General features: G+C 59.1%; 94 protein-coding genes and 14 pseudogenes (2 of these 108 only partly in view). 41 read left to right on the top strand and 67 right to left on the bottom strand.

Annotation, left to right across the window (positions count from 1 at the left end):
- The 8 genes and pseudogenes from N2597_RS23310 to N2597_RS23275 form a co-directional block, all read right to left on the bottom strand.
- Nucleotides 1-602 carry the 5' portion of an ABC transporter substrate-binding protein gene (locus N2597_RS23310; RefSeq protein ID WP_183599411.1) on the bottom strand. Its footprint begins 649 nt before the window's first position, so 602 of the gene's 1,251 nt are visible here — the first part of the coding sequence; it begins with the start codon at nucleotides 600-602; its stop codon lies off the left edge, out of view.
- Nucleotides 603-680: 78 nt separating this feature from the next.
- On the bottom strand, nucleotides 681-1,997 hold the full coding sequence (gene hisD / locus N2597_RS23305) for a histidinol dehydrogenase (protein WP_183599413.1): 1,317 nt from the start codon (nucleotides 1,995-1,997) through the stop codon (nucleotides 681-683).
- A 101-nt stretch (nucleotides 1,998-2,098) separates the two neighbouring features.
- The gene (locus tag N2597_RS23300) at nucleotides 2,099-3,904 is read right to left on the bottom strand and encodes a thiamine pyrophosphate-binding protein (protein WP_183599415.1); all 1,806 of its coding nucleotides are present in this window, start codon (nucleotides 3,902-3,904) and stop codon (nucleotides 2,099-2,101) included.
- Between the two features lie 612 nt (nucleotides 3,905-4,516).
- Nucleotides 4,517-5,296, bottom strand: a complete 780-nt coding sequence (hisN, locus tag N2597_RS23295) for a histidinol-phosphatase (RefSeq protein WP_183599417.1) — start codon at nucleotides 5,294-5,296, stop codon at nucleotides 4,517-4,519.
- Between the two features lie 151 nt (nucleotides 5,297-5,447).
- On the bottom strand, nucleotides 5,448-6,038 hold the full coding sequence (locus tag N2597_RS23290) for a DUF1349 domain-containing protein (RefSeq protein ID WP_183599419.1): 591 nt from the start codon (nucleotides 6,036-6,038) through the stop codon (nucleotides 5,448-5,450).
- A gap of 408 nt (nucleotides 6,039-6,446) precedes the next feature.
- A complete protein-coding gene (locus N2597_RS23285) occupies nucleotides 6,447-6,995 on the bottom strand; it encodes a hypothetical protein (RefSeq protein ID WP_183599421.1) in 549 nt (182 codons plus the stop codon).
- Entirely contained in the window at nucleotides 6,877-7,239 is a 363-nt protein-coding gene (locus N2597_RS23280; RefSeq protein WP_183599455.1) for a hypothetical protein, read from the bottom strand. Before N2597_RS23280 ends, N2597_RS23285 begins: the two co-directional genes overlap by 119 nt.
- Nucleotides 7,124-7,798, bottom strand: a pseudogene (locus N2597_RS23275) (transcriptional regulator). Before N2597_RS23275 ends, N2597_RS23280 begins: the two are co-directional and overlap by 116 nt.
- Nucleotides 7,799-8,251: 453 nt before the next feature.
- Here N2597_RS23275 and N2597_RS23270 point away from each other — a divergent pair.
- Nucleotides 8,252-8,504, top strand: a pseudogene (locus N2597_RS23270) (SMP-30/gluconolactonase/LRE family protein); the annotation flags it as partial.
- A gap of 317 nt (nucleotides 8,505-8,821) precedes the next feature.
- On the opposite strand, the gene N2597_RS23265 reads toward N2597_RS23270, so the two are convergent.
- Both N2597_RS23265 and htpG read right to left on the bottom strand, forming a co-directional pair.
- Nucleotides 8,822-9,046 carry a hypothetical protein gene (locus tag N2597_RS23265; RefSeq protein WP_183599423.1) on the bottom strand — a complete coding sequence of 75 codons (225 nt, stop codon included), beginning with the start codon at nucleotides 9,044-9,046 and terminating at the stop codon, nucleotides 8,822-8,824.
- A gap of 91 nt (nucleotides 9,047-9,137) precedes the next feature.
- Nucleotides 9,138-11,030: a molecular chaperone HtpG gene (htpG, locus tag N2597_RS23260; protein WP_183599425.1), complete on the bottom strand. Its 1,893-nt coding sequence runs from the start codon at nucleotides 11,028-11,030 to the stop codon at nucleotides 9,138-9,140.
- Nucleotides 11,031-11,622: 592 nt separating this feature from the next.
- Between htpG and N2597_RS23255 the strand changes: the two genes are divergently transcribed.
- Nucleotides 11,623-11,865: a hypothetical protein gene (locus tag N2597_RS23255; RefSeq protein ID WP_040112714.1), complete on the top strand. Its 243-nt coding sequence runs from the start codon at nucleotides 11,623-11,625 to the stop codon at nucleotides 11,863-11,865.
- A gap of 83 nt (nucleotides 11,866-11,948) precedes the next feature.
- Here N2597_RS23255 and N2597_RS23250 read toward each other — a convergent pair whose 3' ends face one another.
- The gene (locus N2597_RS23250) at nucleotides 11,949-12,218 is read right to left on the bottom strand and encodes a DUF982 domain-containing protein (RefSeq protein WP_010059857.1); all 270 of its coding nucleotides are present in this window, start codon (nucleotides 12,216-12,218) and stop codon (nucleotides 11,949-11,951) included.
- Nucleotides 12,219-13,412: 1,194 nt separating this feature from the next.
- Nucleotides 13,413-14,123 carry an SOS response-associated peptidase gene (locus N2597_RS23240; RefSeq protein ID WP_183599427.1) on the bottom strand — a complete coding sequence of 237 codons (711 nt, stop codon included), beginning with the start codon at nucleotides 14,121-14,123 and terminating at the stop codon, nucleotides 13,413-13,415.
- Between the two features lie 101 nt (nucleotides 14,124-14,224).
- On the opposite strand from N2597_RS23240, the gene N2597_RS23235 reads away from it, so the two are divergent.
- The 10 genes and pseudogenes from N2597_RS23235 to N2597_RS23190 all read left to right on the top strand — a co-directional run bounded on the left by N2597_RS23235 (nucleotide 14,225) and on the right by N2597_RS23190 (nucleotide 22,268).
- Entirely contained in the window at nucleotides 14,225-14,359 is a 135-nt protein-coding gene (locus N2597_RS23235) for a hypothetical protein (RefSeq protein WP_280953894.1), read from the top strand.
- Nucleotides 14,360-14,650: 291 nt separating this feature from the next.
- A complete protein-coding gene (locus tag N2597_RS23230) occupies nucleotides 14,651-15,412 on the top strand; it encodes a Crp/Fnr family transcriptional regulator (protein ID WP_040112712.1) in 762 nt (253 codons plus the stop codon).
- A gap of 282 nt (nucleotides 15,413-15,694) precedes the next feature.
- Nucleotides 15,695-16,171: an Hsp20 family protein gene (locus N2597_RS23225; RefSeq protein ID WP_040112711.1), complete on the top strand. Its 477-nt coding sequence runs from the start codon at nucleotides 15,695-15,697 to the stop codon at nucleotides 16,169-16,171.
- Nucleotides 16,172-16,255: 84 nt separating this feature from the next.
- The gene (locus tag N2597_RS23220) at nucleotides 16,256-16,765 is read left to right on the top strand and encodes an Hsp20/alpha crystallin family protein (protein WP_009994705.1); all 510 of its coding nucleotides are present in this window, start codon (nucleotides 16,256-16,258) and stop codon (nucleotides 16,763-16,765) included.
- Between the two features lie 72 nt (nucleotides 16,766-16,837).
- Nucleotides 16,838-17,593, top strand: a complete 756-nt coding sequence (locus N2597_RS23215) for an NADH dehydrogenase ubiquinone Fe-S protein 4 (protein ID WP_040113143.1) — start codon at nucleotides 16,838-16,840, stop codon at nucleotides 17,591-17,593.
- 9 nt (nucleotides 17,594-17,602) lie between these two features.
- Complete coding sequence (locus N2597_RS23210; protein ID WP_040112710.1) at nucleotides 17,603-17,920, top strand: DNA-directed RNA polymerase subunit omega; 318 nt, start codon at nucleotides 17,603-17,605, stop codon at nucleotides 17,918-17,920.
- A gap of 43 nt (nucleotides 17,921-17,963) precedes the next feature.
- Nucleotides 17,964-18,312: pseudogene (locus N2597_RS23205) on the top strand (SPW repeat protein).
- 87 nt (nucleotides 18,313-18,399) lie between these two features.
- Nucleotides 18,400-19,785, top strand: a complete 1,386-nt coding sequence (locus tag N2597_RS23200; RefSeq protein ID WP_040112709.1) for a DegQ family serine endoprotease — start codon at nucleotides 18,400-18,402, stop codon at nucleotides 19,783-19,785.
- A 14-nt stretch (nucleotides 19,786-19,799) separates the two neighbouring features.
- Nucleotides 19,800-21,629 carry an ATP-dependent zinc metalloprotease FtsH gene (gene ftsH / locus N2597_RS23195; RefSeq protein WP_210201889.1) on the top strand — a complete coding sequence of 610 codons (1,830 nt, stop codon included), beginning with the start codon at nucleotides 19,800-19,802 and terminating at the stop codon, nucleotides 21,627-21,629.
- A 336-nt stretch (nucleotides 21,630-21,965) separates the two neighbouring features.
- A complete protein-coding gene (locus N2597_RS23190) occupies nucleotides 21,966-22,268 on the top strand; it encodes a DUF982 domain-containing protein (RefSeq protein WP_020919986.1) in 303 nt (100 codons plus the stop codon).
- Between the two features lie 380 nt (nucleotides 22,269-22,648).
- Here N2597_RS23190 and N2597_RS23185 read toward each other — a convergent pair whose 3' ends face one another.
- Both N2597_RS23185 and N2597_RS23180 read right to left on the bottom strand, forming a co-directional pair.
- Nucleotides 22,649-23,695, bottom strand: a complete 1,047-nt coding sequence (locus N2597_RS23185; RefSeq protein WP_040112708.1) for an S-adenosylmethionine:tRNA ribosyltransferase-isomerase — start codon at nucleotides 23,693-23,695, stop codon at nucleotides 22,649-22,651.
- On the bottom strand, nucleotides 23,692-24,414 hold the full coding sequence (locus N2597_RS23180; RefSeq protein WP_052272703.1) for an SDR family NAD(P)-dependent oxidoreductase: 723 nt from the start codon (nucleotides 24,412-24,414) through the stop codon (nucleotides 23,692-23,694). The genes N2597_RS23185 and N2597_RS23180 overlap by 4 nt, the downstream gene beginning before the upstream one ends.
- Before the next feature lie 85 nt (nucleotides 24,415-24,499).
- On the opposite strand from N2597_RS23180, the gene soxR reads away from it, so the two are divergent.
- Nucleotides 24,500-24,934 (top strand): redox-sensitive transcriptional activator SoxR, encoded by a 435-nt coding sequence (gene soxR, locus N2597_RS23175; RefSeq protein WP_010059864.1) that lies wholly within the window; start codon nucleotides 24,500-24,502, stop codon nucleotides 24,932-24,934.
- A gap of 242 nt (nucleotides 24,935-25,176) precedes the next feature.
- Here the strand turns inward: soxR and N2597_RS23170 are convergent, their stop codons facing one another.
- Entirely contained in the window at nucleotides 25,177-26,271 is a 1,095-nt protein-coding gene (locus N2597_RS23170; RefSeq protein ID WP_040112707.1) for a nucleotidyltransferase family protein, read from the bottom strand.
- Between the two features lie 70 nt (nucleotides 26,272-26,341).
- Between N2597_RS23170 and N2597_RS23165 the strand changes: the two are divergent.
- Nucleotides 26,342-26,869, top strand: a pseudogene (locus tag N2597_RS23165) (IS6 family transposase); the annotation flags it as partial.
- Nucleotides 26,870-26,935: 66 nt separating this feature from the next.
- On the opposite strand, the gene N2597_RS23160 reads toward N2597_RS23165, so the two are convergent.
- The 9 genes from N2597_RS23160 to N2597_RS23120 all read right to left on the bottom strand — a co-directional run bounded on the left by N2597_RS23160 (nucleotide 26,936) and on the right by N2597_RS23120 (nucleotide 35,249).
- Entirely contained in the window at nucleotides 26,936-27,331 is a 396-nt protein-coding gene (locus N2597_RS23160; RefSeq protein ID WP_040112706.1) for a DUF3307 domain-containing protein, read from the bottom strand.
- Entirely contained in the window at nucleotides 27,321-29,204 is a 1,884-nt protein-coding gene (locus tag N2597_RS23155) for an adenylate/guanylate cyclase domain-containing protein (RefSeq protein WP_052272702.1), read from the bottom strand. Before N2597_RS23155 ends, N2597_RS23160 begins: the two co-directional genes overlap by 11 nt.
- Nucleotides 29,194-30,510, bottom strand: a complete 1,317-nt coding sequence (locus tag N2597_RS23150; protein ID WP_183599429.1) for an NAD(P)/FAD-dependent oxidoreductase — start codon at nucleotides 30,508-30,510, stop codon at nucleotides 29,194-29,196. The genes N2597_RS23155 and N2597_RS23150 overlap by 11 nt, the downstream gene beginning before the upstream one ends.
- A 3-nt stretch (nucleotides 30,511-30,513) precedes the next feature.
- Nucleotides 30,514-30,987: a DoxX family protein gene (locus tag N2597_RS23145; protein ID WP_040113139.1), complete on the bottom strand. Its 474-nt coding sequence runs from the start codon at nucleotides 30,985-30,987 to the stop codon at nucleotides 30,514-30,516.
- 12 nt (nucleotides 30,988-30,999) lie between these two features.
- Nucleotides 31,000-31,782 (bottom strand): HvfC/BufC family peptide modification chaperone, encoded by a 783-nt coding sequence (locus N2597_RS23140; protein ID WP_040112704.1) that lies wholly within the window; start codon nucleotides 31,780-31,782, stop codon nucleotides 31,000-31,002.
- Nucleotides 31,772-32,797, bottom strand: a complete 1,026-nt coding sequence (gene bufB, locus N2597_RS23135; RefSeq protein WP_040112703.1) for an MNIO family bufferin maturase — start codon at nucleotides 32,795-32,797, stop codon at nucleotides 31,772-31,774. Before bufB ends, N2597_RS23140 begins: the two co-directional genes overlap by 11 nt.
- 42 nt (nucleotides 32,798-32,839) lie before the next feature.
- Nucleotides 32,840-33,109: a BufA1 family periplasmic bufferin-type metallophore gene (locus tag N2597_RS23130; RefSeq protein WP_040112702.1), complete on the bottom strand. Its 270-nt coding sequence runs from the start codon at nucleotides 33,107-33,109 to the stop codon at nucleotides 32,840-32,842.
- Nucleotides 33,110-33,327: 218 nt separating this feature from the next.
- Nucleotides 33,328-34,371 carry a patatin-like phospholipase family protein gene (locus N2597_RS23125; RefSeq protein ID WP_183599449.1) on the bottom strand — a complete coding sequence of 348 codons (1,044 nt, stop codon included), beginning with the start codon at nucleotides 34,369-34,371 and terminating at the stop codon, nucleotides 33,328-33,330.
- A gap of 47 nt (nucleotides 34,372-34,418) precedes the next feature.
- Nucleotides 34,419-35,249 carry a 3-hydroxybutyrate dehydrogenase gene (locus N2597_RS23120; protein ID WP_052272701.1) on the bottom strand — a complete coding sequence of 277 codons (831 nt, stop codon included), beginning with the start codon at nucleotides 35,247-35,249 and terminating at the stop codon, nucleotides 34,419-34,421.
- A 182-nt stretch (nucleotides 35,250-35,431) separates the two neighbouring features.
- Here N2597_RS23120 and N2597_RS23115 point away from each other — a divergent pair, with 182 nt between their 5' ends.
- From N2597_RS23115 to N2597_RS23100, 4 genes are all read left to right on the top strand, one after another.
- On the top strand, nucleotides 35,432-36,328 hold the full coding sequence (locus N2597_RS23115; protein ID WP_040112700.1) for a LysR family transcriptional regulator: 897 nt from the start codon (nucleotides 35,432-35,434) through the stop codon (nucleotides 36,326-36,328).
- A gap of 231 nt (nucleotides 36,329-36,559) precedes the next feature.
- Nucleotides 36,560-37,021: a cupin domain-containing protein gene (locus N2597_RS23110; RefSeq protein WP_225881476.1), complete on the top strand. Its 462-nt coding sequence runs from the start codon at nucleotides 36,560-36,562 to the stop codon at nucleotides 37,019-37,021.
- Between the two features lie 89 nt (nucleotides 37,022-37,110).
- Nucleotides 37,111-38,313, top strand: a complete 1,203-nt coding sequence (locus tag N2597_RS23105; RefSeq protein WP_040112698.1) for an MFS transporter — start codon at nucleotides 37,111-37,113, stop codon at nucleotides 38,311-38,313.
- Nucleotides 38,314-38,398: 85 nt separating this feature from the next.
- Nucleotides 38,399-38,881 (top strand): DUF302 domain-containing protein, encoded by a 483-nt coding sequence (locus tag N2597_RS23100; protein WP_183599431.1) that lies wholly within the window; start codon nucleotides 38,399-38,401, stop codon nucleotides 38,879-38,881.
- Between the two features lie 112 nt (nucleotides 38,882-38,993).
- Here the strand turns inward: N2597_RS23100 and N2597_RS23095 are convergent.
- Nucleotides 38,994-39,775: pseudogene (locus N2597_RS23095) on the bottom strand (amidohydrolase); the annotation flags it as partial.
- A gap of 351 nt (nucleotides 39,776-40,126) precedes the next feature.
- Here N2597_RS23095 and N2597_RS23090 point away from each other — a divergent pair.
- Nucleotides 40,127-42,181, top strand: a pseudogene (locus N2597_RS23090) (AI-2E family transporter).
- A 223-nt stretch (nucleotides 42,182-42,404) separates the two neighbouring features.
- Here N2597_RS23090 and N2597_RS23085 read toward each other — a convergent pair.
- A pseudogene (locus tag N2597_RS23085) lies at nucleotides 42,405-42,764 on the bottom strand (lipoprotein N-acyltransferase Lnb domain-containing protein); the annotation flags it as partial.
- Between the two features lie 258 nt (nucleotides 42,765-43,022).
- Between N2597_RS23085 and N2597_RS23080 the strand changes: the two are divergent.
- The 6 genes and pseudogenes from N2597_RS23080 (at nucleotide 43,023) to N2597_RS23055 (ending at nucleotide 52,746) form a co-directional block, all read left to right on the top strand.
- Nucleotides 43,023-44,054: a PAS domain S-box protein gene (locus tag N2597_RS23080; protein ID WP_183599433.1), complete on the top strand. Its 1,032-nt coding sequence runs from the start codon at nucleotides 43,023-43,025 to the stop codon at nucleotides 44,052-44,054.
- A gap of 379 nt (nucleotides 44,055-44,433) precedes the next feature.
- A complete protein-coding gene (locus tag N2597_RS23075) occupies nucleotides 44,434-44,688 on the top strand; it encodes a type II toxin-antitoxin system HicA family toxin (protein ID WP_040112695.1) in 255 nt (84 codons plus the stop codon).
- The gene (locus tag N2597_RS23070) at nucleotides 44,685-45,041 is read left to right on the top strand and encodes a type II toxin-antitoxin system HicB family antitoxin (protein WP_040112694.1); all 357 of its coding nucleotides are present in this window, start codon (nucleotides 44,685-44,687) and stop codon (nucleotides 45,039-45,041) included. The genes N2597_RS23075 and N2597_RS23070 overlap by 4 nt, the downstream gene beginning before the upstream one ends.
- A gap of 594 nt (nucleotides 45,042-45,635) precedes the next feature.
- Nucleotides 45,636-51,584, top strand: a complete 5,949-nt coding sequence (locus N2597_RS23065) for an AAA family ATPase (RefSeq protein ID WP_183736563.1) — start codon at nucleotides 45,636-45,638, stop codon at nucleotides 51,582-51,584.
- A 51-nt stretch (nucleotides 51,585-51,635) separates the two neighbouring features.
- Nucleotides 51,636-52,262: a response regulator transcription factor gene (locus N2597_RS23060; RefSeq protein WP_040112692.1), complete on the top strand. Its 627-nt coding sequence runs from the start codon at nucleotides 51,636-51,638 to the stop codon at nucleotides 52,260-52,262.
- 269 nt (nucleotides 52,263-52,531) lie between these two features.
- A pseudogene (locus N2597_RS23055) lies at nucleotides 52,532-52,746 on the top strand (hypothetical protein).
- A gap of 298 nt (nucleotides 52,747-53,044) precedes the next feature.
- On the opposite strand, the gene N2597_RS23050 reads toward N2597_RS23055, so the two are convergent.
- Genes N2597_RS23050 through N2597_RS23040 form a run of 3 tightly spaced genes read right to left on the bottom strand, consistent with a single transcriptional unit; the run spans nucleotide 53,045 to nucleotide 58,504 of the window.
- Nucleotides 53,045-56,308 (bottom strand): error-prone DNA polymerase, encoded by a 3,264-nt coding sequence (locus tag N2597_RS23050; RefSeq protein WP_183599437.1) that lies wholly within the window; start codon nucleotides 56,306-56,308, stop codon nucleotides 53,045-53,047.
- On the bottom strand, nucleotides 56,308-57,822 hold the full coding sequence (locus N2597_RS23045; RefSeq protein WP_080771815.1) for a Y-family DNA polymerase: 1,515 nt from the start codon (nucleotides 57,820-57,822) through the stop codon (nucleotides 56,308-56,310). Before N2597_RS23045 ends, N2597_RS23050 begins: the two co-directional genes overlap by 1 nt.
- The gene (locus tag N2597_RS23040; protein WP_009994938.1) at nucleotides 57,743-58,504 is read right to left on the bottom strand and encodes an ImuA family protein; all 762 of its coding nucleotides are present in this window, start codon (nucleotides 58,502-58,504) and stop codon (nucleotides 57,743-57,745) included. Before N2597_RS23040 ends, N2597_RS23045 begins: the two co-directional genes overlap by 80 nt.
- 173 nt (nucleotides 58,505-58,677) lie before the next feature.
- Between N2597_RS23040 and N2597_RS23035 the strand changes: the two genes are divergently transcribed.
- Together N2597_RS23035 and dinB are read left to right on the top strand one after the other, a co-directional pair.
- Nucleotides 58,678-58,944, top strand: coding sequence for a hypothetical protein (locus N2597_RS23035; RefSeq protein WP_225881472.1), 267 nt, complete (start codon nucleotides 58,678-58,680; stop codon nucleotides 58,942-58,944).
- Nucleotides 58,941-60,021, top strand: a pseudogene (gene dinB, locus N2597_RS23030) (DNA polymerase IV). The gene N2597_RS23035 and the pseudogene dinB overlap by 4 nt, the downstream one beginning before the upstream one ends.
- Here dinB and N2597_RS23025 read toward each other — a convergent pair.
- The 3 genes and pseudogenes from N2597_RS23025 to N2597_RS23015 form a co-directional block, all read right to left on the bottom strand.
- Nucleotides 60,018-60,290, bottom strand: a pseudogene (locus tag N2597_RS23025) (SOS response-associated peptidase family protein); the annotation flags it as partial. The pseudogenes dinB and N2597_RS23025 overlap by 4 nt on opposite strands.
- A 3-nt stretch (nucleotides 60,291-60,293) precedes the next feature.
- Nucleotides 60,294-61,242 (bottom strand): IS630 family transposase gene (locus N2597_RS23020; RefSeq protein ID WP_097622115.1). Its coding sequence is split into 2 segments (ribosomal slippage): nucleotides 60,294-60,905 and nucleotides 60,907-61,242, totalling 948 coding nucleotides; the frame shifts between segments, so codons are not numbered across the junction.
- Between the two features lie 91 nt (nucleotides 61,243-61,333).
- Nucleotides 61,334-61,513 (bottom strand): annotated as a pseudogene (locus N2597_RS23015) (SOS response-associated peptidase family protein); the annotation flags it as partial.
- Nucleotides 61,514-61,569: 56 nt separating this feature from the next.
- Between N2597_RS23015 and N2597_RS23010 the strand changes: the two are divergent.
- Nucleotides 61,570-62,160 (top strand): SOS response-associated peptidase family protein, encoded by a 591-nt coding sequence (locus N2597_RS23010; RefSeq protein WP_040112690.1) that lies wholly within the window; start codon nucleotides 61,570-61,572, stop codon nucleotides 62,158-62,160.
- A 118-nt stretch (nucleotides 62,161-62,278) separates the two neighbouring features.
- Here the strand turns inward: N2597_RS23010 and N2597_RS23005 are convergent.
- Both N2597_RS23005 and N2597_RS23000 read right to left on the bottom strand, forming a co-directional pair.
- Nucleotides 62,279-63,091: pseudogene (locus tag N2597_RS23005) on the bottom strand (IS110 family RNA-guided transposase); the annotation flags it as partial.
- A 291-nt stretch (nucleotides 63,092-63,382) separates the two neighbouring features.
- Nucleotides 63,383-64,555: a Fic family protein gene (locus tag N2597_RS23000; RefSeq protein WP_040112689.1), complete on the bottom strand. Its 1,173-nt coding sequence runs from the start codon at nucleotides 64,553-64,555 to the stop codon at nucleotides 63,383-63,385.
- 298 nt (nucleotides 64,556-64,853) lie between these two features.
- Here N2597_RS23000 and N2597_RS22995 point away from each other — a divergent pair.
- The 4 genes and pseudogenes from N2597_RS22995 (at nucleotide 64,854) to N2597_RS22980 (ending at nucleotide 67,442) form a co-directional block, all read left to right on the top strand.
- Nucleotides 64,854-65,057 (top strand): annotated as a pseudogene (locus N2597_RS22995) (hypothetical protein).
- A gap of 243 nt (nucleotides 65,058-65,300) precedes the next feature.
- On the top strand, nucleotides 65,301-65,894 hold the full coding sequence (locus N2597_RS22990; protein ID WP_183599959.1) for a DUF6088 family protein: 594 nt from the start codon (nucleotides 65,301-65,303) through the stop codon (nucleotides 65,892-65,894).
- A pseudogene (locus N2597_RS22985) lies at nucleotides 65,887-66,776 on the top strand (nucleotidyl transferase AbiEii/AbiGii toxin family protein); the annotation flags it as partial. The gene N2597_RS22990 and the pseudogene N2597_RS22985, both read left to right, overlap by 8 nt.
- 180 nt (nucleotides 66,777-66,956) lie before the next feature.
- Complete coding sequence (locus N2597_RS22980) at nucleotides 66,957-67,442, top strand: hypothetical protein (protein ID WP_183599957.1); 486 nt, start codon at nucleotides 66,957-66,959, stop codon at nucleotides 67,440-67,442.
- 89 nt (nucleotides 67,443-67,531) lie between these two features.
- Here N2597_RS22980 and tnpC read toward each other — a convergent pair whose 3' ends face one another.
- From tnpC to tnpA (N2597_RS22965), 3 genes are all read right to left on the bottom strand, one after another.
- Entirely contained in the window at nucleotides 67,532-69,055 is a 1,524-nt protein-coding gene (gene tnpC / locus N2597_RS22975) for an IS66 family transposase (RefSeq protein ID WP_183599955.1), read from the bottom strand.
- A gap of 71 nt (nucleotides 69,056-69,126) precedes the next feature.
- On the bottom strand, nucleotides 69,127-69,483 hold the full coding sequence (tnpB, locus tag N2597_RS22970; protein WP_040112685.1) for an IS66 family insertion sequence element accessory protein TnpB: 357 nt from the start codon (nucleotides 69,481-69,483) through the stop codon (nucleotides 69,127-69,129).
- On the bottom strand, nucleotides 69,480-69,923 hold the full coding sequence (gene tnpA / locus N2597_RS22965) for an IS66-like element accessory protein TnpA (protein ID WP_040112684.1): 444 nt from the start codon (nucleotides 69,921-69,923) through the stop codon (nucleotides 69,480-69,482). Before tnpA (N2597_RS22965) ends, tnpB (N2597_RS22970) begins: the two co-directional genes overlap by 4 nt.
- Nucleotides 69,924-69,938: 15 nt before the next feature.
- On the opposite strand from tnpA (N2597_RS22965), the gene N2597_RS22960 reads away from it, so the two are divergent.
- The gene (locus N2597_RS22960; protein WP_210282052.1) at nucleotides 69,939-70,661 is read left to right on the top strand and encodes a carboxymuconolactone decarboxylase family protein; all 723 of its coding nucleotides are present in this window, start codon (nucleotides 69,939-69,941) and stop codon (nucleotides 70,659-70,661) included.
- Between the two features lie 66 nt (nucleotides 70,662-70,727).
- A complete protein-coding gene (locus N2597_RS22955) occupies nucleotides 70,728-71,864 on the top strand; it encodes an aldo/keto reductase (RefSeq protein WP_183599951.1) in 1,137 nt (378 codons plus the stop codon).
- A gap of 228 nt (nucleotides 71,865-72,092) precedes the next feature.
- On the opposite strand, the gene N2597_RS22950 is transcribed toward N2597_RS22955, so the two are convergent.
- From N2597_RS22950 to N2597_RS22935, 4 genes are all read right to left on the bottom strand, one after another.
- On the bottom strand, nucleotides 72,093-72,515 hold the full coding sequence (locus tag N2597_RS22950; protein WP_040112682.1) for a DUF4279 domain-containing protein: 423 nt from the start codon (nucleotides 72,513-72,515) through the stop codon (nucleotides 72,093-72,095).
- Nucleotides 72,508-77,163 carry an RHS repeat-associated core domain-containing protein gene (locus N2597_RS22945; RefSeq protein WP_225881496.1) on the bottom strand — a complete coding sequence of 1,552 codons (4,656 nt, stop codon included), beginning with the start codon at nucleotides 77,161-77,163 and terminating at the stop codon, nucleotides 72,508-72,510. Before N2597_RS22945 ends, N2597_RS22950 begins: the two co-directional genes overlap by 8 nt.
- Nucleotides 77,164-77,232: 69 nt before the next feature.
- Nucleotides 77,233-78,171, bottom strand: a complete 939-nt coding sequence (locus N2597_RS22940; protein ID WP_183599947.1) for a hypothetical protein — start codon at nucleotides 78,169-78,171, stop codon at nucleotides 77,233-77,235.
- 74 nt (nucleotides 78,172-78,245) lie between these two features.
- Complete coding sequence (locus N2597_RS22935) at nucleotides 78,246-79,202, bottom strand: hypothetical protein (protein ID WP_040112678.1); 957 nt, start codon at nucleotides 79,200-79,202, stop codon at nucleotides 78,246-78,248.
- A gap of 231 nt (nucleotides 79,203-79,433) precedes the next feature.
- Between N2597_RS22935 and tnpA (N2597_RS22930) the strand changes: the two genes are divergently transcribed.
- The 5 genes from tnpA (N2597_RS22930) to N2597_RS22910 all read left to right on the top strand — a co-directional run bounded on the left by tnpA (N2597_RS22930) (nucleotide 79,434) and on the right by N2597_RS22910 (nucleotide 83,267).
- A complete protein-coding gene (gene tnpA, locus N2597_RS22930) occupies nucleotides 79,434-79,886 on the top strand; it encodes an IS66-like element accessory protein TnpA (protein ID WP_183599945.1) in 453 nt (150 codons plus the stop codon).
- The gene (tnpB, locus tag N2597_RS22925) at nucleotides 79,834-80,187 is read left to right on the top strand and encodes an IS66 family insertion sequence element accessory protein TnpB (RefSeq protein ID WP_040112676.1); all 354 of its coding nucleotides are present in this window, start codon (nucleotides 79,834-79,836) and stop codon (nucleotides 80,185-80,187) included. The genes tnpA (N2597_RS22930) and tnpB (N2597_RS22925) overlap by 53 nt, the downstream gene beginning before the upstream one ends.
- 116 nt (nucleotides 80,188-80,303) lie before the next feature.
- Nucleotides 80,304-80,639: a hypothetical protein gene (locus tag N2597_RS22920; RefSeq protein ID WP_183599961.1), complete on the top strand. Its 336-nt coding sequence runs from the start codon at nucleotides 80,304-80,306 to the stop codon at nucleotides 80,637-80,639.
- A 263-nt stretch (nucleotides 80,640-80,902) separates the two neighbouring features.
- Nucleotides 80,903-82,357, top strand: coding sequence for an ATP-binding protein (locus N2597_RS22915; RefSeq protein WP_183599943.1), 1,455 nt, complete (start codon nucleotides 80,903-80,905; stop codon nucleotides 82,355-82,357).
- Between the two features lie 277 nt (nucleotides 82,358-82,634).
- Nucleotides 82,635-83,267 (top strand): DUF433 domain-containing protein, encoded by a 633-nt coding sequence (locus N2597_RS22910; protein WP_183599941.1) that lies wholly within the window; start codon nucleotides 82,635-82,637, stop codon nucleotides 83,265-83,267.
- Nucleotides 83,268-83,658: 391 nt separating this feature from the next.
- Here the strand turns inward: N2597_RS22910 and N2597_RS22905 are convergent, their stop codons facing one another.
- The 6 genes from N2597_RS22905 to bhcA all read right to left on the bottom strand — a co-directional run bounded on the left by N2597_RS22905 (nucleotide 83,659) and on the right by bhcA (nucleotide 90,103).
- Nucleotides 83,659-84,567, bottom strand: a complete 909-nt coding sequence (locus N2597_RS22905; protein WP_183599939.1) for an AraC family transcriptional regulator — start codon at nucleotides 84,565-84,567, stop codon at nucleotides 83,659-83,661.
- Between the two features lie 566 nt (nucleotides 84,568-85,133).
- Nucleotides 85,134-85,664, bottom strand: coding sequence for a VOC family protein (locus N2597_RS22900; protein ID WP_183599937.1), 531 nt, complete (start codon nucleotides 85,662-85,664; stop codon nucleotides 85,134-85,136).
- Between the two features lie 146 nt (nucleotides 85,665-85,810).
- Nucleotides 85,811-86,776 (bottom strand): iminosuccinate reductase BhcD, encoded by a 966-nt coding sequence (gene bhcD / locus N2597_RS22895; RefSeq protein WP_183599935.1) that lies wholly within the window; start codon nucleotides 86,774-86,776, stop codon nucleotides 85,811-85,813.
- Between the two features lies 1 nt (nucleotide 86,777).
- Complete coding sequence (gene bhcC / locus N2597_RS22890) at nucleotides 86,778-87,941, bottom strand: 3-hydroxy-D-aspartate aldolase BhcC (RefSeq protein WP_183599933.1); 1,164 nt, start codon at nucleotides 87,939-87,941, stop codon at nucleotides 86,778-86,780.
- A gap of 11 nt (nucleotides 87,942-87,952) precedes the next feature.
- Nucleotides 87,953-88,900 (bottom strand): beta-hydroxyaspartate dehydratase BhcB, encoded by a 948-nt coding sequence (bhcB, locus tag N2597_RS22885; protein ID WP_183599931.1) that lies wholly within the window; start codon nucleotides 88,898-88,900, stop codon nucleotides 87,953-87,955.
- Nucleotides 88,901-88,912: 12 nt separating this feature from the next.
- Entirely contained in the window at nucleotides 88,913-90,103 is a 1,191-nt protein-coding gene (bhcA, locus tag N2597_RS22880; protein ID WP_183599929.1) for an L-aspartate--glyoxylate aminotransferase BhcA, read from the bottom strand.
- 187 nt (nucleotides 90,104-90,290) lie between these two features.
- On the opposite strand from bhcA, the gene bhcR reads away from it, so the two are divergent.
- On the top strand, nucleotides 90,291-91,100 hold the full coding sequence (gene bhcR, locus N2597_RS22875) for an HTH-type transcriptional regulator BhcR (RefSeq protein ID WP_183599927.1): 810 nt from the start codon (nucleotides 90,291-90,293) through the stop codon (nucleotides 91,098-91,100).
- A gap of 10 nt (nucleotides 91,101-91,110) precedes the next feature.
- Here the strand turns inward: bhcR and glcF are convergent, their stop codons facing one another.
- The 13 genes from glcF to N2597_RS22810 form a co-directional block, all read right to left on the bottom strand.
- On the bottom strand, nucleotides 91,111-92,433 hold the full coding sequence (glcF, locus tag N2597_RS22870) for a glycolate oxidase subunit GlcF (RefSeq protein WP_183599925.1): 1,323 nt from the start codon (nucleotides 92,431-92,433) through the stop codon (nucleotides 91,111-91,113).
- Nucleotides 92,434-93,573 carry an FAD-binding protein gene (locus tag N2597_RS22865; protein ID WP_183599923.1) on the bottom strand — a complete coding sequence of 380 codons (1,140 nt, stop codon included), beginning with the start codon at nucleotides 93,571-93,573 and terminating at the stop codon, nucleotides 92,434-92,436.
- 11 nt (nucleotides 93,574-93,584) lie between these two features.
- The gene (locus N2597_RS22860) at nucleotides 93,585-95,039 is read right to left on the bottom strand and encodes an FAD-linked oxidase C-terminal domain-containing protein (RefSeq protein WP_183599921.1); all 1,455 of its coding nucleotides are present in this window, start codon (nucleotides 95,037-95,039) and stop codon (nucleotides 93,585-93,587) included.
- A gap of 34 nt (nucleotides 95,040-95,073) precedes the next feature.
- Nucleotides 95,074-96,087, bottom strand: a complete 1,014-nt coding sequence (gene lipA, locus N2597_RS22855; protein WP_225881497.1) for a lipoyl synthase — start codon at nucleotides 96,085-96,087, stop codon at nucleotides 95,074-95,076.
- Between the two features lie 16 nt (nucleotides 96,088-96,103).
- Complete coding sequence (locus N2597_RS22850; protein ID WP_183599919.1) at nucleotides 96,104-97,816, bottom strand: acetyl/propionyl/methylcrotonyl-CoA carboxylase subunit alpha; 1,713 nt, start codon at nucleotides 97,814-97,816, stop codon at nucleotides 96,104-96,106.
- A complete protein-coding gene (locus N2597_RS22845; protein WP_183599917.1) occupies nucleotides 97,813-99,405 on the bottom strand; it encodes a 5-oxoprolinase subunit B/C family protein in 1,593 nt (530 codons plus the stop codon). Before N2597_RS22845 ends, N2597_RS22850 begins: the two co-directional genes overlap by 4 nt.
- Nucleotides 99,398-100,171 (bottom strand): LamB/YcsF family protein, encoded by a 774-nt coding sequence (locus N2597_RS22840; protein WP_183599915.1) that lies wholly within the window; start codon nucleotides 100,169-100,171, stop codon nucleotides 99,398-99,400. The genes N2597_RS22845 and N2597_RS22840 overlap by 8 nt, the downstream gene beginning before the upstream one ends.
- Nucleotides 100,172-100,282: 111 nt before the next feature.
- Nucleotides 100,283-101,329 carry an ABC transporter permease gene (locus N2597_RS22835; RefSeq protein ID WP_341356250.1) on the bottom strand — a complete coding sequence of 349 codons (1,047 nt, stop codon included), beginning with the start codon at nucleotides 101,327-101,329 and terminating at the stop codon, nucleotides 100,283-100,285.
- A complete protein-coding gene (locus N2597_RS22830; protein ID WP_183600212.1) occupies nucleotides 101,326-102,870 on the bottom strand; it encodes a sugar ABC transporter ATP-binding protein in 1,545 nt (514 codons plus the stop codon). The genes N2597_RS22835 and N2597_RS22830 overlap by 4 nt, the downstream gene beginning before the upstream one ends.
- A gap of 81 nt (nucleotides 102,871-102,951) precedes the next feature.
- Nucleotides 102,952-103,890: a substrate-binding domain-containing protein gene (locus N2597_RS22825; protein WP_183600218.1), complete on the bottom strand. Its 939-nt coding sequence runs from the start codon at nucleotides 103,888-103,890 to the stop codon at nucleotides 102,952-102,954.
- 89 nt (nucleotides 103,891-103,979) lie between these two features.
- Entirely contained in the window at nucleotides 103,980-104,966 is a 987-nt protein-coding gene (locus N2597_RS22820) for a LacI family DNA-binding transcriptional regulator (protein WP_039621806.1), read from the bottom strand.
- 69 nt (nucleotides 104,967-105,035) lie between these two features.
- On the bottom strand, nucleotides 105,036-105,893 hold the full coding sequence (locus N2597_RS22815; RefSeq protein ID WP_341356249.1) for a sugar phosphate isomerase/epimerase family protein: 858 nt from the start codon (nucleotides 105,891-105,893) through the stop codon (nucleotides 105,036-105,038).
- Nucleotides 105,894-105,904: 11 nt separating this feature from the next.
- Nucleotides 105,905-107,068 carry a Gfo/Idh/MocA family protein gene (locus N2597_RS22810; RefSeq protein WP_341356254.1) on the bottom strand — a complete coding sequence of 388 codons (1,164 nt, stop codon included), beginning with the start codon at nucleotides 107,066-107,068 and terminating at the stop codon, nucleotides 105,905-105,907.
- A 185-nt stretch (nucleotides 107,069-107,253) separates the two neighbouring features.
- On the opposite strand from N2597_RS22810, the gene N2597_RS22805 reads away from it, so the two are divergent.
- Complete coding sequence (locus tag N2597_RS22805) at nucleotides 107,254-107,484, top strand: hypothetical protein (RefSeq protein ID WP_183600208.1); 231 nt, start codon at nucleotides 107,254-107,256, stop codon at nucleotides 107,482-107,484.
- 138 nt (nucleotides 107,485-107,622) lie between these two features.
- Here the strand turns inward: N2597_RS22805 and N2597_RS22800 are convergent, their stop codons facing one another.
- The 7 genes from N2597_RS22800 to N2597_RS22770 form a co-directional block, all read right to left on the bottom strand.
- Entirely contained in the window at nucleotides 107,623-108,309 is a 687-nt protein-coding gene (locus N2597_RS22800; RefSeq protein ID WP_183600206.1) for a TetR/AcrR family transcriptional regulator, read from the bottom strand.
- Between the two features lie 179 nt (nucleotides 108,310-108,488).
- Nucleotides 108,489-109,238: an SDR family NAD(P)-dependent oxidoreductase gene (locus N2597_RS22795; RefSeq protein WP_406549691.1), complete on the bottom strand. Its 750-nt coding sequence runs from the start codon at nucleotides 109,236-109,238 to the stop codon at nucleotides 108,489-108,491.
- 130 nt (nucleotides 109,239-109,368) lie between these two features.
- Complete coding sequence (locus tag N2597_RS22790) at nucleotides 109,369-110,481, bottom strand: acetoin dehydrogenase dihydrolipoyllysine-residue acetyltransferase subunit (RefSeq protein WP_183736578.1); 1,113 nt, start codon at nucleotides 110,479-110,481, stop codon at nucleotides 109,369-109,371.
- Between the two features lie 5 nt (nucleotides 110,482-110,486).
- Nucleotides 110,487-111,494: an alpha-ketoacid dehydrogenase subunit beta gene (locus N2597_RS22785; RefSeq protein ID WP_341356251.1), complete on the bottom strand. Its 1,008-nt coding sequence runs from the start codon at nucleotides 111,492-111,494 to the stop codon at nucleotides 110,487-110,489.
- Between the two features lie 11 nt (nucleotides 111,495-111,505).
- Nucleotides 111,506-112,483: a thiamine pyrophosphate-dependent dehydrogenase E1 component subunit alpha gene (locus N2597_RS22780; RefSeq protein WP_341356253.1), complete on the bottom strand. Its 978-nt coding sequence runs from the start codon at nucleotides 112,481-112,483 to the stop codon at nucleotides 111,506-111,508.
- 151 nt (nucleotides 112,484-112,634) lie between these two features.
- Nucleotides 112,635-113,522 (bottom strand): alpha/beta fold hydrolase, encoded by an 888-nt coding sequence (locus N2597_RS22775; RefSeq protein ID WP_183600172.1) that lies wholly within the window; start codon nucleotides 113,520-113,522, stop codon nucleotides 112,635-112,637.
- A gap of 113 nt (nucleotides 113,523-113,635) precedes the next feature.
- On the bottom strand, nucleotides 113,636-115,343 hold the 3' portion of the coding sequence (locus N2597_RS22770; protein WP_183600174.1) for an ABC transporter permease subunit. 23 nt of this gene lie beyond the right edge of the window; only the last 1,708 of its 1,731 coding nucleotides appear in the window; its start codon lies off the right edge, out of view; the stop codon is at nucleotides 113,636-113,638.

The raw sequence follows: 115,343 nt of genomic DNA, 5'->3' as shown, positions 1-115,343 counted from the left end.
TTCATGTCGGCCGCGATTGCTTCGAAGACTTCGAGGATCTGCCAGGGCTCGTCGCCCATCGCCAGAGGGATGACACCCGCTGCTTTCAGCTTTTGGCCAACCGCGATCACTTCGTCCCAACTCTTTGGCTCGCTGATGCCATACTTGTCGAAGAGTGCCTTGTTGGCCCAGATCCAGTTCTGGCGATGCATGTTGATCGGCACGGAGATGTAGTCGTCGCCGTTCTTGACGAAGGCTTCCAACTGGGGAGAGATGGTCTTTTCCCACCCGTTCTTCTCATAGAGCTCGTTCAGCGAACGCAAGACACCTTCGTTCGCCCAGTCGAGCCCCTCGAAGCCGAGAAATTGCATCGTCGTCGGCGGATTGCCGGCGGCAAGTCGGGTACGCAGCGCCTGCAAGGCATTTGCGCCGGATAGTCCGCCGACCGCGCTGTCCTGCCAAGTATAGCCCTTGGTGGCGAGCTTGTCGGTAATGACCTTGAGCGCCTTGACCTCGCTCTCGGAAACCCAGTGGTGGATACCTTCGACCTTGGGTTTCTCCTGCGCCACAGCGGCTATCGGAAGAAGAGAGATCGAAGCGGTAACAAGCATTTTCAGTTTCATTGTAGTTCCCCTTTTTTGCCTCAGCGGTTGGTGGATTGCTGGCAGTCTCGACAAGAGGGTGTCGAAGCTGCCAGTGGGTTATGCGTCGCGCGGGCCGGCGGCCCCCGCGTAAGGAATGTTTCGGCCACCGAAGCGGCGGACACGAATGTTGGCTTGCTCGGCGTGACCCGCGAAGCCTTCCATCAGGCAGAGACGAGAGCTATAGGCACCGATAAGGGCTGATGCCTCATCGGTCTCGATGCGCTGATAGGTGCAGGTCTTGAGGAATTTCCCGACCCACAGACCGCCGGTGTAGCGCGCGGCCTTGTTCGTCGGCAGCGTGTGGTTCGTGCCGATGACCTTGTCGCCGAAGGCGACATTGGTGCGGGCGCCAAGGAACAGCGCGCCATAGTTTTTCATGTTCTCGAGAAAATAGTTCGGATCGCTCGTCATGACCTGAACGTGTTCCGAAGCGACACGGTCGGCTTCGGACACCATTTCCTCGATCGTGTCGCAGAGGATGATCTCTCCGCAGTCGTTCCAGGCTTTTCCGGCGACGGCGGCCGTCGGAAGGATCTGCAGGAGCCGGTCGATTTCGGCAAGTGTATCCCTGGCGAGCTTCTCGGAATTGGTGATGAGCACAGCCGGAGAATTGGCGCCATGTTCGGCCTGGCCGAGCAGGTCCGTTGCGACGATTTCACCGTCGACGCTTTCGTCGGCAATCACCAGCGTTTCGGTCGGGCCGGCAAACAGGTCGATACCGACCTTGCCGAACAAAAGACGCTTGGCCTCTGCCACATAGGCATTGCCCGGACCGGCAAGCATATCGACGGCTTCGATCGTTTCGGTGCCATAGCCCATCGCCGCGATCGCCTGGACACCGCCAATGCAGTAGATCTCGTCTGCACCGGCGAGAGCCTGTGCGGCGACGATCTTGTTGGATATCTGTCCGTTGAACGGCGGAGCACAGGTAATGACGCGGTCGCAGCCCGCCACGCGCGCTGTCAGCACAGTCATATGGGCCGATGCAAGCAGCGGATATTTTCCACCTGGCACGTAGCAGCCAACATTTTCGATCGGCACATTGCGATGGCCCAGGACCACGCCTGGGATCGTCTCGACTTCGAGATCCTGCAGCGCATCTCTTTGTGCCTTTGCGAAGCGGCGGACCTGATCTTGTGCAAAATCCAAGTCCTCGCGCTCCTGCTTGGTCAGCGAATTGATCGCGGCAGCGATCTCGTCTTTTGTCAGGCGATAGGACTCGCGGTCGAATTTGTCGAATTTAACGGAGAGTTCCCGAACCGCTTTGTCGCCGCCGGCTTCCACCTTAGAAAGGAGCTCCTCGACAGCTTTCGTTGTCGCGCCATCGGAAGCGCCCGCCGTCGAGGCTCGGGCAGTTTTGATGTGTCTGATCATGACAATAACTCTTCGTTTGCGGAAGCCGTGCCCCGCATTCTGGGTTTGGAGAGACTGTGGTTGGCGGGGCGCCAGGCGGCGCCCCAAGCCTGAAGTTGGCTCTACAGATGCTGCTCGAGTTCGCGCATCTTTGCGTAGGCAGCCTGTTCCTTCTCGTAATAGGCCGGCGACGGGAAGTCCCACCAGCCGGTGGCGAACGGGCCAGCGGCGTCACGCGATACGATCACCTCGACGAGAGCCGGCCCACCGCATTCCAAAGCAGCCTTGATGCTGCTTTCGAGGTCCTCGTCCTTCTCGACCTTCCATGCTTCGAGACCAAATGCGCGTGCAGAGGCGGCGATGTCGGCAGAATAGGGTTCACCATTGCCGACATGGTGGTTGAACTCGGAAGCGACGTGGCGACCCATGAACTTCCGCTGGCCACCGCGGATGGACATGTATCCGAAATTGTTCAGTACGAGGAACACGACGTTGATGCCGTTCATGACTGCCGTTCCCATCTCTGGAAGAGACATCATGAAATCGCCGTCGCCGACGATCGCGACGACCTGCTTGTCCGGGCAAGCCAGTTTCGCGCCGAGCGCTGCAGGCACCGCCCATCCCATCGGCGAGTAGGAGCCGGACGTGATGTGCGTGCGAGGCTTGTAGACCGGGAAGCTCTGCTTGACGGAGCCTTGCGTATTCCCCGAGCCGACGACGACGATGCCGTCACGGTCGAGCACCTTGCGAAGCGCCATCAAGGGGCGCTGCGACGTGAACGGCGTTTCCCGGCTCGTCTCACGCGGCTCGACCTGGGCGCGCCAATCTGCCTTCGCCTTCTGTACGTCAGCCAGGAAATTCTCGCGGCGCGACAGCATCTTTGTGGAGTCTGCGTCGGAAATCAGCGACAGGACGGCTTCAAGCGTAACCTTGGCGTCCGCGACGATGCCGACTTCGGTCTCGTAGTTCTTGCCGATTTCGCGTGGATCGAGATCGATGTGGATCAGCTTCGCAGAGGGAATCGAGAACGAGACGCCCTTGGCATAGGAGGATGCGGACCAATCCGTGAAGCGACAACCGACGGAGACGACGACGTCTGCCGAAGCCGTAATTTTATTGCCGCACGTGGTGCCGGTCTGGCCGACGGCCCCGATGAACAGCTGGTGATCTTCAGAGATCGCTCCCTTGCCGTTCCAGGTAATCGAGACGGCTGCACCCAATCTCTCAGCCAGCCGCGTCAATTCCTCGGACGCGTTCGCAGATATCGCACCGCCGCCTGCGACAATGACTGGTCGCTCCGCTGCGAGAAGGACCTTCACCGCAGCTTCGATTGCGCGCGGATCTGGGTAGGCTATGCCGATCGGAAGCCGCTTCTGAAGCGGATGGATCGTAACCTCCGAAGCCTCCACCTGAACGTCCATCGGCACTTCGACGTGCACCGGACCCGGACGGCCGGTCAGCATTTCGCTGAATGCACGATGCATGATGCTGGGAAGAACCTGAACGGAATTTGCCTGCCACGCACGCTTGGTAACCTGCTCGGTGACGCGCGGGAAGGCGTTATCCTGATGACGCTCGAGTTCCTGCATAGTGCCGTGGCCGTGCATGTAGGTCTGGGGAGAGCCCGACACATAAAAAAGCGAGGTTGAATCGGTCAGCGCTGTGGCAAGACCGATGATGGTATTTGCAGCCCCCGGCCCGACAGAGGTCGAGCAAGCCATCGGCTTTCCGCTGGCTCGGAAATATCCATCGGCCATATGGACGGCGCTCTGCTCGTGCATGACCTGGATGAACGGGAGTTGCGAGCCTTCTTCAAGGAATGCGTCGAAAAGCGACCAGATCCCGTGCCCCGGCACGCCAGCCACGTATTCGACGCCATACTCTTTCAGTGCCCTTGCGACAACCTGGCCACCTGTGAGTTTCATCATCTTCACCCTCTAAAGTTCGTTGTTCTTTAGTCGTGGGCTGGCAATGACCGCAGCCGTTCAACTGCGCCTACATTGCGGCCGCATCGGGCGGACTCGCAAGTTCGCAGACTTCGAAACGGTGACGCAGGATGAAGCGCACTTTGCTTTATGTTGCTCCGACCGGCGCAAACCCGACACCGATTGAATTGCGGCGGCAACAACCCTCCCGGGCAGGAGGCTCCGTGATGAGGCTACCGGGCGATGTGCAGGGTAATGAGGGACGGTTTCTGAGCTGGCGACCACGTTCGCCGGAATTAGCATTATGAAGTTAGAAGTGCTTCATAATGCTCAACGCGTCTGGAATGAACTGATCAAAGAGGCACACTTGGTGTTAGACGTCCATCGTCACAGATGAGTGAATTTCCGTGGCAGTTGAGGTAAGGTGGAAAGTTGGCCCAGATTATTTGGTGTCGGCGATCTAAACCTGTGCTGACAACCGCAAAGTCGCGCGGATCTAACGTCAGATTCAGCTCGGGCTATCCGGGAACAGATGACGGCAAACGCACTGTCGCGCCCACCGTCTCAGCTACTGGCCGCGCGTCGCGACAGCCATTGCCGCATCATGCTCCATCGTCAACGCATCAAAACGCTGATCGCTGCGGCGTGGAGTTCCTCGTTGGCAGAAGCGATAATGCGGCCTCCGTTTTCCGGACGCGATCCGTCAAAGGTCGTTACTTTGCCCCCCGCTGCCTCGATAAGCGGAATTAAGGGCACGATGTCGTAAGGCTGCAGACTGAATTCGACGCAGATATCGATGTGACCGGCCGCCAACATGGCGAAAGCGTAACACTCACCCCCATATCGGGTCATTTTGACCGTCGCGTCGAGCATATCAAATCGAACGTCGGGGTTCCTGCGCACGCCTTCGGGCGAGTTGGTATGCAAAACTGCATCCGCGAGCCGCGTGCACGCACTTGTCCTCAGACGTGTCGTGGCATTGTTCGTCCTGAGCCAGCTCACCCCGCTATGGGCCCAAAATCTCTCTCTCGTGATCGGTTGGCTCATCAAACCTGCGGTCGCTCGCCCTCGCTCGCAGAAGCCAATCAGAGTTCCCCATACCGGAATTCCAAGCAGGAAAGGACGGGTGCCATCAATCGGATCGAGGACCCACTGGCAGGCTCCAGTTCCCGTGACGCCGTATTCTTCACCGACAACGCTGTGATCGGGAAACTCCTCGGAGATCAGCGCTCGCATTGCCAATTCGGCCTCTCGATCCGCTTCCGTCACTGGATCGAAGCGGTAGCCCTCTTTTGGCTTTGTTGTCGTCTCAAGCTTTTGCCGAAATCGCGACACTGTCTCGCGATCGGCAGCGTCGGCTAATCTGTGCAGAAAATCCGCCGTAGGAAGGTTCATCGTTTATTCCTAGCTCGTTGGTCTATAAGCGTGGCAACACCGTCCGTCGGCTGACGCTGAGTTTCACGTCCGTCTTTGATCCTGACGAATGTCACGCAAATCTGCGCCTCTTATGCCGACGAAATAGCGTGCGCCCTTATGCTGATGCCAATTAGGCACCGCTTCGCAGGTCGGCGATCTTTTCAAAGGTTATTTTGATATGGTCGAAGTGAGCCTTTGAGCCCTCTCCTGTCGGCGACTGAACGCCAAACCCAACTTTAATTGGACGCTTACGAATGCCCGGGATAGCGAACCACCGCAGAAACTGCCAGAATTTGCCGTCCTCAGAAAAATGGAATGCAATCGTATCCCCGTCGCAATAGACGCGTAGCCAGACAGCTTCTCTGTGGAAGTTCGGGCCGTCGCAATCGTCCGATGTCGTCCGTGTAACAACGCTTACGATTGTCGGCTTCCTGGCAGCCGAGTATTCAAACGCGAGTTTTGCCCAGTTATCCTCGTCGGTCTGCACGAAAATGGCGCCCGCGTCGTAAGGCGACGAGAACTCAACTGAAACCCTGGCGGTAACTGCGAAGGTCTCTTCAGCGACTTCCGTGCCTAAGGAAAGCACGTCGTTTCGGCGAAAGCTGTCAGCTGGATGATGGAACCAGTCAGTGCTTCCATTGGCAGTTAGCGTCAAGCTGGTATCGCCGACCACCGCCGTTCCATGGTTTTCACCCCTAATCTGCAACCTCTGCAAATTCATCTACAACCTCCACTTCGATCTAATTTCGACTGCTGTGTTCTGGGGCTCGGTGGGAAATTTGCCCGACGAGAACACGCGCCCTGGTGAGAGAGCTAGCAACGCAACAAAAACGGCATTAAAATCACACAGAATTTCAGGGCTACAATTTCGCAATAGCCTCAAACCTGACGCGATGTGACGTTGTCGGTGGATCCGCGAATAAGCGCCGCTTCGAGGGAGTGGGACGCGAATTGCGATAGTTTAGAACTTTTGGAGGTCAGCCGGCCACCGTAGTCATAAATACGCGATTCTTATCTGGTCGCCTTGAATGGATATGAACCGGCGACGCTCCATTCAAATCTGAGATTGTTCTACCTGCAACACGCTTGCAATCGATACCGGCTCAAAGGGCAAGGCATCGCGACACGCTCACCGTTCAAACCGCTCTAGCATTTTTCTTAACTGCGCGTTTTGCGCCTTTAGCTTTCTTGCCAGTTGATTCCTGAGTACCCTGATCTCTTCGTCGAGGCTCATGTCCTCTGCAGTGTCGTTAGCTTGGGAAAAATTCGCAGCCGCTACCGCCTCCTGGCCGCGCCTCCTTTGCTTGCGCGGTGCCACCTCAACAGCTCGCTTGATGTTGTTCTGTGCAGCGGTGACGGCTATACCGGTACCGCCGGAGTAAGCGGGATCAGTGGCCTCCGCAATCTTGGCGGCTCCGCGCTCGACCTCATCGCGGCCACCATTTACGGCTTCTTCGGATTGCACAGGCTCGACAGAGATTGCACCGGCTTGACCGTGACGAGGTAGCTCCTCGCTTGCCGGTCGATAGTCGCTAGGCAGGCTCTCCTCGCCAGCCGTTTCAGTCGGACCGGAAATAGGCAACGCCTCCGGCATCACCTTCTCCGTCGAGCCGCTTTCTCGCTTTTGTTCGCGCCCCGGGGAGATCAGTCGGGCAAGAAGTTTCCAGGGAGACGCCATCTATCCGACCTCGCGTTTTATCCCGCAAGCAGGCAGTGAGTGCTGCTTCTGGCAACAGCATCCCCGCCGCCAAAATGCATATCTTGATAAGCATGGAAATGCGGCCGACGGTTGACCGGCTGCTTTTATCAATCGAGCTTGAGCCGTTTGCGCAGATCGGCATTTTCAGCGCGAAGTTTTTCGGCCAGAAGCTTGCGCAGCCGTTGATTTTCTTCTTCCTACTGCAGGAGATCCGCCATTTCATCGATCGCTGTCGTCGGCGCGGCCGAGGCTGTCTGCACGGCCTTCGGAGCACGGCGCACAGGTGCACGCTTGGCGCTCGCCGCACCTTCGATCACCTTTGTCTTGCGTCCTCTCCTCTTCACGCCACCGGCGCCGGCCAGAGCAGCCGCTGGCTCTGCCGTAGCGTCAGCTGACGCGGTCTCGAGTGCCGCCGCTTTCTTGGCGCGGGGTTTGCGCTGTTTCTTCGGCGCAACGGGCGTTTCGACAACGGTTGGTCCGTCGCCATTGGTTGCAGTATCAGTCTCGTCGGCCATGCTTATCTCCTGTGTATCTGATGCAGTTGTCGACGCCCCGAGAGGCGGTGTCAACAACGACTCGGCCTGTTCTGTTTTTGGCAGAGACATTTCACTATGGGATTTGCCATTCTGAGAGCTGCCTGACAGAAACGGCATTGCCTCTTCCTCCAGGTCGCGAGCGACGGACTTTAGATCCACGTTGCCCCAGATCGAGTTTGACCTGGTATCGAGTTTTCGCCTGCCGCCTTTGTACTCGACGGCAAAACTGCGTTGCACTTTTTTCAATATCAGAGCCTTGGAGAATCCGCAGGATTGTTTGGTGATATGCTGGTACATCACGCATAGCGCCTACCGGACTACCAGTCTATACCCACCGTCATTCCGATCCACCGCATCATTCCGGGAGCAGAATTTGTGGCCAATCTAATGGGGGCTGCGGACGGTCTATACGCCCAAAGTTCTTGAAAGGAAACGGCGACCAGTAGTTCGTCTCGAGACTTCTCCAGGTTCCCGACGATCCATTAGGCAACAAGCAGGTCGCTGCGCCGCGCCAGAACCGGCGACCGCGCTATCTCAGTATCAGTGGCGTAAGAGGTATTTATTGATCCAATATCATTGGTGGCGGTGATTGCGGCTTCCTGTCAACACCGGGTGTCCGCGACTCGAATCGTAATCTCCCGGATGTGCTGACGGAAAATCTGTCGGAACTCTCTGAAGTTATCGAACCCGAGAGCAGTTGGCAGCCGACTCGCAAACGGTCGCGTCTTCTGCCACATCGACAACGGCATTCCGGACGGCATCAGCACCGATGTGAACGGAAGTCTCTGGTCGAGCGCAGGCAATGGCATCCATTGCTTCGACTGGACGGGAAACTGATCGGCAAGGATCTGTGCCCCCCAGACCGTTGCAAACCTCACCTTCGGCGGGCCCAAACGCAACCGCCTCTTCATGGCCCTATTCGGTCTACATCGCAGCAACCGGCGCCCTATAGGTCGCGGCACGTTCCGACTTCTTGTGTGACGGGATTCTCATCGAGGGGTTCCGGCGGCCGTCTCCCTATCTTGCTATTGGCAAGGCACTGAAACATGCGAACGCCGGATCCAAGCGTTACAGTTTAATAAGACCCCACTAACTTACGCTTAAGTTTTAGTTAAAATGCGATTCACTGTGTTTGCAGATGATGGCCGACGTTTTCGACAGCTGGCGCGTTAAGACGCCATGCACCAGATTTACCGCCAATGGCAGCACTCCTCCCAGAACGCGACAAGCTACCGCGCCAAATTCATCTTGGCGACAGAGATCCTGAAATCAGATATGTCTTCTCGTGAAATCCGCCGAGCTGCCCGCCGCGTCGTTCGTGCGCTCGAGGCCGTCATCGACCTTCCCATTGCCGGCGCTGATGTACTGAGGACGGCGCGGGAGCACTTTGGAGCGTTGACGGAACTCCTCGCAGCCGTCGAACCCCAGCCAGCCGGTGATGATGGTCCCGAGCCGCGAGGGCCGCGACAACAAGCTAACGTAACCTTTGGCCATGGGGACCGGGAAGGCTCGGCTCCTGACATGGAGCCGAGCGGGTTTGAGCAGCGAGATCGCCACGTCGAGCGGTAAGCAATGCGTGAACTGGCTAACCCTCCGACCGAACTGACCTCTCAAAAACCCTCGCCAGCCGTTGCGCGAATTTTCGGGGATCTTGTGGCCGTTCGCCGTCGAGAATGCGCGCTTGATCGAGCAACAGGAACGTTGCGTCCTCTTGATAAGACGCATCGTCCTCGACGGCCGCGATGGCTTTAATCACGGGATGTACCAAGTTGATTTCGAGGATCGGTTTCGTGGCTCCCTGGAGACGACCTGCGTTTTGCAGGATCTTTTCCATCTGCCTGTCATAGCCGTCCTCCGGCGCAACCAAGCAGACCGCGCTCTCCGTCAAGCGGTCGGATGCCCGAACATCGGCGACCTGACCGGCCAGTTTTTCTCTTGCGAAGCCAATAAATGTCGCCAAACCGGCGCCGTCCTGTTCCGGTGGCGTTTGATTGTCGAGCCTTGGAAATTGCGCCAAATCCGCAGTTCCCTGCGTGATCGATTTGAACGCCTTTCCTTCGAATTCCGGCGCGTTCACCACCCAGAAGCTGTCGACTGAGTCGGTTAGCAGCAGCACTTCGATGCCTCGCGCCCGAAACCCTTCGAGCTGGGGCGACGCCCTCAACTGGTCCAGGCTGCCACCCGCAAGATAGTAGATGGCGTCCTGGCCTTCTTTGGCGTCTTTGACGTATTCGGCAAGTGAACGGTGTCCTTCCGGCGATGCCGACGTGTGAAATCGTGCAAGCGCCATCAATTGTGCACGCCGCTCGTAATCCTCGTAAATGCCCTCCTTCAAGACGGGTCCGAAATTCTCCCAGAACTTGAGATAGGTCTCCGGCTCGCCGTCAGCCAGTTTCTGGATCGCGGTGATAACCCTATTGGTGACACCCTTGCGGATTGCCGCCAGAATGGGGCTCTCCTGGATCAACTCGCGAGACACGTTGAGCGGCAGGTCAGCCGTGTCGACCAGCCCTCGAACGAAGCGCAGATATCTGGGCATCAGTTCCGCATCGTCGGTAATGAATACCCGCTTGACGTAAAGCTTCATCCGTCCTTTGCGCTCGGGATCAAACATGTCGAACGGCTGCGTTCCCGGTACAAACGCCAGGGCTGTGTATTCGTGCCGCCCCTCGGCACGAAAGTGCACAGTCAGGGCCGGTTCGTCGTATTGCCCAGATAGGCCGCGGTAGAAATCGGTATAGTCTTCCTTGCTGACTTCGCTCCTCGATTTGGTCCACAGCGCAGTCCCGTCCGTTATCTGGACCGGCTCGCCACCGGGTTTGTCTACAATGCGGATCGCGACCGGGACGTGACCGGATTGCTCTTTGACGATTCGTTCGACGGTCCACCTTGAGGTGTATGTCCTGGCATCTTCCATCAGATGGAGGACGATGCGCGTACCGCGGGGTGGCGCTTCGACGTGGTTTGCCGCCTCGACACTATAGCTTCCCTTCCCATCCGAGGACCATTTCCAGGCCTCCTCAGAGCCGGCGCGACGGGAAATCACATCGACATGCTCGGCGACCATAAAGCAGGAATAGAAGCCGACGCCGAACTGTCCGATCAATTGTGCGCCTTCAGCGGCCTTGTTCCCTGCAATCCGCTCCATGAACGCCCGCGTCCCCGACCTCGCGATCGTACCGAGCGCCTCAATCATCTCGTCACGCCGCATCCCGATGCCGTTGTCCTCCACGACAAGCTGCCGGCTCTCTTCGTCAAGCCGCAGCGTGATGCGGCTCTCGGCATCGGCCGCCAGCAGAGAAGGCGTCTCGATCGCCTCATAGCGCAGCTTCTCGCAGGCATCGGCGCCATTCGAGATCAATTCGCGCAGGAAAACGCCCTTGTCCGAGTAAACGGAGTGGACCATCATATGCAAAAGGCGGGCAACATCGGCCTCAAAGACGTGGCTTTCAGCGGTCTGTTCGACAGTTGTCGTCATGTGCTCGGATTCTCCAAAGAAATGCAATTTGCGCCGATCAATTGGCGAAACCAGGCTCAAAATTCAAGATGCGAAAACAGACGGCCGCGGCCCGCGCAGTTGCCATTTTCCATTGCAGCGGCTGAATGGCCAGAGCCTGCCCTGTGCGCCGATTGCATGGGATTATTCCAATATGCGGGTCAAAACCCCGCTAGGTCTTCATTAATCCGAAACAGGTTGTTGCTGTGCGAGAGTTCGCCAACACCCACATCCATGGCGCTGCGCCGCAAAAGGATGGCGCACCAAGTTATTATCCCGTCAGAGAGGCGATCAATGAGGTCGTTAAGAAGCCAACTGTCCAGCATGTCGAACCACAGGAACTTCTAAACTTGACCGATGTTGTAGTTCGTACGCAATACAGAGCAATAGCTGCGAGGCATGATCAAATACGTGCTGGCTATCTTCGTTGTCGCGATAATTATAGCGGTGACGTATTTGGCCTTCTTCACGCCCGGACAAGCATAAGCTCTGCCCGCAAGTCGACAGTGGGAACCGTAGTCGATTGTCTCGGCACCGGACCCAGTGGGTTTGCCGGCCGCATGGAGCAGGTGAGATGAGCGAGAACTTCAGCGCCAAGGAAACGTTCGCGATATACGGCGAGAGTGCAACCACGATCATCTACGTTCGAGATGGTTACGCCACCGAGGAAAAGACATTCCCGACGATGCGCGATGCAATCGACTATCTGAAGGCATTTGACCCTATTCCGTTTGGGATTGATCTCCACATCCGCGCTCACGGTCGCGACATACCGTTCAACCGTGACAATATAGCGAAGCTGATGCGCGAGCCCTGAATAGGACAGAACCGCAAACGTGCTATCTAAAATCCTACCAGCTCAGGTGGCGGGCTGTGATCGCATTTGTCGCGATTAATGAGCTAGTTGGTGAACGCGCGAGTCGGGTGAGTTTCCGCCAGCATATGATGCCTTTTGACGAAGCGACGAAAATTCTCCGCAACGGCACTCACCGGGAATCTTCCAGCGGCAGCTTCACGACACGCTCTGTATAACGTCTCGTACGCCAGTCCTCGGCGCTCTTGCGGCCAACTTTCCAGGTATTCTAACACCTCGTCGAGGGTTTTGACTTCGTCAACGAGATACCCGCGTTGAACGCAGATGGCGCGATTAAGTTGAGCAGTTGGTGTCATTCTCAGTGCTCCCTCCTACGCGGGACTTGGGAATACGATGCGGTGCATCTGATGGGATAATGACCCGAGAGGTTTTTATGGTTTCATGTGCGCGAAGTCCTGTTCTTCATGATGTTCAGGAGCTCGTTCTGGTTCTTGCCCGCAAGCGGCCATCGCCGCGCTTTCTGCAGGTTTGGCTGGCTAACGCAGGTCTCCAGCCTTCTAGCCAATAAACTGTCGGCCGCCCAACATAACAGGAGAACTAGATGCTTAGGGTGATAGCAACAAATAGTTGAGCAGCCTCATGTTCATTACCAAAAAATAGGAGTTACTGTCACGTTTATTATATCTTCCGGAAGATTCTGTCTTGAAACGTACAGTTCAAAATAGGCGTTTTAGTTTAAGTAACAACGAAGGATCGCCACCTTAGAATATAAAATGCCATGCGGTCTGCGGGGCTATTCATAGCGATGTGATCTCCTTGAGACTTGCGGCGGTTTCTTCCAACGCAGCCGCCTGCTGTTCGGTCCGCTTGGACAGGTCGTCGGACTAATTGCTGAGCTCGCCTGTGCCGGAATTGATCGCGGCGATCGCCGCGCGAACTTGCGTTGAGCTCTCCGAATGAGCCCTCGCATCTCAACGGTGAGATCTCCATGCGCCAATGCCGCGATGACGCACTGCGCCTTACTGACGCCGAAGCGCACCGAGGTCACGAGCTCGTTAACGCTTGCCTCGAACCGATCGAGATCAGGATTATCATAGGTTTTGAATCCGCCGGCTAAGGTCTCCGGCAACAGCAGCAGCTACGACGGTCGAAATGTTGGACGACAGACCGAGCTCTTTCCTTGAAGGGCACGTTCCTGTGCATTGAGGTGATGCATCCTAATTCGTCTTGCTTGAACACGTTCAGAGCGGCCACCATTTCACCGATTTTATCGTTCCAGCAGTCCCTTGACTGCAGCGACCAATGAGTGGAGCTGGTGAAAATCTCGGCTCACGTTCTCGCAGGGAGTATCTTCCAAGCAACTATTTCGCGCGGCAGCTCCCGGGACCGCTCTTGCGACGCCCAAGCCCCAAACAGCGAAATGCCCCGCCAGGACGGGGCATTTCTTACCAGTCTGATGCGACCCTATCAGGGATGCCGCACCGAGGGGAGCGGCAGGTAGAAGGATGACATAGTCCATAAAATCGTCAATTTACCTGAACTTACTAATCCTACTGTGGCGCTGGCCTTGTGCTGAGATCAACCCGACGTAGGGCCTCAGGCCCAATTCTTCTGGCGGTGCTTACGCGGCGCGCGATCGGCCACATCCTCATCGCTCTGGCATCAAACGGTTTCATAATTCCGCGTGGGTCTGGATCCGGAGACAGCCAACGCTCGTAATCCTCGGGACGAAGAACAACTGGCATACGGTTGTAGACTGCCGAGATCATCTCGTTTGATTGGCAGGTGACGACGGCGAAGCTCCGGATATCGATGCCGGCCGGGTGGCGCCATTCTTCCCAGATGCCCGCCAGCGCGAACATCGAACGGTCCTTCATAGCGACAGCGTAGGGCTGCTTCTTGTAAGTCCCGGCCTGCCATTCAAAAAAGCCGCTGACCGGCACCAGGCAGCGACGCGACCGGTAAGCGTCTCGGAATATCTCATTCGAGGCTATCTCTTCACGAGGCGCGAGGGCAGGCAGCTGGTGACGCGGTCGTTCCATCCATGACGGAATGAGGCCCCAGCGAGCGATGGCAAAGGCAGGCTTTGGCCGAACACAATCGAGTTCCAAGTTCTGAATGATGATGTGATAAACTTCGGCGGGAGGGCCGTTGTAACGAGGGAGGCGTTCCCCCAGGTCGTAAACCTTGCCCCGCTCAGCAAAGCTGAAAGCTTCTGCCAGTTCGTCAAACGATTTGTCAATGTAGATGCGGCGACACATGGGCGGGTCTCGTATCGGATCGGACGTTCGATAAGTGGCGCCGATGAATCATCAGTCAATATCGACTAAAATAAGGCTCGGCAGCGTCTCGGCACAGCCTGGTGACCCTCTTTGCTCAGGGCTCGGATATTCTCGGCCATGATCGCTTGCCGCACATGAACTCCGTTCAGGCACTCGAACTTGGGCGCTACCCCGGCGCGGCGGCAAGCCTGAAAATGAAGGTCAGTGCCTATTGACCACGCCAATGCATCACGATTTCGAAGGCTTATATCTCGACGTTCAACCTGCTCAGGCCATCGGCGTATCGCATTGGCCGAGAGTGCGCTTCTGATTGCAGCAGTCATTCCGCAGCCCTGTGTACCTTCAGACCAGCGAATCCAAAGTCTTCGGCTAGGAATCGTACCAGAGTGCACAGAACTTAAAGAAAATCGTAACGAATCCCTCCCTTGTACGTTTAACGAGAAGGTCAGCATGTATTTGCACGAAGGAATAATGAAGCAAGCCGTCAGCATCGAGGAGGCGAGGCTATGGCAGAAATCTTCCAAGAAAGGGCAACAAACAGGTTGATACGCTGCCTTCCTGATGAGGCATTCAGGCTCGTCGCCGCTTATTTGCGACACGTCGATCTGCCGACAGGCACCCCGTTGGTCGAAGCCAACAAACCGATCGAGCATGTTCATTTCATCGAGAGCGGCCTGGCTTCGATGGTTACTTCAAGCGCGGACGGCAACAGTCTCGAAGTTGGCAATATTGGGTATGAAGGTATCAGCGGCTATCCTGTGCTCCTCGGTATTGATCGAACGCCGAACCGCACCTTCATGCAGGTCGCCGGATCGGGGCTTAAGTTGTCCGTCAGCCGATTTCTCTCACTCCAGGACAACCCGGAAGCTCACCTCTTGTTTCTGCGCTACATCCACACTCGGGAGCTGCAGCTGGCTTACTCTGCATTAGCGGCGGCAAGATACCACGTGCACCAGCGCTTGGCCCGCTGGCTGCTGATGTGTCATGACCGTCTTATCGTGGACGACATGCCGCTTACGCACGACTTCCTCGCATTGATGCTGGGAGTTAGGCGTGCCGGCGTCACGGTTCAATTGCACATCCTTGAAGGTATGCGGGCCATCAAGTCGACGCGAGGCAACGTCCATATCGTGGATCGTCGAATCCTCCTTGAGGTTGCTGGCGCATCCTACGGTGTCCCCGAGGCAGAATACGAACGACTGATCGGATCGGAGCTGGCGAGCCGGGAGAGACCGCCAAAATTGAGCGGAGCGGGCTGGTCACGCTGATACGGCTGGAAATTTGTTGTTGCCGAATCGCGCGGTTCGGCTGCACGTCCAATCGGTGCACGGCCTTCGTCATCACTGACCCATCCAAACGTCCTGGCAAGTTCGGTGCGCGTGGCGCCGCCGGCGTTTTCTTCCCGCGAGTTCTGCGCTCTTGAACCCATAAGATGCTGAATTATATCAGTGTTGTCGATTGCCAAATAGGGATCGACACAAAGGTCCAGGAGACGCCAAGCGCTCTTGGCGTCTCCTTGTATCCATGTTGCTTGCAAGGAGGATATGGCTATGAGGACAAACCTCGATTTCGCTCCCCTGTTTCGGTCGAGCATCGGCTTCGAGCGGATGCTGAACGCGCTTGAGGCTGCACGCCACGCCGAGACAAACGACAATTGGCCGCCCTACGACATCATCAAAATCGGTGAGGATGATTACCGGATTGCTATGGCAGTGGCGGGCTTCTCGCAGGACGAACTGGCGATTACTCAAGAGCAGAACTTGCTCATCGTATCGGGGCAGAAGGCGAACGGCGAAGATGTGCAATATTTGCATCGCGGCATTGCCGGAAGCTCATTCCAGCGCCGGTTCGAACTGGCCGATCATGTCAAGGTTGTCGACGCCGGTCTGGTCAACGGTCTGCTGACCATCGATCTCAAACGCGAAATTCCTGAAGAGATGAAGCCGCGCCAGATCGAGATCGGAAGTGGTCACGCAATGCCGAAGGCCGAGACCAAGCAAATCGAAGCCAGGGAACAAGCGGCCTAACACTTCCGTGATGAATTCCGACGGCGCCGGGCCAAGCCCGGTGCCGGCGGAAGATCTTGCGCAACCACGAGAAAGGAGAAAACCATGAGTGTTCGTGATTTGATTCCCTGGGGCCGCAACAACGGCAATCAGGTGCCGAGTCTCCTTCGCGACGACGACCGCGATCCCTTCCTGTCGCTCCACCGCGAGGTCAACCGGCTTTTCGACGACGTTTTTCGCGGCTTCGGCTCCAGCCTGCCGTCTCTTCGCGGCGCCAGCGACTTTGGCGCCGGCTGGCCGAGTGTCGAGATCTCCGACACCGACAAGGAAATCAAGGTGACGGCCGAAGTACCCGGCCTTGAGGAAAAGGACATCGAGATCTTCCTCGATGACGGCGTGCTGACGCTGAAGGGTGAAAAGCGGTCGGAAACGGAGGACAAGGAGAAGCAGTTCTCGGAGCGCCACTATGGCCGTTTCGAGCGGCGCATTCCGCTCGGCACCGAGGTCAAGGAGGACCAGGTCGACGCCACCTTCAAGAACGGCGTTCTGACCGTCACTCTGCCTAAGACCGAGAAGGCGCAGTCACAGGTCAAGCGAATCGCCGTCAAGAGCTAGTGGGTCCACACCACCCGGCGGTCGGCCTTGTGGCGGCCGCCGGCATTCTCGCCAACAAGGAGGGATAAAATGATGGAGTTGATTAGGGAGATGCATCATTCAGGTACGGGACCGATGTCCGATATCCGGCCCTCGAATGATAACCGGCGGAAGTCTATGGCTATTGGACGCTCCGTATTTCCCGAGGATGCCATTGCCCGCATCTTCAAGCCATCGCGCTCCACAATGACATCGGGCAAAGCGCGAACGACAGGCTGGCGGCTTGTCTTTGAACACCGGAAAGCGCAGTTCATCGAGCCGCTGATGGGCTACACGGGCTGTACTGACACACTCCCCCAAGTGGAGTTGGAGTTTCCGACCCTTCAATCCGCGATCCGCTACGCCGAACGCCAGGGTCTGACATACATCGTTAAACGTCTGGCGAGCAAGGCGGCCGTTCCGCCGAAGCGGAGAACCTACGCGCAATCCGACCGGCCTTCTCACGCCTTCTCCGACGCGACGTTGGAGCAGCTTGGTCTGACGGAGCTTCAGGCGAGTTATGAACAGGCGTTAGACGAGGCGGCCAACCGCAACGATGCTCCTGGTACTGCGGCAGGGACGGCGCCCATCGACGTCGTTCGAGATCCAACGCTGTCGCTTGAGAAGAAGCGTTCGATCCTGATGAACTGGGCCTGGACCGAGTACCTGATCGATCAGGCGACCAACGAGGGCATGCCAGAGAACAATCGGCCTTCGCGCCTCGAAGAGGTTGAGCAGGCGATGCTGGCGCTCGAACGGGATGCCAAGCATCTGGATCCTCAGCCCGCGACTGAGCAAAACGCCGCGTAAGGTGCAGCCATGGATCCGTTGAATGTATTCGACTGCGAGAGAGTTCTGGCGAACAGGTTCGCACTGGCGGTGGCAGCGGCCGCGCGCAGCCGTTCACTCAATCGAGGAGCGGAGCCGAGGCTTGAGATGCCGGGCGCTACCGCGAGCGAAATTGCACTAACGGAGATCGCGCAGCGCAGCTTTCTGCCGGATGAACTCGCCCTGTTTCTGATCGAACCAGCAGAGGCAAAGCCGCCTCATTCGAGCGAACCCCCAATCCAGGTCCGCGGCGGCGGCAGGCATGCCGAGGCCGCACCCGTCTCCGAATCGTCCGAGGCGGTCCATTGATGCTGCCAACTAACGACAAGGAGGAATGAAAGATGCTGAATCCATGTCCGGCGAACATCGGACGGCTTTCGATATCATCAATATCGTTGCCGGCCTTGCGCTTTTCATATCGCCTTGGCTGCTCAGTTTCACCGTAGAAAACGATCCGCCTGGAATGCCTGAATCGCCGGCGCGACCATAGCCGTGATCGCCGCGGCAGCCCTCCATGCCTTTTATGAGGCGGAGTGGCTCAATCTTGGCTGGGCATATGGGCCTTTGTCGCTCCATGGGACCTCGGCTTCTCGGCCATAACAGCAGCCATGTGGGCCCATGTGATTGCCGGCATAGTCGTCGCGGAACTTGCGGCCGGCAGCATCTGGTTTACCCATCACCATTCGCTGTCGACCGCTTGAGTCAATTGCAAGCGGGCCGGGGAACCCTCGGCCCCCTCCGTTGTTAAACAGCCCATTGGTTGGTGAAGCCATTTCACGGAGCAGACCATGTCAGATCTCACCCCGAGGTTCCACGGGATTGTAGCCCCACTTGCTTTTGCCCTTGGCGCCATTTTGATAACCGTCACGCCGGCCACACCGGAGACGGCGGGATCATCGGCGGCTCCTTCCTCCAGCTTGCCGACGCTGGCCCCCATGCTTGAACAAGTCACCCCGGGTGTGGTCAACATCGCAGTCGTTTCAAAGGCGCCGGCAGAAGACAACCCTCTTTACAGCGATCCAGCTTTCAGGCGCTTCTTTGGTGTGCCAGAGCAGCAACAGAGAGCCAGAATGAGCGCCGGCTCCGGCGTGATCGTCGACGCCGCAAAAGGTTATGTGCTCACCAACCACCATGTCGTCGACGGGGGAACTGAGATCTCCGTCACACTCAAAGACGGCCGGCGGTTCTCTGCAAAACTGATCGGTAGCGACAAGGAGACCGATCTCGCCCTGCTCCAGATCGACGCTCACAATCTTACGGCTATCCAGATCGGAGATTCCGATGCCCTTAAGGTGGGGGACTACGTCGTCGCCATCGGGAACCCGTTCGGACTTGGGCAAACCGTGACCTCGGGTATCGTCAGCGCCTTGGGGCGAAGCGGTCTGAACATCGAAGGCTATGAAGACTTTATCCAGACCGATGCCTCAATCAACCCGGGCAATTCCGGCGGCGCGCTGGTCACACTCGAGGGCAAGCTGATCGGTATCAACACCGCGATTCTCAGCCCCGCCGGAGCCAATGTCGGTATAGGCTTTGCGGTACCGAGCAACATGGCGGCTTCAGTCATGGACCAGTTGGCCAACCATGGAAAGGTGGAGCGCGGCAAGCTCGGCATCGGCATCCAGGATCTTACGCCGGACTTGGCTGAAGCTCTCAGACTTGGCGACCTGCGCGGCGCGCTTATCGCGAATATCGAACCGGGTTCTGCGGCCGAACGCGCCGGGCTGAAGACCGGAGACGTGGTAACAGCAATCGACGGACGTCCCGTCCATGGCTCAACCGACCTTAGAAACCGCATCGGGCTCACGCCCGCAGGCAGCAAGGTCAGTCTGACTGTGAAACGCGGCGATGACGAGCAGATAATCGCCGTCACGATCGAAGCCGAGGAGAAGGCGCTGCCAGACGTCTCCGGCACGCCCCTCGAAGGGGCCAGGATGAGAGATGCATCCAGCGCCGGATCTCAGATTGGAGGCTCCGGCGTGGTGATCGAGAGCCTTGCGTCTGGGAGCGCGGCCGCTCGCGCCGGCCTTCGACCCGGCGATATCATCGTTGCGGTGAACAGGGTTCCAGTTGCTTCCGTCGCCGACCTACGACGGACAATCGCCGAGAGACCAGCCATCGTGGCGCTTGAATTGATCCGCGATGGCGGTCGCTTGCTGTTGGTCATCCGGTGACAGGGAGCGGCCGCATGGAGATGAACAAGAAAACGCAGTTTAACATCGGGTATTGGATCGCCGCCTTCTTCATTCTGATGGCGATCCAGTATTTCTTTGCAACGGCGACGCAGGTGGCGCGCATTCCCTACAGCCAGTTCGAAGCAGACCTCCGCGCCGGAAAAATCGCCGAAGTCGCCGTCTCCGACAGATTTATCCAGGGCCGCTACAAGCAGCCTCAGAACGACAATGCATATTTCGTCACGACCCGTGTGGAGCCGGATCTGGCTCAGCAGCTTCAAGAATACGGCGTGGTCGTAGCCGGCCAGATAGAAAGTACATTTCTGCGCGATCTCCTGTCCTGGCTCATCCCCGTAGCTCTCTTCGCCAGCGTCTGGATGTTCATGCTGAGGCGCATCGGCGGCGGGATCGGCGGCGGCCTGATGCAGATTGGCAAGAGCAAAGCGAGGATTTACGTCCAATCCGACACCGGCGTGACCTTCAACGACGTAGCCGGCGTGGACGAGGCAAAGGAAGAACTCAAGGAAGTCGTCGATTTCCTCAAAGACCCGGCAAGCTACGGGAGACTTGGCGGTCGCATGCCGAAGGGTGTTCTGCTGGTCGGCCCACCCGGGACCGGCAAGACCCTGCTGGCGAAAGCGGTCGCAGGTGAGGCCGGCGTACCGTACTTTTCGATCTCCGGCTCTGAATTCGTCGAAATGTTCGTAGGCGTCGGTGCCGCTCGCGTCCGCGATCTTTTCGAACAGGCGCGTGCCAAAGCGCCGGCCATCATCTTCATCGATGAACTTGATGCCCTCGGGCGCGCTCGCGGCATTGGCCCCATGGCGGGCGGACATGATGAGAAGGAGCAGACGCTGAACCAGCTTCTGGTGGAGCTCGATGGCTTCGATTCTTCTACCGGTCTCGTGCTGCTTGCAGCGACCAACCGTCCGGAAATCCTCGACCCCGCTCTCCTTCGGGCCGGGCGTTTCGACCGCCAGGTATTGGTCGACCGCCCCGACAAGGCGGGCCGTATTCAGATCCTCAAGGTGCATCTGAAAAAGGCGAAGCTGAAACGGGAAGTCGAGGTAGAGCAGATTGCTGCCCTGACACCGGGGTTCACGGGCGCCGATCTTGCCAATCTTGTCAACGAGGCGACGCTTTTGGCCACCCGGCGCAAGGCAGATGCAGTCGCCATGGAAGATTTCAACAACGCGGTTGAGCGCATCGTAGCCGGCCTCGAAAAGCGAAACCGGCTGCTCAATCCAAAGGAGCGCGAAATCGTCGCCCATCATGAGATGGGTCATGCTCTGACCGCATTGGCTTTGCCAGGCGTCGATCCCGTCCACAAGGTTTCCATCATTCCGCGCGGCATCGGCGCGCTCGGCTACACGATCCAACGCCCCACCGAGGATCGTTTTCTCATGACCCGCGAGGAGCTCGAGAATAAGATGGCGGTCCTGCTTGGCGGCCGCGCGGCGGAGTGGATCGTCTATGGTCATCTTTCAACCGGCGCCGCGGACGATCTGGTCAAGGTGACCGACATCGCTCGCGCGATGGTCACTCGCTATGGCATGACCGAAAAGCTTGGCCATGTGGCGTTGGAGAAGGACCGACGCTCCTTGCTCTCCAACGACCAGCCTTTCTACGGCCCACAGGAACATCAGTATTCCGACGAGACCGCAGCAACGATTGACGAACAAATCCGCAGAATTGTCGATGAGGCGTTCGATAGGACGGTGGGATTGCTTGAAGTGCGAAAAAAGACACTGGAGCGGGCGGCGCGCCTTCTTCTCGAAAAAGAGACTCTCAATGAGACCGAATTGAAGTCGCTTCTGGTCGAACCTGCTGATCAGCTCGCTTGAATGAAAAACGATCTGTAGAGGCAAGGTGCCGAACGCACGGTTCGTCCGTGACGAGGACACGTCACTGATGTTCCTTGCCTGCAGGATGTGTCGCAATGGCAGAGGGTCCGAATGGCCATGAATGGTTGAACACCAGCGTCTTTAGATTTTCGACGATGGATTCAAACAAGCTGATAAGGCCGATCACGTTCTTGCGAATGAAGTCGTCATCCGCCGCGCCTTTCAGGAAAATTTCGCATCGAAGGTGTTGAATTTAAAAACTAGGATATTAACTTTGCTCAGCGCTGGATACCGGCGCGATCCTTGTTGATCACCAACGTTTTCAGTGAGGTAGGAATGAGCTCAAAGGCTTTTAATCGCCCCGTCTATCTAAAGGAACGGCAAGGTCTGGTTCGGGAGATAAACTCTTTGGCGGACGCCATTGATTTTCTTGAAGACTGGCCTGAGCGCGATCGAGACCTCGTCCATGAGGTGACCCTCAAGACGTGCTACATGGCGCACGATGGACATAAGCCGCTTGAGGTAGCGCGTGATGCCGTTAGAGCATTCGGCAGCAAGAAGGGTATCCTGATGAAGCAGCCTGCGGTTCAGGCGTGGATGATCAAGACGTCAATCGGCGGCGGCCGCATTTCGCCCTAAGACGCCACCCGGGGACAGGAGGCCGTTTGAAGCGCCGGGCGACCCCTGCCCCCGGGAAAGAGGCGGCGGAAGACGAACTGGCCGCCCGCTCTTCCTCAAGCCCGTGCAACGCCCTTCGGTGGCGTACGCATAATCTTGTTAAGCCGGTCGGCGGCCAGAATTCACTGTCGCGCCCGGCAGGCACGACAGATCGGCCGAGAGACCGAACATCTACTGAGCGACGAGGTGTTCCACGTCGGCCTCCTGCTGAATCCTGCCATTGATCACGATGGCGCCGAGCACCACCTTGCGCGAGCGCGGCGATGTTCCAACCGGCCTTACGCGACGCTTCAGTGCCGGCGGGCCAGCCAAGGAACGGCGATGCAAACTGCTCTACCCATCTAAGGTTCGCGCCAATAAAGTGACGGTTGACGGTTGAGCAGCATGGAATCGCCGAATTCATGCGCACGGTAACCGCATGCAGTTAGAGCGGTGGAGGCGCTGTCGAGTAGGCCGTTGTCCGCGAAGGCGCGCAACAGCTCGAAATGGCTTCCGCCGGGCTGGTGGACGCCAGTGAGAACCGCATCGACGACGCGGAGCGGAGTGCCACATGCGATACGCCCTGTCGCAATACCATCTCCGGCACGCACGCTGCCGTCGGGATTGGCGGCTGCTTCAAGGGCGCGCACCACGCTCGTGCCGATCGCGATGATGCGGCTGCCCCTGAGCTGCGCCCGCGCTACCTGCGCCACGGTACATTCAGGGATGTGGTACGGCTCGTCGAAGGGAAGGCGCGAGTCGAGCGCGGGATCGCCGGTGGAAGAAATCCCCGCGGCATGCGTGAGTGTTGCAAAACCGATCTCGCGCCGACGCCAAGCTTGCAGTGTGCGCCAGTCGAGCGCGAAGGAAGCCGATGGCGCCTCGAACGCGACAGGCCGGGCGGCAATTCTCGTCCAAACATCCCACAGTGCCAGCGGCTCGGGAACATGCGCGTATTGGATCGGCCTGCCATGCTGCGCCAGTCCTGCAAACATGGCTGCTCGGGTGCCTTCGAAGCTGAGCTCGACAAGGCGAGGATGGTCGAGAACGCGCTCGACCCTGGCTCCAAGTGGGCCGAGCTGGAGGCGATCGCCTGATGACAGCGCAGGCGGCGGCAGCCGATCTTCCGTGCGGGTGCGGTGATCACCAGAGCCGAAGACGATCGCAAGGAAGCGGACTGGAGCGGAAGCTGACAGCCAGCCGGCCAAGCGGATCTCGATTGTCTTTCCACATTGGAGATGCGTGCCGTGCAGGCTGGCAGGCAAGGTTGCGGCATCGTTGGCGACAACCAGATCGCCAGGATCGAATAACGTCCCGAGGTTAGCCCGCGGCAGGTCGCGCATCGTGCCGACCGCCTCCACGACGAGCAGCCTGGCCGATTGCCGATCGAGGCGTTCAGCGGCGATCACGCGTGGGCTCCGGCTGTAAGCGCATCGTGACTCGGCAACGCGCCGAGCATCTTTTCGATGATCTCGGCAGCGGCCAGCTCCGGATCTTTCAAGGTCGACCGATCGGCGTCCGGTAGCGCCAGCGCGTGCAGCGGGGTGTCCATGTCGCCAGGATCGAGGGCAAGAAACCTTATTCCATCTCCTTTCGACTCCGCGTCCCAAATCGCCGTCAAATGGGCAAGCGCTGCCTTGCTCGCGCCATATGCGCCCCAGCCGGGATAGGCGTTGACCGCCGCATCGCTGGAGATGTTGATCACAAGCGCGCCGCGGCCCTCGCCCGCGGACGCGGCAAGCGCACCAAACAGGGCTTTCGTCAGCCGGAAGACGCCGAGAAGGTTGACAACGAGCGCCGCTTCCAGCTCCTCGCACTCCGTATCAGCAAGAAGCGCCAGAGGCACAGGACCGAGGCTTGATGCATTGTTGATCAGGACGTCGACCTCGCCAAGGTTGGCAGTGACCTGCATCGCGATCGGGTAGATATCTTCCTTCTTGCCGATATCGGCGACAATGCCGTGCGCGCCCGTCTCGGCTGCGACGCGTTCGACATTCGCTGCGGTGCGGGCGACGAAGGCAACGCTCGCACCCTTCTTGGCAAGCTGCCGCACAAGCGCCAGTCCGAGGCCGGAAGTGCCACCGGTGATCCCTACGCGAAGTCCTTGAAGATCGATATTCGCCTGCATTGCGGTGCTCCTTCAATGGGTACGCCTAACTGCTACAAGTTCAAGTGAACTTGAAGTCAAGAGAGCTTCGTGCTTTTATTTATGCATGGATCCGATGCTGACCATCACCGACGTGTCGCGGCGCAGCGGCGTTGCCTCATCAGCTCTGCGCTTCTATGAGGAGCGTGGGTTGATCGCATCCGAGCGCGCCGGCTCGGGACATCGACGCTACCACCGGTCTGCATTGCGGCGGATCGCTTTCATTGTCTTTGCACAACGGATCGGGTTGACGCTTGAGGAGATCGGCGCCGAGCTCGCCAAGCTGCCGGCCGATCGCGTACCGTCACGTCGGGATTGGTCGCGATTGTCGAGTGTGTGGGCAAAACGTATCGACCAACGCATAGCCGAGTTACAGCGCCTGCGGTCCGGGCTTGGCGAATGCATCGGTTGCGGCTGCCTGTCGATCGACCGATGCCGCTTGGCGAACCCTGCTGACGTGGCAGGGCGCAAAGGGCCGGGGGCGAGGTATTGGCTGGGGTGAATGAGCCGCCAACAAAGCGGTGCCTTTGGCCGGCAAGTTCCCCTAACTCATTTAGGATATTCTTGATGAACGCGGACCCCGGCTCGTCCCACGCAGCTTAGAGCCTACATCACGTGGTGAAAAAGAGCGGTTTGGCTTGATAGTCCTGGCTCTTGAGCGGACTCGAACTGTCGGCACCATTTTATCTTCATTTGTCTTCGCCCACTTCGAATCAAATCAACTGCTTAGCCTTGATAGACGGCCTATTCTCCAAACGGAAGTTCAATTTCTTCGCGGTTTCTTATTGCGCCCTCGGTCAGGACCGTGTTGAGCCGCTCGGCATCTTGTGCTGGCAGCATTCCCGCCCCGGTTCGAATACCTTCTCGCCATGTAGGCCCGCGCTTCCATGCTTCGTTGTAGACGAGCGCCAAGTCGGCAGATCGCCTTGTCTGTTGCAGCGCTTCGAAGAGCAGCGCAGCTTGTCGGATGTCCTTCTCACGCTTCGCCGGCCCCTGCCCGTCGGTGTTTCGGCGGCTGGCGACTATTAGCTTGTGGACGGCATACCGGGACGGATCAGGGACGACGACCGGAACACCGCTTCGGTGGAGCAGCATCGTCCTGACGGGTTCCCTTATGAGGAAGTCGAGAAAGCGCAGTGGATCCGCGCTGGCGCCATCAAGAGCGGGCATCTTTGCCGGCTGATCGATGTAGTCATCCGAACCACGGTTCGACGTCAGGAACTCAACCCTGTAGCCGTCGGCATTCTGAAACGCTGACGAGACCGCGGCTCCCGATCGATGTGGAACTGGACGAAAGCTGGCGTCGACGCCCTGCAGCAACTCAAGGATCGGAGGCAGACTATCTTCAACCTCCCGACTGATGGCATAGTCCTGGGCGATGTCAGCATCGCCGGTCAGGATCGCAGCCATGGGAAGACGGACGCCCAGCAGCCCTGAATAGCACTGAAAGGCCACCGTGCCTATCAGAATACCCCGGAGCCGAAAGAGACCGCCATCGGCAAGAGCCTCGACGATATCGCCCGACATGGCGTCAGGGGCGATCATCCCGCCTTCGCGGGTCAGGGTATTTACCAAGCGCCTGCGAGCGCGTAGATCGTCCTTGTCCCGCTTATGATCAGCTACGCGCTGTGCGATAACCGGATCATCAGCGGAACCGACGTAACGACGTTTCGTACCACCATGTCCATCCGGGATGTCGAAATACCAGTACTTGCGCCCCTTGATGTTTGCGGGGGTGAACCGACCCTCCGGAGGGAAATCGGCCGTCCAAGCGGCGTCGAGCGAGCGCTGACCGAGCTCGGCGAGCATCGTCTGATACATGAGGTCGATGGACTTCATAGCTCGACTCCAGTGTTATACTGTTTTTCAAAAACAGTATAACGGTCGTGAGGATACGCCGCAAGATTGGCTGCCCCAGTTTCGTCGGCCACACTGCGGCTCATTTCGGATTGACGAGATCTACGTGAAAATCCGCGGGAAGTGGTATTATCTGTACCGCGCCATCGACAAACACGGCAATCCCATCGATTTCCTGCTCACCGCGAGACGCGACCTCGATGCTGCTAATCGCTTCTTTCGTAAGATGCTCAAGGACGAACCATTGCTCTCACCGGAAAAGATCGGCACGGATGACGCCAATACCTTACCCTTAACGATCAAGACGTCCGTGGAGGATGGGCTTCTCAGGCCGGATCCAGTCCACTATATCACCAAGCATCTACAACAAGGCATCGAGAGCGACTACTTCCGCGTGAAGAAAAACATGCCGAAGATCGGCGGCTTCCAGTCCTTCAACACCGCGCGCTGGACGATTGCCGGGTTCGAAGCGATGCTGTAGTTGCGGAAGGGCTTTGGCTTTTCCGGCGAGTGGACGGTCAACGACCGGAACAATCTGCTCTCGCGCCTCTTCGGACTTCAAGAGGTTAACAAAGCGTGAAGAGTTGGGGATATCTCGGCTCAAAGCAATCTACCGCCAGCTTTGCGACACGCCCTTGGCCTCTTTTCAAACGTTGAAGTAACTTTGCCAAGCCACCACAGTCAAAATCGTCGAATAGGTCAGATGATGAGCGAGTTGATCGCCACCGTGCAGCATCCAGAATGAACGCGCATTCATCGGACAAGGATGACGGCGACCATAAACGGCTTTGAGATGATCGATCAGAAAATGAATGAGAAACTCGCCGGTAACAACAGCGACTGTCCATGTCAGGTATGGCATTGATAACCACAGGATTGGCATGGTGGCGGCCGCGTGAATGGCTGCGTGGACATACCCCCCAGGTTTCCTGAGATCCCCTTTGCCATCGATGATCCAGGCGGGCTGTAGCACGTAATCAGCCACAAAATGTTTGGTCTGCAGCCAAACCAGCGTGATCAGAAGGAGCCAGTCAATCGCCATGTCGCGCTACCTGCTCCCGATCAATGCCTGGATCGATCGTATGCACGCAAACCGACGCAGCCTTTCCTCGGATGTTTACTGCTCCCAACAATCTTGCATGGAGATGGCCTCGCGCCCTCCGGAACGTTTCGTCGCTCAACGCGATCTCCACGCCCTTCTCCTTCGCGGCGCCGACGAGCCGGCTCGCGAGATTGACGACGTCGCCGATCGCCGTGTAGCTCAGCCTTTCTGCTGAGCCAATATTGCCGACAAGCGCCACGCCACTATTGATGCCGATACGCACGCGAATGGCATCGTGCTTCGGCGCGATAGGAGGCATGGCGTGCATGGCGTCACGGATTGCCGCCGCAGCGCGACACGCACGCAATGCGTGATCGGGTTCGTCATTTGGCGCATTCCAGATTGCCATCACCGCATCGCCGATGAATTTGTCGACCGTACCGCCCTCGGCATGAATGGCGGCGATCGACGAGGTTAGAAAGCGCGTCAGGCTCGGCTCGACGCCGCTGCCGAGTTCTTCGGTCAGTTCCGTGAAGCCAGGTAAATCGGCAAACAGGACTGTTATTTCCCTCAGTTCACCGCCTGGACGAGGCTCGATGCCGCCATCGACAAGCGGACGAACGACCTCGATCGGCATAAAGCGTGCGAAGGCGGAAAGGCCACTCGACATCCGTTTCAGCGCGAACGAGAAATCGTCGAGTTCGGCCAGCAGCGCCGGACGGTGCTCAACGGCCTCGAGTTCGAACCTCTCGATCAGGTGCAACTGTCCGGCAAGGCGGGACAGTGGTCGAGTGAAGAGCGTTCGGGCAAACAGGATCGCAGTCACTGCTGCGAGCAGTGCGATAGCGCCAATGATGAAGATCACGCGCTCGGTATTGGCATCGATGTCGCCGGCAAAGGTTGCCCGTGGTATCGCGGTGACCAGTCGCCAATCTTCGAACGGCAACTTGCCCGACGACACGAAGACCGGACCGAGGCTTTTGCTGTCGACCAGCGTCCTAGAGCCGTCGACCCCGTCGCGGGTGGCTGCGGTGGCGACCGCCGCGGCCAAAGCATCGGATGGAGGGAAATCCTTTAGATGAGCCGCCACGACACCGTCGGATGATTCTGATGTCGCCAATACCATATCGTCTCTGGTGAGGACGAAGGCCTTGCTGCCCTTCGGAACCTTGAGTGCGGAAAGCGTGGCCGACAGCCGATTCAGGCTGACCGCCACCATCACCACGCCTTCGAAATGTTTGAAGACTTCAACCCTTTTGGAAACAACAATCGCCGGCTCGAAGCCATTGGGCAAAATGCTGACGACAGTCCAGGCCGCTTCCGTGCTCATGCTGCCGCGCCGATACCACGGCGAACCCTCCGAGACGTAGACGCTTTCGGACTTCAGGCGGTTCTCGAAGAAAATATCACCGGGTATTGGCTTATAGAGATCACGGCGCAACGGGCGCGGCTTTCCCGGCGCCGCTGCGCCAATCTCGACCATTTCTATCTCGCCGTCCGGCATTGCGTGTGAGCCGAAAAAACGGCCATCCGGGAAGCCGAACCCGATCCAGGCGATCGCCGGCTGCTCACGCAGCAGCGACAGGAACAGGAACTCCCGCTTGACTTCGTCGTCTGGCCGGACGGCGCCCTGAGAAAAAACTGACCTGATGATCTCCGCGCTGCTGGAAACCAGCGCCAGATTTGAGGTCAGCGCATTGCGGACGGCGGCGGTACTTTGGGCGTCGAGGCTGGCGACAACCGTTTCGACATTCTGGGTCGCCGCGCGATACCAGACCAGGTGGACAAGCGCCGCCGTGGACAACACTGCAAGCAACAGCAACGCCGTGACTGCGCGTCCCATTTTAATCCGTGGGAAAGCCCTAGCGTTCATGGCGATCGGTAATCAGCCGGGCGCTGCGATCATAGCGAATGTAGGCCAGAGCCCAATCCATGAACACCGCGGCGCGATTGCGGAAACCGACAAGAAACCAAAGATGCGCAATATTCCACACCAACCAAGCACCAAGGCCCGACAGCCGGATTCGGCCGAAGTCGGCAACCGCCGCCTTGCGCCCGATTGTCGCCAGACGGCCAAATTCACGATAGCGGAACGGCCTGGTGGGCCGACCCTCAAGTTCGGCGAGGATGGCGCGTGCTGCGTGCTCGCCCATCTGCTTGGCGGCTGGCGCGACGCCGGGAACTGCCCCGCCATTTTCATCCGTCACCGCCGCGGTGTCGCCAATCACGAAGATGTCATTGTTGCCCGGCGGGTTGAGATTTCGGTCGGCATGGACGCGGCCGGCGCGATCGGCGGGCACGCCTAGCCATTTCGCTGCTTTGGAAGCCATGACGCCGGCCGCCCATAGCACACAGGATGATTGAATTTCCCGCCCGTCGGCAAGAGTAACCCCTTGAACATCGCAGCGCGTCACCGCCGCCTTAAGAAGTACCTCGACGCCAAGCATCTCCAGGTGCCGCCGGGCTTTCTCAGACAGTATCGGCGGCATGGCGGGCAGGCCGACACCACCGGCTTCGACCAGGACAACACGCGCGGAGGACGAGTCGATGCGTCGAAAATCGCGAACAATCACTTTTTTCGCCAGTTCGGCAATGGCGCCTGCCAGCTCAACGCCGGTCGGGCCGCCGCCGCCGACGACGAATGTCAGAAAGCGCTCGCGGTCGGCCTCATCTTCGGCAGCCTCGGCGCGTTCGAAGGCCGACAGGATACGGGCGCGGATTTCGGTCGCATCGGCGATCGTCTTCAATCCGGGCGCCGTCTCCGCCCATTCATCTTTGCCGAAATAGGCGTGCCTGGCGCCTGTCGCGATGATCAGATAGTCGTAAGCAATGCGGCGGTTGGCCGTCTTGACGATCCGGGCCTCCTTGTCGATCCCCTCGACGCGCTCCATCAGAACGGAGACATTGGCTTGTCGCGAGAGGATGCGGCGGATCGGCATGGCAATTTGCGCCGGAGAAAGCCCGGCTGTCGCCACCTGGTAGAGCAAAGGCTGGAACAGATGGTAGTTGCGCCGGTCAATGACCGTCACATCGACATCCGCAGGCCGCAGCCCCATGGCCGCGGCAAGACCGCCAAATCCGGCCCCGAGGATGACCACCTTCTGACGGCGAGTAGCCCTTAAAGCATTCCGATTGATCGCAGACGAACCGCTATCGGCCTCCTCTACCGTGATTCGCATGGCTCAGCGCTCCCTCAGAAACAGGCGGCTGGCGACATAGTCGAGCGAGACAACACCGGCTCCGCGCGTCAGGATCAACAACAGCGGCGCGGTCCAGAGCAAATGATCGGGCCAGTTCTGGGGATAGACCAGGAACTGGATCGCCGAAATCACGCCAAGCAACATCAGGGTGGCAAGTCTCGAGAACAGGCCGAGAAAAATCAATATGGAGCCGCTCAGCTCAGCCGTCGTCGCGAGCCCAGCGGCCACGCCGGGATCGATGACGGGCAGCCTGTATTCAAGCGTGAACAACTGCACCGTCGCCGGCCAGGAGGCAAGCTTGCTCTGCGACGACTGCCAGAAGACATGAGCGACGGCCAGGCGGGAGACGAGTTGGACGAGCGAGAGCGGCAGCATGTTCAATCGCTCCAACGCGGAGACGTAGAGTCCGGCGATCCCGGATTTGCGGCGCGCTGCGACAGGGTTCATCATGGTCATGATTTCCATCCTTCAATTGGTTGCTAGCTGGATGTGGCGAATGCGGGCTACGAGGCCTTCGGCGAACAAGCCGCTCAAGGCAGTCGCGAGATCGAAATCAGGCGTTCGGAAAAGGACACGGTCGACCGTCGCCTCCAGACTTGCACGCTTCTTCAGTGCATGCAGGAAGCCGAAATCCCGAGCCTCGAGGCGCAGAAAACGCACGCTTTCGTTTGTTCGCCATAAAGCGATGCGCTCAGGTCGGCGGCACAATCCCTTGAGCGTCCCGATCTGTCCGCCCGGCTGATGCGCCGACCAGATCTCCAGTGCCGGCCAGCGACAGACGAGCAGACGCAGCGACGGCTGAAGAAAGAGTTGTGGAACTGTGTCGGCTTCGCCGTCTGCAAGCTGCTCCAAGATGCAGCCCGGCAATGCCGGCGCGTCAAGCGCCTCCGCGATCATCCATTCCAGCCGGGCAGTTTCGGCGATGAAGGGCATCGAACGAATGTCTTCGAACCCGGCTAGAAAGCGGGGGAAATTGCCGCCATAGCGGACGAGCCGCGCCTCCTGCGGCGGATTGCTGCGTATGAAGATGCCGGCAACGTAACGAAAGTAGTTCTCGCCCAACAGCTGCGTCGTGACCGGGAAAACCGCGATCAAGGTCGCCGTCAGCGAGGCGAAGGTGTTGTTACGGTAGATGTTGAACCGGCGCAGCGGATCGAAGGCGGCCTTGGCCAACACCGGAGCAACGTCGCTACGATCGCCGTGCAGAACGGCCTGGGCAATCCGCGACTGCAGGGCGCAATTAGAAAGCATGGCCGCTCCTCCTCGCCCTTGGATGATTGGCAAATACGGACGGCTTGATCGTCGCCAGCGCGGCAAGTGCAGGCATTGGTCCTCTCGTGCTGGCGGGCTGCAACGGCAGGACCATGGCTTCGAGCCGGCTCGTCTGAGACGCTGGTCTTGCGGCCAGCATTCGATCTTCGAAGGCGATCGATTGGGCGAGCAGATCGGCCCACATGGCTTCGCCGAGCAGCACGTCCAGAGCGGGGACATCGGTATCCCATTCGATGAGCGTGGGGCGATGTCCGATTTTCCGGATCGCATAGGCATAGAGTGACCAGACGGCCGGCGGAACGCGGGAGCCATGATCGTCGATCAGCACGATATCGCCCTCAACCTCGTTAACCGCATGGCCGGCGAGGTGAATTTCGCCGACGGCATGCGCCGGGAGCTGATCAATGAAGGCTTTGGCGTCGAAGCCGAGATTGCATGCCGATACATAAACGTTGTTGACGTCGAGGAGCAGACCGCAACCGGTGAGCCGGACGAGTTCGGCGAGAAATTCCGCCTCGGTCATCGTTGAGCCCTCGAAGGCGATATAGGCCGAGAGGTTTTCAATAAAGACGCGCCGCTGAAGCGTATCCTGAAGCCGCAAGACATTGGTGGCGACGGTGGCCAGTGCCTGCGCATCATAGCGCAGCGGCAGAAGGTCATTCAGATAGGCGCCATCGGCAACGCTCCAAGCAAGGTGTTCGGAAACAAGGCTTGGCTGGAAACGCAGGCAGAGCTTGCGCATACGTTCCAAGTGATCGCGATCAAGACCGGAGCTGCTGCCGAGCGACAGGCCGACACCGTGGATCGACAGGGGGTAGCTTTCCCGCAGCCGCTCAAGCGCATCGACGGCCGCCGAGCCGCCCATATAATTTTCCGCATGGACTTCGAGCCACCCCGCCGATGGGCGGCGGGACAGCATTTCACCGATATGCTGGGAGCGAAGGCCGATGCCCGCAGCGTTCGGTACCGGATTGCTCGGCAATATCTTGGACATCGGTTGCTCCTTTCGGATGTGCAGTTGAGAGCTTGAGAGGGGTCAGGCCTTGGGTTCGGTGCTGCCGCCGGTAATCTTGCTGCAGGTGCCGGCCGGAATATAAATCCACGAATCCTTCGCATTATCGGCCGTCGCCGTGCCGGCGCAGGAATGGCTGGCGGTCTGGCAGTCGTTGAGGCCGGCTTTGACGACGCCAAAGCATTTTTCGAATGAGAAATCCGGCTTGGTAGCCGGGCCGGCAAAGGCGCTGGCGGCGCTCATGGAGGCGGCGGCGGCAATAGCCGAGCTGATAAGAAAACGTGAAGCACTCATGAGAAGTCTCCTGGTTGGTGGGGTCAAACCGCCATCGGCTTGACTAACTCACTTTCCCAGAAGTCTGCTTCCGTCTGAAATGCTGTCTCCGCATGGTTTCGATACGCCGTCTCTATGCTTCGGCAGTTGATCCCATCCAAAAAAAGAGCCCCCGTTGGAAAAGACGAGGGCTCAAGGGGCAGGATCTGGCAACTGCCGGGAGTGAGAATTGTCGAGGATCAAAGATAGCGTTCGCGGATGTCCACCGTCGATCGTTTGCCGATGTCGTCGTAGTTGGCGAGCAGCCAGAGTTCGGCGCATTCACGGCCGCGATCCCTCAGATCCACGAGCGCTCCCCAGTCTGCGTTCAGCTTGCTCGACGCGCTGAGATTCTTCATCGTGTCGTCATCGGAAATACCGTGCACGAAAACACGCTTGAGCTTGGGGGCCGGCGTCATCTGGGCGTCGATAAGCTGCGTCACGAAAGCCACCGCGCGCATCTCCCTCAGCAGCGACGAGTTGAAGCTGATCTCGTTGATGCGATTGAGAATTTCGCCTGCGGTGCGCGGCAGGTCGGCTCTTTCGATCGGGTTGATGTGGACCACCAGGACATCGGGCGTATCGCAGCCATAGATCAGCGGGAATATTGCGGGATTTCCCATATAGCCACCGTCCCAATAGGCTTCCCCATCGATTTCCACCGCCTGGAACAGGAAAGGCAGGCAGGCGGACGCCATAACCGCATCGATGGAGAGCTCGTCATTGCCGAAGACCTTCACCTTGCCGGTCCTCACATTGGTGGCACAAATGCTGAGTTTGACGGGGCAGCGCGCCATTCGGATGGCGTCGAGATCGATCGATTGTTCCAGCACTTGGCGCAGGGGATTGAAGTTGAATGGGTTGAACTGGTAGGGCGACATCAGCCGGGTGACCAGGTCGAACATGATAAATGCCGGGGAGAACTCCAGCGATTTTGAACCAGTAAGACGGTCGAGCAAAGTCGGCTGCAAAGGTCCCGATGCGGCCGCATGGCTGACGCGGCGCCAAAAATTGGCGAGCGCGCTTTGCGCCCCGCTTCGTCCGCCCGCGGCAAGGCCGTAAGCCATGACGGCGGCATTCATCGCGCCGGCGCTCGTTGCCACGATGCCTTCAAAAGAAAGGCTGGGCTCATCCAGCAGCCGATCGAGCACGCCCCAGGTGAAGGCGCCATGCGCGCCCCCGCCCTGCAACGCAAGACTGATCATTCGTGGTTCACGCCCGGCAACGGAAAATTCGGGCTGCATACCTATGTGCTTGTTCACGATTGCCTCCCCTTGGTTCGAATGATTGGTCAGTGCGCGGTCCAGCCGCCGTCGACCGGAATAGCGGTCCCGGTGATCGATCCGGCAAGGTCGCCGCAGAGAAACACGGCGAGCGCACCCATTTCTTCGATGGTGGCAAAACGCTTGGTCGGTTGATCCTTCAGGAAAACATCGCGGATCACCGCATCTCGGGCGATCTTATGCGACTTCGCCTGATCTTCGATCTGGTGTTCGACAAGCGGGGTCCAGACATAGCCGGGGCAGATCGCATTGGATGTGACGCCAAATTCCGCACCTTCGAGCGCGATCGTCTTTGTGAAGCCGACGATGCCGTGCTTGGCCGCCACATAGGCGGACTTGAACGGCGATGCGATCAACCCATGAGCCGAGGCGACATTGATGATCCGGCCGTAGCCTCTGGCGCACATGCCGTCGAATGTCGACTGCACCAGATGAAAGGCGGCGGAGAGATTGATGGCGAGGATGGCGTCCCACTTTTCCGGAGGAAATTTGCCGATTGGCGAAACGTGCTGGATGCCGGCATTGTTGACGACGATGTCGACCTGGCCAAACCGCGCGACCGCCCTCTCGACCATCATCCGAATGGCCTCCGGTTTGGCCATGTCAGCCGCGTCATAGGCGACGTCTACGTCGTTGCCGCCGGCGATGCCGGCGCGCAGCGTCTCGATCTCGGCTGGATCACCAAAACCGTTCAACATCACGGCCGCACCTGAGCGAGCAAGAGCATGCGCAATGCCAAGACCGATCCCGCTGGTGGAACCGGTGACGATGGCGCTGCGCCCCTCCAGGGGCTTGCGGCCGACGAGACTATCAATTTCGGGATCAAAGGCGTTCAGCATGTGTGCTCTCCACTGCGATTGGCGACACTTTCTGGCGTCATGGCAGTCACAGTGGAGTATCGGCGCTCACTTTAGAAATGCCGGTCTGGTATGGAATTGATAAATCCATGGCATTGGATGAGAATGCCGCCGCGTTAGAGAATTGCAGCATAGTAAAAATCGCGTTCACCCCGGGGGCAGCGATGGATATTCATCATATACGTTATTTCCTGGCCGTCTGCGAAACACGCAATTTCACGCGTGCGGCCGAAAGGTGCAATGTTACTCAACCGGCCCTCAGCCGCGCCATACAGCAGCTTGAGGACGAGGTCGGTGGCCTGCTGTTCCGCCGAGAGCGCAATCTCACCCATATCACCGATCTCGGCAATCTACTCCGGCCACGGTTTCAGCAGATTCAGGATGAGCTCATGGGCGTTCGGACGGAGGCCACGCGATTTCTATGTCTGAACGAAGCTAATCTCAAGGTCGGGATCATGTGTACGATCGGGCCGCGGCGGTTCACCGGTCTCCTGACCGACTTCAACATGCGTCACAAGGGTATCCAGCTGCAACTGATCGAAGGCGTGCCCACGAGACTGTCCGATCTGTTGGAGACCGGCGAAATCGATGTGGCGCTGATGTCGACTGCAACGAATTTTCCGGAGCGGTTCGACGTGACCTCCCTCTTCCGCGAGAGGTTCATGCTCGCCTTCCCTGCCGGCCACAGGCTCAGTCAATACGACGCCATTCCCATCGCGGCGATCGACGGCGAAGTCTATCTGCGTCGCGTCAACTGCGAATATTGGGACTACCTCTCGGATCTTTGCGATGCGCAAGGTGTCAAGACGCTCGTTTCCTATTCCAGCGAACGCGAAGACTGGATCCAGAATCTTGTAGCCGGCGGCTTAGGCATTTGCTTCATCCCTGAATACAGCGCCGTCATTCCCGGCCTGCAGGTGCGACCAGTCGCGGAACCGGAGGTCAGCCGGGAAGTCTGTCTCGTGACTGTCGCCGGCCGTCGCTTTTCGCCGGCGGTTTCCGTCTTTGTCGGCGCCGTCAAATCCTATGGCTGGGCTTCCCCGCCAACCAGACCGCATTAATGCCCCTATCGGACTGCCCCTCCCGAACATGGCCTGGCAATTCGCCGGGCTTTTGGTCCTTGTTTGATAATCGGCAATAGCCCACGGCTATCGAAATCAAAAGCATCTGGCATTTCTCTTTGGATCGGCGCTCCGCCACTCTCCACACATGCTCGACACCGATCTTGCCGAGCCCAACAAGGAGAACCACCGATGATGCCTTCATTCAAAACCAGCCGCGTCTCTTTGGCTATGCTCGCCTTTAACGCACTCACGTTCGCCGCCTGCCTGCACGCCTCATCTGCCATGGCGGGTGACTGCCCAGCTGATCAAGTTGCCGAAGACGGCATGAAGCCTGGCTCGATGATGCCGAAGGACGTCACCGAAAGCGTCCTCAAAACAATCGATCTTTCCTCCAAGGGTGATGCCTGGAAGGGCAGCATGCTGCGCATGCGAAAGCTCGTCGTGCAGCCGGGCGGCGTCGTTCCCTGGCATTCGCATGAGATGCGCCCGGCCAATATCCTGATCGTCTCCGGCTCGATCACCGAATACCGTAGCACCTGTAAAGCGCCGATCCTGCACAAGGCGGGCGAGGTCACCGCCGAGTTCGGCCACCTCTCCCATTGGTGGAAGAACAACGGCAAGGTTCCGGCGGTGCTTTATTCCTCCGATATTTTGAGCCCGGAAATGCACGACGATGACTCAGCGATGTGATCGCTACTCGTCCGGTGACTCAGACCATTGAGCTACGCTCCGGCGCTTTCGGCCATTGCCGAAATCGCCGCGCTTCGGGGAACCTAGCAATGACTGATATCGAACAGCCGCTCGCATCCATTCATGCGGATAAGACACTTCGTGCGGACAGTTGGCGATTTGGACTAATCGCCCTTATTGCCTTCCTGACCCTTATCGACCTCTTCGCGGCACAGGCGGTGTTGCCTTCGCTGGTGGAGAGATTCCAGGTGAGCCACGCCACGATGGGCTTTGCCGTCAATGCCAGCACATTCGGCATGGCAATCGCCGGTCTGCTCGTGGCTTTTTTTGGCGGTGATGTCGACCGGCGCAACGGCATCTGGATCAGTCTCGCCCTTCTGTCCATCCCGACGACGCTGCTGGCATTTACAGACAACATTATTGTCTTCGCAGCGTTACGGGTGCTTCAGGGACTATGCATGTCGACCGCCTTTACGCTGACGGCAGCCTACCTGTCTGAACAATTTTCCGCCGGGAAGACTGCCGGGGCCCTGGCAGCCTACGTGACCGGCAACGTCGCGAGCAATCTCTTTGGCCGTATGCTGTCTGCCGCTATTGCCGGCGTCGGCGGCCTTTCGCTGAACTTTCTGATATTCGCAGGACTCAATCTCCTCGGCGCCGCCTTGGTCTGGTTCACGCTCAAAAAAACCGCGAGCATGATGCGCATGGACAGTCGAGGCAGCTTGACCAGGCGCGTCTGGAGCGTTCACGTTGCCGATCCGGACCTGCGCCGCGTCTTCGCGATCGGTTTCCTGATCCTGTTCGTGTTCATCGGCACCTATACTTATGTGAACTTCCAGATCGTCGCGCTGGGCGTGGCGCCGATGGCGCTCGGCCTTGTCTACCTTGTCTTTCTCCCTTCGATCGTGACCACGCCGTTTGCCGGGAATCTCGCAAGCCATGTCGGCTCGAAAGCGGCAATCGTCTTGACCCTGGCAATGGCCGTCCTCGGCCTCGTGGCGCTTCTCAGCACAAATTTGCCAATCATCCTCGGCGGATTGACGCTGGTGGCAATGGGCACGTTCCTGGCCCAGGCGATTGCCACAAGCATCATCGGCCGGCGTGCGATGAGCGACAAGGCCGGTGCCAGCGGCATCTATCTGGCATCCTACTATACCGGCGGCATGATCGGCAGTCTGGCTCTCGGACATGTCTATGACCATCTCGGCTGGAACGCCTGCGTGCTCGTCCTGATCGCCGCACTCGGCACGGCAATCTTCCTCGGAGGGTCGCTGAGCGCGCCACAATCATAAGCCCAGCCTGTCGAAGCGGACGGAACGCTGTTCCGCCCGACCTGACGACTAGTCCGAAATTCACCCAACCAAAGGAGAGAATGTCATGCAAAGAGTGATCAACCTATTCTTCACCGTCATGCTTTCATTGGCAGCCGCAATCGCGGCAACGTCCGCCTCAGTCGCCCAAGCAGGTGCGCGCGACGGCGTCATTGTTCTGAAAAGCCGTTACTCGGTTGACGAGACTGTGAGTAAGATCAAGGCAAATGTCGCTGACAAAGGCATCACGCTGTTCGATGATATCGATCAAGCGGCACTCGGTACGGCTGCCGGCAACAAGGTCCTCCCTTCGCGGCTGATTCTGTTCGGCAATCCGGCACTCGGAACGACATTCATCACCGCCAATCCTACAGCCGGCCTCGATTGGCCGGTTCGCGTTCTCGTCTACGAGACGAAGGATGGGTCGGTTCGCGTCGCATACACGGATTTTGCCTGGATCGCGCGACGCCACGGTATCACCAGCCGAGACAAGGAATTTAAGATGGCGACTGACGTCATCAAAGCGGTGACGGTACCAGTTAGCCAATAAAACCACGGACTGGCGGCCTGGCTTAACGTGCCCGACCCTATCGTCTGAGTCGGGCCTCCCGATGTCTTATCGACGAACTGAACAGTAAGCCCTCGCCTTGATGGGAATCGAACCGGCGGATCATGCCGTGCATTAACGCCTCGAGCGGCGTGTTGCCGATGAGATTGGCATCGCCGCTGAGAACTTCGCTATGCACAGAGGTTCCGGTCATCAAGGCGGCGCCGGCGGCCACGTCCTTGACCCTGGAGACAAGCTCCAGCAACTCCGGCAGGGTACGCGCCCGGACGAGATAGCGTACTGTGGCCTTCGCCTGCACGACATTGGGCGCATGACCGCCCGTGTCAGTGATCGCATAGTGTATGCGCGCGGTGGGAGGCATATGTTCGCGCAGATAGTTGACGCCGACATTCATGAGCTCGACCGCGTCGAGCGCACTACGGCCGAGATGCGGCGACGAAGCAGCGTGGGACGCACGTCCGGCGAAGTGAAAATTCAGCTCGTTGCAGGCGAGCGAGATAGGGTTGTTCACACCGACGAAAGCGGCCGGATGCCAGGAGATGGCGATATCGACGTCACCGAAAACGCCGGCCCTCACCATGAAGCCCTTGGACGAGCCTCCCTCCTCGGCCGGGCAGCCATAGTATCGGATCCGGCCCTGAAGATCGTTGCTGCAAGATAGTCCTTCACGGCCGCCGCGGCCAGCATGGAGCCTGCGCCGAGAAGATTGTGACCACAGCCATGACCATTGCCTCCCTCGATGACAGGACGAGCCTCGGCAAGACCGGCGACTTGGCTGAGGCCGGGCAGCGCGTCGAACTCGCCGAGAATTGCGATGACGGGACCACCTTCACCCGCCTCTCCCATGACAGCGGTGGGAATGCCGGCCACGCCTCGGGTGATTTGCCTGCCATCATCGGGCGGGATGAATACGAGCGCGATATTTGTGCCCGAAGCGGGTCGGCGGTCGATGTGGTGCGCGGATGGCTGGCCCATATTGGCTGCGGAGATCTACACGGCTACACTGCACATTCCGTTTTGCGCGCGCTGCATTGAGAGGTATCGATCAGTTCGCCATAGACGTCGATTTGCACCTGTCCGGCGGCGGCGTTGCCGATCCTGATGGGAACGCTTCCCTCATATCGTGGTCGACATTTGTTGCGGCTTTTTGCTGTGCGTCTCTTTGCCGGCGCGGTCACCTCCGCACACTACGCCATAGAGGCCGTCAAGTGCGGTACGTCACAACCATTGCCGGGGCCACACTGCGCCCTAATTGCAAAGACTTGGCGAGAACGAGAGACACATTGATTTCCTCGAGCAACGCCAAATAACACGGAGGCGGAATTGGAAAATGACCTCGGCCCCCGTCGCGTCTATTCGACCTCGCCATCCTCCCCTTCACGCATGCCTGCCTTCGCGAGTGTACTCGCTGCTATTGCTATTCTTTATTTCGGCAAGGAAGTACTTCTTCCTCTAGCAATCGCAGTCCTGTTGACGTTCGCATTGGCTCCTATCTCCTCTCGTCTTCGAAAGCTTGGCCTGCCCCGTATTCCGGCGGTAATAATCACCGTCGTGATCGCTTTTCTTGTCCTCGTCCTGTTCGGGCTTGTCGTAGCAGGACACGTTGCGGAAGTCGCCCAGAACCTTCCGGCCTACCAGGGCAACATCATTGCAAAAATTCGATCTCTCCAGGAAAGTGGAACGGATAGCGGTATTGTGCGGCGCCTGACATCCGTCATTGAGAGCGTCGGTCGTGAGCTCAGCAACGCCGAGGAGCGCCCAGTTGCCCCAGGTACCGGATCAAGACCAAGGGAGCCCGTGCTCGTCGAAATATTCGCGCCTAGCAGACCAATTGAAACGCTTACCAGCCTGATTGGTCCTCTACTTGGCCCCATCGCCTCATTGGGCTTGATCATCGTCGTCGTAATATTCATGCTGTTAGAGCGGGAAGAGCTTCGCGATCGCTTTATCCGGCTCGTTGGTTATGGCGATCTGCATCGCACAACAGAAGCCATCCAGGAGGCGGGAAGCCGCGTCGCACGGTATCTTCTTATGCAGCTGGTGGTGAACTGCGCTTACGGCGTTCCATTGGCGCTCGGACTGTGGGCGGTTGGCATTCCCAATCCAGCGCTCTGGGGGATGCTGGCCATCGTCCTTCGATTTGTCCCCTATATCGGGCCTGTCATCGCGACAGTTCTGCCGCTGTTCCTGGCCTTTGCAGTCGACCCCGGCTGGAGCCTGGTTCTCTGGGTTGCGGCCATCTTCGTCGTGCTGGAATTGACCAGCAACAACGTCATCGAGCCTTGGCTCTATGGTTCTCGTACCGGACTCTCTCCGCTGGCAATCATCGTCGCGGCGATTTTTTGGGCATGGCTGTGGGGGCCGGTCGGTCTTGTACTGTCCACGCCGTTGACCGTGTGTCTTGCAGTGCTGGGGCGGTACGTCCCGCAGTTCGAGTTCCTTGAGGTGGTTTTTGGAAGTGACCCGGTGCTCGATCCCAAGGAACGGCTGTACCAGCGGCTTCTTGCCGGCGATCCCGACGAGGCGACCGATTACGCTGAGGAATTTCTAGAGGAGGATTATCTGGAAGATTACTATGGCAAGGTTGCCATCCCCGCCCTTCTACTCGCGGAGAAGGATAGGCGTCGAGGCGTCTTGACCGCGGAGCAGATGGAACAGGTGTTCGGGACCGCCATCACGCTGGTCTTGAACCTTGCGGAAATTGCGCAGGAAGAAGGACAAGAAGAGGACGAGGAAGAACAGAAGGAGGAGGAATCGGTAGGTCTGCCCAGCACCCCGCCCAAAGAAGGCAATGAAGATGAAAGCGAACTGCCTGACGGACGTGGCAAGACCGTCTTCTGCATCGGAGGCAGGGGCCCACTCGACGACGCGTCGGCTGCGATGCTCGCCCAGGTTCTTCAGGTACAGGGAGCCGAGGTGGTTGCAGCGAGGCATTCTGACATTTCCAGTCGCGGCGCCATTAGCCTCGTTCCCAAACAATCGAACGCCATCGTGGTTTGCTTCCTCAACGAAGACTCGGCAAGGCACGCCAGCATACTTATTCGTCGGTTCAAGCGCATATACCCGGCCATTCGCGTCGGCGCAGTCCTCTGGGTGGAAAACCAGGAGGAAAGGCAACCGCCTACGCTTGGGGAGGCTGATTTCGTCGCCACCACCTTGACCTCAGCGGCCCGCGAGGCACTCGCCGATGCACCGGCATCATTGGTGACGCCCGCGCGCAAGATTCGTACCAGGCGATCCTCGAACAAGACAAGCATAACCGCCGCGCAGTCCGGGATTTAGCGGCAAATCAAATCCTCGGCTGCTACCCTTGAAGAAATCCCTTTGCAGCGGTCAAGCGAAGCAGCCTTCATGCGATCGGCCGATCTACAACACCAAGAGTTGGGACCAAACCGCATTTCCAGGGGAGCTTGGCACCCCCGAGTTGTGCGAACCGAGTTTGGTGCCTTGGGCTTATAAGCCACCCGCCCGAGGCATTTTGCTTGCTCAACGCTTCGGCCGAGGTTTACAACGCGTCCTGCGGCGACGGGACGCCAAGGCCAATGGCCTGCGAAAATTCGGTGAAAGACCGTCCTCATGCGCCCCCCAGCGATGTGTGCGGCTGACCGCAGTTGCGATAAGGGAATCGAGATGTCCTGCGCGCCGCGGTCATAGGCGTATTCCGGCAAGTACCCGTCTACAATGAGGCGCCAGTCCATTGGCATGGGTCGCCTGCGACGCGCATCAATTTGACAATGGTTGTCGTGCAGTTGGTCGTCAGCGAATTGTAGAAGACGGGTGTGACCGCGAGGGCGTTTGCGTAGAAGACGTACTCGCGCAGGAGAAGCCTCGCGGTCGCCAGCGTCGCTCTCAGGCGGTAGATGATTGGCGAGGCGCGTCGAAAGCCCCGGATATATCAATCGCGTTTCTCCACCGCGGGTCTATCGCCAGCCGGCGGCTGGGGCGAGCAGCCCCGGGATTGCCGGTGATGCCACATCGTGGCCGGCGAGCGGTTGCCGGCGCCCGACGCGCAATCCATCAGGGCGTTAGAGGAAAACACTTCGAGTTGAAATGACGATGCGTTATGTTCCGGATTGCGACTCGGAGAGTTCGTTTTTTCAGGCATGAAACTGGGGCGACCACGATGGGTTCGGGTGATCGAGAAACACAGGCCACCGCCGAGGCTGCACGGGCCGCCTATGATGCCGCAGCCTTTCTCGCAGCCATTGTGGAATCGTCGGATGATGCCATTGTCAGCAAGAGCTTGTCTGGCATCATCACTACCTGGAACAAGGGTGCCGAGAGAATTTTCGGATACACCGCAGAAGAGGCAGTAGGCCGGCCCATCACCATCGTCATTCCGGCCGATCGTCTTAATGAAGAACCCGCTATTCTCGCGCGAATTCAGTCCGGCGAACGCGTCGATCACTTTGAAACGGTAAGACGCCGCAAGGACGGCAACCTGATCGACATCTCGTTGACAATCTCACCGATCAGAGATGACAGCGGCAAAATCATCGGAGCATCGAAAATCGCTCGTGACATCTCGGAGCGCAGGCGCGAGGCCGAGCACCGGGAAATGCTCCTCCGGGAAATGCATCATCGAGTAAAAAACCTTTTTGCGGTTGTCGCCAGCATTATCACCCTCGCAGCCCGGAGCGCGGTGACGCCGAGCGATCTTGCCTTCAGCATGATGGATAGGCTCATGTCACTGGCCCGCGCGCACGAGATTACGTTGCCAAGCTTTGCTGGTCAGTCCGTTGAAGATCCCCCAGCCACCCTGTTTCAGCTTCTCTCGAACATCCTTGCGCCCTACGGAAAAGATGAACTCCGCCAGTGGACACTGCATGGGGAGGACATCCAGGTAAACCGCGCCAAGATCACCAATCTCGCGCTCCTGTTTCACGAGCTCGCGACGAATGCTGCGAAGTACGGGGCACTCTCCGTCGGCGACGGAACCGTCGATATCACGTTTGCAATTTCGCCCGACACTATCGAGTTGATTTGGCTTGAAGCGCACGGACCGATAGATGCAGATCCGAGCCAGGCTTCCTCCGGCTTTGGAAGCATCCTGGAGCAAAGGATCGCGCAAAGCCTTGAGATCGATATCCAGCGGATGTGGACGCCTAGAGGGTTATCAATTCGGCTTTCGCTTCCACGCCTTGCGATCACATAGTTTTACCTCCCGGCTCGCCTGGTGTTTTGCGCTCTCTTACGCGGGCGATGGACTTCGCGGCCATTGCCATTCTAAGTTGGCCCGAAGCAATAAACGCGCGATTGATTTTCATGCTGGCAGGGGCGTCTCGGTGAATTTTTCGGAGAGAGCCTGCCGGCGCAACGTTTCGCAGTGCAACTGTTCACTCGATGTTGACAGGTAGATTTTAAACGGGCAGCGAACAGTCGCTCACCTAATTGGAACCATCGCCTTGAAGGGATACGAACTGCCGACCCGTGATTATTGCCCCACCACGCCTCCCGTTCGACCTTTGGGATGAATTCAAGAGGCTGTTGAGTTTGTGCTTGCATAATCAGCAAGCGTCTCTATATTTGCTAGCATGAACAGCAAGCAGAGAAAGACTCTCGCGGCGGTCTTCAAGGACCCGGCCTCGGGAACCATTGAATGGGCCGCTATAGAGAATTTGCTTGTGGCTGCCGGAGCCGACCTCATTGAGGGGAACGGTTCCCGCGTTAAGTTTGAAAAAGACGGGATCATTGCGAGCTTCCATAGACCACATCCGGCCAAGGAAGCAAAGCGCTATCAGGTGCGCGATGCTCGCGAGTTCCTGATGCAGATTGGAGTAACGCCATGAACATCATGACCTACAACGGATATCACGCTCGCATCGAATTCGATGCTGAGGACGATGTGTTTTTCGGCAGGATTGCAGGTATCTCCGATGTAATCGGCTTTCACGGTGACAGTGTCGCTGAACTCAAGAAAGCCTTCCATGAGGCAGTCGATGACTACCTGGAGACCTGCAGGAAAATCGGCAAAGAGCCTCAGCGACCCTATTCCGGGAAGATGATGTTTCGTGTCGCTCCCGAAGTCCATCGCCGAGCAGCTCTTGCTGCTGAGCTTTCGGGAAAGAGTCTGAACCAGTGGGCAGAAGAGGTGCTGGAAAAGGCCGCCGACCATTATGCCGAGGCGCGCTTGCCGGCGTAGTTCCCTTCACCGTACCGCCCATCGGCGTGTCCGATGAGTTGGTGTTCCCTTCGATCCATTATGCGACCTTGCTGGCCTAAAACGTGAACTCTATGGCAGCAAGCCGGTCGTTGGCCTTGAAATCTGCAGATAGCCTCCAGTGGATTGTGATCAGCACGAAGAAGGGCGACCTGATACATCCGGCGGTATTGATTTGGTTTAGGAATCGGGCGAAAGGGGTAAACAAATATACTTCGGGATAATAGCGAGGGCACTCTAGGCAGAGTTAATGTTGCAACGGCCCTAAAAGAGACGCCCTCCCATCACGGGCCGACTTGCCGCGCCGGCGTTTTGCTTGACCGCGAGACCTTCACCCCTGCCGGCGCGGCGCTTCTTAAAGCATGAAACCGCGTTGCCGCAGCTTGCTCGTCGCGAAACTGACTTAACAACATGCACCGGAACCTGAGTCGGAGGAAGATCAACCGAGATGCGACCGCCTCAATAATCCGAAGCATAGGCTCGTTGACATGAGAGGGAAGTCGGTGAAGCTTGATTGGATCTGCGATGCCTGCACCTCAGATGGTATGCGGGCAGCATCGAAGCGAGCGGTGTGCCATGGACGACACGGTCAAAGATGCGCAGAAGACCAGGGAGAACATGTTCGGACGGAAGCGCGCTGTCGCTTCCATCGGCCAGCAGACTTCGACTGACCTTCGGTACCACGAGCCACAATCCTCCTGGAGTGACGGCGATCGCATCTTTACACGAGAGCTGATCCGGAGCAGCGACGGCGCATCAAAAGCCGTTCTGAGGGTGCAGCTTGCAGCCGAACATCCCAGTCGAACCAGCCTCGACAGACTGGTCCACGAATATCGCCTGAAAGATGAACTCGACCGGCAGTGGGCAGCCAAACCGCTGGATTTCAAAACCGAAAATGGTCGTACCATACTCGTCCTCGAAGATTGCGGCGGCGTGCCCCTTCCGCAGTTGATGGGACGGCACAGCCGTGGCATGGCCGGCGAACTCACTGTCTTTTTGCGTCTTGCCAAGAGCATTGCGGCGGCAGTCGGCAAGGCTCACGGATGCGGCCTCATTCACAGGGACATCAAGCCGGCGAATATACTGGCGGACGAGGCGGACGGGCGCGTCCGTCTCACGGGCTTCGGAGTGGCGTCGCATCTTTCTCGTGAGCACCAGACCGCCGAGCCCCCTGAGGTCATTGCTGGCAGCCTCGCATACATGGCGCCCGAACAGACCGGCCGCATGAACCGATCGGTGGACTCGCGTAGTGACCTCTACGCCATCGGCATCACGCTCTACGAAATGATCACCGGCCAGTTGCCGTTCACTGCTTCGGAGCCGATGGAATGGGTGCACTGCCACGTTGCCAGGCGACCGGTGCCGCCGTCCGAGCGTGTAAGAGGGCTACCAGGCGTTATCTCGGCGATCGTGATGAAGCTGCTCGCCAAGAACGCAGAGGAACGCTACCAGACGGCCGCCGGGCTAGAGGCGGATTTGCGACGTGCCCTCGTCGAGAGCGAGAAGTATGGGCGGATCGCAGCTTTTCCGCTCGGGACACGCGATGTGCCGGATAGACTGGTGATTCCCGAGCGGCCCTATGGCCGCGAACGCGAGATCGCCGCCCTAACCTCCGCATTCGACCGGGTCGTCGCGGGCGCTGGGCCGACGCTGGTGCTTGTTTCGGGTCATGCCGGCGTGGGCAAATCCATGGTCGTGAATGAGCTGCACCGAGCGCTCGTACCGCCGCGTGGGCTGTTTGCCTCCGGCAAATTCGACCAGAATCTGCGTCACATTCCTTATGCGAGCGTAGCGCAGGCCCTGCAAGGCCTCGTCCGAGTGCTGCTGGGCAAGAGTGAAGCGGAACTCGCGCCCTGGCGCGCTGCTATAACCGAAGAACTGGGCGCGAGCGGTCGGCTGATGGTAACGCTTGTTCCAGAACTTGAATCTCTCATCGGGCGGCTTCCAGCGGTTGCGGATCTGCCGCCTCAGGACGCCAAACGCCGCTTCCAATTGAACATCAGGCGCCTACTGCGAGTGTTTGCCACAGCAGAACATCCGCTCACGCTGTTTCTAGACGATCTCCAATGGCTGGACGCAGCAACGCTCGATCTGCTTGAAGATTTGTGCACCCAGCAGGATATGCGTCACCTGCTGCTCATTGGCGCCTATCGCGACAACGAAGTATCGTCCACCCATCCGTTGATCCGCCGGCTGACGGCGATCCGGGAGGCCGGTGGCCAAATGCATGAAATCATACTGACACCGCTTAGGCTGGAAGATCTGACCCGGATGCTGGCCGACGCTCTTCATTGTGGAAGCAAGCGTGCCCAGCCGCTTGCGCGGCTAGTGCACAAGAAGAGCGGAGGCAATCCTTTCTTCGCGCTCCAGTTCCTGAGCACGCTGCCGGACGAAGGCCTGCTCGAATTCAATCGCGAACAGACGCACTGGGATTGGGATCTCGATCGCATACGAGCCAAAGGCTATACCGATAACGTCGTGGATCTTATGCTAAGCAAGCTGCGGCGCCTGCCCGATACCGCGCAGGCTGCCCTGAACATGCTAGCATGTCTTGGCAATCACGCGGCGGTTGATACCCTGGCTCTGATCAGGAGCGAAAATCACGACGCGGTTCATGCGGCCTTTTGGGCCGCGGCGCGGGCCGGACTCGTGCTGCTTGAGGAGGGGTCATCATACCGCTTCCTGCACGATCGTGTTCAGGAGGCCGCGTATGGGCTGATCCCTGAAGATGAGCGGACGGCAGCGCATCTTTCCATTGGCCGCCTCCTGCTGATGCATACGCCGCCGCAGGCACTCGAGGAGAATATTTTCGACATTGTCGGCCAACTCAACTGCGGCGGCGCGCTCATTGCGCCCGGTGAAGAGCGCGAGCGTCTCGCGAACTTGAACCTGCTTGCCACTCGCCGCGCCAAGGCGTCGGCTGCATACGACTCGGCGCTTGCCTATGCCCGCACGGGTGCGGCTTACCTGCCGGACGATGCCTGGGAGCGCCGATACGAACTCGCTTTCACCCTCGAACTCCACAGGGCTGAATGCGAATTCTTGACCGGCTCACCGGCGGAGGCGCAGGCCCGCCTCGCAGAACTGGCAAGCCGAGCCACCAGCCTCGCCGATCTGGCCCGCGTCACGCGCCTGCGCGTCGACCTTTTCATGAGCCTGGGTCGAAGCGATCAGGCCATCATATTCGGCCTCGACTACCTGCACCGGGTCGGCATTTCGTGGTCGTCCCACCCGACCAGGAGCCAGGTGCGCCAGGAATACGCGCGGCTTTGGCGACAACTCGGGGGCCGCCCTATCGAAGCGCTGCTTAACTCGCCCCCTATGGCGGACCCGGTCGCGCTCGCGACCATGGACGTTCTGACTTCACTTGTTACTCCGGCCCTGTTTACCAACGAGAATCTGCGCTGCCTCGTTATCGGGCGAATGGGCAACATCAGCCTCAAGCACGGCAACAGCGACACATCGCCTTATGCCTTCACTGCTGTGGGCACGGTACTCGGGCCCTATTTCGGCAACTATGAAGCCGGTTTTCGGTTCGGCCTGCTCGGATTGGACCTAACGGAACAGCCCGGAATGGAACGCCTGAAACCACGAGTCTACCTCGCCTTCGGTAACCTTGCGAAATCGTCATCGCGTCATGTCCGCACCGGTCGTGCGCTTGCGCAGCGCGTGTTCGAAACCGCACAGCAGGTCGGCGATCTCACCTACGCCGTCTTGAGCCGGAATAACCTTGTCACGTATCTTCTGGCCGCTGGCGAGCCCCTCTCGCAGGTTCAGCGCGATGCGGAAGCCGGTCTGGACTTCGCGCGTCAGGCCGGCTTCGAAGTCGCCGTCGGTTTCATCCGCGGGCAGCTCCAACTCATCCGAACACTTCGCGGGCTCACGCCAATCTTCGGATGCTTCAACGATGAAGGGTTCGACGAGCAGCAATTCGAACTTAAGACCGACGGCAAGCCGGGTAGTTGCCTGTACTGGATCCGCAAGCTACAGGCATGTGTATTTGCCGGGGATACCTCCACAGCACTTTCGGCAGCGGCGAAAGCAGAAAGCCTCCTCTGGATGACTCCCGCTATTTTCGAGCGGGCGGAATATCACTTCTACACCGGCCTTTCTTTGGCCTCTGCTTTGCAAGGATCGACTACTGAAACAGCTCTTTATCGCAGGGCCATACGCGCTCACCGCCGGCAGCTCGACACTTGGGCCGCGCACTCTCCGGAGAATTTCGCAAGCCGCGCAACATTGCTTGGCGCAGAAATCGCCCGCTTGGGAAGCCGTGAGTTGCATGCCGAGCGCCTCTATGAACAGGCGATCCAGTTGGCGAATGCGCACACGCTCCCACACGATGAGGCGATCGCGTATGAGCGCGCTTCCGCCTTTTACCGGGCGCGCGGCTTCGATCAGATTGCTCGCCTCTATCTTCAAAACGCCCGTCGCTGTTATCTCAGGTGGGGAGCCGACGGCAAGGTGCGGCAGCTGGAAGAAGCCTATCCCCAACTGCGGGATGGACAATCGGCGCCGGCTGCAACAAGCACGATCGAGGCGCCGATCGAGCATCTCGACCTCGCCACCGTCATCAAGGTGTCGCAAGCGGTCTCCGGCGAAATCGTCGTCGAGAAGCTGATCGATACGGTGCTGCGAATGGCCGTCGAGCAGGCGGGAGCCGAACGTGGCCTTCTGATCCTGTCGCGTGGCGGCGAACCTAGGATTGCCGCTGAGGCGGCGATCCGCGGCGAAGCGGTCCTCGTAGAGTTGCGCAATGAGGCCATCGCCGGTGTGATGCCGGAAGCAGTTCTCAATTACGTCCTGCGTATGCGGGAAATCGTCAGCCTCGACGATGCGTCGGCTGAAAACGCCTTTGCGGCCGATCCCTATATCCGCCATCGCGGGGCCAGATCCATTCTCTGTTTGCCGCTGATCAATCACGCGAAGCTGATCGGTGCGCTGTATCTGGAAAACACTCTGGCGGGCCGTGTTTTCGCGCCGGGGCGCATTCCGGTGTTGAAGCTGATCGCCTCGCAAGCCGCCAGCACGCTCGAAATCACCGGACTTTACCGCGACCTGGCAGAACGTGAAGCGCGAATAGGCCGGCTTGTCGAAGCGAACATCATCGGAATTTTTATCCGCGACATCGGAGGCCGAATTATCGAGGCCAACGAGGCATTCCTGCAAATGCTGGGCTACAGCCGTGACGAACTCTTGGCGGGTCAGCTGCTCGATAAAGAGCTGACGCCGCCCGAATGGCGCGAGCGTGACGCCGAAGCCGAGGCCGAGCTGAGAGTGACCGGTAGCGTCCGCCCCTTTGAAAAGGTGTACCAGCGAAAGGACGGCGGTCACGTACCCGTGCTGATCGGTGAGGCAAGCTTCGAGGGGGCCGGGAGCCAGGCCGTGGCCTTCGTGCTCGACCTGTCCGAGAGCAAGCAAGCAGAGGAGAGGCTGCGAGCAAGCGAAACTCGCTTTCGGACCTTCGTCGACCATGCCACCGATGCCTTTTTCCTCCATACCGACGATCTGACCGTCATAGACGTCAACCGCCAAGCCTGTGAAAGCCTCGGTTACAGCCGGGAGGAATTGATTGGCATGCACCCGCGCGACTTTGACGGAGCTATCGACGAAATGGCGCTTGCGACATTGGTGGATCGCGTCGATGCAGGACAGCCAATGACTTTCGAAACGCTCCATCGGCGTAAGGACGGAACAACGTTTCCGGTCGAGGTTCGCGTCGGTAAATTCCGACAGCAAGAGCAATGGTTTCGTCTTTCGCTGGCGCGTGACATCACCGACCGCAGGCAAGCCGAGGATGCTATTCAGCTTGCGCGAGCAGAACTTGCTCATGTAAGCAGGCTGACTACTATGGGAGAGCTTGTAGCCTCCATCGCACACGAGGTCAGACAGCCGCTCACCGGGCTAGTCAGCAGCGGCAATGCCTGCCTTCGCTATCTCGACGCGGATCCTCGTGACATCGTCTCCGCCCGTCGCGCCATCGAGCGCATGATCAGCGACGCTTTTCGCGCATCCGAGGTCATCGACCGGATTGGGGCAATGGCGAAGAAATCCCCCGAGCGCAGGGACCGGCTGAACCTCAACGATATCGTGTCCGAGACGATTGCGCTGGTGTCCACGGACTTAGAACGTAGCGCGGTGTCGCTTCGTACAAACCTCTCCAACGGCTTGGCCCCGATCGTAGGGGACCAAGTGCAGATCCAGCAGGTGATCCTGAACCTTATCGTGAACGCCAACGACGCGATGGCGGCGATGCCAAAAGGAGCGCGCGAACTCATCGTAAGCACTGAGAAGACAGCACCCAATACCGTTCTAGTGACAGTCCGCGACAGCGGCCCTATCCTCGACCTAGCGAAGATCGGCGATATATTCGAGGCATTCTACAGTACCAAACCCAAGGGTATGGGCATGGGTCTGACGATCAGTCGTTCGATCATAGAGGCTCACAAGGGCAAACTCTGGGTCACGCCAAACGCGCCCCACGGTGCCATTTTTCAGTTTACATTACCGACCGAGGAGAAATAATGGATCCATGTCCGGGGCGCCGCCTGACCGGCGCAAACATTGGGGACTTGGATGAAGGAGATTGTCTACATCATTGATGATGACACATCTGTCCGCGAAGGCCTCGGCGATCTCCTGCGCTCGGTTGGACTCGAGGTACTGACATTCGCTTCCAGCCAGGAGTTTTTGGATAGCAAGCGCCCTGACGTACCGGGCTGCATCATTCTCGATGTAAGGCTGCCGGGGCGGAGCGGCCTGGAATTTCAGAGCATGCTCACTTCCCTTGGAATTGAGCTTCCGGTCATTTTTATCAGTGCCCACAGCGACATTCCGATCTCCGTGCGGGCGATGAAAGCCGGCGCTATCGAATTCCTGACGAAGCCGCTGCGCGAGCAGGAATTGCTCGATGCCGCCTATGCCGGGATCGAGCGCGATTGCGCTCGGAGGCAGGAAGTCGCGCTCATTGCCGAGCTTCGGTCCCGCTATGATTCCTTGACGCCGCGTGAGCGCGAGATCATGAACCTGGTGGTCGCGGGCAGCGTCAACAAGCAAATCGCTGCTCAAGTGGGTCTGAGCGAGGTGACCGTCAAGGTTCATCGCGGCCACGTCATGCAGAAGATGCAGGCGAGATCTCTCGTTGACCTGGTCCGGATGGCGGACGGCCTCGGGGTGTCGACGAAGCCGTCGTGGGTCAGGTAGGCTCACGCATCTAGACCAAAGTATCGGGCGTCCACCCGGATGGATAGTCGCAGCGCCAATTCGGCGAGTCGCTTATCTCATTGGGCAATACGCTCCGAAGGCCCCCGGCTTTATCCTCTTACCAGCTGAAAAACTTGCAGAGACAGGACGGACGTTATCGCGTCGCTGGGCAAGAATCTGCGTCGGGTCCGCGCAACCCTGCCATTGGACGGACGCTCATCATGTTGACGCAACGCGAGTAACCGAAAGACCGAGGAAAGGTATCATTCATGCAAAACCAGAGATACGCCCTGCAGAAGAACCTCAACATCTACTGGACGGTAATCGATACGGTTTCAGACCGAAAAGCTCTCGTCAATGGCTTCGTTATGGACATGCTTACCGCCGATGAGGCCGAAGAATTGGTCAACACGCTGAACCGTGCAGAATCCCATGCTATCCTTGCGCCTACCAGAGGGAGCACCCCGATCGAAGACGACAGTAACTTTTCGATCGCCGTCTAGCCGACCGCTCGTCCTATAGACTGCGACGAGAGGACGATAGAGGGCGCTGACACTATAAAGGTGCCTCAATGGTTTGCTGTGTCGCACAGCCCCTTCGAGAAGAAGATTCGGCGACGGGATGAGATATCGAACGGGTCCGTTATCTGCCGATCCCGCAGGACCCGCGTTATAGTGGCTTGCTCTCTCCCTCCACCGCATCAATAAAAGACTTGTCGATCTTGATCCTATCGACACTCCGTGCAGTTGAAGGGACCGCGACGCAGTCAACTGCCTTCAAGACTACTGAAAATTCCGGCTCTTGATCTTCAGCGTATCGATATGAAGATCCGGCACGAACATGTCCCTGGCACGAACCCCCGGGGGCGCATTTTCGCGGGAATCGGGACTGCCGGGAGACCCATGGGTGAATTCATCGCCACGGCCGGCTGGCAGATGAAACGTGCCGCCGCGCCCCGCAAGCCCTGATAGATCACCCGACAAATCGAACAGCTGTTGGGCGACCAGGTGAACCACCTCGCCTTCCCGCTGGATCCTGCCATTGATCGCCATCATGCTGGCGCCGAGCACCACCCGGCGCGAGCGCTCGAACAACTTCGGCCAGACGACGACATTGGCAATGCCGGTCTCGTCCTCGATTGTGATGAACATCACGCCCTTGGCCGAACCCGGGCGCTGGCGCACCAGCACCAGTCCGGCCGCCATAAGCCACTTTCCGTCGCGCGCCGTCATCGCCTGCGCACAGGTGACGATCCGCCGCTTATTGAGATCGGCCCGCAGGAACCTCAAGGGGTGCTCCCGAAGTGTCAGCCCGACGTGACCGTAATCCTCGACGACGTTGTGCCCGTCGGTCATCTGCCTGAGCTCGACGTCCGGCTCCTGCTGCTCGGCAATCGCCCGCGCCTCGCGTTCGGCTGCGGCCGTGAACAGTGGCAGCGGCTCGTCGCGCAGCGCCTTGATCGCCCAGAGCGCATCGCGTCGTTCGAGCCGTAATGACGGCAGGAAGGCGTCGGCCTCGGCGAGCTCGACAAGGGAAGCGACCGGCACGCCCGACCGCCGCCACATGTCATCCACCGATGCGAAGGGCTCGTCGGCGCGCGCGGCGACAATGCGCGCAGCGTCGGCGGTTGCCATTCCCCGCACGAGACGCATGCCGAGCCGCACTGCATGCCGGTCCGTGCCTTCGACCTCCTCGAGCGTGCAGTCCCAACGCGAGCAATTGATACACACCGGTCGCACCTCAACGCCGTGTTTCCTCGCATCGATGACGATTTGGGCGGGCGCATAAAATCCCATCGGCTGCGAGTTCAGGAGAGCCGCGCAAAACACATCCGGGAAATGGCATTTGATGTAGTTGCTGGCATAGGCAATCAGCGCGAAAGAGGCCGCATGGCTTTCGGGAAAGCCGTAGGAGCCGAAACCTTCCAACTGCGAGAATGTCTTTTCGGCGAATTCCTTTGTGTAGCCGTTTCGGATCATCCCGCTCACAAGCTTGTCCTGGAATCGTGAGACGCCACCGGTGAACTTGAAGGTGGCCATGGATTTTCGCAGTTGGTCAGCTTCACCACCGGTGAACCCGGCGCAGACCATCGCCACCTTCATCGCTGACTCCTGAAACAGCGGCACGCCGAGCGTCTTGTGCAGGACCGCCTCCAGTTCGGGGGTCGGGTATTCCACCTTTTCCTTGCCCTCGCGGCGGCGAAGATAGGGATGGACCATGTCACCCTGAATCGGCCCGGGGCGGACGATCGCCACCTGGATGACGAGGTCGTAGAAGGTTTTCGGCTTCATCCGCGGCAGCATCGACATCTGCGCCCGGCTCTCGATCTGGAAGGTGCCAAGCGTGTCGGCCTTGCAGATCATCGCATAGGTCGCCGGGTCTTCCTGCGGGATGGTGGCGAGGTCGAGATCCTGATGCTTGTGCTCGCCGATAAGGGCAAAGGCCTTGGCCATACAGGTCAGCATGCCGAGCGCCAGCACGTCGACCTTCATCATTTTCAGCGCCTCGACGTCATCCTTGTCCCATTCAATCACCTGGCGGTCAGCCATCGCCGCCAGCTCGATCGGCACGAGATGATCCAGCCTGTCATGGGTCAGAACAAATCCACCCGGGTGCTGGCCGAGATGCCGCGGGGCTCCCATCAGCTGCTGGGCAAGCCGAAGGGTCAAGGCGAGACGCCGATCCTGCGGATTGAGACCGAGAGCCCGCACCTGGCTCTCGCCGACCGTTTCCGACCAGGACCAGATGCCGGAGGAAAGCGCCTTGATCAGATCCTCGGGCAAGCCCAGCGCCTTGCCGACGTCGCGAATGGCGCCCTTGGCGCGATAGCGGGTCACCGTCGAGCAGAGGGCCGCCTTGTCATGACCGTAGGTCTTGTAAATCCACTGGATCACCTCCTCGCGCCTTTCGTGTTCGAAATCGACATCGATGTCGGGTGGCTCGTCCCGCTCCTGGCTGACGAAGCGCTCGAAGAGGAGGTCGTTGGTTTCCGGGTCGATCGAGGTGATGCCGAGCACGTAGCAGACGGCGGAGTTGGCCGCCGATCCCCTGCCCTGGCAGAGAATGCCCTGCGATCGGGCATAGCGGACGATCGAGAAGACTGTCAGGAAATAGGGGGCGTATTTCATCGTCTCGATCAGTGCCAACTCATGGCGAATCGTCTTTTCGACATGCGCCGGCAGACCTTCGGGATAGCGCGTCTTCACGCCCTGCCAGGTATAGTGCTCCAGTGACTGTTGCGCCGTCATGCCCGGGATCAAAGCTTCCTCGGGATACTGGTAGACGAGCTCTTCCAACGAGAACCTGCAGCGCTCGACGATCTCCATCGTTCGCGCAAGCGCTTCCGGGTAGCGGGGAAACAGACGCGCCATCTCCTCGGGCGGCTTGAGAAAGCGATCGGCGTGCCGCTCGCGCTCAAAGCCAACATCGTCGATGGTGGTGCCGGTGCGAATACAGGTGACGACATCCTGCAACTGCCGCCGGCCGGGCTCGTGAAACAGCACGTCATTGGTGACGACCGTCTTCACCCGGTGCTGCGCCGCCAGGTTCGACAACTCGTGCAGCCGTAGCTGATCGTTCGGGCGCCGGCGAAGGCAGAGCGAGACATAGGCACGGCCGCCGAAGACATCCGCCATCTTCCTCAACTGCACGGCGCAGACCTCGTCGGCCAGATCCGGTACGAGAATGCCGATCAGGCCTTCGGAATAGTGCGCCACATCATCGAGATGCAGGATGCAGTTGGCTTTGCCGCCGCGGCCCTTGCCTAGTGTCAAGAGCCGCGTCAGCCGCGAATAGGCGGCGCGATCGGTGGGATAGACGAGGATCGACATGCCGTCCTGGAGATCGAGCCGGCAGCCGACGACGAGGCGCAGACCGGTGGCGCGCGAGGCTTCCAGCGCCCGGACGATGCCCGCCAGGCTGTTGCGGTCGACGACGCCGAGCGCCTCAGTGCCCATCAGCTTGGCGGTCGCAAACAGCTCTTCCGCCGAGCTTGCGCCGCGAAGGAAGGAGAAATGCGTGGTGACCTGCAGTTCAGCGTAGCGCATCAGGCAAACACCCCATGCAGAAACCACTTGCGCGATCCGGTGTCGGCATCGACACCATCGCCGGATCGGAAAATCCAGAAACGCTCGCCGGCATCATCCTCGACGACGAAATAGTCGCGGACCGCTACCCATTCGGAGCTGCGCTGCCACCACTCTCCAAAGATCCTCTCAGGGCCGTCGGCGCGCTTTACCCGGCGCCGCTTGCCGCGCCAGGTAAAAGAAACCGGCGGATGATCCGGCAACAGCGCAATTACCTCGATGGTTTCCGGATTTGGCAAAAGCCTGGATGGCCTCGGCCAATGGAGGGGCCAAGTGGCGCCGGTCTCGTCAGCCGTGGGTGCAATGCGCTGCACGCTGCGCTCCGGCACATCGCTTGCGACCGGCGCAACGCGGAAAATCCGCTGGCCGCCGCGATTGCCGAGCACGTCGATCAGCGGCGTCACATCGGTCACCTGTTCCTCGATCAAAGAGGTGGCCGACTGCGTCTCAACGAGAGGTTCGGCGATAATGGCAGCGAGGCTCAATTTCTCGATGCCGAAGCCGGGTTCGATCTTCTCGATCCGGTCGCGGAAGAGTTTTGTCAGCCAGGCGATATCGCGGACCGGCTTGGCCGTGCCCGCCCGGAGCGACTGGATCTTGTTGTCGACGCGGTGAACGATCAGGTCGGCGCGCCGCACACCAAGCCCTCGCTTCTCGAGCTCAAGACAGAGCTGCCGCACCAGACGGCCGACATATTTCTCGATGGTCTCCGGTGCGCCGATCGGTTCGGCAAAGGATTTTTGGACCTCGACCAGGTCCGCTGCCCGGATCGGGTCGATGGGCTCGGCCAGCCGGCCGAACATCTGGTCGAGGCGGCGTCCAACCTCGGTCCCGAAACGCAGCGTCAGCGGCGCCCGCGGTGTGGCAGCGAGATCACCGACGCTTGCAAAGCCGAGGGTGCGGAGGCTTGCGACGATCTCGGCTGGCAGCCGCAGCGACGACAGCGGCAGCCGGTTTACGACTTTGGCGGTCCCACCGCGCGGGATGATGATGGTCTCGCGATCGATTGACCGGGCGAGCGCATGAGCAGCGCCCCATGTGTCGGCGATCGCCGCTCGCGCTGAAAGACCGCGGCCGCGGAAGCGGTTCACAAGACCCGAGAGCATCAGCTCCTCGCCACCCTGCAGATGATCGGCGCCTTCGGTGTCCATGACGATACCATCAGGAGGATCCATGGCTACGACGGGAGAATATTGCGACAGGGACCAGAGCGTCAGCCGTTCAAGTGTTGCGAGGTCGGCGGCCGGATCGGCATCGATCATCATCAGCCCCTGGACCAGCGCCTGCGCCTTGGCGACCGGCATGCCGACGCGCAACCCGAGTTTGAGAGCTGCCTGATCGGCCGCCGCAACCCATCGCTTCGACCCGCTCCTGGCGATCACCACCAGCGGCATGTCAGGAGCGAGCGAAGGATCGGCGCGCCTGATCCGGTCGGTCGGCAGTGTCGGAAGAAAGACAGATACGACCCTGGCCATCACATGCTCCGATAATGAATTCTCCTCCCTCGCCTGCCCTGACCCGCATCAGTTCTGCCAGCCAGCGCGCGCGGCCGATACCCGGCACGGGGAGCGGCTCGGACGGCAGCACCGAGATCCGCCAGCGGGTCGCCGCGGCCGTCGGCATCCCGAAATCGGAGGCTTCCGTCTGGCGCCGCCACCGGCGGATCACCAGCCCCAATGTGCCGGACTTTTCCGCCGCAAGCTGCAGCCGGCGCGAAGCCGTCATCGGCAGGCGTACCAGCTCGGCGACGACGGCGCCGAGGCCGCCATAGCGCAAAGCCTCTTCGAAGCTTGCGAGCACCGTCTCTTCCTTGTCGCATTCGACGAAGATGACGCGATCGGGGTGGAGTCCGACCTGGGCGAGCGCGGGAAAGAACAGATCGAAGCGTGTGAGGCACCAGACCACCTTGCCGGTGGTCCGCGCCGCGATGCCGCCGATGAAGAGGGCCGCAGCTGCGCCGTCGATCGCTCCGTTCCCGCCCCCAGCGACTTCATGCAGCGCGCCATAGGCCAAACCACCTCCCGGCAGCTGCGCATCGATCTCGCTCACCCCGAACGGCAGGAAGCTGCGACGGCGCAAACTCGCTCCTTCCAGGCTGGCGATTGTCTCGCGCAACGCGTAGAGGACGGCATTCGAAGTGGCGACTGATGTAGTCATAATCTCCTTGCGGCAACCCGCTTTGACTTGAGAAAATGCGATATGTTCTTTATTTGTTCTCAAAGCGCAAACGAGTCAATGCACAGCAAGCGCGCTCAAGTTGAGCGCGAACACCGGCCTGACGGATTCCGTGAATGGATTCAATCCCGTGGCCGGATTGGGAATTTTTTCACATGGTCCAACCCGGCCCGTTGAGTGATCTGAGACTGAAGGATTATCGTGAGCCGGTTATCGCATTCAGCTGCCGGCGATGCGACCGCCATGGCGCAATCGAGCGCAAGCTGTTGGTGAAAGCGTTCGGCGGCGATGTAAGCTTGGCGGTACTCCGCCGGCGGATGGCCATGGGCTGCGAGCGCATGCAAACGCCCGAGGGCGACAAATGCGGCGCGCACTTCCCATGTCTGGGGGACACAGACGGTCCTGATGGAAGCCAGTCATGACAAATGATGAAGGTCACGAGCGGCCGCGCAAGATCGTTCACGTCGACATGGATGCCTATTACGCGTCGGTCGAGCAGCGCGATAATCCCGAATTGCGCGGCAAACCGATTGCCGTCGGCGGATCGGCCGCCCGCGGCGGCGAGCTATGAGGCGCGCGCCTATGGCGTTCATTCGGCAATGCCGTCGGTCACCGCGAAGCGCAAATGCCCAGACCTGATTTTCGTGCCGCCGCGCTTCGACGTCTACAGGGCGGTGTCGCAGCAGATCCGTGAGATCTTTGCAGAATATACGCCGATGATCGAGCCGCTGTCGCTTGACGAGGCCTATCTCGACGTCACCCAGAACCACAAGGGCATGGAAATCGCCACTGAGATCGCGCTGGAGATCCAGGCCAAGATCAAGCAGGTCACCGGGCTCAACGCCTCGGCCGGCATCTCCTACAACAAGTTCCTCGCCAAGATGGCGAGCGACCTCAACAAGCCCAACGGCCAGGCTGTCATTACGCCGCGCAATGGGCCGGCTTTCGTCGAAGCCCTTCCCGTCAAGAAATTCCATGGCGTCGGCCCGGCGACGGCGGAAAAGATGCACCGGCTCGGAATCGATACTGGCGCCGACCTCAAGGGGAAGACGCTGGAATTCCTGGTCGAGCATTTCGGGAAGTCGGGGCCCTATTTTTACAGCATCGCCCGTGGCATCGACGAGCGCCAGGTCAAGCCGGACCGGGTGCGCAAATCCGTCGGTGCCGAAGATACCTTCTCACAGGATCTCCACGCTTACGAGCCGGCCCGTGAAGGGCTGCAGCCGCTGATCGAGAAGGTATGGGGTTATTGCGAGGCAAATGGGATCGGCGCCAAGACGGTGACGCTCAAGGTCAAATATGCCGACTTCAACCAGATCACCCGCAGCAAGACTGTTCCGGCACCTTTGCCGGCGATCGCCGATCTCGAAGAGATCGTTGACCTCCTGCTGGCGCCGATCTTTCCGCCCCGCAAGGGCATTCGCCTGCTCGGCGTCTCGCTGTCGTCGCTCGAAAGGCGCGCCGCCGGAGCGGAACCGCAACTGCGGTTGGCGCTTTAGATCGCGAGCATCGGCTGGGCAGGCTCGCCGGCAGCGCGCTTGACCCGGAAGGTGCCCGCCGGCAGCGGCCGCAGAATTTCCTCTTCGGGGACAAGACCGTCGAGCCAGGCCATACGCTGGTCGCGCGTCAGTACCGTCATCTGCCGGTCGTGAACAGGCGCGATGTCGGCATTCGCCTCGATGGTCAGGATGGCATAGGCTTCCGGCCAATCCTCAGCCGCCGGCCGCCAGATCCCCGCGAAATAGAACCAGTCGCCGTTGGCTAGAGCGTTTCAGGTTTTCACGGAAGCATATCCGGCATTGGCGAAGTAGTTGCTGCATTCGCTGGGCTCGATGGTTGTGACGAGGTGTCCGATGTGGCGCCAGGTGTCATCGATGGTTCGCTTCTGAGCCAGGCGCATCCAGTGCTTGATTTTGGCGAAAGCCTGTTCGATCGGGTTAAGGTCGGGGGAGTATGGCGGCAGGTACCAGAGCCGAGCACCAGCGTTGCGGATCATCTGACGGATGGCGACCGACTTGTGGGAGCCGAGATTATCCATCACGACGATATCGCCGGGTTTGAGCACCGGTACGAGTTGCTGTTCGACATAAGCACGAAAGCACTCACCGTTGATCGGTCCATCGAAGACACAAGGCGCGGTGAGCCGATCGCAGCGCAACGCGCCGAGGAAAGTCAGGGTGCGCCAATGTCCGTGCGGGGCGAAGCTGCGCAGCCGTTTGCCCTTCGGCCCCCAGCCTCGAAGCGGCGCCATGTTGGTCTTGATCCAGGTTTCATCGATGAAGACCAGCCGGCTTGGATCAAGGCCAGCCTGCCAGGATCGCCAGCGCTGTCGCCGTCGCGCGACGTCAGCGCGCGCCTGCTCAAGGGCGAACAGTGTTTTTTTTGAACCGTAGTCCCTCGCGCCGCAGAAACTGCCATACGGTGTCGTGGGATACCTTCACCCCTCGCGCGGCCAGTTCTTCCTTCAACCTGTTCAGTGACACATGCGGCGTCTGGTTGATCCGCTCGGCGATAAACGCTCGGTACGGCTCAAGAACCCGCTTGCGGTGGCCGCCCATCTTCCCAGGCGCGACAGATCCGCTCGAACGGTAGCGCTGAGACCACTTCACCGCTGAAGACACGGCAATACCGAACCGCACCGCCACCGACCGGCAGCTCTCGCCGGCTTCGATTGCATCAACAACACGCTTGCGAAGATCATTTGAAAGAGGTCGAGTCATCCGATGCTGGCCTCCACTCCAGCCAGCATCTTGAATCACAAAACAGCCAAAAACGGAATCCCTTCCGATTCAACTAAATCCAGATACGCTCTAGCGAAAAGCTGAAGCTTTTATGGCGAAACTCCGAGGCAGGCACCAGGCATGGACCGCCGTCCCGCGGGCGCAGTCCCCACGGCAGCTCCACCATCTCCACATCGCCATCATGGCACCTTATGATGACGCGGTGCTCATTGAGCGGGGCGTCGGACTGGAAAACCTTCGCGCGCATCATAGATAGAACATATCAGGAACGATTTTTCGAAGCAACCAACCTGTCATGGGGGACGCATGTGCAATGATTATCGGCTGATGGTGGATGCTGCTTCGATCGCGAAGGACTTCGCCGATCTGAAGATCAAGATCCGCTTTGGTGAAGGCATACCGAACCTCGAAGCGCGCGAGGACATCAAAATCACCGACGTAGGCCCCATCGTCAGGACGATCGACGGAGCCGGCGATGAGGCCGAGCTTGTGCAGCGGCGCTGGAGCTGGCCGGGACCGAACAAGCGGCCGGTCTATAATTTCCGCTCGGAGGGTCGGGAGTTCACCTCCAATCGCTGCTTGATCATTGCCGACGGCTTCTACGAGTTCACAGACCCAAAGGACCCGAAAAAGAAACGTAAGGACAAGTGGCTATTCACGAAGAAGAACGAGCCGATCTTCTGCATCGCCGGCATCTGGCGCGAGACGCCGGAGGTCGGTCAGGCCTTCACCATGCTGACGATGGAGCCCGGACCGGACATCGCGTCCTACCACGATCGGCAAATCGTCATCCTCGAGCGCAACGCATGGGCCGGCTGGTTTGATCCCACCGTTTCGGCAAAGTCGTTGATCAAGCCGCTTTCCGCGGGCACCCTCGCTGTAGAACAGGTCGGGTAATCCCGGCGCGGCAGCAATATTGCCTCGCTACATCTCGCAGCAAAACGGTTTGCTTGCCGTTTCACAACGTCCCTAGAGAGACCAAGTCCTGGCACCATCGAGATGAGTCTCGTCGCACCGGATGCCGATAAGTCCAGGCGCTCTCGACCAGCATGTGCCGAACCCGACCGTTGCCGGCCTTGGTGATCCCACCCCGTCTGATCGTCTCACCCGTTGATCGCTCACCAGGGACCAGGCCGAGATAGCCCATCAGTTGGCGAGGGCTCTCAAATCGGCTCACGTCGCCGACCTCCGTGGCGAATGTCACGGCGACGATCAGATCGACCCCTCGCAGGGTCTGCAGCGCTCGAATGACCGGCGCCAGCGACCAGGTTGGGACGAACTCCTCGATCACCTTCTCCAGTCGTTCGACGCGCTCTTTCGAGACGCGCACCGCCTCGACCATTTCCTGCAACGCAATCTGATGCGCCGGATGATCGAATTGTTGCTCCTGCAGCCAGCGCAGGTATCGCATCGTCCAGCCCTTCTTGCGTGGATAGATGCGACTGTGTTTGAGCATAAAGGCACTGATCTGTTGTCGGTGAACCCGCAATGTCTCGACAGCAGCAGCTCGAGCGCGAACGAGGTCGCGCATCGCCTCATGGCCCTCATCAGGAACCCACACTGCCGTGAGCTCGCCGGCCCTCAATAGCCGGGCGAGCGCGAGGGCATCTCGACGATTGCTCTGTCGCCTGGCTTCCTGGGGATCAGTGATGGAGCGACCACCACACATTCATGGCCAAGCGATCGGATAAGCCGATGTAGGCCGTATCCGGTCGGACCCGCCTCGTAGCAGAAATGAACTCGGTCAAACTTTGCTGCTATCCGCTGGATGATGCGGCGCATGCTGGTATCAGAGTGCGTCAACCTCACCCCAAAAGCGGACCTCTCCCTGTGCAATAGATTCTTTCGGCGAGCTAAGAACTTGGGCTGGCTGGAATGACTAATTTGGGGCCGATTGCTGACCGACCGCTCCATAGAGGCCACGGCGACAAGCTGCCATGCGCGCCCGTTCACTCTAGACACCGGGCCTAGAAACCCGCTTCGGAGTCCGGTGGAGCAGTGCCTAGTCAGAGCGAAGCAGAGACAAGGTGCGGCGCAATAGAGCACGCTCCCATAGGGGATGCGCTCAAGGGAGATTCTGTCGCAAAAATCGCCATTCAAATGGCGTCGACATCGCCTGCTAACGGACGGCCGGGTAGAGCCGCGGAAGCCAACGCTCGATTATGTCGACTGGAAAGCCAAGGCGGACTTTGCCCTTCGGGCTTGGCGATGTGAGCACGCCAATGTCCAGCAGGCTGGATAGGACCGTCCGCGCCTGGCGCTCCTGATACCCTGTCAGCGCCTGCACCTGAGAACGTGCAAATTCGCCTGTCAGGATGGCTTCGCGCAACAAGGGCCAACTGCCCTTTGGAAGTCGTTGCATTTGGACCTCCTCATTGCACCAGACCTCCACGCGGTTCAGCAATTCCTCCGGCTTAAGGAGTTCCTCCATAAATGTAACCTGGTCCAGGCAACACGATAGGAAGAAGGCGGTAAATTCAGTCAAGCCGGCTTGCGTGAGATTGCCGCGTCCATCGAGATCACCACGCCTCGGCTGATCGGCTTGAGCCAGCAGACGCTTGTAATCCGAAACATTCCTGGCAAGGCCGCGCGAGACCGACCACAATTCCGAGCCAATTCCCAGGTCTCGCAACAGAGCATGCGAAAATAGCCGCGAAACACGCCCATTTCCGTCGAAGAACGGATGGATCCATGCCAGCCGGTGGTGCGATGCGCCGACACCGATGATTTTCTGCAGCTTGGAGAGCATTTTGAATGAATAGCCTTCGACAAAGCGCCCGATGAGCGGCTCGATCATTTCCGGCTCGGGTGCCACGTGCTCACCGACTTTTACATGCCGCGTTCGCAACTGCCCAGGAACCATCTTGATTTCTTCGCCCGTATTGGGATTACGGACAATCAACAGCTCATCCGGAAGCCGCCGGCAGAATTCCCCGTGCATCCAGCAAATGCCGTCGAGCGACAACACAGGAAACGGCATCTCGCTTCTGTCAATGAGCTGCTGCACCTCGATATGAGCGCGGGCCTCGAGTTGAAGATTTCGCTTTTCCGGTTCACGCGCATAATCGCCTGCCATTGCGCGATCGATATCGACAGGAAGCGTGTTATGTCCTTCAATAAGATTTGAGTAATAGCAGTTCATGGAGCGCACCAGATTGCCAACCGACCCCCGCATAATGGGGTGCAGTCGCGCTGCAAAGCGGCTGGCGGTGGAGGTCAGCTCAATCGCCAGGTCTTCCAATTCCCTGTTGCTGTCGGGAAGCAGAGGTTCCATACTCGTCAAAGTGACCATATTTTGCCGGTTTCCGTGCCCTTAAATTCCTTAATTTTATCATACCGATAGGCCGTGATAGGCGCAATCGTATTGCCGGTATTTTTGCCGATCTAACAAAGACATGCTGGATACGCGACGCTTCGGCTGGTGATCAAGCCTATTACAGTACGCTCGAGCGCGGCAGATGCCCGCCCGTCACGCGCCGCGCACCAAGCTCGACGGTATCTTCCGGGCTCATCTCAGATCGAACTCCCCGATCTGCATTGTCCGGCAAATCGGTATAAGCCATTCCCCGGAGCAAGAATCAGGGGACAACATGGAAACCGTGGAGATCAGCAGCAGTAGTGACTTCCGTATGGGCAATCGAGCGGGCGCGGGAAATCTTAACGTCCGAAGGAGCTGCATTTGCTGTGGCCGCCCGCGATATGGACGAGGAGGCGCTGGCGAACACTGCAGCCGCGCTCGGCAAGCCATCAGCGATGCGATGCTGGAGGTGTTTGATGGCCTGATAGGTGAGTAGCGCTGGGTGGAGCGATAAGCTGGCTACTAACCAATATTTCGATATAAATTTGGTCAGCGCGGTTCGGCTCCCCTGCCCTCGAGAGCTCTGGCCTGTCAGCGACGTTCGACGCCCTGCATAGCTTCCTCGATCTTCCCAGAAAGAATACGAACGCGGCGAAAAATACCAGTATGACACGCGTCGTCTTCCCCTCTCATTGCAAACTGTCAGAAAACTGCATATATTTCTGACAGGAGACATGCCATGCAAAAGCTGACGTCACAAATCATGGGCCATGCTGAACGACTCCCGGAAGGGTTCGCGCTATCGGCAAAGAGCTTTTTGCATCTCGGAAATCGTGCCGCCCTGGACCAGGCTCTGTCGCGCCTGGCCGAGCGCGGCGAGCTCGTCCGGGCCGGCCGCGGCATCTATATGCGGCCTGTCAAAAGCCGTTTTGGCAGCCGGCCGCCGACAGTTGAACAGGCGGTGGAGGCCGTGGCGCAGCAACGCGGCGAGGTCATCGTCTCAAACGGCGCCGCCGCTGCGAATTCCCTGGGCCTGACCACCCAGGTCCCGGTCCGCTCCGTCTACCTTACATCCGGCCGCAGCCGGACGATGAACCTTGGACAGCAGTCGGTCGAGCTCAGGCATGTGCCTCGCTGGCAACTGGCCTTGGCCGATCGGCCCGCCGGCGTGGCGGTCCGTGCGCTCGCCTGGCTTGGGCCCGAGAAGGCCGATGAAGCACTGTCTCGGATCAAGCGAAAGCTGCCGCCAGACGCGTTCGGCGAGCTGGTGGCGGCCGCACCGCAGTTCCCGACCTGGCTTGCAAGAAGCGTGGGAAAGGCTGCGCATGGCTGATCAGTTCCTGACCTTGTCAAAGGACGACCGGCGCGAAGCCTTGGCCGTGGCGGCCGACCGCACCGGACGGCCCATTCACCTGCTCGAAAAGGATGTCTGGGTCGTCTGGACGCTGCAGATGCTCTTTTCGTCCAAGCTCGGCGAGCACCTCGTCTTCAAGGGCGGCACTTCGCTTTCGAAAGCCTACGGCGTCATCAAAAGGTTCTCCGAGGACGTCGACCTGACCTATGATATCCGCGCTCTGGCGCCGGACTTGGTCAGCGACAATGATGAGGCGCTGCCGAAAACCCGCAGTGAGGAGAAGCGCTGGACCAGCGAAGTGCGAAAGCGGCTTCCGGTCTGGGTCTCGGACTCGGTGGAGCCGGTGATCGCCGGCGCGCTGCGCGATCAATCTCTTCCGGCGGCAATTCGCCTCGAGGATTATACGCTCTATCTGGACTATGACGCGGTGAGCAGCGGATCCGGCTATGTCGCCCCGAGCGTCATGCTCGAATTCGGCGCACGGTCAACCGTGAGCCAGCCAGTATCCGCGATGTCGGCTGCGACGCTTCGGGTCACGTCGATGGTGTCGAATTTCCGAAAGCGAGTCCGCGCGTCATGCACGCCGAGCGGACGTTCTGGGAGAAGGCGACGGCCATCCATGTCTTCTGCCTGCAGGAGCGCCTCCGCGGTGATCGGTTTGCCCGCCACTGGCATGACGTCGTCCGGTTGGACGATGCCGGCTTTGCAGAAGCGGCATTCAAGGATCGGCAGCTTGCCAATGCGGTGGCCAAACACAAATCCATGTTCTTTGCGGAAAAGGCGGCCGACCGCTCGCCCATCGACTACACTGCAGCCGTCAACGGCAATCTGGTTCTGACACCGTCCGGCGAAGGGCTCCGTAAGCGCTGTTGCAATCACACACGTTTTTTGACGCCCTTGGCCCGAGCTTGCCATTTGGCTGGAACTGACGCAGGAAACGGGGCCGTGACTTTCCACATCTCAGGATTTGGGTGATCCTTTGCATCGAACGCAAAGCCGTCAGCTGTATGCTCTGTCTTCATTCGAAGATAGCAGGCGCAAATGAACAGAGCATCTGTTGATTTGGGCAGCAAGGTGCATAAGGTGCTGCAACAGAATCGCGGAGAACGCCCCATGTCTAGTGATATCCTAGCAATCGCATACAGAGAGCGGGAAAGGCTCCAAGCGGAACTGAACGCTAATCGGCAGAAGCTCCAGCAGGTGCAAAAACTTATTTCTGTTTACGAGGTTGGCGACTCCAACAACGCTAAGCCCGCTGCAAGCAATTATCGCCAAGGCTCAAAGGCCGCGTTGGTTGATGAGATCGTGTCCAAGCACTTAGCGCAGACAGGGGTGAGAGCATCCTCCGGCGAACTTCTTCCGATTGTCCAAGATGCCGGGGTGACAATGACCGGCAAGATTCCGGCAAAGACACTCTCTGCTTTTCTGGCCACCTCTAAGCGATTTAACAACCTCAAGGGATTTGGATACGGCTTGACCGAATGGGGAGAGAGTCCACAAAAACCAAGCCATGACCTTGAAGAATGATGGCACGAAAGTTTTGGCGAGTTTAAGGGCCGCTCACAGCGCCTGATCTCCAGATGCTTGCTCTGTCATGGCCCAACTCCACCTTCCTTTTATTGGCGTATTTTGTCGGTCCGGTATGACCAGGGCAATAATTCGTCGATCTGACAGTTGGGATGGCCGTTAACGATCCTAGTGAGGACGTCGGTGAGATAGGCCAGCGGCTCGACGTTATTGAGTTTGGCAGTTTCGATGAGCGATGCGATGGTCGCCCAGTGCTCGGCCCCGGCGTCGGAGCCCGCGAAGAGGGCATTTTTTCGATTGAGAGCAATTGGCCTGATGGATCGTTCGACGGTATTGGAGTCGATCTCGATGCGGCCGTCATCGATGAACCTGGTCAGCCCATCCCATCGCGACAAGGCGTACCGGATTGCTTCGGCCAGCTTTGTCTTCTGGCTGATGAGGCCGAGCTGTTCGGTGAGCCAGGGCGCTAGGCTATTGGTGATCGGGCAGCTCTTCTCTTGACGGGCAGCGTGGCGCTCTTCGTGCGTGCGTCCGCGTATCTCGTCTTCGATTTTGTAGAGGTTGGCAATGCGCCGCAGCGCCTCGGTCGCAATCGGTGCGGGTCCGGCTGCGGCCAGTTCGTAAAAGCGCCGACGAACATGGCTCCAGCAGAAGGCCAGTGATACAGTGTTCTTGGCGGCTAGGGGCCGATAGCCACTGTAGCCATCGACCTGCAGGACCCCGACGAAGCCGTCGAGATGAGTCATCGGGCGCTCGGCCTTGCGGTCCGGCGCATAGACATAAACGACACCCGGCGGATCGCTTCCCTGCCACGGTCGATCATCACGCGCATAGGCCCAGAGCTGGCCCGTTTTCGTCTTGCCGCGCCCCGGATCGAGCACAGGAGCTGTCGTCTCGTCGGCAAAGAGCTTTGATGATGTCTTCAACACATCGAGCAACCGTTGATGAACGGGCCGCAGATGCCAGGCGGCACGTCCAACCCAATCAGCGAGTGTCGAACGGTCGAGGTCCATGCCCTGCCGCTTGTAGATTTGCGCCTGGCGATAAAGGGGTAGGTGGTCGGCGTATTTAGAAACGAGAACCTGGGCGACAGTTGCTTCAGTCGGAATCCCGCCTTCGATCAGCCGGGCGGGAGCCGGAGCTTGAACGACGACATCCTCGCAGGCTCGGCAGCCATACTTCGGGCGGCGAACAACCAGAACCCGGAATTGGGCAGGAACGATGTCGAGCTTCTCACTGACGTCCTCGCCTATGCGATGCAGATTATGACTGCAGCCTGGGCAGGCATGGTCATCGATATCGACGATCATTTCGATGCGTGGCAGGTGAACTGGAAGCGAGCCTCTATTCGTTCGCCGTTTGACGACCCGCGTCTGGCGCAGATCGGCTGAGACTTGCTCCTTCTCTTCCAGACCATCCGCCGCGACCTGTTCGGCCTCTTCCAAGCCTAAGAGAAGCTGATCTTCGGGAAGCGTTTCGGCACGGCGACCAAAGCGGTGATGCTGCAGTTCCTTGATGATCTGACGCAGGCGGGCATTCTCTGCCTCGCGCGAAAGCACCATCGCCTTCAACGCGTTCAGGTCATCCGGAAGTTCGTCTGCCGTCATCGTCATTCGGCAAGAACAGCATGTTTTGCCCCTCGGAACGAGAGGCTGGATGCGCCTGATTCAATTGGTCGCGGCCTTTAACCTGCCTGGACAGGCGTGCGCGTTTCGCTCGGCGTATGCACGCGCTTCCAGTCCAATCCCTCGAACAGGGCCGAGAACTGGGCGGCCGTCAGATGCATTACGCCATCCTGCATCCGAGGCCAATGGAACTCGCCGTCCTCAAGCCGCTTGGCAACCAGGCAGACGCCGTTGCCATCCCAGAAGATCAACTTGATGCGGTCGGTGCGCTTGGCCCTGAACACGTAGATCGTGCCGGAGAACGGGTCGGCTCCCATCTCGGCTTTCACCAATGCGGCCAACCCTTCAGCACCCTTGCGGAAGTCGACAGGCTTGGTGGCGATCATAACTTTCGCCGCGCCGGACGGACCAATCACGATGATGCCTTCATGGCCGTAATGACGGCTGCAATCGTCGCCGCATCAGCGCCAGATGCAATCCTGATGGTCACCCCACCAATCTCCAGCTCAATCAGCGCGTCTCCATGAACCTTCCTCGGCGAGGAGGCTCGCCGGACCTTCTTGGGCAACGGAATGTCCTGAGGAACGACAATGGCAGGCGCAAACATCGGTGTCTCGTCCGACACTTCATCGAGCGGCCTGCGAGCATGCCGTCGCCAGGTGAACAAGTGTTGTGACGTCAGCCCGTGACGCCTCGCCACTGAGCATACCGTCACGCCGGGCTCATAGCTTTCCGCGACAATCTGCGCCTTCTGCTCGTCGCTCCATTCGCGACGACGACCATTGCCGGTGAATACCTCGAACCGGCGAACCGGCTCATCATCCTTGGATTTAAGCGTAAGCTCTGAAATCGACATATGTCTAAGCCCTCTATGCAGGCTCAACATCGTAAATCACTAGATGATCCGGAAGGTGGGGTGGAAACGCCGCTTACGCCTGTGCTCGAGCAATATTCGAAGCGGTTTCTTGAAAACCGCTTGTGGAACAACCCGTCCCTTTCGCCCCGCGACCGGAGTATCGTCACCGTCGCAGCGCTCGTCGCAACCACTCAGACTGCCTCGATGCCTGAGCAGGTCGCGCTCGCGCTCGACAACGGCGTCAAGCCGTCCGAGCTCTCCGAGCTTGTGGCGCATCTATCGCTTTACACGGGCTTGGCGAACGGAAATGCCGCGGCGGTCGTGATGCGCAAGGTGTTCGCCGAACGGGGTGTAGCTGCCGATCAAATGGCACCAGCCACCGCGGAGCTACTGCCCCTTAACGAAGCGGCCGAAGCAACGCGGGCGGCACGCGTCGCCAAAAACCTCGGAATCCAATTTCAAGAGCTTCAGGATCTTACGACGGATGTCCTGTTCAAGGACCTCTGGCTCCGGCCGGCACTTGCTCCCAAGGATCGAAGCCTGGTGACCGTCAGCGCACTCGTTTCGACAGGCCGCACCGCACAGCTCACGAGCCACATCAATCTCGGAATGGACAACGGTCTGACTGACGGACAGATCGCGGGAGCCATCACGCATCTCGCTTTCTATACCGGTTGGCCTAACGCCATGTCCGCGGTCACCGTCGCGAATGAAGTGTTCGAAAAGCGCCGCGGCTAGATCAGAAGGGTCGCCCCTATGCGCAGCCGCGGCCAACACCTCCCCATCAACAGAAGGAAGCAAAAGATGGAACTGAACCGAAGAGACCTGCTGTTGGCAGCAGGCACGCTGGCCGCGGCGACGAATGTCGGTGTAGCGCAGGCACAAACCACCACGGGCCAGAACAGCACGGCCCCCACGACTCCATCGGATATCGGACGGCGCAAGCTCGGCTCGCTCGAAGTGTCGAGCGTCGGACTCGGTGTTCAGAACATGAGCCGGACCTATCAGCAGACCATCCCCACTCGGGCGGAAATGCGCAACATCATCCGGAGCGCGTTTGAGCGCGGGCTGACCTTCTATGACGCTGCCGAAGCCTACGGACCGCATGAAGTCGAGAGGATGCTCGGCGAGGGCGTGGAGCCGTTCCGCGACCAGATCGTCATCGCCACAAAGTTCCGGTGGAACATCGATCAGGAGACCGGGGAGCGCAAACCGGGGCTGAACAGCCGTCCCGAGCACGTCAAGATCGTAGTAGAAGGCATGTTGAAGCGGTTGCGCACCGACCGCATCGATCTGCTCTATCAGCATCGCGTTGACCCCGAAGTGCCGATTGAGGACGTCGCCGGCGCAGTCAAAGACCTCATGTCGGAAGGTAAGGTTCTGCATTGGGGTCTCTCGGAAATGGGATTGCAGACGTTGCGGCGCGCGCATGCCGCTGTACCCCTTACCGCTGTGCAGAGCGAATATTCCATGCTGTGGCGCGGTCCCGAGAACGGCGCGATTCCGGTCTGCGAAGAACTCGGCATCGGCTTTGTGCCGTGGAGCCCGCTTGGCGTCGGTTTTCTGAACGGAGCGATCGATGCCAAGACAACGTTTGCGCCAGGCGACATCCGGAGCATCGAAGGCCGCTTCTCCCCCGAAAACATCCCCCACAATCTGGCGCTCGTAGAGCTCCTGAAGGTATGGGCCGACCGAAAGCAGGCGAGGCTCGGTCAAATTGCTCTGGCGTGGTTGTTGGCTCAGAAGCCATGGATCGTGCCGATCCCTGGCACCACCCAGATGGCCCACATGATCGAAAATATCGGTGCCCCGGCCATCCAGTTCTCGTCCTCGGAAATCGCAGAGCTCAACGCCTCCGTCTCGGCGGTCAAGATCGCCGGAGCGCGGCTGCCCGATGCCGTTCAAGCCTACTCGGATGTGGAAGCGCCACGGAAGGCGTAAGTCATCATTGAAACTCGTGACCATACTTGGCCCAAAGCGATTGCCGCTTTGGGCCAAAAAGCCGGGAGTTCTCGCCTTGATAGGAATCGAACGGCCGACCCAGCCATTACACAATCTTTTGCTTGATGGGAACAGGACCCGAGACCCGTCGCAATGCGAACCGTTGGAAAAGAAGACGATTTTCGCGAGATCAATACCCTGGCACTGAAAGCGCAACAAAGTAGTATCTTAATCTTCGTCGACCGATACTGTTACTTGGATGTCAAGACCAGCTTTAGAGATTGACGATACATCAGAATTAAGAAGTTTAAATGTATGGCCTGCGTCCAGTCGGCTACGGTCGACGCACATGAAAATATCGACATACGCACTCTCGATCTCTGGCAGCGAAAGTACATCTAGAAAATTATTCCCTAGAGTGCCTATCAATTTCGCTACCGCTTCACTCACGTTCTCGTCCATGAGAGGAATTGACAATGTCCACATACCAGTACGGGCACGAGCGGTCGAGCCACTCGCTAACAGTCTCTCCTCGCCAGCTTTCCAACGCGCGTCAGGATCTACCCCTAAGAACTTTGTCAAATTCTCAGGATCTAGGTTGTCTCCATGGAAGTATACTGAGATCGATCCAATCTTCTCCAATTTATTCATCTAGGTTTCCGATCACCTCTCCGTCTGGATTAGCAATATCGCCTGTTTCAGGATCAACACCATAGTCATCTCTTGCTCGCCCCTTGTCTTTTTGTTTCGCACGATGAGCCCTGTCTTTAGCCTCTCTGACAGGGATGTCGTGTCGACGCCCCCATTCAGCTGCCCCCTTGTCCAGCGGCCAATAACCACGCGGAGGGGCCATTGGGCTAATCAGCGGAGACTGATCAGCGGAAGGGTCGCTGGGGAACAGCGGCCCGGACAAACCTGCCATACCGCTAGGGACCGGACAAGCGTTTGGTGAATTTGGTGGCCAGGGAAACGGCAGACCCGGCGGCCATTGAAGCCCTACCTTCCCAGTGGGGTCGATCCGAGACAGCGGATCGCTGGCCACATATGTGTACAAATTTGTCGTATCGCCATTTTCGCCGATGGGATCGCGAGATAGCCAGCGGCCTAGTATCGTATCATACGCTCTGAATAGTGTTAAGCTGAGGCCGGCGCTTTGCTGATTGAAATATCCACCAAAGCCGAAGTCCGAAATAGCCGTCACAGGCTGGATCGCCCGCCCCCAGGGATCGAAGTCGTAACTGGGTGCGCTACCGCCGCTTAGAAAAACACGTCGAACCGATCCGAGTTGATCAATGCCATAAAATAGCGAGGGATTCGATGCACCGTACTTATATTCCCCTTCTTTTACATATGCTTTCGATGGCGTGTTAGATTCGTCGCGTGCCTGGCAGATCACGCTCCCGCACCAAACATAGACCGTAGTGGAGGCTAAACCTCCGCCGGCAGGCGTTTCTTGGATCTCGACACGCCGATCGCGCCCGTCATATGAAAAGTTCGTCAGCTTTCCCGGCTGGGAGGCGTACAATATCTTTACGAGTCGATCCTCTGCATCCCAAGCAAAGGTTCGCTCACCATCTGACAGGAGATTACCATTCGCGTCGTAACTGTAGGCATGGCCCGAAACCTCGGACACTTCATTGAGAATATTGAAGTTGACGGCCTGGGCTGCAGAAGAGGGTCGGGCGACGGCAGTGTCGCTTGACTGAATGGTCTGCGTAATCGTGTTTTCCGGTGTCGTTTGGAATGTGAAGTTTGTATATTGGCCAGCCGCCAAGCCTGCATTGCCAACGCCCGCAAGACGCCTGTCATGGGTATTGTCTAGATAGCTCCACGTGGTATTGAGGTTGGACGTCTGGGGAAGCAATTGCTGAACAGTGCGTTGCGATGTTTGTCCCAGATAGCTGATCTTGAAGGCGCCTAGGTCGCTTGCGTGATCGACAAGGCGACCGATAGCGTCATATCCGAACGTTTCAGGGCCACCGCCGGCAATCTGGCGGCTCGATAGTCGGCCGAGCTCATCATAGGCGTAATCGATTGTATGAGAGCAGTCCACGGCACCGGTAGCAGTGAAACACTCGGATTGCAGACCGAGAGCACCACTCTGGAATGGCGGCTCGTACTGATAGTTTGTTGTACCCGAGCCGTCGGCCATCGCCGTTAACCGTGGAAAATAGCTGTCGTAGGAGAACGACACATTGGGTGTCGGATTAACAACGTTCAGATAAGAGATGCCCGCCAGGCTATCGTCTCGCCCATAGGCATATTGTTTTGTTTGTCCGAGCGGGTCGAGGACAGACTTTAAGCGGCTTATGGTGTTTTCATAAGCGTAGGTGATGCTTGTGAGATCGGCGTAAGTCTTGCTGCTTAAACGGCCCTGGATGTCATACGCCCAGCTCGTCGCATTTCCCTTTGGATCGGTCAAAGATGCGACTTGCCCGCGTTCGTTGTAACCGATCAGTGTGTCGTTGCCGGATGGATCAGTGACCTTCGTCAATCGCCGATTGGCATCATATTGGTACAGCCACAGCTTGCCCTCGCGATCGCGATAGGAAACAAGGTCGAGGCGGTCATAGGCGAAGCGCTTGGCGGTCCCGTCGGGAAAGGTAATGCTGGTTACCCGGTCAGCGTCATCATAGGCGTAGATAACGCTCCAGCCTTCGGAATCCGTGTAAGTTTTGATGCGGACTTTGGCGTCGTATGTATATGAGGCGGCTACGGCATCATTGGCATTGGTGACGGTTTGTAGATTGTGGGCGCTGTCATAGCCGTAGCTGGTCTTTTGACCCAGCGGATTCGTTTCGGAAACTAACTGCCCGACCGTATTGTAGCGATAAAGCGTCGTTTGCCCTGCGGCATCCGTTGCACTCACCGGCCTGTGTTGGCCGTTGTAGGTGAATTGGGCAAGGATCGTCTGCTGGCCAAACTCGGTGCTCTGCGTGACAGCGGCAAGATCAATCTGGTTGGCATAGAGATAGGAGGTCGTCCGTCCCAACGGATCGATTTGTTTGGTTAAATTAAGAAAGCCCGCGGTATCGTAGGAATATTGGCTCATCTGAGTCGAGCCGTCATCTAAAACACGCGCGACAGCGGTAGGCTCGCTATAGGTCCCTCCGATGATGCTTGCCTGAGACCCGGTCTGGCCAGGATAATTGTACCACTTGCGATTTTCGAGCGGATACTTGACGCTCTCGAGTGCCGTACCCTTGATCGATGAATCCGGCATATGCACGAAATGCCGTATGCGAGCCTTTGTATAGTCGCAACCGCCTGTGTCAGTGCAGCCGGCCGCAACATAGGCGCTTTTGTCCCAATGGAAGCTGTTGCGGTAGGTGAGATAATTGTTAATCACTCCGGCAGGCATTCCCACGGGCACGGTCGCAGTGGGATCGCTTGCAGGAATTGGGGCCGGCTCAAGCCATTCTTCGCGCTCTTTGAAACCAAGTGGATCGGTGACCTGAACAAACCTCGGCGGCGCGGTGGTTCCTGGCGCTGTATAGGCGAAGTTCGTCTCGCCATACGGCGTTGTCAGCTTATTAACCAAGGAATTGGCATCATAAGTGAAGCTGGAGGTAAGACCGATGATATCAGTGATCGAGGACAGGCGGCCGTTCGCATCATAGGTGAGCTTTGCGCTTCTGCCGAAAGGATCCGTCACCCTTGTGACCAGTAGCGGGCTGTCTGGTAAGCCATATGTAAGCGTCGTCTGGCGTCCGACTGCATCGGTCACGGAGGTAAGCCGCCGCTGGGTGTCATAGTTCAAGATCGCAGCATTACCCTGAGGATCGCGAATTTGGCTGAGAAACACCCGCCGCGGATAAGCGGTAGCACCGTCTGACTGGGTGTAGATTTCGACCGAACCATCTCGAAGCAACCGGCGATATTCCACAGGTGCTTGAGACGCCAGAACGAGGATCGAACCATCGTCATCCTGAGCTGCGAAACGTCTGGTTCCGGCATCAAAACCTTTGTAAACAAAGGACCCGCCGCCCGATAGGAAGCGCGACACATTGGCCCCAGCATTTGTGGGGTCATCCGTCACATAACTCAGCCAGTTCAGGCTCCACTTTGGGCTGACATTATAGAAATTGAAGTTCTGCGGCTGGCTGTCTTCGCGCTGATTATAGCTGATCCTCACCTTCATCGACGGGCCGATGGGTGGCTCATAGCCGACGGGCGTATCCGACAGGGATACGCTGACGCTCGACTCCTTGATGTTGTAGACGCAAAGCGGGCATTCACCACTCGAACCGGGTCGAGATAGCCCGAGCCAAGGGGAGTTCGGAAGTGGAGAATCCGGATCGGGATCGGACGCGTTTGGATCGCCCGCATCACCGATTCTCGTGGCACTGGTCGGCCCCTTGCCCCAGACTTTCAGTGCGTCGGATGCACCAAGCTGCTGCCAACCTGGATCGCCAGTGACATCCTTGGGGACAAGAAAATATCCGGTGGTCTCTTCATCGAGTGCGGCTTGCGTAACCCACATGTCGGACCCGTCGAATACCGAGTCACGGATATGGAAACGTCCATTTGCTACACCGACGACGGCAGCAAAGTGCCCCACCTTCCAATGAACGATGGAGGGAACAGGAACCTTCTGTCCGGCAGATCGCTTTATCAGCTGGTGATCGAGCTTTACCTTGTCAGCAAGCTGGCTGACCTCTTCAAGGCTCGTTCCGTTGTCGCTTGCTCGATACCACAGGAGAAAGTTGACGCTGTCGATTTCGGCGTGACGCTCGAGCATGAGAGCGCGCAAAGCCAGCGGCCCGCAGATAAACATATGGCGGGGATCATTCTTGACCAACGTCATTTGTTCGTGCGCGACCTGGAACCGTTCAGTGGCCGAGCCCACGACGGGCCGATCGCCGACGTCCTGCAGGAAAGCTTTCAGCTCTTCCGTTTGCCCGAGGTTTGCATAGAGCAAGGCAAGCTCACCGACCGCACGATCGACCAACGCACGCGCTTGAGGCTCTTTCGCGTCACGACCAAGCTCCCATGCCTGTTGCCAAGCCGCAATCGCCCGCGTGAAATAGCCGTCATGCAAATAGAGCAGCCCAAGATTGACATTGATCGCAGGAGCCCAGTTCGACTGCGGGAAGCGATCCAAGTACTCGGCAAGCTTGTTGTTGTTTGAGAGATCAGGATTTTGCGTGAAGGACGTTACTGCTTCGCGAAGAGCGTTGCTTTCCGCCTCGGAAACCGACCCCGTCGAGACCAAAGGTTCTGGCAGGCCAATGGCGTTGAACAACTCGTCGACACGTTCGGAGCTTGCTTTATTATCCGGAACGATCGGTGCTGCCATTGCCAGACCAACGGCGAGCATCCAAGCGCACGCATTTCCGACCAGACGGCATCGTGAAGTCCTTTTCCTTCATTCAACTTTCCAAGACATCAATGTTCCGGTCGTCAGCCCACCTTGTGGGTTGATGAAAAAAACAACATTGGAATAGCCCGAGGCCCCGAGCCAACCGGTTGACTTCGCTGTGCTAAAAAGCTGCAAGAAATTGGCACCGTCCTGGCTGATGCCAACTGAGACTGTCGACCCATCATCTGCGATCTGCATCCAGAAGGGTTGCGAATAACCGTTGCTGTTGGTCTGGAAATCGCCGCCGGAATAAGATGTAGCGCTGTTCCACTTCGAAACTTCGAATTTGGGGAGGCCGCCACTGATCGTCGTCGAGGCAAACAGATGGAGCCGATCGGTGCCATTGAACCATCCGATGCCAATGCCGTTGTAAGCCGTTGACGATCGGGTTGCACCGATGAGCGCGGTTATTTTGTAAGGGGGCGTCGGTGAAGGCACCGTACGAGCACTGATGTTATTTGCCGTTCCCGAATTTTGCGCCGTCATGGAGATGCCGACAGAGCTGTCAATCACGCCTGACGTACCCTGATTGAGCCAGTTGGAGAGGCCGGTCGAGGTCGCGCTCGGCGTTTCGGACAGGACCTGATGATAAAGTCCGTTTCCATCCGTTCCGACGTGCGGCGATGCCGAAATAGCGATCTGACCCGCACCATTTGCGATACTGATACCGGAACCGGCAGTTAATTGCTGCGGCTGAGGAGGATTATTCGTTGATCCGATAAGCAATTGACCGTTGGTGAGCGCTGGAATTGAGCCGAATTGGCCATCGGCAGCTTTCGTCTGGACCGAATATGCCTCACCTGCCGGTGCCAGCGAGGTCATGCATGCAACGAGAGCGTTGTAGTTGGCCATAACCTTAGTTGCATCGGGAGGATCGCCGTTCTGCAGATTGTAGGGCAAGGCGCATTCGGCCATTGCCTCACCCGCGCCAACAATCGTGGACAATGCTGCCATCCCGAGCGCAACAAGGCAAAGCCTAGTGAACCTCACGACACCTGTTTCCTTCATCGCGGGAGAACTCATTCTTGCCGCCAGGACAAGATTGTCGTTGTCGTGGGACTACCCTGCGGATTAGTCGCAACTACAATATTGCTGTACCCAGACGCCCCTAGCCAGCCGGCCGCTTTCGCGGTTGAAAACGCAGTTTGGAAATTCGCGCCGTCTTGGCTGAACGAAAAGGCGATGTTGGTACCGTCGTCGCTGATCTGGAGCCAAAGAGGCTGTGAGAAGCCGCTCTGGCTGCTCTCGTAATCAGTACTGCTAAATGATGTTGGGCTGTTGAACTTCGATACTGCCAGATATTGGACGCCGCCTCCGCGCGGGGTGAAAAATAGGAGATGTAGTCTGTTGGATCCGTTGTACCAACCGATCGCGCTGCCGGGGTAATTAGGACTATTACGTGTTCCCGCGAGGAGTGCTGTGATCTTATAGGGCGGCGTCGGCGCCTGCATCGTTCGACTGACAATGCCATCACCGCCGACCGGAGGGGCGCTGATGGATATGCCTACGGCGGTGTCGGAAACCGTTGCCGTTCCCTGATTGAGCCAGCCGGTGAGCCCCGTTCCGACTGACGTCGGGGTCGCTGACATGACCTGACTATACAATCCTCTTCCATCTCCCGGGGCGGGTTCTGCGGAGATGGAGATAGTCCCGGGTCCTTTGGCTATAGCAATGCCAGGCCCACCTACGATTTCGGAGGCCACAGGCGGCGAACCAGTGACGCCCAAAATAACCTGGCCGTCAGTCAGCGGGCCGACTGCGCCAAATGTGCCACCAGGAAGTTTCGTCTGGACTGCCTGATCGTTTCCTGCGGGCACCAGCGCTGCAAGGCAATTTATGACGGCATTGTAGTTCGCCATCAGCTGACCAGCGTCGGGCGTCTGACCGTTCTCGAGTTTGTAAGGAAGTTGGCACTGCGCGAACGCCGCGCCGGATTGCAAAAGAGAAAGCGCCGCCAGTAAGAAGACACCACGCATGCCTACCTGCCCGCATTATCGCGTTTGAGTTTATTTTTCGCTGAAAATCTCGTATAAGCTGCGAGAGTTTCCGCTGATTGTCAATGACTTTGAGTTGAGTTTTTTCTGACACTGAACTACTGCTTGCTCGCTGACGCTCGCCACACGTGCCGAACGTCTTCTGTAACCGATGTTCCGCCCTCACGTTGTCGTTACCGCCCTAATTTGTGATCGCCTTTCCATGGATGAGTAATGGGAGTTTCTCCATGGAGACTACATTGGAGGTTCTCACGACCAGGAAGTCTGGACGTGAGGTTCACCAGGCAATGGCCGGATGAGGTCAAGGCGCAGATTGTTTCGGAGAGCCTGCGGCCCGGAGCGACGGTGAACGAGGTCGCGGCACGTCACGGATTGAAAGCCAATCATTTGTCGTCCTGGCGAACGCTGGCGCGGCAGGGGAAGCTGGTTTTACCGGAGCCGGAAGACGCAGTCGAATTCGCGGCCATGGTTATCGATATGCCCGCACCGGAACCGCCGACGGCCAAAGCAGTCTCCCGCGCCGAGATTGTCGTCGGTGCGGTCATCATCCGTCTTGAGGAAGGTGCGTCCGCTGCCCGGATCGCCGCCATCGCGCGTGCTTGGCGGCGGCGACATGATCTTTCCATCGAACCGCGTGCGGATCATGGTGGCGACCAAACCTGTTGACTTCCGCAAGGGGCATGACGGATTGGCGGCGCTGGTGAAGAACGAGCTGCACAAGGACCCGTTCACCGGAACAGTCTTCGTGTTCCGATCTCGCAAAGCGGACCGGTTGAAGCTGATCTACTGGGATGGCAGCGGGATTGTGCTGACCTACAAGCGGTTGGAAGAGCACACCTTCACCTGGCCCAGCATAAAGGATGGACTGATGACGCTGACCCATGCCCAGTTCGAAGCCCTGTTTGCTGGCCTCGATTGGCGGCGGGTTCATGCCGTCAAGATGAGGACGCCGGAGGCTATCGAATAGCTGCGGCACGATGACTCAGCACGATAGATTCCGAAGGCAAAACGAGCCGGAATTTAGTAACTTCCGGTCATGCTTGATACCGCCGATCTCCCCGATGATGTTGCCGCCCTGAAGCGATGCTGATTGCGGCGCAAGCACGCGAGGCAGGCAAAGACGCCCAGATTGCCCGCAAGGATGAGCGGATCGAATCCGATTTCTGGCAGTTCCCGTCGATCCATTATGCGATCTTCTTCGCCCAGAACGTGAACACCATGGCAACAAGCCTGAGGAGCGAGAGATCCATCCAGGACAGGCCGGAAATGATCGCCAACCACTATGGGTCCTCCGCAGGAAAAGGCGGCACTCGCAGCCCGGATTCAGGTCTGGGAGGCTGCCGCATAGTAATCGTTTCGGGAAAAAACGGGCGGACCAAAAAGCCAACCCGCTTACGGTATGATATAAGCAATCCTTAGTTTGACCTACTATCCTGTTGTTTTCCCTCATATTTTGTGGCCGATAAGCTCAGATCCTGACAAAACCAGGATAAAAAGGAACGGCTGGCCCGCTCTCTGCAAAGCGATCGCCATAAGCCACTCCATCAAAACGCGGATAAAAATCCTCATCCAAGGCCGCGCGACATCCCTTTGTTTTTGTTTGGAATTCTCAACGGCTTCGGCTGGAAAAAGGTTCTGACACGACCGAACTCTGATATAAAGGGGATAAAAGAGGACCCGCTATGCCGATTCACGATCCCTGCGCACTTCTCAACCGATTGCTGGAAGAACCCAACGAAAGTGCGTGGTTGGAATTCAAGGTCAACAACAAAGACCCACGCGAAATCGGGGAATACGTGTCGGCGCTTGCAAATTCGGCAATGCTGGCGGGGCGAGATCGCGCGTTCCTTGTATTCGGAATCGAAGACCGTCCGAGGAACAGGGTTGGTACAGAGCTTCGCCTGCAGCAACTCAAACAAGGCAATGAGGATTTCACTAACTGGCTGGTCCGAATGGTCGAGCCGCGCGTGCTCATTGAGGTTCTCGACTTTGTGTGTGATAGTCTGACCTATTCCGTCATCGCCATCGAGCCTTCCTATGAACGGCCTGTAAAATTCGCCGGCACGGAATTTGTCCGGATCGGCGAAAACAAGAAAAAACTCGCTGAGTTTCCCGAGCACGAGCGCGCGCTCTGGATAGCGACCGGTCGTCGGCGTTTCGAAACCGCAGTCGCGTCATCGAACGTCACGGCCGACGACGTCTTCGCCACGCTCGACCCCGACCCGATTTATGATCTGACAGACGAGCCCAAACCGAAGAATTCTCAGGAGATCATTCGAAAGATGGTCGATGCGGGCTTCCTGCTCGACAATCTCGAAGGAAGGTTCGACATCACCAACCTGGGGGCAATCATGTTGGCGCGCGATGTCACGGTTTTCCCCTCGATCGCAGGAAAGACGGTTCGCATCGTCAAGTACGCCGGCCGTGACAAATCCCGCTCCGACTTCGAGCAGGAGGGCAAGAAGGGATACGCAGTCGGCTTCACTGGAATGATGCGCTTTCTGATGGAGCGGCTGCCAAAAGAAGAGCGATACATCGACGGCGTTCGACGTATGGTGCCGCACTTCCCGGAAACGGCTGTCCGTGAAGTCATCGCCAACGCCCTCATTCACCAGGATTTCATGGCAACCGGCGTCGGCCCAGTTGTCGAAATCTATGAGAACCGCCTCGAAGTCACTAATCCCGGTAATTCCTTGATCAGCACCGACCGCATTCTCGATGAGCGGCGTTCGCGAAACGAGAAACTCGCAGCGACGATGCGTTCCTTCGGGCTATGCGAGGAGCGCGGGGGCGGCCTTGATAAGACTTTGATCGAAATCGAAGCACAGCATCTGCCCGCTCCTGATTTTATCTCGTCTGAGAACTCGATGCGCGTCGTGCTGTTTGCGCCAAAGCCCTTCGGCCAGATGTCGAAGACCGAGAAGTTGCGGGCATGCTTCTTCCACTGTGTCCTGCGCTGGCTTACTCATGACTACATGAGCAACGCGACTCTCCGTGAACGCTTCTCGTTGACGCCGGAAGAGTATCAGGCCGTCTCAGCTGTGATCGCCGAGTCCATCAAACTCGGTCGAATCGCACCTGCCGATCCCGATCAAGGACGGCGAAACGCGCGGTACGTTCCGTATTGGGCAGCTTAAGCATCGCGCGCCGGTGCTGACATCCGCCGTGACTGGAGCAGAACCGAATAACCCTGCAATTGCGACAATCGGCGAGAGCCAATCTTCAACGCATCCAAGGGAAGATCCGGCACGAGCAAATCCCTCGCCTGGCCGGAGGCGTGTTTTCGGGTGGCTGAACGGCCGCTGGAGAAGAAGTGCCCAACAATAAGCCGGCGAGGAGCGAGATCGAAAAGCTAGACCGGGTTTACTGCGGACGTCACCCGCATTAATATATTTCTCCACAAGGAGAATGATTATGGTCAGCGCATCACGTGCCTACACACCTGCCGAGGCTGCGGCTGTCAGCGGGATCGCTGTGAAGTCAGTGCACAACGCGATCGACAAGCGGATCATCGCGACGCATCTCATCGGCAGCAAGGGTCGCGCGCTCACCGACGAGGACCTGCTGCGGTTGAAGCTCTGGTATGGCGTCGGATCGATCTTGTCAGCCGAGCGGCGCAAGCGTCTGTTCGACACCATCGATCAGAACCCCAATGCCGATACCGTCAGGGCAGACGACTACCTCATCGTCGATGTTGCGCGGGCTCGGGAGCAACTGGCCGCGCGCGCCGAGGCGCTTAGAGAGGCGAAACGAATGATCGAGAGGGTGGAAGGCATCGCTGGCGGAGAACCGGTGTTCAAGCGAACCCGTGTTCCTGTGCGGACGATTGCCGCGATGAAGGCGCAGGGCGCAAGCACCGCGGAAATCGTGGAGGGCTATCCTTCGCTCGCCGAGCGCATGGTGGAACTTGCCGAAATCTGGGTTGCGGCCCATCCCGCCAGGGGACGTCCGCGAAAGCTCTCGGAGGAGGGGCTGAAGGTGAAGTCCGTGAAGCGTCTGCGTCCTCGCAACGAGAGCGTCCTAAAAGCCCCCGGCTCTACCTCGTGAAGTTCCTTTCGATGAATGCCTTCACACGTGCCTAGTGGCCGTGGCGCAAGTACATGGCCACGACTGTTTCCATGTAAATTGCTGGGCGCGAGCGGCATACCAGATCTCATGCATATCGCTGTGCGAGCTTAGCACCTGCTACCTGAGGAATTGCGCACGAAACAGAACTGCAGGAACCCCTAGACTGGCAGCAGTTGGCTCCGGCTCCGGCTCCGAGCAGGAGCTTGAACAAAGCTGAACCGTTTACCTGTCGGGTGGAAGCCTCAAATTCGCACTCAATCGAGTTTTGATTCGTAAGCAAATTTATGGAACCGCATTATGTCGCTAATGATGCCTTCTGATATAGGCATTCGTTTCAAACTGGTGGACACTGGGAAGATGATCGATTTGATTATACGAGATCGAAGTTACTTTTGGAGATCTCCAAAAGCTTCCGCTCCTCACGCGCTGTACGACCGAAGTGCCGACGGAATTCTCGGCTAAATTGGGACGTGCCCTTATAGCCGACCGCTTGTCCGACTGCGGCAATGTTCACATCGCGGGACCTGAGCAAATTTCGGGCGTCGTGAAGCCTCGCCGCCTTCAGATATTCCAGCGGCGTGGAGCCAAATAATGCCTTAAAATGGCTATGATACGATGAAAGCCCAAGTTCGGCCGACGCGGCAACCGTGTTAATTGAGATTCCAACTCGCCGCCGATCCAAGAGTTCAGCGGTGGTCTTGAGGACTTTGCCACGTGCCCCCCTTCCCTCGAGCCCAGCAAGAATTGCGCTCCCCTCATCGCGTTGAAGTAACAAAAAGTGAAGCTCGCGAATAAGGCCTTGAATTAAAATTCGACACGCCAGGGGATCACATAGCGTTGTCATCAGGCGGTAGAGAAAGTCTTTCATTGAATCATCGATCCGACCAGACGTCTGGCATATCGCCGCAGGTTTGCTGATCGCGCCACCTTGCCACTCCATCTCCGAAGCGATATCCATTGCCGTGGCTGGGTCAAACGCTACGTGGACAGACAGCAACGGCTTTGTGACGGCAGCATCGGTATCGATGTGGAACGCGATAGGGGCCGAAGTCAGCATAAAATGATCTGGATCAACGATGTGGACGTTGCCGGGACAAGATAGCTTTTCCGTCCCTTGCAGAATGAAGAGCGTTCCCGGTTGCTGAAACTTGGGGACATTCTTGGCTGCAGAGTGCGCGCGAAAAACACTGACGGTCGGCGCCGGCGTTAAGTGATGCCCAACGGTCGGCGCCAGCGCCTCCGCAAGTTCGATTACGCGGTATGACCAGCCAACTACCATGGAAAAGACATGCGCCTCACCGGCCAACAATCAGAGGTTTCGAGCTCGCTACGCTTATCGCTCCTGTTCCGAGTAACGGTCGAATTGAAATTCAAATAGACGAGGTTCGTTTTTGCCAGATTTGTGATGATCGATTTTAGAGCGTATGCAATAGGCAGCAACCACAGCCTTCAACGCGATTGGCCGATAGCGCGCCTCTAAATCACAAGCGTGAGTCACAGTATCAAGTCGCTTTATTGTCATAACGAGTTCCCTGGGGATTTGTAATTCCCGCCTCCAGCACCGGTTGATGGGAAGCGTTAAGCTTCCACAGATTGTCGCCTCTCTTCCGAAAGTTCATCAATGTTCTGAATGGTCGCAGATCGCTATATACTCGTCGCTTTTGTTGCAAAACCGAACTCACCGGTTTTGCGCGGATGTTAACGTATACAAACACGCAACGTTGCCTATGTCAACGTTTACATTCAGCGCTATGAATGCGCCGCGGCCTTCTTCTGCAGCCGCAACGCGTTGCGGCAAATAACGAGCGGTGATCGGCTTGAAGACGAATGGCAACTCATGATCCTTCAAGTGAAGCGCGGATCCCAAAGTCGAGCTTGTGTTTCCGCCTCGTAATCCTTCCCTGTCGGATAGGTTATGAGTTCCAACTGCAGTCCCCAAGGCGCCAGGAAATAAAGCCAAGTCACGCCATGGTCCGGCCCCACAGGTTCAACAACCGGATTGCCGAGTATGCGGATGTTGTGGTGATGCAGATGCTCAACAGCCCTTTCGATATCCTCCACGTAGAACGCGATGTGATGCCCGCCGATATCGCTGTTTCTGGGTGCAACATTATTCTGATCCGGAGAATCGTATTCGAACAACTCGAAGTTCGAGTTATTCCAACAGCGCAGAAACGCCACGCCGCGAATTCGCGCGCGCGGATGGACATTCAACTGATCTCTCATGAACGTGCCTTCGTCATCTCCGAACGCGCCGGCACGATAGATAAGTTCGCATCCGATCACGTCGCAGAAGAAGGCAATTGCCTCGTCAAGATTGGGCACAGTGATGCCGATGTGGTCGGAGCCACGAAATCCTGGAAGTCCACTGCTCATCGAAAACCTCACGCTGGGTCACAAATACAAGAAGTGGGAACCGGTGCTTTCAGGCGATGCACAGAGCTTCCCAACGACATATTTCCGCGTCGCCACTCAACCTTGGCCGGGAAAAACACGCGCTTCGACCGGATGATTAGCGACAATTAGAAATCGACTTCGATCGCCACACCTTCCCGAACCGCAAGGTCGACGACAGCCGCGGCCACCGCCAGATCCTGCAGTCCGACGCCCGTTCCGTCGAACAAGGTAATGTCGTCGGCTGAGCGGCGCCCTTTCACGTCGCCTGTGATGACAGCGCCAATCTCAAGAATGTCTGCTTCACCGATCAGGCCATCGGCGATGGCATGCTGGCATTCGCCGATGGTTATCGCCTGCGCCAATTCATCGGTGAAGATCGACGACGCAGCCACCAGCTTGGCGTCCACCTCCTGCTTGCCCTTGGTGTCGGTTCCCATACAGGCCAGATGCGTGCCTGGACGAACCTGGGAAGCCATCAGGCTGGGACTGAATGACGACGTTATCGAGATGATCACGTCGGCCTCTGCTCCGAGCCTGTCGAGGTCGACGGCTTCGAAGGGTAAGCCGATCTCTCTCGCGACTTCCGCCAGGCGGTTCAGCATTTCCGGATGATAGTTCCAGGCAACCACCTTCTCGAAGTTTCGCTGCTCGACTGCGGCCCTTAGCTGGAAAGTTGATTGATGACCGGCGCCGATAATACCGAGGGTCTTCGCATCTTCACGGGCCAGATATTTGATCGAAATTGCAGACGCCGCTGCGGTCCGTAATGCGGTCAGCAGATTTCCGCCCACCACGGCGCGGCATCGCCCGGTGTCAGCGTCGAACAGGAATACCGTCGATTGGTGGTTGGTCAGGCCCTTTTCCACATTTTTCGGCCAAAACCCTCCGGATTTCAGGCCGAGAGAGAGACTCTCCCGGTCGAAACCCGATTTGAAACCGTAGAGCGCGTCTGCATATCCGATCGATTCACGGACCACCGGAAAATTATAGGCCGATTTTCTAGCCATGGCGGCGAACACCTGTTCTACAGCGGTAAAGCATTCGGCCGACCCGATCAGATCAGCAATTGCGCGCTCTGGAACGATGATCATCTCAATACGCCTTGCCTCTCGCCGATACCGGCCAAAGTGTTTCGACCTTGCCGTTGCGTACGCCGACATACCAGTCGTGGACATTGCAGGTCGGATCGCAATGGCCGGGAACAAGACGAAGCTTCTCGTTTATCTTCAGGACGCCCTGCGGATCTTCGATGACGCCGTGTTCGTCGGTGCATTTGACGTATTTCACGTCGCTGCGGCCATAGACGAAAGGCAGACCGGAATCGACCGACTGCGACTTTAGACCAGCGTCGCAAATTGCCTTGTCGGCCTTCGCGTGGCTCATCACGCTGGTCAACAGAAAGAGCGCATTTTCCCATTCGCCATTGTCAATCCGGTTGCCGTCCTTGTCCTGAATGCGCCCGTAGTCGGCGTCCATGAAAGCGTAGCTTCCGCATTGCAGCTCGTTATAGACGCCGGAATTGCTCTCGAAATAGTAGCTACCGGTACCGCCACCGCTCACCAGTTCAGGCTCCAGGCCGACGCTCTTCAGGGCTTCGACAGCGTCCTTCACCTGTGCAATGGCGACGTCGAGCTTGAGCTTCCGGTCTTCATACTTGTCGATGTGCTGCATGGCGCCCTGATAGGCCTGGATGCCGGCAAAGCGGAGGCCTGGAGCCGCATCGATAGCTCGAGCAAGCGCGACAACGGCTGAACTCGTGGTGACCCCGCACCGACCGGCGCCGCAGTCGATTTCAACGAAGCAATCCAGAGACGTGCCATGTTTCCGGGCTGCGGTGGACAGTTCAGCGACATTGTCCAGGTCGTCGACGCATATGATTATCCTGGCGCCCTGCTGGGGAAGTCGGGCAAGGCGATCGATCTTCAGCGGATCGCGCACCTGGTTGGAGACGAGGACGTCCCGGATCCCGCCTCTGACGAAGACCTCCGCTTCGGACACTTTTTGGCAGCACACGCCGATGGCTCCGCCCAATTGCTCTTGGAGGCGCATGACGTCCACGGACTTGTGCATCTTGCCATGGGCGCGATGACGCATATTGTGCGCTTTGGCGTAGTCACCCATCTTCCGGATGTTTCGCTCCAGCGCGTCGAGATCGAGGATCAGGCACGGCGTCTGGATGTCCTCGACACTCATTCCCGGCAGAGCCGGTACATCATAGCCGACTTGAAGGCCGTCGAAGTTTGCTTGCATGTTCATTTACCTCTCCCTTACTGCCAGGGTAACGTGTCGAGATCGACATTGCCGCCAGTGACGATGATGCCGACGCGCTTACCGGAAAACAGGTGTTTGTTCTTCAGAATGGTCGCCAGCGGAACTGCGCTCGACGGCTCCATGACGATCTTCATGCGCTTCCAGATGAGCTTCATGGCGTCGATGATGTCAGTCTCCGATGCGGTGAGGATGTCGCTGACATTGTTCTTTACGAAGTGCCAGGTCAGCTCTTTCAGCGGAACTTTCAAACCGTCCGCGACGGTGTTGGGCGCGTCGTCGGCGATAATGTGTCCAGCCTTGAAGCTACGATAGGCATCATCGGCCTGTTCGGGTTCGGCGGCATAGATCTTCACCCTTGGCGCAAGATTTGTCAGCGTGAGGCAGGTGCCCGATACCATGCCGCCGCCGCCGATGGGTGCAATCACCGCGTCGAGGTCATCGACCTGCTCTATCAGTTCCTTCGAGCATGTTGCCTGGCCGGCGATGACGCGGGGATCGTTATAGGGATGAACGAATTCGGCGCCCGTTTCGGCGACGACCTCGGCGAAAACCGCCTCGCGCGACGACGTTGATGGTTCGCATTCGACGACCTTTCCGCCGTAGCCCCGCACCGCGTCCTTTTTGGCTTGCGGCGCCGTCCGCGGCATGACGACGGTGCACGGAATTCCTCGGCGCCCGGCGGCATAGGACAGGCAGGTGCCATGGTTGCCGGACGAATGGGTGGCAACACCCCTCGCCGCTTGCTCTTCGCCGAGACCAAACACCGCATTGGAGGCGCCACGGGCCTTGAAGGCACCGGCTTTCTGCAGGTTCTCGCATTTGAAAAACAGATTGGCACCTACAAGCGTGTCGATGAATGTCGAGGTAAGGACAGGCGTGCGATGGATGTGCGGTTTGATGCGCTGATGGGCTTCAAACATGTCGGATAGAGTGGGTATGTACATCTGGATCAGACCTCAGGCGACCATTTCGACAGCGGACGTATGGCTATTGCGATAGATCGCCTGTGCCGCGGCAACGCCGGAGCCAAGTTTGATATTGAGGCCCAGATCGACCATGACCATCTCGGCCGTGGCAATTCCGGACAGCGCCATTACATCCGTCATGCTGCCGACGTGACCGATGCGGAACACCTTGCCCGCGACGTCTCCGAGGCCAGCACCGAAGGCGACGTCGTATTTTGTCGCAGCGTGCGTAACAAAGAGGGAAGCATCGAAACCGGCTGGCGTCTGAACCGCGGTGACCGTGTCGGAATAGAGCTCCTCGCGCGCGGCGTAGAGCTCAAGCCGCCAGGCGCGAACCGCGGCGCGAACGCCCGAGGCGATGCGCCTGTGCCGCGCAAAAACGTTCTCCAGCCCCTCCTGAAGAAGAAGCTCGGTCGATACCTTGAGACCGTTCAGGAGCCCGACCGACGGCGTATAAGGGTAGCCGTTGGCCGAATAGCCCTTGGCCATATCGCGCACGTCGAAGAAGGCCCGCGTAAGTTTCGCCGTTTCCAGTGCCGCCATGGCCTTGGGCGAAAAGGCGGTAATCGCCAGACCGACAGGCAGCATGAATCCCTTCTGCGAACCGGTTACGGCAACATCGACGCCCCATTCGTCCATTCGAAAGTCCATCGATGCGATGGAGCTGACGCCGTCGACGAGCAGCAGAGCTGGATGGTTGGCGGCATTCAGCAGCCTGCGCACCGCCGCGACGTCCGACTTGACGCCGGTCGCGGTTTCATTGTGGGTAACGAGGACGGCCTTGATCTCGTGCGCCTTGTCGGCGCTGAGGAGTTCCTCGTATTGCGCCAGCGGGACGCCGTCGTGCCAGGAGCACTCGATAGCATCGACTTTCAGCTGGTGGCGCCGGCACAGGTCGATCCACTTATGGCTGAACATGCCATGTCGGCCAGCCAGGACGCGATCGCCGGGGTTCAACGTATTCGTGATCGCCGTCTCCCATCCCCCGCTACCCGTCGCGGGAAAAATGAAAACGGAAGCAGTTTCGGTTTTGAGAACCTGTTTCACACCCGTCAGAGCGGGATGAAGGATTTCGCCGAACATCGATGAACGATGGTCCATGGTCGGCATGTCCGCCGCCTTGCGCAAGATTTCCGGCATGTTCGTGGGGCCTGGGATGAAAACCGGATTTTGTCCGTACATGGTATGCATCCTCCTGTGCTTTCAAACTAGATAACATGGGCTTGCGCGAAGATATATTTTTTTGAAAAATATTTTCAATCGTATAATAATTTGAAGTTTTTCGTGGTATTTCCAGCAGTTAGTATTTTTCATTGCGTGAATTCGTTTTTCAGTTAACGATAAAAGCCTGCAATTGCGAGGGTGATCGATGCAAAATCCAAACCGACGGCGAGGGCGCCCGAAATCCTTCAACGAACCCCAGTCCTCGAGCGTCATACAGTCGCTCGATCGCGCTCTGGATGTCTTGGAGGCGCTGGCGTCGCCGGAAGGAATGACGCTGTCTGAACTTTCTGCCCATCTCGATCAATCGCCCGCGACGATGCATCGCGTTCTCGCCACACTCGAACGCCGCGAGTTCGTCGAGATCAGTCCTGATCGGCAGGTCTGGTTCATCGGCCCGGAAGCCTACCGCACCGGAGCGGCATTTCTGCGCCGATCCAATGTCGTCGAACGAAGTCGCCCGATCATGCGCGAATTGATGCTGGAGACAGGAGAGACGTCGAACCTCGGCATAGAGAAGGACGGGAATATTCTCTTCATCAGCCAGGTCGAGACACATGAATCCATACGCGCCTTTTTTCCGCCCGGAACTCTGTCGCCCCTTCATGCATCCGGCATCGGGAAGGCGTTGCTGAGCACCTATGATGATGGTCGCCTTTCTGCCCTGTTCAAGACTTCCACTTTGAAGCGGTTTACCGAAAATACCGCGCGCTCGGTCGCACAGTTGAAAGAGGAACTGATCGTCAGCCGGGAGCGCGGCTATGCGATTGACGATGAGGAGCGGACCAAAGGCATGCGCTGTGTCGCCGCGCCGATCTTGAACGTGCACGGCGAAGCGGTGGCCGGCATATCCGTCTCCGGCCCCACGCATCGAATGCCTGACCGGCTCATCAGGCAAATCGGCGAGCGCGTTGCCGGAGCTGCGAAAACCGTTTCTCACAGATTGGGGGGCGGATAGCCTCACGATCTCAACCACCGCGCCGATCCGGTCGCCCAGATCGAAGCTTGGAAAGACCTCTCGGTTTTGGCCCGCCGGTTGCCCAATCCAGCAGTTCAACGGTGTGGACGATCGGAAGCTCGGTACCCGAACCGATCTGCATCATGCAGCCGATATTGCCGGTGCTGATCAGCTGCGGGCGAACGACCTCGATGGTTGCGACTTTGTGCGATTGCAGTTGCTTCGATATTGCCGGCTGCAGCAGATTATAGGTGCCTGCCGAACCGCAGCAGATGTGGGAATCGCGCGGCTCGACCACATCGAAGCCCGCCGATTTCAGGAGATCCTTCGGCTGGGCGCGAATTTGCTGGCCATGCTGCAGGGAGCAGGCGCCGTGATAGGCGACGCGAAGCGGATCGGCGTGCCCAGCGTCCTCAAGCCCCATATCCGCCATGACTTCGGTGACATCCCTGGCAATCGCCGCAACGCGCTCAGCGTCGGCCGCCATCGGGCCGTTTCGGAACATATGTCCGTAGTCTTTGACGGTGGTCCCGCATCCGGACGTGTTGATGACGATGGAATCCAGCCCTCCCCCATCAAGCTCCCGAACCAAGGCGCGAATGTTGGCGCTCGCCATGGCGTGACTTTCCTCGGCCTTTCCCATGTGATGCGTGAGCGCTCCGCAGCAGCCGATGCCTTTCGGAACGACCACCTCGCAGCCGTGGCGGGTCAGAAGCCTGATCGTTGCGTCGTTGATATCCGTGTTCAGCGCACGCTGGGCGCAGCCGATCAGGAGAGCCACGCGTTTGCGCCGCTCGCCTTTTGGAGGAAATACTTGTGGCCTGTCGTTGTTGCTGTCCTTGGGGATGCTCTCCGGCACCATTTCCAGCATTGCCCGCAACCGGGCATCGGGAACAAGGCGCCGCAGGGGGCGGGCCAATTTGGCTGCGGTCAAAGCCCAGCGGAACCGCTGAGGATACGGCAATATCCGGGCCAGCAGCCATCGCAAGGCCCGATCGTCCCAGCGGCGGGTATAATTCTTCTCGATATAATCGCGCGCGTGATCGATCAGGTGCATATAATTCACGCCGGAAGGGCATGTCGTCATGCAGCTGAGACAACTAAGGCAACGGTCGATGTGCTTTACGGTTGCGTCGTCGGGAACCCTGTCGTTTTCCAGCATATCCTTGATCAGGTAGATCCGGCCGCGCGGACTGTCGAGTTCATCGCCCAGCACACGATATGTCGGGCAGGTTGCCGTGCAGAAGCCGCAATGGACGCAGGACCGCAGGATCTCGTTTGATGTGCGCGTAGCCGGGTCTGAAAGCTGGACTTGAGTGAAATTCGTCTGCATCTAGCTGTCCATCAAGCCTCGGTTCAAGATTGCGGCGGGATCGAACTGATTGCGCAATGCCTTCGAAAGGCGAGCAACAGCTTCGCCTTCAGGCGCGAATCTCGGCCCGCAAAATGGGCTTTCATTGCGCATCAACAAGGCCTGTCCGGTGCCGCAGGCCTTGCGAACCTCAAGCGGGTCCGCCTGCCCCGCAAACCAGATCAGCCCGCCTCCCCAATCGAGCGATACGGTTCCTCCAAGGTTTTCGAGTGCGGATGCGACGATCGACGCGTCTGTCGGCTTGACCAGGATTCGCCACAGCGGCAGCTGCGGGTCGTTAAAGTGGTGCAGATCTCGCAGCCGGCTCCACAGGTCCTTGCTCACAACATCGTAGAGAAAGTCGATATTAGAGTGAGGTAGCAGGTCGAATATCTTTTCGCGCCTGTATTTGACCTGCTTGGAGCGCCCCTCGATCCTCAGCCAGGCGGTCCCGGATCTAAAGGCGGCGCCGGAAATTTCCATGGGGCTGGCAAGCGCGGTTTGAAAAATCCGGCTCGCTTCCGACACCGACACATTGTTGAAGCCGACCGACAGCTCGCTTTCGGGCGCTGGCAGCGTCTTTATGGCCACTTCCGTCAGGACGCCCAGTGTGCCGAAGGAACCACAGAGAAGTTTGCCAAGATCGAGACCCGTGACGTTCTTCATCACCCGGCCGCCGTTCTTGATGATCCGGCCCCGGCCATCGGCGAAGCGAACCCCAAGCAGATGGTCCCTGCAGGCGCCGATCTGGACGCGCCGCGGCCCTGAAGCGTTGGTCGCAACCACGCCGCCGATGGTTGGAACACCGCCCGTGCTAAGAACAGTACGATGATCCATTGGCTCGAAAGCCAGTGCCTGGCCTTCTATGGCAAGCGCCGCCTCGATTTCCTCAACGGGCGTCCCCGCTCGCGCGATCAGCGTCATGGCACCAGGTTCGTAGGTCACGATGCCGCTGAGGCGCCGTGTCGTCAGCGTGGTGGTTTCGAATGGAAAACTCGGCTTCAGGCGAGTGCCGCCGCCCATGATGTGGAGCGCGTTTGCCGTCTTGCAGGCCTCATCGAGGAAGGCGGAAAGTTCAAGTTCGTCCGCGGGGGCGAAGACGGTCTCTACGGATGCAAGCATGTTGCCGTCTGTCATCGTGATCGAGCTCTCTCGCGGTAGGGCTTACTCACCTCAAGGGGAAAGACTTTGGCAGCGTTCAACAGCCAGGCCGGATCGAAGACGTCCTTGATCGCCATCTGGATGTCCATGTCCGTCATGTTGAATTGTGCGGTCATCAGATCGCGCTTTTCGATGCCGACCCCATGCTCGCCGGTAAGGCAACCGCCAACGTCAACGCAAAGACGAAGAATGTCGGCGCCGAAAGCTTCGGCGCGCTCCAACTCGCCCGGCGCGTTGGCGTTGAACAAGATGAGCGGATGCATGTTTCCGTCACCGGCATGAAAGACGTTGGCGACTTCCAGGCCGTATTGCGTTGAGAGCTCGCCGATGCGCTTCAGCGTATAGGGGAGTTTCGAAACCGGGACCGTTCCGTCGAGGCACAGGTAGTCGCCGAGACGACCCATGGCGCCAAACGCCGACTTGCGGCCCTTCCAGATCGCGAGCGATTCATCGGCGTTTCGGCTGCTGCGAAACTCTACCGCTCCCAGCGCCTCAGCGATGGCGCGAATGCGCTGCGTTTGCTCGTCGATCTCCTCTTCGGATCCCTCGACCTCGACGATCAGAACGGCGGCGCAGGCGGGATATCCGGCTTTGGCAAATGCTTCGACCGCGCGCAGGCACACATCGTCCATATATTCGATCGCCACCGGCAGCAGACCCGAGCGGATGATGCGGCCGACGCATTCACCGGCAATCTCGGCGCTTTCGAAACCGATCAACATCGGCCGGGCGCCTTCGGCCTTGGGCACTATCTTCAAGGTCGCCTCGGTGATGATCGCGAGTTGGCCTTCGGAACCACACAAGAGTCCGAGAATATCAAGACCGGTCGTCCCCAAAAACGGCCCACCCAGCTCGACGACTTCGCCGCTCGGCAGCACCATGCGAAGGCCCATCAGATTGTTCGTGGTGACGCCGTATTTGAGGCAGTGCGCGCCCCCTGAGTTCATCGCGATATTGCCGGCAATCGTGCAGGCAAGCTGCGACGATGGGTCGGGCGCGTAGAAAAATCCATCCGCGTCCAGTTCGGCGCTCACGGCAAGATTGGTGACACCGGTCTGGACCCGGATAAACCGGTTTGCCGTGTCGACTTCGAGGATTTCGCGCAGCCGGATCGTGCTGATTACGACGCTATCTGCGGTGGGCAAGGCGCCGCCAGCGAGCGAGGTCCCTGCCCCGCGAGGCACGACGGGGACGCGGCGCTCATAGCAGACACGCATCGCTGTTGCGACCTCCTCCGTGCTGCGCGGCAAGATGACCGCAAGCGGCGGACAGCGATAGGCTGTCAGTGCGTCACATTCATATGCCCGGGTCTCCTGCGGATCCGAAATTACAGTGCCTTTGGGCAAGGCCGCTTCCAGTTCGGCGATGATCTGAGGCAATCGCGCCAGAATGTCAGCACGCGGCTCCGGCATGGCTATCGTTGACATGATCTTTCCCTTGCGTGCTTCGTCCGTCTGACGGTCAAATCACACCCATTTCGCAATCGAGGGTCTTCCAGTTCCCGGATAGGGGATCTCGCCGCCGGGCTTTTTCCCGAGCCGCTCTCAGCCGGGCGAAGTCGTCGCCGGCATGGTGGGAGGAGCGGGTCAGCGGGCTTGAGGCGACCATCAGGAAGCCCTTGCTGTAGGCGACCGTCTCATAGGACTTGAACTCTTCGGGGGTGACGAAGCTTTCGACCTTGTGGTGCTTGCGGGTCGGCTGCAGGTACTGGCCGATCGTCAGGAAGTCGACATCGGCAGTGCGCAGGTCGTCCATCAGCTGCAGCACTTCGTTGCGCTCCTCGCCGAGGCCGACCATGATGCCGGACTTGGTGAACATGGTGGGATCGAGTTCCTTCACCCGCTGCAGCAGGCGGATGGAATGGAAGTAGCGGGCGCCGGGGCGAACCGTCAGATAGTTGCCGGCAACGGTTTCCATATTGTGATTGAAGACGTCGGGCTTGGCGGCGACCACACGCTCCAGCGCGCCCGGCTTCTTCAGGAAGTCCGGCGTCAGGATCTCGATCGTCGTTGCCGGCGAGGCGGCGCGGATCGCCCAAATCACCTTTTCGAAGTGTTCGGCGCCGCCGTCCTCGAGGTCGTCGCGATCGACCGAGGTGATGACGACGTGGGAAAGGCCCATCTCCTTGACGGCCTTGGCGACATTTTCCGGCTCGGCCATGTCGAGCGCGTTCGGCTTGCCGGTGGCGACATTGCAGAAGGCGCAGGCGCGGGTACAGATCTCGCCCATGATCATGAAGGTGGCGTGCTTCTTGTCCCAGCACTCGCCGATATTGGGGCAGCCGGCTTCCTCGCAGACGGTGACGAGCTTGTGCTCCTTCACGATCGCCCGCGTCTCGGCATAACCCTTGGAGGTCGGCGCCTTGACGCGGATCCAGTCCGGCTTGCGCATGACTTCCGTATCCGGCCGATGCGCCTTCTCAGGATGGCGCACGCGCTTGGCGTCGGGATTGATCGTGTCGAGAATGGTCACCATCCGCTCTGCCTATCCGTCACTCGATCGTTGCCAGCTCCGCACCGAGCGCGACCACCGCGCCTTGTGCGGCCTTGATGGAAATGCGGCCGGCCTTTGGCGCCAGCACCCGGGTTTCCATCTTCATGGCCTCGATCACGGCGACCGCCTCGCCTTCGGCAACTTGCGCCCCATCCTCGACGTTCCATTTTTGCAGGGTGCCGGGGATCGGCGCCGTCAGCGCATTGCTGTTTTCGCTGGCGGATACCGAGTCCGACATCGCTCTCGGCGCCGCAGCGCCCGAAAACAGCCGAGCCGGAAGCCCGAACGCATGGCGTTTGCCGTCGATCTCTATGAAGCTTCGCAGCAGCCCGCCTTCCACCGGATCAACCCGCGGAGCCGGCTCGACGCCACGGAATTCCGTCTCGATCCAGTTGGTGAAGACCTTGAACCCATCCTCGCCGGTGAAAGCCGGTTCCTCCAGCACGGCCCGGTGGAACGGCAGCACGGAGGCGACGCCTTCGATCTTGAACTCGGCAAGCGCCCGGCGGGCGCGGATCAACGCTTCCTCGCGGGTCGCGCCGGTAACGATCAGTTTGGCCATCATCGAGTCATAAAGGCCGGGGATTTCGGAGCCGGCTTCCACGCCGCTGTCGAGCCGGATGCCGGGACCGGACGGGGCGCGAAAACCCGTGATCAACCCCGGTGTCGGCAGAAACCCACGGCCCGGATCCTCGGCATTGATGCGGAATTCGAAGGCATGGCCGCGTGGGCCAGGCGTCTGCGTGACCGATAGCGGCAGCCCATCGGCGATGCGCAGCTGCTCGATGACAATATCGACGCCGGTCGTTTCCTCCGTCACCGGATGTTCGACCTGCAGGCGAGTATTGACCTCGAGGAAGGAAATGACGCCATTCTGCGATAGAAGGAACTCAACCGTGCCGGCGCCGGTATAGCCGGCCGAAGCGCAGATCGCCCTAGCGGCATCGTGAATGCGGCTGCGCTGCTCCTCGGAGATGAACGGTGCCGGCGCCTCCTCGACCAGCTTCTGATTGCGCCGCTGCAGCGAGCAGTCGCGGGTGCCGAGCACCACCGTATTGCCGTGGCTGTCGGCGATGATCTGCGCCTCGATATGGCGTGGTTTTTCCAGGAACTGCTCGGCATAACATTCGCCGCGTCCGAAGGCTTCCTTCGCCTCGCGCACGGCGGATTCGAAGAACTCGCCGACATCCTCGATGCGATGGACGACCTTCATGCCGCGGCCGCCGCCGCCGAAGGCAGCCTTGATCGCCAGCGGCAAACCGGCCTGCCGGGCAAAGGCGATGGCTTCCTCGGCGGTGGCCAGAGGACCGTCCGATCCTTTGACAAGAGGTGCTCCGACCTTTTCGGCAATCCGTCGTGCTTCTACCTTATCGCCAAGCGCCGTGATGACCTCAGGCTTGGGACCGACCCAGATGAGGCCGGCATCGATGACGGCGCTGGCGAATTCGGCACGCTCGGACAAGAATCCGTAACCGGGATGGACCGCATCGGCGCCGGCGCGTCGCGCGACTTCCAGGATCTTTCCGATATTCAGATAGGTGTCGGCGGGGCGACCGGCGCCCAGGCAATAGGCTTCGTCGGCAAGCTCGACATGCAGCGAAGCAGCATCGGCATCCGAGTAGATCGCGACCGAGGCGACGCCATAATCGCGGGCGGCGCGGCTGATACGGATGGCGATTTCGCCGCGATTGGCAATGAGCAGTTTTTTCATCGGTTGGTTTCCCTGACCAGCGGATCGAATGGGGCGACGACATTGAAGCGGATGTTGGCGCCGATCGGGATCTGGCCGGCGAGATCAAGGTGGTGGCTGGCCACGACACCGATCACCGGGTAGCCGCCAGTCAACGGATGATCGGCCAGGAAGAGCACCGGTTGCCCGCTGTGCGGCACCTGAATTGCCCCGATGGGGGTGCCCTCCGACGGCAATTCGGCGGCATCCTTCCGCTCCAGCGGCTCGGCCCCGGCAAGCCGCATGCCGACGCGGCTCGATTCAGCCGTCACCTGCCATATTTGCTTTGTGAGTGTCTCGACACCCTTTGCCGTGAACCAGTCGGTCCGCGGGCCAAGGACGACGTCAAGCGTCACGGTATCTCCGGCTCTGGGCAGCGCTCGTGCGTCGCGCCGGAAGGGATCGACGGCAGAGACGGGTGCGTTGGCCGGCACCAGGACATCGCCTGCCTTAACCGGCGCCGGGCCGACTTTAGCCAAGGTGTCGGTGGCAGCCGAGCCGAGAATCGGTTCGACGGCGAAACCGCCGCGCAACGCTATGTAGCTGCGCATGCCTTCCGTGGGAAAGCCGAGCGTCAGTTCGTCGCCGGCATCGAGCGCGAAGGGCTGAGCGAAGGGGGCGGCGACGGAACGACCGTCTTCGGTCGATATGACAAGCGGTGCAGGCGCACCGGTCACGGCGAGCGTGACCGGTCGATCGGCTTTGAGGGCGAAGCCGCCGAAAGCAATCTCCAAAGCAGCTGCATTGCGCGGATTGCCGACATACAGATTGGCCTCGATCAAGCCGGCACGGTCGAGCGCACCGGATTCCGACACGCCTTGGTCACTGCTGCCGGACCGGCCCAGATCTTGAAACAGTGCCGGTCTATCGGCGCGGGTGACGGCAAGTCCGGCCCCGGCTCGCACGGCTTCGGGCTCCGGGATAGCGGCAGCCGCAACCACGGCGCCTTTTGCGATGTCACGAAAGTGGACGCGATCGCCCGGCGCCAGAAGTGCGGCGCGCGGTCGTTTGATGTCCCACATCTTCAACGGGGTCGTGCCGATGAGCTGCCAGCCGCCCGGACTGTCCGAGGGATAGACGCCGCCGAATTTACCTCCGAGCGCCACGGAGCCCGCCGGAATGCGCACGCGCGGGCTCTTGCGGCGCGGCAGGTCGAAGTCCGGATCGTCCGAGGTCATATAGGCAAAGCCGGGCGCAAAACCGGTGAAGGCAACCGTGTAGGTGGCTTCCGTGTGGCGGCGGATGACGTCATCAACCGGCCAGCCGAGGATTTCGGCGACTTCGGCGAGATCCTCGCCGTCATAGCTGACTGGGATCTCGATCGTCTCGCCCTGGCGAGCGCTGCGATGGCCGAGATCAAGCGCGCATATATGCGCGCAAAGCCGTGCCCGATCCGTCACATGGGGATCGAAGCGGAGCATCACTGTTCGGGCGGCAGGCACCAGTTCGACGACCCCCTCCGGCCGATCCGCCAGAAGGCGATCGAGCAGCGTCAGCGTCTTTTCCAGACCGTCGAGCTCGACGAGAAAGGCATGGCTGCCGGCGGGCAGAAAACGCAGCTTGTCAGTCATGGTCGACATCCGTGAAAGGCTTGAGGCCGACGCCGTTGCGCATCAATGCTTCGCGCAATGTCTGAGCGATGGCCACGGCCGCCGGAGTATCGCCATGGACACAGATCGATTGCGCTTCGAGCCTTATGTCCGTGCCATCAACCGCCGTGATGCGACCGTCCGCCACCAGGCGCAGCATCCGCTTGGCAATGGTCTCCGGGTCGTGGACGACCGAGCCCGGCAGGCGGCGGCTGACGAGGCTGCCATCGGCGTTGTAGGCGCGATCGGAGAAGGCCTCGCAGACAACCGTGAGCCCGGCCGCACGCGCCTGCTCGACGATGGGCGCCCCGGAAAGCGCCAGCAAGGCGAGCGAGGGATCGACCGCCTTGATACCGGTGATGACATCGTAGGCCTGCCGGGCATCAGTGGCAATCGTGTTGTACAGTGCCCCATGCGGCTTTACATAACGCACCCGGGTGCCCGCGGCTTTTGCCAAAGCCTGCAAAGCGCCGATCTGGTAGATGGTATCGCCGACGAGCTCGGCGCTGGACGGATCCATGTTGCGGCGACCGAACCCGACGAGATCGCGGTAACCGATATGGGCTCCGACCGAGACGCCGCGTTTTGCCGCTTCCTTTAAAACGGACAGGATGCCCGCCGGGTCACCGGCATGGAAGCCGCAGGCAATGTTGGCGCTGGTGACGATCGACAGCATCGAAACATCGTCACCCATTGCCCATGCACCGAAGCTTTCGCCGAGATCGCTGTTGAGGTCGATGTTTGCCATGTTGTCTGCCCTATCAGTTGCCGCTTTGCGGTTGCCGTGAAGTTTCGCGACGTCCACATCATCGGATTGGTCCCGTCATGTCCATAGACGTCGCTCTGCCGCCCGGTCGCTTCACGCTCTTGCTTGTTTTGATCGCCTGTATTGGTCGATGACGACGGCAAGGACGATGATGGTTCCCTTGATGATCTCCTGGTAATAGGAGCCGATCTTGAGGAAGGTGAACCCTGAGGTGATGATGCCGAGGATGATGGTTCCGATCAGCGTTCCGGTGATGCGGCCGGAACCGCCGGCGAGCGATGTTCCGCCGATGACGGCGGCGGCAATGGCGTCGAGTTCGTAAGCGGTGCCCATGGTCGGCTGGGCCGATGCGGCCCGCGCCGCCGTGACCACTCCGGCCAGACCCGACAGCAGTCCGGCGACGGCATAGACCTTGATCAGATGGCCGCCGATATTGATGCCGGAGACGCGGGCGGCCTGGGGGTTGGAGCCGATCGCATAGGTATATTTGCCGTAGCGCGTGTAGCCGAGGGCGATATGGGAGAGCACGGCGACGGCGAGGAAGATGAGCACCGGCAGCGGCACGGGAAAGCCGAAGACAATGAAGCTCTTGCCGAGCCAGGTGAACTCCGGGGTTAGAAGCGCGATCGGCTGTCCCATCGTGTACCACTTGGCCACACCTCTGGCGCAGACCATCATGCCGAGTGTGGCGATGAAGGGGGGAATGCCGGTCTTGGCGATCAGCACCCCGCTGAACCAGCCGGCCAGCAGGCCGACGACGAGGCCGGCGAGGATCGGCCAGATCGGCGAAAGGTCGGTGAGGGCGGGATAAAGGGCGCGCACATCTGTCGAGCTTTGCGCCAGCGAGGCGGCGACCATGGCGGCCAGCCCAACCACCGAGCCGGAGGCCAGGTCGATGCCGCCAGTGATGATGACATGGGTGACGCCGACGGCAAGAATGCCGATCACCGAAACCTGCAGGATGATGATCGACAGGCGCTGCTCGTTGCCGAGGAACGAACTGCCGACGAAGACCCAGCCGAGGATCTCGAAGGCAAGAGCAATGCCGACCAGCACCATCAGCATCGACATCTCACTGTGAAACTTGCGCTTCACCACACGCTTTTCCGCCACAACCGTGGCCCCAGGGGTTATTGTCATTGTGCTGCGAGCTCCATGATCTTGACTTGATCGGCCTCAGCCCTATCGAGGATGCCGGACACGCGTCCCTGCCGGATGGTCATGACCCGGTCGCTCATTCCGAGGATTTCGGGCAGTTCCGAGGAGATCATGATGACGGCCACGCCTTCGGAGGCGAGCGTTGAAATCATGCGGTGGATCTCGGCCTTGGCGCCGACGTCGATACCGCGCGTGGGTTCATCGAGGATGAGGACGCTCGGTTTGGTCAGCAGCCAGCGGCCGATCAGCACCTTCTGCTGATTGCCGCCGGAGAGATTCAGGATCTTCTCGCCCATGCCGGGGGTCTTGACCCTCAGCGATGTCGTCATCGCCTCGCAGTCCTGCGACAGCCGCTTCTGCTCGACGAAGCCGCGACGCACATATCCGCCATGGAGGGCGGCCATCTGCATGTTCTGTTGAATGTCCAGCAGCAGGAAGCAGCCGGATTCCTTCCGGTCTTCAGTGAGGAAGGCCATCCCGTTTTCCATGGCGACGGCGGGAGAACTGACGTTGACGGATTTGCCTCTGATCTCGATCGTACCTGATGTCGCCGGCGTCACGCCAAAGAGCGTTTCAGCAATGTTGGAGCGCCCGGCTCCGACAAGCCCGGCGATCCCGAGAATCTCGCCGGCATGAAGGTCGAACGAGACGTCCTGGAAGATGCCTTTGAGACCTAGATCGCGGACGCTGAGCACCACGTCACCAATTTTGGCCTCCACTTTGGGAAACATTTGCGAGATCTCGCGTCCCACCATCATGCGGATGACTTCTTCACGGGTCAGGTCTTGCGCAGCCTTGGTCGCGATGTGTTTGCCGTCGCGGAAAATCGACACCTCATCGGAGATCTCGAAAAGCTCGTTCATCTTGTGGGTGATATAGATGATGCCTTTTCCCCGTTCCCTCAGCGTCCTGATGATGCGGAAAAGATGCTCGACCTCGCGTTCGGTGAGCGCGGAGGTTGGCTCATCCATGATCAGGACATCCGATTCATAGGAAACCGCCTTGGCAATCTCGACCATCTGGCGGCTGGCTACCGAAAGCAGACCGACCCTTTGGTCGGGGTCGAGATCGATGCCCAATTCTTCGAAAAGCCTATAGGTGCGGCTGTGCAGCTCCTTGTGATCGACGAGACCAAAACGGTTCTTTGGCTCACGCCGGATCCAGATGTTTTCCGCAATTGTCATGTGGTTCATCAGATTGAGCTCCTGATGAATCATGGCGATGCCGTTGTCGAGGGCGTCGAGTGGACTGCCGAGCCGAATGGGAAGGCCGTTTAAGAAAAACTCTCCTGCGTCCGGCGTGTAGATGCCGGCAATGATCTTCATCAGCGTGGACTTGCCCGCGCCGTTTTCACCCATAAGGGCATGAACCGTGCCACGTCTCAGGCGAAAGGAGACGTCATCCAGCGCAACGTTTCCGGCAAATTCCTTGCGGACATCTTTGACCTCCAGGAGATATTTGGCTGTCGGAACAGCGCCGCTTTCCCGGACCGCCTTGACGGTCGATGGTGAGATTTTCGTCATTGCTGCAGACCTTCTGCGTTCTTTGCATAGAGGTTCCAGCTTCGGATGTGCCTTTGGGGCACATCCGAAGCCGAGCGGCGATCAGTTCTTGGCGAGGTATTTCTCGACATTGGCCGGATTGACCAGCTCATACGGAATCCACATCGGGGATTCGACTTTCTCGCCCTTGGCAAGTTTGACGGCAGCGTCCACCGAGCCGGCGCCCTGTCCGATCGCGTCCTGGAAGACGGTGACGTCGAGATCACCCTTTTGCATGTAATGCATCGCTTCCTTGGTGGCGTCGACACCGGCAACGACGACATCCTTCATGTCCCAGCCGGCCGCCTTCAGCGAGTTGACGGCGCCGATGGCCATTTCGTCGTTGTTGGCCAGCACCGCCGCCGGCTTGTAGCCGGCGGTGATCCAGTTGGTCATCAGGTCCTGTGCCTTGACCGGATCCCAGTTGGCCGACTGCTCGTCGATAATCTTCATGAAGTTGCATTCCGGCTTGGCCGCAACGTCATGAACCGCCTTGCTGCGCAACACGGCCGTCTCGTTCGCCAGAACACCCTGGATGATCAGAATGCCGGCCTCATCCGTCTTCTTGGCTTCCCTCAGGACGCGGCAGACTTCCTCTGCCTGCAACAAGCCGGCAACATGCTCGTCGGAACCGACGAACGCCGCCTTCGGCCCGAGCGTCTTGACGTCGCTCGGCGTGTTGTTGACGTAGACCAGCGGAATGCCGGCATCCGCCGCCATCTTGGTCATCGTCGGCGTGGCCGAAGTTTCCACCGTGTTGACGATGATCGCATCGACCTTGGCGGCAATGAAGTTTTGAACCTGCGACAGCTGCCGGTTGACGTCGCCTTCGGCAAATTCGATCTGCAGCGGTTGCTTCAGTTTGGCGGCCTCGTCCTTGATGCCCTGCACCAGAACCGCCAGGTTCGAGTCGGAGTGGGAAATGGTCACGCCGATGTCACCGGCATGGGCGGCAGACGCCGCAAGGGCCAGCATCGCAGTTCCAAGAATCATTCGTTTCATGTCGTTATTCCCCTGTTTCTTGATCGAGCGTCCGGAAGCACCCAGAATTATCCGGACCGTCCTCCTCCTGTTTTAAGGACGGCTAGTGATCACGCCGATTGTCGGAGCTGCAGTGTGAACGGCAGAATGATGTTCTTGATCTGCTCGTCATCGGGACGCGGCGTGGTAATCAGTTCGGCAATGGCCGGGCCGAAGTCCAAGGCCGGCACCTTCACTGTCGTCAGCCAGGGTGCCAGCCATTCGTTCAGGCGATTATCGTCAAAGCCGCAAACCACCAGATCTTCAGGCACTTGCATCTTTCTCTCGAAAGCTGCCCGGTAGACGCCATAGGCGATCATGTCGTTGGCGCAGAATATCGAGTACTTCTTGGGCTCGGCTTCGAGCAGGCGCGACGCACAGTCGTAGCCGGCTTGCATGGTGTAGGCACTCTCGAACTGGAGAACTTTGGCATCCTCCCCGATCCCGGCGAGGAAGCCGTCCAGTCGTGCGGTGCTACCGGAATAATGTCGCGGACCGTGGATCGCCACAAAGTTGGTATAACCGCGCTCGACGAAATGGCGCCCGACCGCCAAGCCGGCCTGGAAGTTGTCGATCCCGACATAGGGTGCGAGAATTCCTTGAGCTGGGCGCCGGTTGACGAAGATCAGATTGTTCTGTCGTGCGGCCAGTTCGCGTAATTTGGGCGTATCGATCGCTCCCTGAAGAACGATCGCGCGCGCTCTCAGCCCCAGCGCGTCGGCAAGAAGCCGGTCCTGCTGGGTCGCGTTCTCGCCAGTATTGGCGAGAACCATCGACAGACCGATCTCTTTGAGCGCGCTTTCCACCGACACGGCGATATCGGCCGTGAAGTGGTTGGTCGCGTCGGGCACCAGCATCATGACCACGCGACTTTGCGCAAGGCGAAGCGAGCGGCCGATCTCCGACGGGGTATAGCCCAAGGACTTGGCCGCTCGGCGAACGCTTTCGATCTTATGAGGAGAAACCGAGTCTGCCTTTCCCGAGAAATATCGCGAGACAGTCGCAGTCGAAACACCCGACAAACGCGCGACGTCCCGGATCGTGGGGGGCTTTGACATCAATGCTCACCTAGCTGATCGGAGACGCACACCGTCCTGGTGCACGACGCCGGTGTTAACGATTACATCCTACTGCCGACTTTTAGCATTGGCGGCATCGACGATCGGTTTGAGATACTCGAGGCAGACGCGCGCGACCCAGTCGGGTTCGATGCCGCGCTGGTGGAAGCCGCACTCCATCGAGAGGTATCCGTCGAAGCCGGTTTCGGCGAGGGCGTCGATGAGGGCCGGAAAGTCTCCCCTTCCCATGCCCGGCGGCAGGCGGTTGTTGTCGGAGGCGTGGATATGGACGAGGTCCTTGCCCATGGCATAGACGTAGTCGCTCATCACTTCCTTTTGAGTGATGACGTGATGGCTGTCGAACATCAGCCGCACGTTCGGCTCGCCGACATCCTTCATCATGTCGATGGTGTTGTCGCAGGTATTGACGATGTTGCTGTCTTCCGGGGTGGGCTCGATGACGATCTCGACGCCGAAGTCCTGGGCGAAGCGGGCGATTTCGCCGATCGCCTGAGCCGCCCAATCCCATGCCTGGCGGTAGGTGGTGCCGAAGATATACCAGCCCGGCAGGCAGATCAGCCGCTTGCCGCCCCAGTCGGCGGTGAGCTGGACCATGTCCTTGTAATGGTCGATCGCCCAGCGGCGCTCTTCCGCGATCGGCGAGGCGACGTTGTTGCCGGGGCCGCCGCCATGGGCCGGCAGCATGGCGGCCAGTTCGAGCTCGTAGTCCTTCAGCATCCGGCCGAGATCCTTGCGCCGCTGCGGGCTCAGCGTCGGCGGAAAGACATGCGGGCTGGCGGCGCCGATCTCGATGGCGTCATAGCCGATCTTCTTGACGCGGCGGATGGTTTCCTCAAGCGTATAGGCCGGCAGCCATGTCGGGTTGCTGGCATAGGGCCAGGTGTGCATTGCGAGCTTGATCGTCATCGAAGGCTCCCTCAGGCGGCGGATTGCTTGATGGTTTCCCAGGCGCCGTTCTGGCCGGAAACGAGAATGGCTTCGGCGATTCGTTCGATCTGCACGCCGTCGCGGAAGTCGGGTGATGCCGGCTTGTTCTCGGCGATGGCCTTGAGGAAGTTGTACCATTCGATCGACTTGATATCGATGTAGCCCTGCCCCATGCCGGCCACCGGCCACAGCTTGTCGCCGAAGGGCTGGTTCGGGCCGGAATAGATGGTGCGGAAGCCGAAGGCGTCGGCCGGATCGTCGGCAAAGGCGACCCGAAGCTCGTTGAGGCGCTGGTAATCGAAGGCGATCGAGCCGCGGGTACCGTGGATCTCGAAGCCGAGCTGGTTATGATGACCCCAGGAATTGCGGGTCACTTCGATCGTGCCGTGCGCCCCGCCTGCAAACTTGATCATCGTCAGCGCGGTATCGTCGACGTCGACCTTGCCCCTTTCCGAGGAAGCCGCCCCGCTCGGACCGAAGAAGCGTCCGGCCGGCAGCGGGCGCTCCGGGATGAAGGTCTTGACGATGGCGTTCACTTGCTCGAATTCACCGACGAGCAGGCGTGCGGCATCGATCACATGGGTGCCTATATCGCCAAGCGTGCCGGAACCGGCCAGCGCCTTGTTGAAGCGCCAGGAGAGCGGCTTTTCCGGGTCGGCGCCCCAGTCCTGAAGATAGTAGCCGCGGAAGGTCAGGATGTCGCCGATGCGGCCCTCGTCGATCAGGCGCTTGGCCATCTGCAGGGCGGGCGTGTGGCGGTAGTTGTAGGATACCATCGTCACCACGCCGCTCTCGTTGGCGGCCGCCAGCATCGCTTCGGCCTCGGCCACCGTCATCGACATCGGCTTTTCGCACATGATGTGCTTGCCCGCCTTGGCGGCGGCAATGGCAATCTCGGCATGGGTGCTGTTGGGGGTGCAGATGTCGACGATATCGATGTCGGGGCGCGAGACGACCTGGCGCCAGTCGGTTGCGTATTCGGCAAAGCCGTACTGCTTGGCCGCGTTCTGCGCCAGTTCCTCGTCGATATCGACGACCACCTTGCGCTCGATGTCGACGGGGGACCCGAACAGGATCGGCACGACTGCGGTGGCGATCGAATGGGCCTTGCCCATAAAGCCGGTGCCGATGAGCGCAACGTTCAACTTCTTCACTGATAAGCCTCCAATGGCGGGCCGCGCATGCGCCGGTGCCCTGTTCCAGATCCCTGCGAGCCGCGAGGGCTCGATCGCCAATATTGCGATGTTAACGTATACAACATCACAAAAAACCCAATGTCAACGATTACATTTTCGTTGACGGCGGATTCGATCGGCGTAAGATGATTGAAAAAGGGGGAATGGAGATGCGCTATTACGGCGAAATTTCTGGTAATCGGGTCATCGTTCTCATAGCCCTCGCTCTCGCTGTCGCCATGCTATTGAACCTGCGCGCAGTTGCGACGTTTGTCGCACACGAGGGCAACATTCTAAGCGAATTGCAAAACCGGCAGGCTGAAGCCAAACTGGCGGCTTTCAGATATTACGTTCTTGGCGACGATAGCCAGGAGACGGCGGTTTTACACCGCTGAAGCACCCGGGACCGCGCACGTTGACAATCTGCCGGGGTACGCCGGAGCGGGGCCCTGCCGCGACGATCGAGGCGGTCAAGCACATCTCCTCCCTTCCCTTTGCCGTTCCTCGCAATGCTTGTCATCAAACCGGCCGGTTTATCCCCCGCTGCAGCTAAGCATGGCCCGAGCGATCTTTTCCTGCGACGTCAGGATCGTCCGTGACAGCAACACGGCCTGGTCGGCACATGCCTCGAGTTCGGCTGGATCCCCTGACCATTCGCACCATGTACTTGCTGCATCAAGCAGCGCCATTATGGCGCGAACAGCGCGTTTGCTCGGAAGATATCCCATCTCCTCTGCTGCCGTTTCAAAGAGACCTGCACAAAGATCCAGCCAGTGATCAATCTCATGACGGAACTCGATTTCCAGGAACCCTCCGATCCGGTCCATTCGGACAAGGAGATCCCATAGATCGCTTGCAGGATGCGAAATCTGCCGTTTTGCGGCTGTAACAACTAGGGCATCCCAGAATTCGTCGACGCTGCTTGTTTTGTCGATCGCCTCGAGAACGGCGTATCCCCAGTTGCTGTAGTGCCAGCGCAGCGACTCCGCGACGATTTCACTGCGTCCCTCGGGAAAATGAAAATAGATGCTGGAAGCCTTGACGTTGGCCTCCTTGGCGAGCAGCCGCATCGTCACCGCCGAATAACCCTCGTAGGTCGCGAGCTTTAAAAACACCTCGAGAATTCGGCGCCGCCCCGGGGTCAAGTCGGACCAATCGCGTTGATCCAGATGCTGCTTGAACAGATTGCGCGCGGTCATCACACGAGGCGGAAGGCTCATTATTACATAATCCTTACAGTGGGTGACGCAGTGAATGTCGCGACATCGTTCAAGTCAACAGCTTGCGGTGGCGCAAGCACCACCGATTGCTGCGGCCGATGCCAAACTTACGAAAGCTCAACACGTCAGTGCCGACTGAAACGGTCCTTCAGGCTCAGCGGGTGCCACGAAGTCGAACATCAGAACGGGTCTCGCGCGGCCGTGAGCCATCCGCCATCCATCACATAGGCGCTTCCATGAACGTAATCGGCGTCGTCGCTGCCGAGAAAGGCCGCCAGTTTCGCGATTTCTTCCGGTTGGCACCAGCGACGCGCGGGAACTTTGCTGATTGCAAGATCCATATCGGGCGATGCGGCGTTGTGCTCCGGCAGAGCCAAGGGCGTTGCCGTGGCTCCGGGGCAAATCGCGTTCACGCGGATCCCGCGCGCGCCGTACTCGAAGGTCATCTGACGCGTCAAGCCGATGACGCCGTGCTTGGAAGCGGTATAAGCCGACCCGCCGCCGGCTGCGCTGAACCCGGACGTCGACGAGGTGTTGATGATTGCACCTTTCCCCTGCGAAAGCATATGCGGAATAACCGCCCGGGCCATGAGGAAAGGACCGGTAAGATTGACGGCCAGAACCCTGTTCCATTCCTCGAGGCTGACCTCGTGGGCAGGAGCATGCCCGTCCAGAATTCCCGCATTGTTGCAAAGAAGATCGATTCTCTCCCAGCGCTCGATGATTGCTTTGACGGCGCTTTCGACGCTTCCTGCGTCGCTCACGTCTGCCTGCAGCGGATAGGCCCGATCCGGCGCAGAAAGTTTTTCGACGGTTTCGACAGCGCGAGCCAGATTGATGTCCAGAGCGGCGACGTAGGCGCCCCTGGACACAAATTCCCCGACCATGGCGCGTCCCATTCCGGAGCCTGCGCCTGTGATGACCACCACCCTACCGCTATAGTTACTCACGACAAATGCCTTCCTTTTCTGTGTTTGGCGAGGGACGGTTACCAGTCAGATGCACCGCCTGTTTTCCATTAGCTGCTTGAACAGTTCGTCGGGCCTTGCCCGATTAATTTCAGGCCTTCCGGATATTTTCGAGGATTGCCTGGTTGACGCTGGCGGATGCCTCCATTTGCGGCATATGGCCGGTATCTGGCAGGATGCGCAGGGTGAGGTTTGCCGGGAGGGTGCCGGCGTCTGGGACGGGCACGATCTGGTCCTTTTCGCCCCAGATCAGCATGACGGGGCAATTGAGGCCGGCAAGCGGTTCACGGATCGACAGCAACTGGCCGTCTTCTCCGGCGATGGTGTCGGCGATTGCCGTCAACGCCTCCGGCACGCCTTCGAGCCGCTTGAAGCGCAGGGTTCCTTCGACCATGTCGTTGGTGATCTTGGCGGGATCGGCAAACAGCCGCTCGAGCACGTTCAGAAGCGGCCGGCGCCGTTCGGCGGCGACGAAGTCGACCAGGAAGTCGCGGCTCATCTGCCGGCTCAAGCCGACCGGCGCGATCAATGTCAGCGAAGCCACGCGCGACGGCTGCGCGGCGGCGATCCGTGCGGCGACGGCGCCGCCGAAGGAATGGCCGACGAGATGGAGCCTGCCGGGCGCAAGATCCTGGACCGCGGCGCTGACGGCCGAGGTTATTTTGGCAAGCACATCACCGTCGACGGGCGACGAGGCGCCGTGCCCCGGCAGATCGACCGCGATCGTGCGGATCGTCTCGGCCAGCGGCGGCTGGTTGAACAGCCAGGTCGACAGATCGCCGCCGAAGCCGTGCAGGAACAGGACGACATCGTCGCCCTCGCCGGCTTCGAGCAGGTTGACCGTGCCGCCCTCGACCTCGACGATGCGCGGTGCTGCGCTGCCGGCGTCACCGCCCTCGCCCGCCCCCAGCCGGTCGGCATAGGTTTCGATGAAGGCGTCGATCTCCTCGGCGGTCGCGGCATCGTCGGTGATGACGCCGGCCAGGGCGCCGACCGGCGCCGTCGTACCCTGCTGCAGCACGATGCGCCGCAAGGTGCCGCTTGCCGCCGCCTCCAGGACATTGGTGACCTTGGTCGTCTCGATCTCGAGGATTTCCTGACCGCGGGCGATGGTGTCGCCCTCGTTGACCATCCATTGGGTGATCGTGCCTTCGGTCATCGTCATTCCCCATTTGGGAACGGTGACAGCTTCGATAAGCGACATGGGCTTTACCTCTTTACGATGGATCTGGCGGCCTTGGCCACGGCGGCGGGCGTCGGCACATAGACGTCTTCGAGATTGGGGGCGTAGGGAACCGGCGTGTGCGGCGCCGTCACCAGTTTGATCGGCGCCTTCAGCGCGTCGAAGCATTTGTCGGCAAACAGCGCGGAGATGTCGGTGGCGACGCTGCAGCGCGGATTGGCCTCGTCGACGATGACGATGCGGCCGATCCCTTCGGCGACATCGAGCAGCGTCTCCTCGTCGAGCGGCGAGGTGGTGCGGGGATCGACGATGCAGGCGGAGATGCCGTCCGCCGCAAGCTGGCGGGCCGCTTCCTCGGCGACGCCGACCATCCGTCCGATCGCCACGATCAGCACATCCTTGCCGTCGCGCACCACCCGGGCTTCGCCGAACGGGATGGTATAGGAGGCGTCGGGCACCTCGCCGACGGTGTCGTAAAGCATCTTGTGTTCGAGGAAGATGACCGGGTCGTCGTCACGGATGGCCTGCAGCAGCAGCCCCTTGGCGTCATAGGGATTGGAGGGGATGACGACCTTGAGGCCGGGAATATGGGTGAAGATCGGATAGAGCGCCTGGGTGTGCTGGGAGCCGGAACGGCTGCCGGCGCCATAGGTGGCGCGGATGACGAGCGGCGTCTTGGCGCGGCCGCCGAACATATAGCGGAACTTGGCGGCCTGGTTCATGATCTGGTCGAGGCAGACGCCGGCAAAGTCGACGAACATGATCTCGGCGATCGGGCGCAGGCCGGTCAGGGCAGCGCCGGCGGCGGCGCCGATGAAGGCGGCTTCGCTGATCGGCGTATCGCGGATGCGCTCGGGCCCGAACGCATCGAGCAGTCCGCGGGTGACCCCGAACGGGCCGCCCCAGGCATCCTTGACGCCGTTGGCGCCGGCGCCGCCTGTCAGATCCTCACCCATCATGATCACGCGCGGATCACGGGCCATTTCCGAATGGAGCGCCTCGTTGAGGGCCTGGCGGAAGGATTTCTTGGGCATGATCGTCGTCCTTACAGATACTTGACGTAGACGTCGGTGGTCAGAGCCGACAAGGGCGGGAAGGGTGCGGCCCGCGCGGCAGCGACGGCGCGGTCGATTTCGGCGTCAACCGCCCGATCGACGGCGTCGAGTTCGGCCGCCTCGAGCAGCGACACCTCGGCGACCCGCTTGCGGAAGTTGGTCAGGCAGTCGCGCTCCCGGCGCATTGCCGCCTTTTCCTCCGGTGTGCGGTAGTTGTCGGGATCGCCGCTATAGTGGCCGTAATAGCGCGGCACATGGACATGCAGCATCGTCGGCCCGCCACCGTTGCGGGCGCGGGCAATCGCAACGCCCGCCGCTTCATAGACGCTGAACACATCGGTCCCATCGACCTCGATGGCGGGGATGTCGAAGCTTTCGGCGCGGCGGGTGAAGCTGCCGGCGGAGACGTGCTCGTTGGCGGTGGCTTCGCCGAAACCATTGTCCTCGATGACGAAGACGATCGGCAGCATCCAGATCTTGGCGAGGTTGAAGCTCTCGGACATGACGCCCTCGTTCATCGCGCCGTCGCCGGCAAAGGCGACGGCGACGTGCCTGGTGCCGAGAAGCTTGGCGCTCAGGGCCGCACCGCAGGTGATCGGCGCGCCTGCCGCGACGATGCCGTTGGCGCCGAGCATGCCCTTGCGCAGATCGGCGATGTGCATCGACCCGCCCTTGCCGCCGCAGGTGCCGCTCGCCTTGCCGAACAGTTCCGCCATCATGCTGTCGATATCGACGCCCTTGGCGATCGAGTGACCATGGCCGCGATGGGTGGAGGAGATGTAGTCGCCCTCGTCGAGATGCAGGCAGACCCCGACGGCGCTTGCCTCCTCACCGGCATAAAGATGGGTATTGCCGGGAATGTCGCCGCTTGCCATCTCGTCCATCACCCGCTCCTCGAAGCGGCGGATCATCCGCATGCTGCGGTAGACCTCGATCAGTTTGTCCTGTGGTAGCTGCAAGCCAGACATTGCTTCCCTCCTTTGAGATCTCTGCGGCAAATGTTGATGCGTGCCACTCGCAACGTTATCGGCGCCGACGGTAGGCTGCGGTCGATCACCGCGACCAACCGCAGCCGGAACAACCCATCCCTCTTGGGCAGGATGGGTCGTCGATATGGGTTCACTTGAAAAACTGCAGGAGCTCGCGCACCAGCGCTTCCGGTTGTTCTTCTGCCAGATAGTGGCCGCAATTTTCGATCGCGGTTCCACGGACATTGGTCGCGATTTTCTGCAATTGCGCGACGAGGTCAGGCATGGAGCCTTGATCTGCGCGAACGGCCAGGACTGGCATTTCAAGCTTTCCCTTGGCGGCAAGCTCCCGGTTCTGCTCCGCCGACAGCGACACTGCCCGGTAATAGGCAAGACCACCCTTCAGGCCGCCGTAGAGGAAAACGCGCAGGTATTCGTCGACATCGCTTTCGGAAAACACTTGCGGATTGGCCGCTTTGCGTTGCAGGAACCAGTTGAGATAGATGTCTTCCCGACCTTCAATGAGCGCCTCCGGCAAGTCGGGGACGTTGTGAAAGGCAACGTGCCATGTGCGCCAGGCGACTTCGGGCGACCAGGGCAGAGCATCGGGAAGACTGATGCCGGGGATTCCCGTATCGAGAATGGCCAGGCCTAGAACGCTGTTTCCGTAAAGCGCTGCGTAGGGATAGGCGGCCCAGGCGCCGATATCATGGGCTACAAGGTAGTGTCGATCGGCACCCAATTTTTCGACAAGGCCACGCACGATCTTGGCAATGCCTGTCGTATCGCAGCCGCCAACCGGACGATCTGAATCACCTTGCCCGGGAAGATCCAGCGCAATGACCCGGTATTTGGCGGCGAGCGCCGGCAGGATCTTACGCCACGCGTACCAGCTCTGGGGAAATCCGGCGAACAATACGACCACCTCGCCGTCTGGACGCCCTCCGCTGACATGGTGCAGCCTCACACCGTTGACCGTCGAGAAGCCTCGGTCAAATCCCTCGATGCCGCTCATCGGCCAATCCAGTCTTTCCACCATCGCAGTCTCCTTCTTTAGAAAACTCATCCTTGGGCGGATGACGCATCAAACGGCGCTCAACCGATTGTCGTTGCCGCCCCGTCCTGGTCGACGAGAACCCATCTCGCTGCTCATCAGCGGCCTGCGTGGGCGTGCTTCGCGGCCGTTTTCCAGTTGCCGATCGTGACGATGACAAGACACATGATCAGCAGGATCGAGAACACCGCGTTGACCGATGGCGTGAAGCCAAAGCGCATCTGGTTGAAAACCCAGATCGGCAGGGTCGGCGCTCCGCCCGACAGGAACAGGGTCACCATGACATCGTCTGCCGAAAGGGTCAGGCCGAGAAAAGCGCCGGCCAGGATCGTTCCCTTGATCATCGGAAACAGCACATGCACGAAGCTTTGCCAGCGGCTCGCTCCAAGATCCAACGATGCTTCCATGAGGCTGGGATCGAGTCGGCGAAGCCGAACGAGCAGCAGCAGAAAGGTCACCGGCACGACGAAGCTCATCTGTCCGATGACGATGCGGGTGATGCCCGAGGGAATTCCGAAGATCTCCGTTCCGAGAACCATCTCGATCCCTAGCACGACGCCCGGTGTGGCGATCGGAAGCGCGAACGCCATTTCATAGAAGCGGGCACCCTTCAGCTTGGCGTAGTGGACAATCAGCGCAAATATCGTTCCGACCAGGACCGATATGGAAACCACGCATGCTGCGACGATCACCGAGCGCTGAGCCGCTTCGATCAGAGAAGGATCGTTCAGGAGCTGGTGGTACCAGTGCAGCGTCAGCCCTTCCAACGGAAGCGTTTGAAGGTTTGCCGAGTTGAACGAGAAGAGGATGATGATTACGAGCGGCGCATAGAGGTAGACAATGGCCGCGATATAGCCGATCCCTCCCAAACGCCGGCCGAAGCCGGTCGAGCTTGCCCCGCTTGGCGATGGGGATTGATCTCCTTCTCCGCCGATCATGACGCCCCGCACCGGGGTCAGGGCGATGATGATACCGAGAAGCACCACGACGCTCAGCATCAGGGCGACGGCAACGGCAGCCCCATAGGGCCAGTTGTTCGCGAAGCCGAATTGGGTCGAGATCACGACGCCCAGTGTGGTTCCGTCGATACCGCCGATCATTGCCGGGGTGACGAAATCACCAACGGTCACGAGGAAGGCAAGCGAAAAACCAATTGCCAGATTTCGTCGTGTCAGTGGCCAGATCAGATGAAGGAATGTCTGTAGCGCCGTCGCCCCTGAATCTTCCGAGGCTTCGATCAGATCGCTTGGGATCTTCTCGAACGCGCCCATGGTGGAAATGAAGATAAAGGGCACCGAAATATAAGCGAAGACGATGACGACGGAGCTTGGGCTGTAGAGAAACGCTTCGGACGGAGCATCGAGAATCCCGCTCGAGACAAGGAAGCCATTGAGAACACCGGATTGGCCAAGGATGACGCGCCACGCAAAGATCCGCATGAGCAGGCTGATCCAGAGAGGCAGGACGATAAGCATCGTCAGGAGCGCTTTATTTCGTTTGGCGACGCGCCCGACATAGAAGGCGAGCGGATAAGCGATGAGGGTCGCGAATATGCAGGCAAGGAAGCTGAACGAAAGCGTTCGCATCAGCAGGACCCAGAAACCCGCCGAATTCCACATCCTCGAATAGTTGACCAGCGATGGCTCGAAGATGATGACGCCCGCCGAGCTCTTCAGGAAGCTTATTCCGATCAGAAGCACGTTCGGCAGGACAACGATCAGAAACAGCCACGCCAATACCGGAACGCTCGAAAGGCGAAGGCCCAGCGGAAAACGTGCATGCCGCGCAGCGGCGCGTGCGGGCAGT

It is taken from the genome of Rhizobium sophoriradicis (assembly GCF_025200795.1).
GTDB lineage: Bacteria > Pseudomonadota > Alphaproteobacteria > Rhizobiales > Rhizobiaceae > Rhizobium > Rhizobium sophoriradicis.
Note: the sequence above shows the minus strand (reverse complement) of the source record. Positions and strands in the feature narration are given on the sequence as shown.

Bases quoted from the DNA above. Each gene is read 5' to 3' on its own strand.
- hisD (WP_183599413.1), bottom strand. From the start codon at position 1,997: ATGATCAGACACATCAAAACTGCCCGAGCCTCGACGGCGGGCGCTTCC.
- N2597_RS23300 (WP_183599415.1), bottom strand. From the start codon at position 3,904: ATGATGAAACTCACAGGTGGCCAGGTTGTCGCAAGGGCACTGAAAGAG.
- hisN (WP_183599417.1), bottom strand. From the start codon at position 5,296: ATGAACCTTCCTACGGCGGATTTTCTGCACAGATTAGCCGACGCTGCC.
- N2597_RS23290 (WP_183599419.1), bottom strand. From the start codon at position 6,038: ATGAATTTGCAGAGGTTGCAGATTAGGGGTGAAAACCATGGAACGGCG.
- N2597_RS23285 (WP_183599421.1), bottom strand. From the start codon at position 6,995: ATGGCGTCTCCCTGGAAACTTCTTGCCCGACTGATCTCCCCGGGGCGC.
- N2597_RS23280 (WP_183599455.1), bottom strand. From the start codon at position 7,239: ATGAAATGGCGGATCTCCTGCAGTAGGAAGAAGAAAATCAACGGCTGC.
- N2597_RS23265 (WP_183599423.1), bottom strand. From the start codon at position 9,046: ATGGCCAAAGGTTACGTTAGCTTGTTGTCGCGGCCCTCGCGGCTCGGG.
- htpG (WP_183599425.1), bottom strand. From the start codon at position 11,030: ATGACGACAACTGTCGAACAGACCGCTGAAAGCCACGTCTTTGAGGCC.
- N2597_RS23255 (WP_040112714.1), top strand. From the start codon at position 11,623: ATGAGCGAGAACTTCAGCGCCAAGGAAACGTTCGCGATATACGGCGAG.
- N2597_RS23250 (WP_010059857.1), bottom strand. From the start codon at position 12,218: ATGACACCAACTGCTCAACTTAATCGCGCCATCTGCGTTCAACGCGGG.
- N2597_RS23240 (WP_183599427.1), bottom strand. From the start codon at position 14,123: ATGTGTCGCCGCATCTACATTGACAAATCGTTTGACGAACTGGCAGAA.
- N2597_RS23230 (WP_040112712.1), top strand. From the start codon at position 14,651: ATGGCAGAAATCTTCCAAGAAAGGGCAACAAACAGGTTGATACGCTGC.
- N2597_RS23225 (WP_040112711.1), top strand. From the start codon at position 15,695: ATGAGGACAAACCTCGATTTCGCTCCCCTGTTTCGGTCGAGCATCGGC.
- N2597_RS23220 (WP_009994705.1), top strand. From the start codon at position 16,256: ATGAGTGTTCGTGATTTGATTCCCTGGGGCCGCAACAACGGCAATCAG.
- N2597_RS23215 (WP_040113143.1), top strand. From the start codon at position 16,838: ATGGAGTTGATTAGGGAGATGCATCATTCAGGTACGGGACCGATGTCC.
- N2597_RS23210 (WP_040112710.1), top strand. From the start codon at position 17,603: ATGGATCCGTTGAATGTATTCGACTGCGAGAGAGTTCTGGCGAACAGG.
- N2597_RS23200 (WP_040112709.1), top strand. From the start codon at position 18,400: ATGTCAGATCTCACCCCGAGGTTCCACGGGATTGTAGCCCCACTTGCT.
- ftsH (WP_210201889.1), top strand. From the start codon at position 19,800: ATGGAGATGAACAAGAAAACGCAGTTTAACATCGGGTATTGGATCGCC.
- N2597_RS23190 (WP_020919986.1), top strand. From the start codon at position 21,966: ATGAGCTCAAAGGCTTTTAATCGCCCCGTCTATCTAAAGGAACGGCAA.
- N2597_RS23180 (WP_052272703.1), bottom strand. From the start codon at position 24,414: ATGCAGGCGAATATCGATCTTCAAGGACTTCGCGTAGGGATCACCGGT.
- soxR (WP_010059864.1), top strand. From the start codon at position 24,500: ATGGATCCGATGCTGACCATCACCGACGTGTCGCGGCGCAGCGGCGTT.
- N2597_RS23170 (WP_040112707.1), bottom strand. From the start codon at position 26,271: ATGAAGTCCATCGACCTCATGTATCAGACGATGCTCGCCGAGCTCGGT.
- N2597_RS23160 (WP_040112706.1), bottom strand. From the start codon at position 27,331: ATGGCGATTGACTGGCTCCTTCTGATCACGCTGGTTTGGCTGCAGACC.
- N2597_RS23155 (WP_052272702.1), bottom strand. From the start codon at position 29,204: ATGAACGCTAGGGCTTTCCCACGGATTAAAATGGGACGCGCAGTCACG.
- N2597_RS23150 (WP_183599429.1), bottom strand. From the start codon at position 30,510: ATGCGAATCACGGTAGAGGAGGCCGATAGCGGTTCGTCTGCGATCAAT.
- N2597_RS23145 (WP_040113139.1), bottom strand. From the start codon at position 30,987: ATGACCATGATGAACCCTGTCGCAGCGCGCCGCAAATCCGGGATCGCC.
- N2597_RS23140 (WP_040112704.1), bottom strand. From the start codon at position 31,782: ATGCTTTCTAATTGCGCCCTGCAGTCGCGGATTGCCCAGGCCGTTCTG.
- bufB (WP_040112703.1), bottom strand. From the start codon at position 32,797: ATGTCCAAGATATTGCCGAGCAATCCGGTACCGAACGCTGCGGGCATC.
- N2597_RS23130 (WP_040112702.1), bottom strand. From the start codon at position 33,109: ATGAGTGCTTCACGTTTTCTTATCAGCTCGGCTATTGCCGCCGCCGCC.
- N2597_RS23125 (WP_183599449.1), bottom strand. From the start codon at position 34,371: ATGCAGCCCGAATTTTCCGTTGCCGGGCGTGAACCACGAATGATCAGT.
- N2597_RS23120 (WP_052272701.1), bottom strand. From the start codon at position 35,249: ATGCTGAACGCCTTTGATCCCGAAATTGATAGTCTCGTCGGCCGCAAG.
- N2597_RS23115 (WP_040112700.1), top strand. From the start codon at position 35,432: ATGGATATTCATCATATACGTTATTTCCTGGCCGTCTGCGAAACACGC.
- N2597_RS23110 (WP_225881476.1), top strand. From the start codon at position 36,560: ATGCTCGCCTTTAACGCACTCACGTTCGCCGCCTGCCTGCACGCCTCA.
- N2597_RS23105 (WP_040112698.1), top strand. From the start codon at position 37,111: ATGACTGATATCGAACAGCCGCTCGCATCCATTCATGCGGATAAGACA.
- N2597_RS23100 (WP_183599431.1), top strand. From the start codon at position 38,399: ATGCAAAGAGTGATCAACCTATTCTTCACCGTCATGCTTTCATTGGCA.
- N2597_RS23080 (WP_183599433.1), top strand. From the start codon at position 43,023: ATGGGTTCGGGTGATCGAGAAACACAGGCCACCGCCGAGGCTGCACGG.
- N2597_RS23075 (WP_040112695.1), top strand. From the start codon at position 44,434: ATGAACAGCAAGCAGAGAAAGACTCTCGCGGCGGTCTTCAAGGACCCG.
- N2597_RS23070 (WP_040112694.1), top strand. From the start codon at position 44,685: ATGAACATCATGACCTACAACGGATATCACGCTCGCATCGAATTCGAT.
- N2597_RS23065 (WP_183736563.1), top strand. From the start codon at position 45,636: ATGGACGACACGGTCAAAGATGCGCAGAAGACCAGGGAGAACATGTTC.
- N2597_RS23060 (WP_040112692.1), top strand. From the start codon at position 51,636: ATGAAGGAGATTGTCTACATCATTGATGATGACACATCTGTCCGCGAA.
- N2597_RS23050 (WP_183599437.1), bottom strand. From the start codon at position 56,308: ATGCGCTACGCTGAACTGCAGGTCACCACGCATTTCTCCTTCCTTCGC.
- N2597_RS23045 (WP_080771815.1), bottom strand. From the start codon at position 57,822: ATGGCCAGGGTCGTATCTGTCTTTCTTCCGACACTGCCGACCGACCGG.
- N2597_RS23040 (WP_009994938.1), bottom strand. From the start codon at position 58,504: ATGACTACATCAGTCGCCACTTCGAATGCCGTCCTCTACGCGTTGCGC.
- N2597_RS23035 (WP_225881472.1), top strand. From the start codon at position 58,678: ATGGTCCAACCCGGCCCGTTGAGTGATCTGAGACTGAAGGATTATCGT.
- N2597_RS23010 (WP_040112690.1), top strand. From the start codon at position 61,570: ATGTGCAATGATTATCGGCTGATGGTGGATGCTGCTTCGATCGCGAAG.
- N2597_RS23000 (WP_040112689.1), bottom strand. From the start codon at position 64,555: ATGGTCACTTTGACGAGTATGGAACCTCTGCTTCCCGACAGCAACAGG.
- N2597_RS22990 (WP_183599959.1), top strand. From the start codon at position 65,301: ATGCAAAAGCTGACGTCACAAATCATGGGCCATGCTGAACGACTCCCG.
- N2597_RS22980 (WP_183599957.1), top strand. From the start codon at position 66,957: ATGAACAGAGCATCTGTTGATTTGGGCAGCAAGGTGCATAAGGTGCTG.
- tnpC (WP_183599955.1), bottom strand. From the start codon at position 69,055: ATGACGATGACGGCAGACGAACTTCCGGATGACCTGAACGCGTTGAAG.
- tnpA (WP_040112684.1), bottom strand. From the start codon at position 69,923: ATGTCGATTTCAGAGCTTACGCTTAAATCCAAGGATGATGAGCCGGTT.
- N2597_RS22960 (WP_210282052.1), top strand. From the start codon at position 69,939: ATGCAGGCTCAACATCGTAAATCACTAGATGATCCGGAAGGTGGGGTG.
- N2597_RS22955 (WP_183599951.1), top strand. From the start codon at position 70,728: ATGGAACTGAACCGAAGAGACCTGCTGTTGGCAGCAGGCACGCTGGCC.
- N2597_RS22950 (WP_040112682.1), bottom strand. From the start codon at position 72,515: ATGAATAAATTGGAGAAGATTGGATCGATCTCAGTATACTTCCATGGA.
- N2597_RS22945 (WP_225881496.1), bottom strand. From the start codon at position 77,163: ATGGCAGCACCGATCGTTCCGGATAATAAAGCAAGCTCCGAACGTGTC.
- N2597_RS22935 (WP_040112678.1), bottom strand. From the start codon at position 79,202: ATGCGTGGTGTCTTCTTACTGGCGGCGCTTTCTCTTTTGCAATCCGGC.
- tnpA (WP_183599945.1), top strand. From the start codon at position 79,434: ATGGGAGTTTCTCCATGGAGACTACATTGGAGGTTCTCACGACCAGGA.
- tnpB (WP_040112676.1), top strand. From the start codon at position 79,834: ATGATCTTTCCATCGAACCGCGTGCGGATCATGGTGGCGACCAAACCT.
- N2597_RS22920 (WP_183599961.1), top strand. From the start codon at position 80,304: ATGCTGATTGCGGCGCAAGCACGCGAGGCAGGCAAAGACGCCCAGATT.
- N2597_RS22915 (WP_183599943.1), top strand. From the start codon at position 80,903: ATGCCGATTCACGATCCCTGCGCACTTCTCAACCGATTGCTGGAAGAA.
- N2597_RS22910 (WP_183599941.1), top strand. From the start codon at position 82,635: ATGGTCAGCGCATCACGTGCCTACACACCTGCCGAGGCTGCGGCTGTC.
- N2597_RS22905 (WP_183599939.1), bottom strand. From the start codon at position 84,567: ATGGTAGTTGGCTGGTCATACCGCGTAATCGAACTTGCGGAGGCGCTG.
- N2597_RS22900 (WP_183599937.1), bottom strand. From the start codon at position 85,664: ATGAGCAGTGGACTTCCAGGATTTCGTGGCTCCGACCACATCGGCATC.
- bhcD (WP_183599935.1), bottom strand. From the start codon at position 86,776: ATGATCATCGTTCCAGAGCGCGCAATTGCTGATCTGATCGGGTCGGCC.
- bhcC (WP_183599933.1), bottom strand. From the start codon at position 87,941: ATGAACATGCAAGCAAACTTCGACGGCCTTCAAGTCGGCTATGATGTA.
- bhcB (WP_183599931.1), bottom strand. From the start codon at position 88,900: ATGTACATACCCACTCTATCCGACATGTTTGAAGCCCATCAGCGCATC.
- bhcA (WP_183599929.1), bottom strand. From the start codon at position 90,103: ATGTACGGACAAAATCCGGTTTTCATCCCAGGCCCCACGAACATGCCG.
- bhcR (WP_183599927.1), top strand. From the start codon at position 90,291: ATGCAAAATCCAAACCGACGGCGAGGGCGCCCGAAATCCTTCAACGAA.
- glcF (WP_183599925.1), bottom strand. From the start codon at position 92,433: ATGCAGACGAATTTCACTCAAGTCCAGCTTTCAGACCCGGCTACGCGC.
- N2597_RS22865 (WP_183599923.1), bottom strand. From the start codon at position 93,573: ATGCTTGCATCCGTAGAGACCGTCTTCGCCCCCGCGGACGAACTTGAA.
- N2597_RS22860 (WP_183599921.1), bottom strand. From the start codon at position 95,039: ATGTCAACGATAGCCATGCCGGAGCCGCGTGCTGACATTCTGGCGCGA.
- lipA (WP_225881497.1), bottom strand. From the start codon at position 96,087: ATGGTGACCATTCTCGACACGATCAATCCCGACGCCAAGCGCGTGCGC.
- N2597_RS22850 (WP_183599919.1), bottom strand. From the start codon at position 97,816: ATGAAAAAACTGCTCATTGCCAATCGCGGCGAAATCGCCATCCGTATC.
- N2597_RS22845 (WP_183599917.1), bottom strand. From the start codon at position 99,405: ATGACTGACAAGCTGCGTTTTCTGCCCGCCGGCAGCCATGCCTTTCTC.
- N2597_RS22840 (WP_183599915.1), bottom strand. From the start codon at position 100,171: ATGGCAAACATCGACCTCAACAGCGATCTCGGCGAAAGCTTCGGTGCA.
- N2597_RS22835 (WP_341356250.1), bottom strand. From the start codon at position 101,329: ATGACAATAACCCCTGGGGCCACGGTTGTGGCGGAAAAGCGTGTGGTG.
- N2597_RS22830 (WP_183600212.1), bottom strand. From the start codon at position 102,870: ATGACGAAAATCTCACCATCGACCGTCAAGGCGGTCCGGGAAAGCGGC.
- N2597_RS22825 (WP_183600218.1), bottom strand. From the start codon at position 103,890: ATGAAACGAATGATTCTTGGAACTGCGATGCTGGCCCTTGCGGCGTCT.
- N2597_RS22820 (WP_039621806.1), bottom strand. From the start codon at position 104,966: ATGTCAAAGCCCCCCACGATCCGGGACGTCGCGCGTTTGTCGGGTGTT.
- N2597_RS22815 (WP_341356249.1), bottom strand. From the start codon at position 105,893: ATGACGATCAAGCTCGCAATGCACACCTGGCCCTATGCCAGCAACCCG.
- N2597_RS22805 (WP_183600208.1), top strand. From the start codon at position 107,254: ATGGAGATGCGCTATTACGGCGAAATTTCTGGTAATCGGGTCATCGTT.
- N2597_RS22800 (WP_183600206.1), bottom strand. From the start codon at position 108,309: ATGAGCCTTCCGCCTCGTGTGATGACCGCGCGCAATCTGTTCAAGCAG.
- N2597_RS22790 (WP_183736578.1), bottom strand. From the start codon at position 110,481: ATGTCGCTTATCGAAGCTGTCACCGTTCCCAAATGGGGAATGACGATG.
- N2597_RS22785 (WP_341356251.1), bottom strand. From the start codon at position 111,494: ATGCCCAAGAAATCCTTCCGCCAGGCCCTCAACGAGGCGCTCCATTCG.
- N2597_RS22780 (WP_341356253.1), bottom strand. From the start codon at position 112,483: ATGTCTGGCTTGCAGCTACCACAGGACAAACTGATCGAGGTCTACCGC.
- N2597_RS22775 (WP_183600172.1), bottom strand. From the start codon at position 113,522: ATGGTGGAAAGACTGGATTGGCCGATGAGCGGCATCGAGGGATTTGAC.